At 70.4% G+C, this 115,343-nt stretch carries 93 protein-coding genes, 2 tRNA genes and 4 pseudogenes (1 of these 99 only partly in view); 40 read left to right on the forward strand and 59 right to left on the reverse strand.

The features are described 5' to 3' along the window. From ftsH to dacB, 5 genes are all read right to left on the reverse strand, one after another. Nucleotides 1–28: the 5' portion of an ATP-dependent zinc metalloprotease FtsH gene (gene ftsH / locus ACZ418_RS33990; protein ID WP_468370856.1), read on the reverse strand. It extends 2,012 nt beyond the left edge of the window; 28 of the gene's 2,040 nt are visible here — the first part of the coding sequence; it begins with the start codon at nt 26–28; its stop codon lies beyond the left edge, outside the window. 216 nt (nt 29–244) lie between these two features. Beyond that, nucleotides 245–805, reverse strand: a complete 561-nt coding sequence (gene hpt, locus ACZ418_RS33995; RefSeq protein WP_031165039.1) for a hypoxanthine phosphoribosyltransferase — start codon at nt 803–805, stop codon at nt 245–247. 89 nt (nt 806–894) lie between these two features. After that, complete coding sequence (gene tilS / locus ACZ418_RS34000; RefSeq protein ID WP_468370858.1) at nt 895–1,950, reverse strand: tRNA lysidine(34) synthetase TilS; 1,056 nt, start codon at nt 1,948–1,950, stop codon at nt 895–897. 191 nt (nt 1,951–2,141) lie between these two features. Continuing rightward, nucleotides 2,142–3,275 (reverse strand): zinc-dependent metalloprotease, encoded by a 1,134-nt coding sequence (locus ACZ418_RS34005; RefSeq protein ID WP_468370860.1) that lies wholly within the window; start codon nt 3,273–3,275, stop codon nt 2,142–2,144. 97 nt (nt 3,276–3,372) lie between these two features. Then, nucleotides 3,373–4,974 carry a D-alanyl-D-alanine carboxypeptidase/D-alanyl-D-alanine endopeptidase gene (gene dacB, locus ACZ418_RS34010; protein WP_468370862.1) on the reverse strand — a complete coding sequence of 534 codons (1,602 nt, stop codon included), beginning with the start codon at nt 4,972–4,974 and terminating at the stop codon, nt 3,373–3,375. Nucleotides 4,975–5,053: 79 nt separating this feature from the next. Here dacB and ACZ418_RS34015 point away from each other — a divergent pair, with 79 nt between their 5' ends. After that, nucleotides 5,054–5,545 carry an inorganic diphosphatase gene (locus ACZ418_RS34015; protein WP_189303680.1) on the forward strand — a complete coding sequence of 164 codons (492 nt, stop codon included), beginning with the start codon at nt 5,054–5,056 and terminating at the stop codon, nt 5,543–5,545. Nucleotides 5,546–5,678: 133 nt separating this feature from the next. Continuing rightward, complete coding sequence (locus ACZ418_RS34020; RefSeq protein ID WP_468370865.1) at nt 5,679–7,334, forward strand: threonine/serine exporter family protein; 1,656 nt, start codon at nt 5,679–5,681, stop codon at nt 7,332–7,334. 22 nt (nt 7,335–7,356) lie between these two features. On the opposite strand, the gene ACZ418_RS34025 is transcribed toward ACZ418_RS34020, so the two are convergent. After that, entirely contained in the window at nt 7,357–8,277 is a 921-nt protein-coding gene (locus ACZ418_RS34025) for a DedA family protein (RefSeq protein WP_468370867.1), read from the reverse strand. A 149-nt stretch (nt 8,278–8,426) separates the two neighbouring features. On the opposite strand from ACZ418_RS34025, the gene ACZ418_RS34030 reads away from it, so the two are divergent. Continuing rightward, on the forward strand, nt 8,427–8,792 hold the full coding sequence (locus ACZ418_RS34030) for a YbjQ family protein (RefSeq protein WP_451009489.1): 366 nt from the start codon (nt 8,427–8,429) through the stop codon (nt 8,790–8,792). A gap of 27 nt (nt 8,793–8,819) precedes the next feature. Here ACZ418_RS34030 and ACZ418_RS34035 read toward each other — a convergent pair whose 3' ends face one another. Beyond that, nucleotides 8,820–9,587: a MerR family transcriptional regulator gene (locus ACZ418_RS34035; RefSeq protein WP_468370869.1), complete on the reverse strand. Its 768-nt coding sequence runs from the start codon at nt 9,585–9,587 to the stop codon at nt 8,820–8,822. Nucleotides 9,588–9,710: 123 nt separating this feature from the next. On the opposite strand from ACZ418_RS34035, the gene ACZ418_RS34040 reads away from it, so the two are divergent. Together ACZ418_RS34040 and ACZ418_RS34045 are read left to right on the forward strand one after the other, a co-directional pair. Beyond that, on the forward strand, nt 9,711–11,000 hold the full coding sequence (locus ACZ418_RS34040) for an ion channel protein (protein ID WP_468370871.1): 1,290 nt from the start codon (nt 9,711–9,713) through the stop codon (nt 10,998–11,000). Between the two features lie 32 nt (nt 11,001–11,032). After that, nucleotides 11,033–12,439, forward strand: coding sequence for a glutamate decarboxylase (locus ACZ418_RS34045; protein WP_468370873.1), 1,407 nt, complete (start codon nt 11,033–11,035; stop codon nt 12,437–12,439). Nucleotides 12,440–12,460: 21 nt separating this feature from the next. On the opposite strand, the gene ACZ418_RS34050 is transcribed toward ACZ418_RS34045, so the two are convergent. From ACZ418_RS34050 to ACZ418_RS34070, 5 genes are all read right to left on the reverse strand, one after another. After that, nucleotides 12,461–13,042: a polysaccharide deacetylase family protein gene (locus tag ACZ418_RS34050; protein WP_468370875.1), complete on the reverse strand. Its 582-nt coding sequence runs from the start codon at nt 13,040–13,042 to the stop codon at nt 12,461–12,463. A gap of 260 nt (nt 13,043–13,302) precedes the next feature. Further along, entirely contained in the window at nt 13,303–13,944 is a 642-nt protein-coding gene (locus tag ACZ418_RS34055) for a PadR family transcriptional regulator (protein WP_468370877.1), read from the reverse strand. A gap of 38 nt (nt 13,945–13,982) precedes the next feature. After that, nucleotides 13,983–14,534 (reverse strand): DinB family protein, encoded by a 552-nt coding sequence (locus ACZ418_RS34060; protein WP_468370879.1) that lies wholly within the window; start codon nt 14,532–14,534, stop codon nt 13,983–13,985. Nucleotides 14,535–14,650: 116 nt separating this feature from the next. After that, on the reverse strand, nt 14,651–16,111 hold the full coding sequence (locus ACZ418_RS34065; protein ID WP_468370881.1) for an aldehyde dehydrogenase family protein: 1,461 nt from the start codon (nt 16,109–16,111) through the stop codon (nt 14,651–14,653). Nucleotides 16,112–16,201: 90 nt separating this feature from the next. Next, a complete protein-coding gene (locus ACZ418_RS34070) occupies nt 16,202–17,026 on the reverse strand; it encodes a helix-turn-helix domain-containing protein (RefSeq protein WP_468371066.1) in 825 nt (274 codons plus the stop codon). A 344-nt stretch (nt 17,027–17,370) separates the two neighbouring features. On the opposite strand from ACZ418_RS34070, the gene ACZ418_RS34075 reads away from it, so the two are divergent. Then, nucleotides 17,371–17,865 (forward strand): ATP-binding protein, encoded by a 495-nt coding sequence (locus ACZ418_RS34075; RefSeq protein ID WP_468370883.1) that lies wholly within the window; start codon nt 17,371–17,373, stop codon nt 17,863–17,865. Nucleotides 17,866–17,983: 118 nt separating this feature from the next. Here ACZ418_RS34075 and ACZ418_RS34080 read toward each other — a convergent pair whose 3' ends face one another. The 4 genes from ACZ418_RS34080 to ACZ418_RS34095 all read right to left on the reverse strand — a co-directional run bounded on the left by ACZ418_RS34080 (nt 17,984) and on the right by ACZ418_RS34095 (nt 19,632). Beyond that, nucleotides 17,984–18,253, reverse strand: a complete 270-nt coding sequence (locus tag ACZ418_RS34080) for a DUF397 domain-containing protein (protein WP_468370885.1) — start codon at nt 18,251–18,253, stop codon at nt 17,984–17,986. A gap of 170 nt (nt 18,254–18,423) precedes the next feature. Further along, nucleotides 18,424–18,897, reverse strand: coding sequence for an SRPBCC family protein (locus ACZ418_RS34085; protein WP_468370887.1), 474 nt, complete (start codon nt 18,895–18,897; stop codon nt 18,424–18,426). After that, a complete protein-coding gene (locus ACZ418_RS34090; protein ID WP_468370889.1) occupies nt 18,894–19,250 on the reverse strand; it encodes an ArsR/SmtB family transcription factor in 357 nt (118 codons plus the stop codon). The genes ACZ418_RS34085 and ACZ418_RS34090 overlap by 4 nt, the downstream gene beginning before the upstream one ends. A 7-nt stretch (nt 19,251–19,257) precedes the next feature. Continuing rightward, nucleotides 19,258–19,632 carry a VOC family protein gene (locus ACZ418_RS34095; RefSeq protein WP_468370891.1) on the reverse strand — a complete coding sequence of 125 codons (375 nt, stop codon included), beginning with the start codon at nt 19,630–19,632 and terminating at the stop codon, nt 19,258–19,260. A gap of 302 nt (nt 19,633–19,934) precedes the next feature. On the opposite strand from ACZ418_RS34095, the gene ACZ418_RS34100 reads away from it, so the two are divergent. Both ACZ418_RS34100 and ACZ418_RS34105 read left to right on the forward strand, forming a co-directional pair. Then, complete coding sequence (locus ACZ418_RS34100; protein ID WP_468370893.1) at nt 19,935–20,414, forward strand: hypothetical protein; 480 nt, start codon at nt 19,935–19,937, stop codon at nt 20,412–20,414. A 139-nt stretch (nt 20,415–20,553) separates the two neighbouring features. Continuing rightward, the gene (locus ACZ418_RS34105) at nt 20,554–21,066 is read left to right on the forward strand and encodes a DUF4232 domain-containing protein (RefSeq protein ID WP_468370895.1); all 513 of its coding nucleotides are present in this window, start codon (nt 20,554–20,556) and stop codon (nt 21,064–21,066) included. A gap of 178 nt (nt 21,067–21,244) precedes the next feature. Here ACZ418_RS34105 and ACZ418_RS34110 read toward each other — a convergent pair whose 3' ends face one another. Next, nucleotides 21,245–22,354 (reverse strand): DUF2786 domain-containing protein, encoded by a 1,110-nt coding sequence (locus ACZ418_RS34110; RefSeq protein WP_468370897.1) that lies wholly within the window; start codon nt 22,352–22,354, stop codon nt 21,245–21,247. Nucleotides 22,355–22,538: 184 nt separating this feature from the next. Here ACZ418_RS34110 and ACZ418_RS34115 point away from each other — a divergent pair, with 184 nt between their 5' ends. The 3 genes from ACZ418_RS34115 to ACZ418_RS34125 all read left to right on the forward strand — a co-directional run bounded on the left by ACZ418_RS34115 (nt 22,539) and on the right by ACZ418_RS34125 (nt 25,743). After that, entirely contained in the window at nt 22,539–23,165 is a 627-nt protein-coding gene (locus tag ACZ418_RS34115) for a LysE family translocator (protein ID WP_468370899.1), read from the forward strand. Nucleotides 23,166–23,232: 67 nt separating this feature from the next. Then, complete coding sequence (locus tag ACZ418_RS34120; protein ID WP_468370901.1) at nt 23,233–23,994, forward strand: Clp protease N-terminal domain-containing protein; 762 nt, start codon at nt 23,233–23,235, stop codon at nt 23,992–23,994. Between the two features lie 48 nt (nt 23,995–24,042). Then, nucleotides 24,043–25,743 carry a bifunctional 3'-5' exonuclease/DNA polymerase gene (locus tag ACZ418_RS34125; RefSeq protein WP_468370902.1) on the forward strand — a complete coding sequence of 567 codons (1,701 nt, stop codon included), beginning with the start codon at nt 24,043–24,045 and terminating at the stop codon, nt 25,741–25,743. A 112-nt stretch (nt 25,744–25,855) separates the two neighbouring features. On the opposite strand, the gene ACZ418_RS34130 is transcribed toward ACZ418_RS34125, so the two are convergent. From ACZ418_RS34130 to ACZ418_RS34150, 5 genes are all read right to left on the reverse strand, one after another. Then, nucleotides 25,856–29,086 (reverse strand): AfsR/SARP family transcriptional regulator, encoded by a 3,231-nt coding sequence (locus ACZ418_RS34130; protein ID WP_468370903.1) that lies wholly within the window; start codon nt 29,084–29,086, stop codon nt 25,856–25,858. Nucleotides 29,087–29,705: 619 nt separating this feature from the next. Further along, nucleotides 29,706–30,599 carry a glycosyltransferase family 2 protein gene (locus ACZ418_RS34135; protein ID WP_468370904.1) on the reverse strand — a complete coding sequence of 298 codons (894 nt, stop codon included), beginning with the start codon at nt 30,597–30,599 and terminating at the stop codon, nt 29,706–29,708. Between the two features lie 320 nt (nt 30,600–30,919). Continuing rightward, on the reverse strand, nt 30,920–31,375 hold the full coding sequence (locus ACZ418_RS34140; protein WP_468370905.1) for a hypothetical protein: 456 nt from the start codon (nt 31,373–31,375) through the stop codon (nt 30,920–30,922). Nucleotides 31,376–31,468: 93 nt separating this feature from the next. Further along, nucleotides 31,469–31,903 carry a hypothetical protein gene (locus ACZ418_RS34145; RefSeq protein WP_468370906.1) on the reverse strand — a complete coding sequence of 145 codons (435 nt, stop codon included), beginning with the start codon at nt 31,901–31,903 and terminating at the stop codon, nt 31,469–31,471. Nucleotides 31,904–31,992: 89 nt separating this feature from the next. Next, complete coding sequence (locus tag ACZ418_RS34150; RefSeq protein WP_468370907.1) at nt 31,993–40,506, reverse strand: golvesin C-terminal-like domain-containing protein; 8,514 nt, start codon at nt 40,504–40,506, stop codon at nt 31,993–31,995. Between the two features lie 497 nt (nt 40,507–41,003). Between ACZ418_RS34150 and ACZ418_RS34155 the strand changes: the two genes are divergently transcribed. Both ACZ418_RS34155 and ACZ418_RS34160 read left to right on the forward strand, forming a co-directional pair. Beyond that, nucleotides 41,004–41,525 (forward strand): hypothetical protein, encoded by a 522-nt coding sequence (locus ACZ418_RS34155; protein ID WP_468370908.1) that lies wholly within the window; start codon nt 41,004–41,006, stop codon nt 41,523–41,525. Nucleotides 41,526–41,801: 276 nt separating this feature from the next. Next, the gene (locus ACZ418_RS34160; RefSeq protein WP_468370909.1) at nt 41,802–42,719 is read left to right on the forward strand and encodes a L,D-transpeptidase family protein; all 918 of its coding nucleotides are present in this window, start codon (nt 41,802–41,804) and stop codon (nt 42,717–42,719) included. Between the two features lie 333 nt (nt 42,720–43,052). Here the strand turns inward: ACZ418_RS34160 and ACZ418_RS34165 are convergent, their stop codons facing one another. Beyond that, a complete protein-coding gene (locus ACZ418_RS34165) occupies nt 43,053–43,463 on the reverse strand; it encodes a hypothetical protein (RefSeq protein ID WP_468370911.1) in 411 nt (136 codons plus the stop codon). Nucleotides 43,464–43,844: 381 nt separating this feature from the next. Beyond that, a pseudogene (locus ACZ418_RS34170) lies at nt 43,845–44,124 on the reverse strand (YdcF family protein); the annotation flags it as partial. Nucleotides 44,125–44,126: 2 nt separating this feature from the next. On the opposite strand from ACZ418_RS34170, the pseudogene ACZ418_RS34175 reads away from it, so the two are divergent. Then, nucleotides 44,127–44,330 (forward strand): annotated as a pseudogene (locus tag ACZ418_RS34175) (hypothetical protein); the annotation flags it as partial. Nucleotides 44,331–44,926: 596 nt separating this feature from the next. Continuing rightward, a pseudogene (locus ACZ418_RS34180) lies at nt 44,927–45,796 on the forward strand (tyrosine-type recombinase/integrase); the annotation flags it as partial. Nucleotides 45,797–45,838: 42 nt separating this feature from the next. Here the strand turns inward: ACZ418_RS34180 and ACZ418_RS34185 are convergent. From ACZ418_RS34185 to bldG, 11 genes are all read right to left on the reverse strand, one after another. Further along, nucleotides 45,839–45,915, reverse strand: a tRNA-Thr gene (locus tag ACZ418_RS34185). Nucleotides 45,916–46,034: 119 nt separating this feature from the next. Beyond that, nucleotides 46,035–47,636, reverse strand: coding sequence for an alpha/beta hydrolase (locus tag ACZ418_RS34190; protein ID WP_468370912.1), 1,602 nt, complete (start codon nt 47,634–47,636; stop codon nt 46,035–46,037). Between the two features lie 123 nt (nt 47,637–47,759). Further along, nucleotides 47,760–48,965, reverse strand: coding sequence for a DNA polymerase III subunit delta' (locus ACZ418_RS34195; protein WP_468370913.1), 1,206 nt, complete (start codon nt 48,963–48,965; stop codon nt 47,760–47,762). A 95-nt stretch (nt 48,966–49,060) separates the two neighbouring features. Further along, the gene (gene tmk / locus ACZ418_RS34200; protein ID WP_468370914.1) at nt 49,061–52,390 is read right to left on the reverse strand and encodes a dTMP kinase; all 3,330 of its coding nucleotides are present in this window, start codon (nt 52,388–52,390) and stop codon (nt 49,061–49,063) included. Between the two features lie 198 nt (nt 52,391–52,588). Next, nucleotides 52,589–55,420: a type I DNA topoisomerase gene (gene topA / locus ACZ418_RS34205; RefSeq protein ID WP_468370915.1), complete on the reverse strand. Its 2,832-nt coding sequence runs from the start codon at nt 55,418–55,420 to the stop codon at nt 52,589–52,591. A gap of 268 nt (nt 55,421–55,688) precedes the next feature. Continuing rightward, the gene (locus ACZ418_RS34210; RefSeq protein WP_351611202.1) at nt 55,689–55,886 is read right to left on the reverse strand and encodes a hypothetical protein; all 198 of its coding nucleotides are present in this window, start codon (nt 55,884–55,886) and stop codon (nt 55,689–55,691) included. 436 nt (nt 55,887–56,322) lie between these two features. Continuing rightward, the gene (locus ACZ418_RS34215; protein WP_468370918.1) at nt 56,323–57,852 is read right to left on the reverse strand and encodes a DUF7059 domain-containing protein; all 1,530 of its coding nucleotides are present in this window, start codon (nt 57,850–57,852) and stop codon (nt 56,323–56,325) included. Nucleotides 57,853–58,102: 250 nt separating this feature from the next. Further along, a complete protein-coding gene (locus ACZ418_RS34220) occupies nt 58,103–58,729 on the reverse strand; it encodes a small secreted protein (RefSeq protein WP_468370919.1) in 627 nt (208 codons plus the stop codon). 230 nt (nt 58,730–58,959) lie between these two features. Then, on the reverse strand, nt 58,960–61,362 hold the full coding sequence (locus ACZ418_RS34225; RefSeq protein WP_468370921.1) for a sodium-translocating pyrophosphatase: 2,403 nt from the start codon (nt 61,360–61,362) through the stop codon (nt 58,960–58,962). A gap of 269 nt (nt 61,363–61,631) precedes the next feature. After that, entirely contained in the window at nt 61,632–62,060 is a 429-nt protein-coding gene (locus ACZ418_RS34230) for an ATP-binding protein (protein ID WP_468370922.1), read from the reverse strand. 204 nt (nt 62,061–62,264) lie between these two features. Beyond that, on the reverse strand, nt 62,265–62,606 hold the full coding sequence (gene bldG / locus ACZ418_RS34235; RefSeq protein ID WP_010986038.1) for an anti-sigma factor antagonist BldG: 342 nt from the start codon (nt 62,604–62,606) through the stop codon (nt 62,265–62,267). A gap of 78 nt (nt 62,607–62,684) precedes the next feature. Here bldG and ACZ418_RS34240 point away from each other — a divergent pair, with 78 nt between their 5' ends. Continuing rightward, complete coding sequence (locus tag ACZ418_RS34240; protein ID WP_468370924.1) at nt 62,685–65,222, forward strand: DEAD/DEAH box helicase; 2,538 nt, start codon at nt 62,685–62,687, stop codon at nt 65,220–65,222. Between the two features lie 19 nt (nt 65,223–65,241). Here the strand turns inward: ACZ418_RS34240 and ACZ418_RS34245 are convergent, their stop codons facing one another. The 7 genes from ACZ418_RS34245 to ssd form a co-directional block, all read right to left on the reverse strand. Continuing rightward, entirely contained in the window at nt 65,242–65,682 is a 441-nt protein-coding gene (locus tag ACZ418_RS34245; protein WP_468370925.1) for an Rv3654c family TadE-like protein, read from the reverse strand. Then, nucleotides 65,679–66,071: a TadE family type IV pilus minor pilin gene (locus tag ACZ418_RS34250; protein ID WP_468370927.1), complete on the reverse strand. Its 393-nt coding sequence runs from the start codon at nt 66,069–66,071 to the stop codon at nt 65,679–65,681. Before ACZ418_RS34250 ends, ACZ418_RS34245 begins: the two co-directional genes overlap by 4 nt. After that, on the reverse strand, nt 66,058–66,261 hold the full coding sequence (locus ACZ418_RS34255; protein ID WP_468370928.1) for a DUF4244 domain-containing protein: 204 nt from the start codon (nt 66,259–66,261) through the stop codon (nt 66,058–66,060). The genes ACZ418_RS34250 and ACZ418_RS34255 overlap by 14 nt, the downstream gene beginning before the upstream one ends. A gap of 87 nt (nt 66,262–66,348) precedes the next feature. Next, nucleotides 66,349–67,128 carry a type II secretion system F family protein gene (locus ACZ418_RS34260; RefSeq protein WP_468370930.1) on the reverse strand — a complete coding sequence of 260 codons (780 nt, stop codon included), beginning with the start codon at nt 67,126–67,128 and terminating at the stop codon, nt 66,349–66,351. A 183-nt stretch (nt 67,129–67,311) separates the two neighbouring features. Continuing rightward, a complete protein-coding gene (locus tag ACZ418_RS34265) occupies nt 67,312–68,157 on the reverse strand; it encodes a type II secretion system F family protein (RefSeq protein WP_468371067.1) in 846 nt (281 codons plus the stop codon). A gap of 7 nt (nt 68,158–68,164) precedes the next feature. Then, on the reverse strand, nt 68,165–69,370 hold the full coding sequence (locus ACZ418_RS34270) for a TadA family conjugal transfer-associated ATPase (RefSeq protein ID WP_468370931.1): 1,206 nt from the start codon (nt 69,368–69,370) through the stop codon (nt 68,165–68,167). Continuing rightward, nucleotides 69,367–70,473: a septum site-determining protein Ssd gene (ssd, locus tag ACZ418_RS34275; protein WP_468370932.1), complete on the reverse strand. Its 1,107-nt coding sequence runs from the start codon at nt 70,471–70,473 to the stop codon at nt 69,367–69,369. The genes ACZ418_RS34270 and ssd overlap by 4 nt, the downstream gene beginning before the upstream one ends. Nucleotides 70,474–71,066: 593 nt before the next feature. Between ssd and ACZ418_RS34280 the strand changes: the two genes are divergently transcribed. Next, nucleotides 71,067–71,897 carry an HAD family hydrolase gene (locus ACZ418_RS34280; protein WP_468370933.1) on the forward strand — a complete coding sequence of 277 codons (831 nt, stop codon included), beginning with the start codon at nt 71,067–71,069 and terminating at the stop codon, nt 71,895–71,897. A gap of 420 nt (nt 71,898–72,317) precedes the next feature. On the opposite strand, the gene ACZ418_RS34285 is transcribed toward ACZ418_RS34280, so the two are convergent. After that, nucleotides 72,318–73,142, reverse strand: a complete 825-nt coding sequence (locus ACZ418_RS34285) for a Fic family protein (protein ID WP_468370934.1) — start codon at nt 73,140–73,142, stop codon at nt 72,318–72,320. A 101-nt stretch (nt 73,143–73,243) separates the two neighbouring features. Between ACZ418_RS34285 and ACZ418_RS34290 the strand changes: the two genes are divergently transcribed. Further along, the gene (locus tag ACZ418_RS34290) at nt 73,244–74,236 is read left to right on the forward strand and encodes an ATP-binding protein (protein WP_468370935.1); all 993 of its coding nucleotides are present in this window, start codon (nt 73,244–73,246) and stop codon (nt 74,234–74,236) included. Nucleotides 74,237–74,259: 23 nt separating this feature from the next. Here the strand turns inward: ACZ418_RS34290 and ACZ418_RS34295 are convergent, their stop codons facing one another. Then, on the reverse strand, nt 74,260–75,534 hold the full coding sequence (locus ACZ418_RS34295) for a polysaccharide deacetylase family protein (RefSeq protein ID WP_468370936.1): 1,275 nt from the start codon (nt 75,532–75,534) through the stop codon (nt 74,260–74,262). Between the two features lie 264 nt (nt 75,535–75,798). Here ACZ418_RS34295 and ACZ418_RS34300 point away from each other — a divergent pair, with 264 nt between their 5' ends. The 6 genes from ACZ418_RS34300 to ACZ418_RS34325 all read left to right on the forward strand — a co-directional run bounded on the left by ACZ418_RS34300 (nt 75,799) and on the right by ACZ418_RS34325 (nt 83,953). Then, nucleotides 75,799–78,300: a SulP family inorganic anion transporter gene (locus ACZ418_RS34300; RefSeq protein WP_468370938.1), complete on the forward strand. Its 2,502-nt coding sequence runs from the start codon at nt 75,799–75,801 to the stop codon at nt 78,298–78,300. A gap of 138 nt (nt 78,301–78,438) precedes the next feature. Beyond that, nucleotides 78,439–80,394 carry an acetate--CoA ligase gene (gene acs, locus ACZ418_RS34305; protein ID WP_468370939.1) on the forward strand — a complete coding sequence of 652 codons (1,956 nt, stop codon included), beginning with the start codon at nt 78,439–78,441 and terminating at the stop codon, nt 80,392–80,394. A gap of 204 nt (nt 80,395–80,598) precedes the next feature. Next, entirely contained in the window at nt 80,599–82,041 is a 1,443-nt protein-coding gene (nhaA, locus tag ACZ418_RS34310; RefSeq protein WP_468370941.1) for a Na+/H+ antiporter NhaA, read from the forward strand. A 124-nt stretch (nt 82,042–82,165) separates the two neighbouring features. Then, the gene (locus ACZ418_RS34315) at nt 82,166–82,654 is read left to right on the forward strand and encodes a phage holin family protein (protein ID WP_468370943.1); all 489 of its coding nucleotides are present in this window, start codon (nt 82,166–82,168) and stop codon (nt 82,652–82,654) included. After that, entirely contained in the window at nt 82,651–83,571 is a 921-nt protein-coding gene (locus ACZ418_RS34320; protein ID WP_468370945.1) for an alpha/beta fold hydrolase, read from the forward strand. The genes ACZ418_RS34315 and ACZ418_RS34320 overlap by 4 nt, the downstream gene beginning before the upstream one ends. A 202-nt stretch (nt 83,572–83,773) precedes the next feature. Further along, complete coding sequence (locus ACZ418_RS34325) at nt 83,774–83,953, forward strand: hypothetical protein (RefSeq protein ID WP_365723261.1); 180 nt, start codon at nt 83,774–83,776, stop codon at nt 83,951–83,953. Nucleotides 83,954–83,981: 28 nt separating this feature from the next. Here ACZ418_RS34325 and ACZ418_RS34330 read toward each other — a convergent pair whose 3' ends face one another. Genes ACZ418_RS34330 through nth form a run of 3 tightly spaced genes read right to left on the reverse strand, consistent with a single transcriptional unit; the run spans nt 83,982 to nt 86,897 of the window. Then, nucleotides 83,982–85,181 (reverse strand): MarP family serine protease, encoded by a 1,200-nt coding sequence (locus ACZ418_RS34330; protein ID WP_468370947.1) that lies wholly within the window; start codon nt 85,179–85,181, stop codon nt 83,982–83,984. Between the two features lie 12 nt (nt 85,182–85,193). Then, the gene (locus tag ACZ418_RS34335; protein WP_468370948.1) at nt 85,194–85,889 is read right to left on the reverse strand and encodes an NUDIX hydrolase; all 696 of its coding nucleotides are present in this window, start codon (nt 85,887–85,889) and stop codon (nt 85,194–85,196) included. Between the two features lie 54 nt (nt 85,890–85,943). Next, nucleotides 85,944–86,897 carry an endonuclease III gene (gene nth / locus ACZ418_RS34340; RefSeq protein ID WP_468370949.1) on the reverse strand — a complete coding sequence of 318 codons (954 nt, stop codon included), beginning with the start codon at nt 86,895–86,897 and terminating at the stop codon, nt 85,944–85,946. Between the two features lie 333 nt (nt 86,898–87,230). Here nth and ACZ418_RS34345 point away from each other — a divergent pair, with 333 nt between their 5' ends. Together ACZ418_RS34345 and ACZ418_RS34350 are read left to right on the forward strand one after the other, a co-directional pair. Beyond that, on the forward strand, nt 87,231–87,905 hold the full coding sequence (locus tag ACZ418_RS34345) for a Crp/Fnr family transcriptional regulator (RefSeq protein ID WP_014674022.1): 675 nt from the start codon (nt 87,231–87,233) through the stop codon (nt 87,903–87,905). Nucleotides 87,906–87,978: 73 nt separating this feature from the next. Next, nucleotides 87,979–88,800, forward strand: coding sequence for a nucleotidyltransferase domain-containing protein (locus tag ACZ418_RS34350; RefSeq protein WP_468370951.1), 822 nt, complete (start codon nt 87,979–87,981; stop codon nt 88,798–88,800). 13 nt (nt 88,801–88,813) lie between these two features. Here ACZ418_RS34350 and ACZ418_RS34355 read toward each other — a convergent pair whose 3' ends face one another. From ACZ418_RS34355 to ACZ418_RS34370, 4 genes are all read right to left on the reverse strand, one after another. After that, nucleotides 88,814–89,644 (reverse strand): MBL fold metallo-hydrolase, encoded by an 831-nt coding sequence (locus ACZ418_RS34355; RefSeq protein WP_468370952.1) that lies wholly within the window; start codon nt 89,642–89,644, stop codon nt 88,814–88,816. Then, nucleotides 89,641–90,525: an NUDIX hydrolase gene (locus tag ACZ418_RS34360; RefSeq protein WP_468370953.1), complete on the reverse strand. Its 885-nt coding sequence runs from the start codon at nt 90,523–90,525 to the stop codon at nt 89,641–89,643. The genes ACZ418_RS34355 and ACZ418_RS34360 overlap by 4 nt, the downstream gene beginning before the upstream one ends. An 84-nt stretch (nt 90,526–90,609) precedes the next feature. Continuing rightward, complete coding sequence (locus ACZ418_RS34365) at nt 90,610–91,074, reverse strand: RidA family protein (protein ID WP_468370955.1); 465 nt, start codon at nt 91,072–91,074, stop codon at nt 90,610–90,612. Further along, nucleotides 91,071–91,232: a DUF4177 domain-containing protein gene (locus ACZ418_RS34370; protein WP_003975360.1), complete on the reverse strand. Its 162-nt coding sequence runs from the start codon at nt 91,230–91,232 to the stop codon at nt 91,071–91,073. The genes ACZ418_RS34365 and ACZ418_RS34370 overlap by 4 nt, the downstream gene beginning before the upstream one ends. 139 nt (nt 91,233–91,371) lie before the next feature. Here ACZ418_RS34370 and bagA point away from each other — a divergent pair, with 139 nt between their 5' ends. Continuing rightward, nucleotides 91,372–92,349, forward strand: coding sequence for an ATPase BagA (gene bagA / locus ACZ418_RS34375; RefSeq protein WP_468370957.1), 978 nt, complete (start codon nt 91,372–91,374; stop codon nt 92,347–92,349). Continuing rightward, on the forward strand, nt 92,346–93,758 hold the full coding sequence (gene bagB / locus ACZ418_RS34380) for an ATPase BagB (RefSeq protein ID WP_468370958.1): 1,413 nt from the start codon (nt 92,346–92,348) through the stop codon (nt 93,756–93,758). Before bagA ends, bagB begins: the two co-directional genes overlap by 4 nt. Before the next feature lie 589 nt (nt 93,759–94,347). Here the strand turns inward: bagB and wblA are convergent. Continuing rightward, the gene (gene wblA, locus ACZ418_RS34385) at nt 94,348–94,686 is read right to left on the reverse strand and encodes a transcriptional regulator WblA (protein ID WP_468370960.1); all 339 of its coding nucleotides are present in this window, start codon (nt 94,684–94,686) and stop codon (nt 94,348–94,350) included. 492 nt (nt 94,687–95,178) lie between these two features. Between wblA and ACZ418_RS34390 the strand changes: the two genes are divergently transcribed. After that, nucleotides 95,179–97,509: a transglycosylase domain-containing protein gene (locus ACZ418_RS34390; RefSeq protein ID WP_468370962.1), complete on the forward strand. Its 2,331-nt coding sequence runs from the start codon at nt 95,179–95,181 to the stop codon at nt 97,507–97,509. An 81-nt stretch (nt 97,510–97,590) separates the two neighbouring features. On the opposite strand, the gene ACZ418_RS34395 is transcribed toward ACZ418_RS34390, so the two are convergent. Next, complete coding sequence (locus ACZ418_RS34395) at nt 97,591–98,058, reverse strand: GatB/YqeY domain-containing protein (RefSeq protein ID WP_468370963.1); 468 nt, start codon at nt 98,056–98,058, stop codon at nt 97,591–97,593. Nucleotides 98,059–98,193: 135 nt separating this feature from the next. Here ACZ418_RS34395 and ACZ418_RS34400 point away from each other — a divergent pair, with 135 nt between their 5' ends. From ACZ418_RS34400 to ACZ418_RS34410, 3 genes are all read left to right on the forward strand, one after another. Further along, nucleotides 98,194–99,117, forward strand: a complete 924-nt coding sequence (locus ACZ418_RS34400; RefSeq protein WP_468370965.1) for a metallophosphoesterase — start codon at nt 98,194–98,196, stop codon at nt 99,115–99,117. An 88-nt stretch (nt 99,118–99,205) separates the two neighbouring features. Then, complete coding sequence (locus tag ACZ418_RS34405; RefSeq protein ID WP_468370967.1) at nt 99,206–99,964, forward strand: Pr6Pr family membrane protein; 759 nt, start codon at nt 99,206–99,208, stop codon at nt 99,962–99,964. 74 nt (nt 99,965–100,038) lie between these two features. Next, nucleotides 100,039–100,112 (forward strand) — tRNA-Pro (locus ACZ418_RS34410). 165 nt (nt 100,113–100,277) lie between these two features. Here the strand turns inward: ACZ418_RS34410 and ACZ418_RS34415 are convergent. After that, complete coding sequence (locus tag ACZ418_RS34415) at nt 100,278–100,715, reverse strand: type II CBASS E2 protein (protein ID WP_468370969.1); 438 nt, start codon at nt 100,713–100,715, stop codon at nt 100,278–100,280. A gap of 268 nt (nt 100,716–100,983) precedes the next feature. Between ACZ418_RS34415 and ACZ418_RS34420 the strand changes: the two genes are divergently transcribed. From ACZ418_RS34420 to ACZ418_RS34430, 3 genes and pseudogenes are all read left to right on the forward strand, one after another. After that, nucleotides 100,984–101,295: a hypothetical protein gene (locus ACZ418_RS34420; protein WP_468370971.1), complete on the forward strand. Its 312-nt coding sequence runs from the start codon at nt 100,984–100,986 to the stop codon at nt 101,293–101,295. A 325-nt stretch (nt 101,296–101,620) separates the two neighbouring features. Next, entirely contained in the window at nt 101,621–101,908 is a 288-nt protein-coding gene (locus tag ACZ418_RS34425) for a mobilization protein (protein ID WP_468370972.1), read from the forward strand. Beyond that, nucleotides 101,905–102,452: pseudogene (locus ACZ418_RS34430) on the forward strand (relaxase/mobilization nuclease domain-containing protein); the annotation flags it as partial. The gene ACZ418_RS34425 and the pseudogene ACZ418_RS34430, both read left to right, overlap by 4 nt. 171 nt (nt 102,453–102,623) lie before the next feature. Here the strand turns inward: ACZ418_RS34430 and ACZ418_RS34435 are convergent. From ACZ418_RS34435 to ACZ418_RS34455, 5 genes are all read right to left on the reverse strand, one after another. Next, nucleotides 102,624–103,127 carry a hypothetical protein gene (locus ACZ418_RS34435; protein WP_468370974.1) on the reverse strand — a complete coding sequence of 168 codons (504 nt, stop codon included), beginning with the start codon at nt 103,125–103,127 and terminating at the stop codon, nt 102,624–102,626. A gap of 110 nt (nt 103,128–103,237) precedes the next feature. Beyond that, a complete protein-coding gene (locus tag ACZ418_RS34440; RefSeq protein ID WP_468370976.1) occupies nt 103,238–105,076 on the reverse strand; it encodes an alpha/beta hydrolase in 1,839 nt (612 codons plus the stop codon). A gap of 9 nt (nt 105,077–105,085) precedes the next feature. After that, nucleotides 105,086–105,547, reverse strand: coding sequence for a hypothetical protein (locus tag ACZ418_RS34445; RefSeq protein WP_468370978.1), 462 nt, complete (start codon nt 105,545–105,547; stop codon nt 105,086–105,088). 146 nt (nt 105,548–105,693) lie between these two features. After that, nucleotides 105,694–107,046, reverse strand: a complete 1,353-nt coding sequence (mycP, locus tag ACZ418_RS34450; protein WP_468370980.1) for a type VII secretion-associated serine protease mycosin — start codon at nt 107,044–107,046, stop codon at nt 105,694–105,696. A gap of 1,698 nt (nt 107,047–108,744) precedes the next feature. Further along, nucleotides 108,745–109,248 carry a hypothetical protein gene (locus ACZ418_RS34455; RefSeq protein WP_468370982.1) on the reverse strand — a complete coding sequence of 168 codons (504 nt, stop codon included), beginning with the start codon at nt 109,246–109,248 and terminating at the stop codon, nt 108,745–108,747. A 554-nt stretch (nt 109,249–109,802) separates the two neighbouring features. Between ACZ418_RS34455 and haaT the strand changes: the two genes are divergently transcribed. From haaT to ACZ418_RS34480, 5 genes are all read left to right on the forward strand, one after another. Beyond that, nucleotides 109,803–112,583, forward strand: coding sequence for a cyclophane-containing RiPP biosynthesis TPR protein HaaT (gene haaT, locus ACZ418_RS34460; protein ID WP_468370984.1), 2,781 nt, complete (start codon nt 109,803–109,805; stop codon nt 112,581–112,583). A gap of 138 nt (nt 112,584–112,721) precedes the next feature. Further along, on the forward strand, nt 112,722–112,913 hold the full coding sequence (gene haaA, locus ACZ418_RS34465; protein ID WP_468370985.1) for a HaaA family cyclophane-containing RiPP peptide: 192 nt from the start codon (nt 112,722–112,724) through the stop codon (nt 112,911–112,913). Between the two features lie 13 nt (nt 112,914–112,926). After that, entirely contained in the window at nt 112,927–114,090 is a 1,164-nt protein-coding gene (locus ACZ418_RS34470) for an FxsB family cyclophane-forming radical SAM/SPASM peptide maturase (protein WP_468370986.1), read from the forward strand. 52 nt (nt 114,091–114,142) lie between these two features. Then, entirely contained in the window at nt 114,143–114,622 is a 480-nt protein-coding gene (haaN, locus tag ACZ418_RS34475) for a cyclophane-containing RiPP N-acetyltransferase HaaN (RefSeq protein ID WP_468370988.1), read from the forward strand. Next, nucleotides 114,619–114,846 (forward strand): DUF397 domain-containing protein, encoded by a 228-nt coding sequence (locus ACZ418_RS34480; protein ID WP_468370990.1) that lies wholly within the window; start codon nt 114,619–114,621, stop codon nt 114,844–114,846. The genes haaN and ACZ418_RS34480 overlap by 4 nt, the downstream gene beginning before the upstream one ends. Nucleotides 114,847–115,343: the final 497 nt, after the last annotated feature.

Consider the following 115,343-nt stretch of genomic DNA (forward strand, 5'->3'; position numbering starts at 1 on the left):
GCCCACGGAAGTATCGCTTCACGTCCATCCATACGGAGCGGTGCCGCCCCGTCCCTCCTGCCATAGTGAGTTTGATAAGACAGTTCTTCTGACGGTACCCCAGCGTGGTGGTCCGAAGCCGCACGAAGTCCGCTTCGGACGGCCGGGGAGCCCGTCTCTGCATGCTTCAACGGCCTGGAACCCGCCGGGGTTCCCGATCGTCCTACAAGGCTTGAGCCGAGTGGCTCATATCACCCGGTACGGCTCAGCCGCCGTAGACGTGGGGCGCGAGCGTACCGACGAACGGCAGGTTCCGGTACTTCTCGGCGTAGTCGAGGCCGTAGCCGACGACGAACTCGTTCGGGATGTCGAAGCCGACCCACTCGACGTCGATGGCGACCTTGGCGGCGTCCGGCTTGCGCAGCAGCGTGCACACCTTCAGGGAGGCGGGCTCGCGGGAACCGAGGTTGTTGATCAGCCAGGACAGGGTCAGGCCGGAGTCGATGATGTCCTCGACGATCAGGACGTGCTTGCCCTTGATGTCGGTGTCGAGGTCCTTGAGGATCCGCACGACACCGGAGGACTGGGTGCCCGCGCCGTAGGAGGACACGGCCATCCAGTCCATGGTGACGGGGGTGGACAGCGCCCGGGCGAGGTCCGCCATGACCATCACGGCGCCCTTGAGGACGCCGACGATGAGCAGGTCCTTGCCCGCGTACTCCGCGTCGATCTTCGCGGCCAGCTCGGCCAGCTTCGCGTCGATCTCTTCCTTGGTGATGAGCACCTGCTGGAGGTCGGCACCCATGTCTTTCGCGTCCACCCGCATCACTTTCGGTCGTCCCGCACTTACGGCCGCATCCACGGCCACCGGCTGCCCGCACCGGCCGCCGGAGGGTCGCTCCGCGGGGTCGGGATTCAGCCTTGCCGAATCACCAGTCTGCCACCCTGCCGCTGGGCGACGACTTTGCCCGGGAGATTGATGGCTCCCTGGCCGCGCCAGCCGGTGATCAGACGGTCGACTTCCTCGATGTGACGGGCGAACAGCGAACCGGCCGGGGCGCCGGCCTCGATGGCGGCACGGCGCAGGATGCGGCGGCGTACGGCGGGCGGGAGCGCGTAGAGCTTGGCGCACTCCAGCAGGCCTGTGGCGTCGCGTACGGAGGACTCGGCCTGGCTGGCCCAGGCGTCGAGGGCGTCGGCGTCGTCGCGGGAGAGCTGGGCGGTGCGGGCGAGCGCCTCCACGACGCCTTTGCCGAGGGCCTTCTCCAGGGCGGGCAGGCCCTCGTGCCGGAGCCGGGCGCGGGTGTAGGCGGGGTCGGCGTTGTGAGGATCGTCCCAGACGGGGAGGGACTGGACCATGCAGGCCTTGCGGGCGGTCTGCCGGTCCAGTCCCAGGAAGGGGCGCCGGTAACGGCCGCCGGCCCCCGAGACCGCGGCCATGCCGGACAGGGAGCGGATACCGGAGCCGCGGGCGAGGCCGAGCAGGACGGTTTCGGCCTGGTCGTCGCGGGTGTGGCCGAGCAGGACCGCGGCGGCGCGGTGGCGTTCGGCGACGGCGTCGAGGGCGGCGTAGCGGGCGTCGCGGGCGGCGGCTTCGGGACCGCCGTCGCGGCCGACGGTCACGGCGACGGACTCGACCGGGTCGAGGCCGAGTTCGCGCAGGCGCAGGGCGACCTCGTCGGCGCGGAGGTCGGAGCCGGGCTGGAGGCCGTGGTCGACGGTGACGCCTCCGGCGCGGACGCCGAGCTTGGGCGCTTCGAAGGCGAGGGCGGAGGCGAGGGCCATGGAGTCGGCGCCGCCGGAGCAGGCGACGAGCACGAGCGGGGAGGGAAGCCGCTCGGCCGTCCGGTCCGGGTGCGCGCCGGAGGCCTGCGGGCCGGGGCCGCCGGAGGTGTGGTGGTTGTTGAGGATGTCGTGGAGGACGCGGCGGACCGCCAGGCGTATCGCCGCGACCGCAGGATGGGGACCCATGTCCGGTTCCCTTCATGAAGTTTTCGGGGGGTGAGCCCGAGCCGGTCACTCAGAGTGTATAGATGGTGACAGAAGCGGGCGGTTCCCCGAGCATTGCACGCCTACGCATGGCTCACGGTCCCTCGGACGGGTGATTGGAGGGGCGTTCGCCTGCCGTCGGCCGGATTCGATTCACGACGTGTCCATGCCGTTCACGACTCGGCCTTGCGGTGCACCCGCGCGACCCAGTCCGCCGGTTTGGCGATCTCCGCCTTGGTGGGCAGGGTGTTGGGCGAGGTCCACACGCGGTTGAAGCCGTCGATGCCGACCTGCTCGACCACGGCCCGGACGAACCGCTCGCCGTCCCGGTACTGCCTGAGTTTGGCATCCAGACCGAGCAGCTTGCGCAGGGCGAGGTCGAGGCGGGAGGCCCCCTTGGCGCGGCGCTGCTGGAACTTCTCGCGGATCTCCGCCACGGTCGGTACGACGCTGGGGCCGACGCCGTCCATGACGTAGTCGGCGTGGCCCTCCAGCAGGGACATGACGGCGGTGAGGCGGGCGAGGATCTCGCGCTGGGCGGGCGTCTGCACCAGCTCCACGAAGGAGCGGCCGCCGTCCTCCTCCTCGCCCTCGGGGCGGCCTCCGGCGAGGGACTGGGCGGCTTCCCTGACGCGCTCCAGGAAAGTCATCGGGTCGACGTCGGTCTCCGCCAAGAACGACTGGATTTCGCCCTCCAGGTGGTCGCGCAGCCAGGGCACGGCCGTGAACTGGGTGCGGTGGGTCTCCTCGTGCAGGCACACCCACAGGCGGAAGTCGTGCGGCTGGACGTCGAGTTCGCGCTCGACGTGGACGATGTTGGGCGCGACGAGGAGGAGGCGACCGCCGCCGTTCTCACCGGCCGGGAGCTCTCGGGTGGCCGGGGCGAACGTCTCGTACTGGCCGAGGACGCGGGAGGACAGGAACGAGAGCAGCATGCCGAGTTCCACACCGGTCACCTTGCCGCCGACGGTGCCGAGGACCGCGCCGCCGGGGCTGCCGGCGCGCCGTTCCTGCATCTTCTCCAGCAGCGGCCTGAGGATCTCCCGGAAACCCGCGACGTTGGCGCGGACCCAGCCGGGGCGGTCGACCACCAGGACGGGGGTGTCGTGGATCTCGTCGATGCCCATACGAGTGAAGCCCCGGACGTGTTCCTCCGAGGCTTTGGCGTGCCGGCGCAGCTCCGCGACGACGGCGCGTGCCTCGTCGCGGCTGACGTCGGGGCCCGGCCGTACGAGCCGCGTCGCGGTCGCCACCGCGAGGTTCCAGTCGACCATCCCGGGAGATGCGGTGCCACCGAAGCCAGTCATGTCGTCAACCGTACGGGACCGCTCCCGCTTCGGGCAGGCCATGAGGGTCGGCAGGGGCTGAGGGCGTCGGGTGGGCACCTGGTGCCGCCGGCCGTGGCTATCGGCAGCCGCACCCCGCCAGTGCCGTGGCCGTCTTGTCCAGGGCCGACTCGGCCTGCAGGGGGTCCGTCGTGCCGGAGGCCATGAAGGCGAAGGCCAGGAGGCGGCCGTCGGCGTCGACGACCGTGCCGGCGAGGGTGTTCACGCCGGTCAGGGTGCCGGTCTTGGCGCGTACGACGCCTGCCGCGCTGTCGGTGTAGCGGTCGGCCAGGGTGCCGGTGAAGCCGGCCACGGGCAGCCCGGTGAGGACGGGGCGCAGGCCGGGGCGGCCGGGGTCGCCGGCGGTGACCAGGAGGGCGGTGAGGAGGTCGGCGGTGAGCCGGTCGTCGCGGTCGAGGCCGCTGCCGTCGTGGAAGGAGGCGCCGGACATCGGCAGGCCCAGCTTGGTCAGCCGTGCGGAGATCGCCCTGGCGCCGCCGTCGAAGCTGCCGGGCCGGCCGCTGGTGAGGGCGGTCTGGCGGGCCAGGGCCTCGGCGATGTCGTTGTCGCTGTTGGTCAGCATGCGCTCGACCACGTCGGCCAGCGGGGGCGAGGAGACCGTGGCGAGGGTCTGCGCGCGCGTGGTGGCCTTGGAGGGGCCGGGGGGTGTGGTGGTGATGCCGGCGGCCTTGAGGAAGGTCGCGAACTTGCTCGCCGCGTCCTTCGCCGGGTCGCTCACGCGGGGCGCCGGTCCGCTGGTCGAGCCGTCGGTGCGGCCCTCGTCGGCGCTCAGGGCGCTGACCGGTGCGATGTTGTCGTTGACGCCGATGGGGTGCACGGCGGGGCCGGAGTACAGGGTCGTGTCGTAGGAGAGCGTGACCTTGTGGATGCCGCGCTCGCCCAGGGCCTTCGCGGTGTCCGCCGCCAGCGTGCGCAGGCTCGCCCAGCCCCCGGCCTTCTTGCGGGCGGTGAGAGTGGGGTCGCCGCCGCCGACCAGGACCAGTTCGCCGGTGTCGGGTTCGAGGGCGGCGCGGGTGGTGAGGCGGTGGTCGGGGCCCAGCGCGGACAGGGCGGCGACGGCGGTGGCGATCTTGGTGGTGGAGGCGGGGGTGAGGGCCTTGCCGGCGTCGGCGGCGTACAGGCGCCTGCCGGTGGCGACGTCGACGACGGCGGCCGCGTGGGTACCGCCCAGCGCGGAGGCGTCCAGAAGGGGCTTCAGGACGTCGGAGAGGGCCCTTCCGCCCGGTGCGGCCTTCTTGGTGTCGACGGCGCTCGTCGCACCGTCCAGGCCCATCAGGACGGGTCCGGCGCTCGGGGCGGGCCGGGCCGCCCCGACGGCCGTACCGGACCGGCCGTGATCTGCGCCACCTGTCCGCTCCAGGGCGGCGGCCCGGTCCCGCTCGGCCGTACGCTGACCGTTGGCGTCCCAGGGGCCGGCCGCGGTCACCACGCCGGCGGCCAGCACCAGGCCGGCGGTGGCGGCGCCCGCGGTGTACTGCCAGGTCTTCACGGGCCGCGGCCGCGCCAGGACCAGGGGCGAGGAGCGCAGGGCCCGCGTCAAGCGCGCGACCCGCGGCCTCGCGGCCGCCCCGGCGCGCGCCAGACGCGGTCGTACGGCGTTCGCGATCCGCTCCACCTGCGGTCTCGCGGCCCGCCAAGGCCTCAGCTCTGGCACGACCACCAGCCCCTTTCGCGATCACACACCTGCGTGAGGGACACTTAACCACCAGAACTATGTGCTGATCATGGAGGAGCCACCGGTGGAGTTCGACGTCACGATCGAGATCCCGAAGGGTTCGCGCAACAAGTACGAGGTGGACCACGAGACCGGTCGGATCCGCCTGGACCGTCGTCTCTTCACCTCGACCGCCTACCCGACCGACTACGGCTTCGTCGAGAACACCCTCGGCGAGGACGGCGACCCGCTGGACGCGCTGGTCATCCTGGACGAGCCGACCTTCCCGGGCTGCCTGATCCGCTGCCGCGCGATCGGCATGTTCCGCATGACGGACGAGGCGGGCGGCGACGACAAGCTGCTGTGCGTTCCGGCCACGGACCCGCGTGTGGAGCACCTGCGCGACATCCACCACGTGTCCGAGTTCGACCGCCTGGAGATCCAGCACTTCTTCGAGGTGTACAAGGACCTGGAGCCCGGCAAGTCCGTCGAGGGCGCCAACTGGGTGGGCCGTACGGACGCCGAGGCGGAGATCGAGCGTTCCTACAAGCGCTTCGAGGAGCAGGGCGGCCACTGAGCCCCGCCCTTCTCGTGGACGGGCCGTACGCGCACGCGTGCGGCCCGTTCCCATCCACGCGCGCGTACGACCCGTCGAGGTCCTGTGCGCATACTGAGCCGTACGGAAGGTGTCGTTCAGGGAGCGGTGCGAGGTGACGGAGGCGGAGGACCGCAAGCCCCGGTCGGACGAGGCGCGGTACGACCCGGAGATCACGTCCGAGTTCGCCGTTCCCGCGGGTATCGAGGTCCCCGAGGGCGGCGGTGAGCCGGAGACCACCTCCGAGTTCGCCCTGCCGAAGGGCCTGGAGACGCCGCATCCGCCGAGCGCCGAGCCGGAGGTGTCGGCGTTCAGCCCGCCGAGCGCCTACCACGCCAAGGACTCCCTGACGGCGTTCACCCCGGCCACCGGGGTGCCGCTGGTCAGCCTGATCAAGGACGCGCCCTGGCAGGACCGGATGCGCACGATGCTGCGCATGCCGGTGGCCGAGCGGCCGGCGCCCGAGCTGGTGCAGCGGGTGGAGGAGGAGGGCCCGGCCGTCCCGCGCGTGCTGGACCTGACCCTGCGTATCGGCGAGCTGCTGCTGGCCGGCGGTGAGGGCGCGGAGGACGTGGAGACCGCGATGTTCGCGGTGTGCCGCTCCTACGGTCTGGACCGCTGCGAGCCGAACGTCACCTTCACGCTGCTGTCGATCTCGCACCAGCCGTCGCTGGTGGACGACCCGGTGACCGCCTCGCGGACGGTACGGCGGCGGGGCACCGACTACACCCGGCTCGCGGCCGTGTTCCGGCTGGTGGACGATCTGACCGACCCCGACACCCATGTCTCCCTGGAGGAGGCCTACCGGCGGCTGGCGGAGATCCGCCGCAACCGGCACCCCTACCCGGGCTGGGCGCTGACCCTGGCCAGCGGGCTGCTGGCCGGTGCGGCCTCCGTGCTGGTCGGCGGTGATCTGATCGTGTTCGTCGCCGCCGCGGTGGGCGCGATGCTCGGCGACCGGCTGGCCTGGCTGTGCGCGGGGCGCGGGCTGCCGGAGTTCTACCAGTTCACGGTCGCCGCGATGCCGCCCGCCGCGATCGGGGTGGCGTTCGCGCTGGCGCACGTCGACGTGAAGGCGTCCGCCGTCGTCACCGGTGGACTGTTCGCGCTGCTGCCCGGGCGGGCACTGGTGGCGGGTGTCCAGGACGGTCTGACCGGCTTCTACATCACCGCGTCGGCCCGTCTGCTGGAGGTCCTGTACTTCTTCGTCGGCATCGTCGCCGGGGTGCTGGTCGTCCTCTACTTCGGGGTGAAGGTCGGCGGCAAGCTCAACCCGGACGCGGCGCTCGTCATCAACGAACGGCCGCTGATCCAGATCGCGGCCTCCATGCTGCTTTCACTGACCTTCGCGGTGCTGCTCCAGCAGGAGCGGTCGACCGTGCTGTGGGTGACGCTCAACGGGGGCGTGGCGTGGTCGGTGTACGGCGCGATGCACTATGTCGCCGATATCTCGCCCGTGGCGTCGACCGCTGCGGCCGCTGGGCTGGTCGGTCTGTTCGGGCAGCTGCTGTCGCGCTATCGGTTCGCGTCGGCGCTGCCCTACACGACGGCGGCGATCGGACCGCTGCTGCCCGGCTCCGCCACGTATTTCGGGCTGCTGAACATGGCCCAGAACGAGGTGGACAAGGGGCTGGTGTCGCTGGCCAACGCGGCGTCGCTGGCCATGGCCATCGCCATCGGGGTCAATCTGGGGTCGGAGATCTTCCGGTTGTTCCTGCGGGTGGGGTCCGCCGGGAAGCGGCGGGCGGCCAAGCGGACCAGGGGCTTCTAGGCGCGCAGTTCCCCACGCCCCCTCAGTGGTTGCGGTAGCCGTACGGGTACTGGTTCTGCTCGTACTGGTTCTGCTCGTACTGGTTCTGGTCGTACTGCTGCTGCGGGTACTGCTGCTGGTCGTAGCCCTGGTTCCAGTACTGCTCCTGCTGGTTCCAGCCCTGCTGCTGGGGCTGCTGGTACGGCTGCTGCTCGTACTGGTTGCCGTAGTGCTGCCCGTACGGCTCGTCCGGCTCGATGCGGCGCAGCTGGGTGGTCGCCGTGTCCATGGCCGGGGGCTGCTGGTGCTGGGGCTGAGGTAGCGGGGCGGACTGTGCTGCCTGCTTCCCCTTGCCGCGGGCCCGCAGGAACTCGATCGCGATCGGAACCACGGAGACGAGGACGATCAGGATGAGGATCGCCTCGATGTTGTTCTTGACGAAGTCGATGTTGCCGAGCCAGGAGCCGAGCAGGGTGACGCCCGCGCCCCACAGGGTGCCGCCGATGACGTTGAAGATCAGGAACGAGCGGTACTTCATGCCGCTGACGCCGGCGATGATCGGCGTGAACGTCCGCACGATCGGCACGAAGCGGGCCAGGACCAGGGACTTCGGGCCGTACTTCTCGAAGAACTCGTGCGCCTTGGTGACGTTCTCCTGCTTGAACAGGCGGGAGTCGGGGCGGTTGAACAGGGACGGGCCCACCTTCTTGCCGAACATGTAGCCCGCCTGGTCGCCGAGTATCGCGGCGAGGCAGATCAGGCCGATCGCGCCCCACAGCGGGAAGTCCAGCTGCTTCGAGGTGATCAGCAGGCCGCAGGTGAACAGCAGCGAGTCACCCGGCAGGAAGAAGCCGATGAGCAGGCCGGACTCGGCGAAGACGATGAGCAGCAGGCCCCAGATGCTGTAGGTGTCGAGCAGATAGTTGGGATCCAGCCAGCTCGGGCCGAGGGCGAGTGTCATCACGGGTCCGGGCTCCTGAGGGGGTGAAGGCGGCTACGGGGGCTGGTCTTCGGGGGAAGGCCGCACAAAGCTATCAACGTGATGTGACCGCCCCAGGTTCCACCGGTGTCCCCAGGATGCACTGTGCGATGACTGGGAGAAAGCTGTGACTCATGGGACTCGATGACTACGGCGGCGGCCAGGGGCCCCAGCCGGACGTACTGGTCGTGACCACGAACGACGTGCCCGGATACCGGGTGCAGGAGGTGATCGGTGAGGTCTTCGGACTCACCGTGCGCTCGCGCCACCTCGGCAGCCAGATCGGCGCCGGACTGAAGTCGATGATCGGCGGCGAGCTGAAGGGGCTCACCAAGACGCTCGTGCAGACCCGCAACCAGGCCATGGAGCGCCTGGTGGAGCAGGCACGCGCGCGTGGTGCCAACGCGGTGCTGGCGTTCCGGTTCGACGTGACCGAGGCCGCCGACGTGGGCACCGAGGTGTGCGCCTACGGCACGGCGGTGGTCCTGGCCCGGGAGTGAACCCGTGCACTCCCGGGCCGGGAGCGGTCAGGAGGTCTGACGGTCGGCGTTGGCGAGGATCGCGTCGCGCAGGTGCTCGGCGACACCGGCCCCCATGGCGTCGTAGTACGCCTTGAAGCGCTCGTCGGAGACGTACATCTGCCCGAAGCACCGGTGCATCTCGTACGGGACCTCGAAGAACCACCTGGTCATGTGCTGCCGGTGTTCCTCCGCCATGTCCATGGCCGCCTCACCGGACGGCGGCTCGCCCGCGGTCACCAGGGCGGCGTACCGCTCCTGCCAGTCGTCGACCTCGGCCTTGATCCGCTTCCAGTCCTCCTTGGTGTAGCTCGCGGCGCGGCGCTGTGACTCGGCCCAGGCCTCGGTGTCGCCCCAGCGCTGCTCCGCCTCCTCGGTGTACTCCTCGTTGAAGGGGTCCTTGTCCCCGAACACCTCGAACCGCTCCTGAGGGGTGAGGTTGATGCCCATCTTGCGTGCCTCCATGGCGTGCTCCACGGCCGCGGCCATCCTCTGCAGCTTCTCGATCCGGGCGGTCAGCAGTTCGTGCTGGCGGCGCAGGTGTGCGCGCGGGTCCACGTCCGGGTCGTCGAGCAGGACCGCGACCTCGTCGAGCGGGAAGCCGAGCTCCCGGTAGAACAGGATCTGCTGGAGCCGGTCGAGGTCGGCGTCGGTGTAGCGCCGGTGCCCGGCATGGGTGCGCTCGCCGGGCGCGAGCAGGCCGATCTCGTCGTAGTGGTGCAGGGTGCGCACCGTGACCCCGGCGAACCCCGCGACCTGTCCCACGGAGTAGCTCACTTTTCCGCTCCTTGTCGTCGGTACGCCCTCCACGCTGAGGCCTCACGTCACGTGAGGTGCAAGCCGGTTTCCGTTCGGGACATTCAGGATGTTGTGTGCTTTTTGTCCGCTTATGGTGAGCCCGTGGCCCAGGAAACCGACGCGCCGCAGGCGCCCCCGACCGCCCCTACGGCGCCGGCGCGGGCCCTGCTGCCGTTCATCCTGCCCGCCGTGGCCGTCGGTGTGGGGGCGAGCCTGCTCTTCGTCGGGGTGAGCACGGCGGCGGAGCAGCTCCAGCACGTGCTGTGGGGGCCGCTGCCGGACGCGCTCGGGGTGGGCCGCTACTCGGTGCTGTGGATGTTCGTGATGCTGACCGCCACGGGCCTCGCGGTCGGCCTTGTGGTGTGGAAGGTGCCCGGACACGCCGGGCCCGACCCGGCCACCCTCGGTCTGAACGCCCCCGTGATGCCGCCGGTCGTGCTGCCGGGCCTGGTGCTGGCGACCGGGCTGATGCTGGCCGGCGGCCCGAGCCTCGGCCCGGAGAACCCGATCATCGCCGTGAACGTGGGCCTCGCGGTCTGGCTCGGCGTGCGCCTGGCACCCCGGGCGCCCGACACCCTGTGGCCGGTGCTGGCGGAGGCGGCGACGATCGGCGCGCTGTTCGGCACGCCGGTGGCGGCGGCGCTGGTCATCTCCGAGGCGCTGGCCGGGCGCCCGATGCGGGGGCGGCTGTGGGACAACCTGTTCGCGCCGCTGACCGCCGGCGCGTGCGGGGCCGTCACGACCACCCTGGTGGCGCATCCGACCTTCGACCTGGGGCTGCCGCCCATGGGCCACCCGGACGCGAAGGACGTCCTGGCGGCGCTCGTGATCGCCCCGGCGGCCGCGCTGCTCGGCATGGGCGCCGTCCACGCCTTGCCGTTCGCCCACGCGGCCTTCCGGCGGCTGCGGCACCCGATGCTGATGCTTCCGGCCGGCGGAGTCGTACTGGGGGCTCTGGGGGCCCTGGGCGGCCATCTGACGCTCTTCAAGGGGCTGTCGGAGGTCGGGGTGCTGGCCCGTCACCCGGACGGCTGGTCGGCGGGGCAGTTCGCCGGGATGGCGGTGGTGAAGCTGGCCGCGCTGCTCGTCGCCGCGTCCTGCGGCTTCCGCGGCGGCCGCATCTTCCCGTCCGTCTTCGTCGGCGCGGCCCTGGGACTGTGCGCCCACGCGCTGGTCCCGGCCGTGCATCCGGCGCTGGGCGTGGCAACGGGCGTCCTGGGCATGCTCCTGGCGATCACCCGGCAGGGCTGGGTGAGCCTGTTCACCGCCGCTGTGCTGGTCGCCTCGCCCGCCATCATCGCCGTGCTGTGCATCGCGTCGCTGCCGGCCTGGCTGCTGGTGACGGGGCGCCCGCAGATGCAGTTGAGCGAGGACGGCACCCCGATCCGCTGAATACCCTTTTCCGGCTCCCTGGAGGCACGTTCATGGCCCTGCACAAAGGTCCCGAGAAACACGAAGAGCGGACGATTTCCGTCAACCCGTTCTACGGGGAGGCCAATCCGGTCGGCGGCATGACCGAGGCCCCGCCCACGCACCGGCTCCCGGACGCGCCGCTGGCCCCGTCCACGGCGTACCAACTGGTGCACGACGAGCTGATGCTGGACGGCAACTCCCGGCTGAATCTGGCCACGTTCGTCACCACCTGGATGGAGCCACAGGCCGGGGTGCTGATGGCGGAGTGCCGGGACAAGAACATGATCGACAAGGACGAGTACCCGCGCACCGCCGAGCTGGAGCGGCGCTGTGTGGCGATGCTCGCCGACCTGTGGAACGCGCCGGACCCGGCGGCTGCGGTGGGCTGTTCGACGACCGGGTCGAGCGAGGCGTGCATGCTCGCCGGGATGGCGCTCAAGCGACGGTGGGCCAAGCGCAACGCCGACCGCTACCCGGGCGCCCGCCCCAACCTGGTCATGGGCATCAACGTCCAGGTGTGCTGGGAGAAGTTCTGCAACTTCTGGGAGGTGGAGGCCCGGCTGGTGCCCATGGAGGGCGACCGCTTCCATCTGGACCCGCAGGCCGCCGCCGAGCTGTGCGACGAGAACACCATCGGGGTCGTCGGCATCCTCGGCTCGACCTTCGACGGCTCCTACGAGCCGATCGCGGAGCTGTGCGCCGCCCTGGACGCCCTCCAGGAGCGCACCGGGCTGGACATTCCGGTGCACGTGGACGGCGCGTCCGGCGGCATGGTGGCGCCCTTCCTGGACCCGGACCTGGTGTGGGACTTCCGGCTGCCGCGCGTGGCCTCGATCAACACCTCGGGGCACAAGTACGGCCTGGTGTATCCGGGCGTCGGCTGGGCGCTGTGGCGGGACAACGAGGCGCTGCCCGAGGAGCTGGTGTTCCGGGTCAACTACCTGGGCGGCGACATGCCGACCTTCGCGCTCAACTTCTCCCGGCCCGGCGCCCAGGTGGTCGCCCAGTACTACAGCTTCCTGCGCCTGGGGCGCGAGGGGTACCGCGCGGTGCAGCAGTCGACGCGGGCCGTGGCGACCTCGCTGGCCGGGCGGATCGAGGAGCTGGGCGACTTCCGGCTGCTGACCCGGGGCGACCAGTTGCCGGTCTTCGCCTTCACCACCGCCCCGGAGGTGAAGGCGTACGACGTCTTCGACGTCTCCCGGCGGCTGCGCGAGAGCGGCTGGCTGGTGCCCGCGTACACGTTCCCGGCGAACCGCGAGGACCTCTCCGTGCTGCGGGTCGTGTGCCGCAACGGCTTCTCCCACGACCTGGCCGACCTGTTCCTGGCCGACCTGACCCGTCTGCTGCCCGAACTGCGTCGGCAGCCGCAGCCGCTGACCCGGGACAAGGAGGCGGCGACCGGGTTCCACCACTGAGCGCCGCCTCCTGCCCGGGCGTCAGACCATGTCGGCCGGGCGTTCTGCGCCCTCGAAGGGGAAGCGGCGGCGGAAGTCGTCCGCCGCGTCCTCCAGGGTGCAGAAGCTGACGCCCTCGTGCGCGGAGACGTACTCGATGAACCGCTCCAGCATCAGCAGCACCTGCGGCCTGCCGCTGATGTCCGGATGCAGGGTCACCGGGATCACCGCGTAGTCCAGTTCCCGGTGCACCCAGTCGAACTGGTCCTTCCAGTCCTGCTCCAGGGCGCGCGGCGAGACATAGCCGTGGCTGTTGTGGGCGTGCTTGTTGAACATCATCGGAGGGAGGTCGTCGACGTACCAGTTGCCGCGGAACTCCACGAGGTCGACCTCATGGCCGTGGACGAGGGGCCGCATCCACTCCTCGGCCTCCTTGGAGTAGTCGATTTTCGTCCAGCTGTCGCCCACGCGCGCGTAGAAGGGCGTGAAGTCCCGGTAGTTCTGCGAGTGGTCGTAGGAGAAGCCGTACTTGTGGAGCAGTTCGGCGGTGTACGGCGACATCTCCCACCAGGGGGCCACATAGCCGCGCGGCCTGCGGCCGGTGTACTCCTCGATCAGTTCCACGCACCGGGCGAGGACGTGAGCGCCACCTCCCGGTAGTGCCGTACGTGCCGCAGACGAGGGGGCGGGAGTTGCTCCGCGGGCATGGGGGATGTGGCAGCCGGTCAGCGGTCGCGGGAACGCCGGCCAATCGGCGGTCGTGGGAACGGCAGTTGCTCAGCCGTTGGGGAGGCGGCAGCCGGTCAGCCGTCGTGGAGGGCGGCAGCCGACCAGCCGTCGTGACAGCGACAGCGCCGGTCAGCCGTCGTGAGGGTGGCAGCCGGTCAGTGGTTGTCCTCCGGATGCCGTTCCCCCGTCGCGTACGGGTTCTCCTGCCCGTCGGCGAGGATGCCCACGAACGGTTCGCCCTCGCCGGCGAACGTGTACGCGCCCGCCTCGATGCGTCCGATCAGGCCCTGGGTCCACTCGGCCTCGCCGTCGGCCGCGTGCATCCACATCTTCATGATCTCGCCGATGTGGCCGAGCCGTTCGGGGCCGCCCTCGGGCACATAGTGCCCGGTGACGGAGTCGCGCCACTCGGCCAGTGCACGCAGACGCTCCCGCAGCAGCGACAGCACCTCCGCACGCTCCAGGTCGACCATGAAGCCGATCGCCGCGGAGAGCGTGTCGATGCTGCGGTCGCGCGCGACCAGGGCGTCCCGCAGGAGCCGCAGGTACTCCTCGGTGCCCCGGTCGGTGATCTCGTACTCGACGCGCGGCGGACCGCCGGCCGTCGACGGTGCGATCTCGTGCGCGTGCAGCAGCCCCTGCTTGGCCATCTGTTTCAGGGCGTGGTAGATCGAGCCCGGCTTGGCGTTGGACCACTCGTGCGCACCCCAGTACTCCAGATCGCCGCGCACCTGGTAGCCATGGGCCCGCCCGTGCTGGCGGACCGCGCCCAGCACGAGGAGACGGATCGCTGACATGGGGTCCAGGCTATTGCCGTACGGCCGCCCGCCCGCGCTCACCCCCAGGAGCCGCCGCCCTGCTCCTGCGCCACCAGCTCGAAGGCCGTCCTGCCGTCCAGGGACTCGCGGATGATGTCGGCGTGGCCGGCGTGCCGGGCCGTCTCGCGGATCAGGTGCAGACACAGCCAGCGCAGGCTGACCCGGCCCTCCGGCGGGAACCAGGGGTCCGGCGGCAGCGGGAAGGTGTCGTCCAGGCTCGGCGCGGAACGGATGAACTTCTCCGTCTCGGCGGCGACCTGCTCCCAGTACGCCAGCTGCGAGGCGACCGTCTCCTCGCCGACCAGCTCGAAGGTCTCGTGCCAGTTGGACTCGTCCCGCCGGATGGCCGGCGGCTCCTGCTTGGCGCGCGCGACCCAGCCCTGCTCGACCTCGGCGACATGCTTGAGCAGGCCGCCGAGCGACAGCTCGCTGGCGCTGGGGCGGGAGCGCGCCTGCTCCTCGGTCAGCCCGAGCAGGGCCCGGCGGATCCCGCCGCGCTGCTCCTCGATGAACGCGAGGAGCGCCCCGCGCTCGTCGCCCTGTGTCTCCGCCGGTACGTGCTTGACCATGGCCGGCCGCCTTTCCGCGCCGTCGTCGGGGCCGTCCGCCCCCTGACACCGACGACGCTACGGGCCATTGCGGTCAGGTGCTGTCCGCAATGGCCCGTGAGTCCGAAGAGGCAGGGCTAGAAGGGGAACCCGCTGCGGCCGTGCTGGACCGAGATCCACTTGACGGTCGTGAAGGCCTCCAGCGTCGTCTCGCCGTTCAGACGGCCGATGCCGGAGTGCTTCTCACCGCCGAACGGCACGATCGGCTCGTCGTGGACCGTGCCGTCGTTCACATGGAACATGCCGGTGTCGACCTGCTTGGCGAAGGCGACACCCCGCTCGATGTCACCGGTGTGGACGGCGCCGCTGAGGCCGTACGGGGTGTCGTTGACGATGCGCAGCGCCTCCTCCTCGCCGTCGAACGGGATGAGGAAGACGACCGGGCCGAACACCTCCTGCTGGAGCAGCGCGGAGTCGGCGGGGACGTCGGTGAGCACGCTGGGCTCGACCAGGTTGCCGGACGTGCCGCCCCGGACGAGGGCGGTGGCGCCCTCGGCGAGCGCCTGCTCGACGGTGCCGGAGACCGCGTTCGCCTGCTGGGAGTTGATCACCGGGCCGATGACGGTCTGCGGGTCGCGCGGGTCGCCGACCTTCAGGGTCCTGACCTTGGCGACGAACTTCTCGGTGAACTCCTCGGCGACGGACGCGTCCACGAGGACCCGGTTGGCGGCCATGCAGACCTGGCCCTGGTGCACGAACCGGCTGAAGACCGCGGCGTCCACCGCGTAGTCGATGTCGGCGTCGTCCAGGACCACCAGCGCGCTGTTGCCGCCCAGTTCGAGCACCGAGCGCTTGAAGTTCGCGGCGCAGACGGTGGCCACGTGCCGGCCGACCTTGTCGGAGCCGGTGAAGGAGATGACCTTGGGCACCGGGTGCTCGATGAACGCGTCGCCTATCTCGGCGATGTCGGTGACGACGACGTTGAGCAGGCCGCCGGGCAGCCCGGCCTCCTCGAAGAGCTTCGCGAGCAGGGTGCCGCCGGCGATCGGGGTGTTCTGGTGCGGCTTGAGGACGACGGCATTGCCGAGCGCGAGCGCCGGGGCGACCGACTTGATCGACAGCAGGAAGGGGAAGTTGAACGGGCTGATCACGCCCACGACACCGACCGGGACCCGGTAGACGCGGTTCTCCTTGCCGTCGACCGGGGAGGGCAGGATCCTGCCCTCGGGGCGCAGCGCCAGATTGATCGACTCGCGCAGGAACTCCTTGGCGAGGTGCAGCTCGAAACCGGCCTTCACGCGCGTGCCGCCCAGTTCCGCGATGATCAGGTCGGCTATCTCCTGCTCACGGTCCTCTATGAGCCGAAGCACCCGCTCGAAGACCGCGCGGCGGGCGTAGGCGTTGGTCTCGGCCCACTTCTTCTGGGCGCGGGCGGCGGCCCGGTAGGCCTGGTCCACCTCGTCCACCGTGGCCACCGTGATCGAGGCCAGCTTCTCGTCGTCGTAGGGGTTGAAGTCGATGACATCCCAGGAGCCGGTGCCCGGTCGCCATTCTCCGTCGATGTACTGCTGGGCCAGGTCGCTGAAGTAGGACGACATGTGATCCCTCAATCACTAGCGGAGCCAGATCCTGGTCACGGTCTGATCGCACGTCATCGTACTTGTGTTTAAAGCGAGTTGAAGGCCCAGTCAGGACAGTTGGAGGAGACCCCGGAGAAGATCCCGGCTCTCGTCGGGGCCCGGGCTGTCCTGCTGGAGCTCCTTCAGCGCCTGCTCGTACTGGGCGACGTCCTCGCGCTTGTCCAGGTAGAGGGCGCTGGTGAGCTGCTCCATGTAGACGACGTCGGACAGATCGGCGTCGGGGAAGCTGAGGATGGTGAAGGCGCCGCTCTCCCCGGAGTGCCCGCCGAAGCTGAACGGCATGATCTGCAGCCGTACGTTGGGCCGCTCGGAGACCTCGATGAGGTGCTGGAGCTGGCCACGCATCACCTCGCGGTCGCCGTAGGGGCGGCGCAGGGCGGCCTCGTCGAGCACGAAGTGGAACTCGGGGGCGCCGGACGCGAACAGGTGCTTCTGCCGCTCCAGGCGCAGCGCGACGCGGCGTTCGACGTCGGCCGGGCTCGCGCCCTTCATGCCGCGCCGGACGACCGCGCGGGCGTAGTCCTCGGTCTGCAGCAGGCCGTGGACGAACTGCACCTCGTAGACGCGGATGAGGGACGCGGCGCCCTCCAGGCCCACATAGGTGGGGAACCAGCTGGGCAGGACGTCGGTGTAACTGTGCCACCAGCCGGCCACGTTGGCCTCCCGGGCGAGGGAGAGCAGCGACTCGCGCTCCGTCTCGTCCGAGATGCCGTACAGCGTCAGCAGGTCCTCCACGTCCCTGGTCTTGAAGCTCACCCGGCCCAGCTCCATCCGGCTGATCTTCGACTCCGAGGCGCGGATGGAGTACCCCGCCGCCTCGCGCGTGATGCCCCGTGCTTCCCGCAGTCGCCTGAGTTGCGAGCCGAGCAGCATCCGCCGCACCACCGATCCGGGCTCTCCCGCGCTCACGTTCGCCAGCCTCCCCAACCGTCTCCAGGGCCCGCAGTCTGCCACTAAAACACTCCGAGCAGTACTCGTCCGGTTACGGAAACGGAAAGAGGTGGGCCGTTTCCGCCTGCGTGTTGTGGGAAGAGGTCAGGACCTCTGACGGCAACCGTCGAGAAGATGGCGGAAAAAATGGCCAACAAGCGGTACGGGCAGGGCCATTTCGGTCGCGTGCACGTGCATCTGCCCTTGCATCTGCTCTGCGCATCCGAAACCATGGTGCCGCGCCACCGCTGCATCGCAACGACCGCGAATTCCCGGGAGTGCCTCGCATGGGGACGAATGGATCGACCATGCTCAAGCCGTTACGGCAGGGCCTTCCGCCGTTGGATCCCGCGGCCGTGTCCGATGCCGCCTCCTGTGCCCTGCCCGCCCGCTACGAAGCGGTGCGCGAGGCCCGGCGCTTCACCCGGGGCACCCTCGACCAGTGGGACGTCGACGACCGCTTCGACGACATATGCCTCGTCGTCTCCGAACTCGTCACCAACGCCCTGCGCCACGGCCTGCCGTCCGACGCCGTGTGCCCCGAACACGCCCCGGCCGTGCGGCTGCACCTGATGCGCTGGACCGAGCGGCTGGTGTGCGCGGTGCGGGACCCGAGCCACGAGACGCCGGCGCCGCGCGACTCGGACGACTTCTCCGCCGAGTCCGGGCGCGGGCTGTTCCTGGTCGACTCCTTCGCCGACAGCTGGGGCTGGCACCCGCTCGCGGGCTCGCTCCACGGCAAGGTCGTCTGGGCGCTGTTCCGGCTCCGGTCGACAGGCTGACGCGGTACGACACCGACGGACGCGCGGTGTCTACGCGCGTCGTCGCAGCTTTTCCGGCCGTCCGACATCGTTGCCATACGACCGATCGACGGAGGGCCGTCCGCCCGCCGCCGGGGCGTCAGCTCACTATCAGGTGGTCGAACTCGCCGTCCTTGATGCCGAGGAGCATGGCCTCGATCTCCGCGCGTGTGTAGACGAGCGCCGGGCCGTCCGGGAAACGCGAGTTGCGTACGGCGACGTCGCCGCCCGGCAGCCGCGCGAACTCCACGCAGGAACCCTGCGAGTTGCTGTGCCTGCTCTTCTGCCAGGCCACTCCGGCCAGCTGCGCGGCAGTCATGCCGTTGTACACGTCGTACCCCCCGTACACGCCGTCAACGTCGCGGTCCACAGGTCGCTCCCCGCTGGTGCACTGGCTGGTGTGGCCATGGATGCTCTGGTCAACTGACCCGGATCATAGCTCCGTTCCCGTGCAGATGCATGAGCAAATGCACGTGCACAAGGGGTGTTCCCGTGGTTACAGGTTTGACGTCCGCTTTACCCGCCCGGGAGACGCCTGCGTCAGCCAAGCTGCTCCAGCGCCTGCCCCAGAGCAGGCAGGACATGCCCCCGCCAACCCCCGTCCATGATCTTCCGTGCCATCAGCTGAGCCGGATCGTCCGGATCGAAACCTTCGTGCACCAGGAAAAGACGCGTACCGCGCCCTTCCTGTTCCAGGGTCCAGGTGATGGTCCAGTCCGCGGGGTTGGCCGGATCGGCGTCGGCCCAGCGGACGGACAGCATCCGCTCGATGTCGTAGGCCAGCACCCGCACCTCCACGACCCCGGAGAAGCGGGCGCCCGGACGCGGGACGGAGGTCATCCGGTACCGGTGGCCGACCTCCAGCCGGAAGTGCTCGGCGCCGGGCATCTGCCACTGGGCCAGCAGCGCGGGGTCGGTGAGGGCGCGCCAGACCTTGGCGGGCGGGTGCGGGAAGAACTGGTCGACGCGGATGGTGGTCAGGTCGTCGGCGTCATGGCCGGGTTCGGTACTCATGGCTGTTCATCGTCGGGCAGGCGGTCGAGCAGGTCGCCGAGACCCTTCAGCCGGTCACGCCAGAACCGCTCGTACGGGTGGAGCCAGTCCTGCACCTCGGCGAGCGGGGCGGCCTCCAGCCGGTAGATGCGCTGCCGCCCGGAGCGCTGTTCGGAGACGAGGCCGGCCTCCCGGAGCACCTTGAGGTGTTCCGAGAGGCTCGGGCGGCGCATGTCGAAGTGGTCGGCCAGGGCCTGGACGGGCTGCGGTCCGCGCTCACGCAGCAGTCGCAGCACCTCGCGGCGGGTGGCGTTGGCGAGCGCGGCGAAGACGCGGTCCTCGGCGGCGGTGCCCGTCCCGGTCCCAGTGCTCATGGCGCGGTCAGAAGCCTTCCTTCTCCGTCAGCAGCATCAGACCGTTGCCGTCGGGGTCCGTGAAGGAGGCCATGCGCCCCCACGGGTACTCCTCCGGACCCTGCACCTCGGTGCCCGCCTCGGCGAGCCGCGCGCAGTCGGCGTCGACATCGGTCGTCACCAACATGATCCCCCGTGCCGAACCGGGCTCGAAACCGCCCATGCCCGGCCCGGAGAGCGTGAAGACGGTCTGCGCGCCCTTCGGCGCGACCTGCAGCCAGCGGCCGGGCGGCATCTGGAGATCGGCGGTGACCTCGAAGCCGAGAACGTCTCGGTAGAAGCGCAGGGCGCGGTCCTGGTCGGCGACGGGCAGGGTGACGAAGGAGGCGTGAGTGATGTGCATGGGTACGACAATAGGTAGGCGTTTCCCTACGAGTCAAGCGTAGGAAATCACCTACCCATACATCTCGACCGGGGACGGCAGTACGGCGTGAAGCCGGGTGAGCGCGTTCACAACGGATTCCCGCCCTGCGTCCGGAAGTTCCCCTGGTCACTGCTGGTAGCTTGCTGCGGGCCGTCCGGCCGAGGACGGCCGGCCGCTACGAGCTTGGGAGCTTTCCGGTGACTTCTGCGAGTGCTGCGACTGCTGCGAGTGCTGCGAGTGCTGCGAGTGCTGCGAGTGCTGCGAGTGCTGCGAGGGCAAGGGTGCGGACCGCGAGCGTGGCCGCGGGCCTGGTGGGCGCGCTCGCCGCGCTGACCGCGTGCAGCGGGGGCGGGGGCGACGGCGACAAGACCGCCTCCTCCTCGACGCCGAGCGCGACCACCGCGTCGGCCTCCCCCTCGGACTCCGGGGCCGCGAGCGGGGCCACCGGCAAGCTCCAGGGCAGCTGGATCACCACGAGCGGCGGCAAGATCGTGGCCCTGGTGATCACCGGCAAGAAGGCCGGTCTCTTCGTGACCGGCCGGAAGGCCTGGTGCCAGGGCGCCGCGGGCGAGGAGTCCGGGATGCAGATGATCCATCTGACCTGCCCCGACGGCAACAAGGACCGGGTCACCGGCATGGTCGACTCGGTGGACGCCAAGGGCATGACGGTGGACTGGTCGGGCCGGACCGGCAAGGAGACGTACACCAAGGCGGAGGGCGGCAAGCTGCCTTCGGCGCTGCCGACCAAGTTGAAGCGTTGAGGCGTTGAGGCGGTGTGAGGTGGTGAGTCCGGTGAGGCGCGCCACCTGAAGCGGTGATTCCACCGGGGGTGGGCGGACCGGGTCCAGGCGCAGGCGCCATGATGCAGGGGCACCGTCACGACCTCGATGGGACCTGCTCATGCGCGTCATTCCGCTCACCGTCACGACCCTCGCCGCCGCCCTGCTGCTCACCGCCTGCGGCGGCGGGAGCAAGGGCGGCAGCAAGAACGGCTCGGCCTGCGAGATCGGCGGGGTCTCCGTGCAGATCGGGCCCGCGAGCGTGGCGCCGAAGGCCGGTGACACGGGTGAGATTCCGGTCAGCATCACCAACCAGAGCAAGCCCTGCACCCTGGACCAGTTCGCGGGCGTCGCCCTGAACGCCGGCAGCACCGAGGCCAAGGTGCCGGCCCTCAAGGGCGCCAAGGCCCAGAAGCTGAAGCTCGCCAAGGGCGACTCGGCGTCCTTCGCCATCGCCTATGTGCGCGGCAAGGCGGGCGACAAGGCCGCGCTGGACCCCAAGACCGTGAAGATCACCCTGCCCGGCACCACTGCCTCCCGAAGCTTCCCCTGGTCCTACGGCCCCGTCGCCACCCAGCCCGCGAGCACCGGCCCGAACGCCTCCGTGACGGCCTTCCAGCAGGTCGGCGACTGAGTGCCCCAGCGGGCTGGGGAGGGTTCGGTCCGGACTGGAGAGGGTTCGCTCGGGGCTGAGGCGGACTGACGTCGACTTCGGACGGGCAGAACTCCAGCCTCGCGCGGACTGAGTCCAGCCGGGGCGGGCTCGCGTCGGGTCGGGTGTCGGGGGGCTCAGTCCAACCTGGGGTCCCGGCTCACTCCAGTCTGGGGCGGGGTCTGACCTGCGCCTGGTCTGCGGCCCTGGCGCCCTCCGTCCAGCCGGCCGCGTCGCTCACGCCGCGCAGGCGGGTGGTGGTGGTCTCGGGGAACATGCGCTCCAGGCGGTCGGTGACGGCTATCTCCCTGGTGGCGAGGACCGGCAGCAGGTCCTGGCTGACCTGGGTCTCGGCGGCGGCCGCGAGCCGGTCGCCGACGCGGTGCGCGTAGGCGGCCAGGAACGACTGCCGGAAGGTCTTGGTCCGCTTCCGCCCGCCGGCTCTCTGCGCGGCCTCCGCCTTGGTCATCGCATGCGTGGCCTGCACCAGCAGCGAGGTGTAGAGCAGCTCGACCGCCTCCAGGTCCGCCTCGAAGCCGACGACCGTGGAGAAGCCGAGCGGTTCGTTCCACACCGCGCGGCAGTTGTTCGCGCCGGCCACGGCGTCGAGCAGCACCGCCTTGGCCTGTTCGTACGGCGGCTCGACCCCGATCCGGCACGCGCCGGGCGCGTCCGGCGCGGGCGCCTCGGCGGCGAGCAGCGCCTCGTCGACGCTGTGCCGCGCCATCAGCTCCTGCGCCTTGGCACTGAGCGCCTCCGCCTCCTCCGGATAACCGGTCGCCTCGGCCTTGGCGAGCAGCGCGCGGATCCGGGCGAGCATGCGGGAGGCGGCCGGGCCGGGGGCGCGCCGGCGCTCCTCCTCCAAGGGCTCCAAGGCGGGCAGGCGCAGCAGCAGGCGGTACAGCTGCAGCGCGGTCGTGGCCTGCGAGAAGCGGTCGGCCTCGCGGCCGGGCCCCGCGGGCAGCTCCGCCAGCTGGGCGGCCCAGCGGCGTCCGCGCGGGCGGTCCTGCCCGGCCTGGGCGCGGATCAGGCCGGTGGCCAGGCGCACATGCGCGTCCTCCAGCTCGCGCCGCACCAGACGTACGACATCGGCGGGCTGCCAGCCGCGCTGCCAGGCCGTCGCCACGAACTCCTCGCCGCGCCGCGCGAGTTCGGTGTCCGCGGCGGGGTCGGCGGCTAGCAGGGAGGCGCCCGTGTCGAGGCCGGTGTCGGTGTCGTCGTAGAGGGCGGCCCTGAAGGCCCTCTCGACCGTGCTGGCAGTGCTGGTCACATCGTCGATCGTGCCATGCCCCACCGACAGCGGACCGAGCTTTGTCCACAGGCTGTGGATGAAGGGTTCCCGGCCGAGGGTCCCGGACCTCAACGCCGCCGACCCGTCGGCCGATTGGCCGCCATATCGTCTCAGTCCCTGGAATTCCGCTACGCGCGCGTGGGGGCGCGCGAAGCATGGCGGCATGGTGGACACGTCTCTCTACGCGGCGTTCCTGATCGCCGCTTTCGCACTCTGCGTCACTCCCGGACCCGACATGATGTTCATCGTGGCGGTGGGCGGCCGGGGCGGCCCCCTGACGGGGGTGGCGGCCGCCGTCGGGGTCGCCTGCGCCATGCTCGTGCACACGGTCGCCGCGGCCCTCGGCCTGTCGGCCCTGTTCCTGACCCTGCCGACGCTCTACGAGGCGCTGCACTGGGCGGGCGCGGCCTACCTGCTGTTCCTCGCGGTCAGGGCGTTCCGGGGCGACGGCGGCCCGGTCGAGGCCGAGGCGGCACCGGGGAACGGGCGCCGACGGGCGTTCTGGCGGGGTGCCGTCACCAATCTCCTCAACCCGAAGGTGATCCTCTTCAACGTCTCCTTCCTGCCGCAGTTCGTGAACCCCGACCTCGGGCACGTGCGCGAGCAGTTCCTCGTCCTGGGCTTCACGATCACGGCGATGGGCGTGGTGGTGGACGGCTTGGTCGGGCTGCTCTCCGGGAAGCTCGCCTCGCTGCTGCGGCGCAGCCGCCGGGTCGCCCGGGGCCTGGACTACTGCAGCGGGACGGTGTTCGCCGGGCTCGCGGTGCGTCTGGCGGTCGCACCGAAGTGACTGCGCAGGAGAATCGGGCTGTCAACTCTCGGTTGACAGTTCCTCGGGCGCAACCTACGGTTGACACATGGCGACCAACCCGAACATCACGGCATCCGTCCGCCTCGACGACCTCATCGAGGCCATCAAGAAGGCTCACAACGAGCCCCTCGAACAGCTCCAGGACGCGGTGATCGCCGCCGACCACCTCGGTGACGTGGCCGACCACCTGATCGGCCACTTCGTGGACCAGGCACGGCGCTCGGGCGCCTCCTGGACCGAGATCGGCCGGAGCATGGGCGTGACCCGGCAGGCGGCGCAGAAGCGCTTCGTGTCGAAGGAGTCCGCCGGCCTCGACGCCGGCGACTTCAGCCGCTACACCCCGCGCGCGCGGAACGTGGTCATGGCCGCGCACAACGAGGCGGTGGCCGCCCGCAACCCGGAGGGCCGCCCCGAGCACCTGGTCCTCGGGCTGCTCGCCGAGCCCGAGGGCATCGGGGCCAAGGCGATCATCGAGCAGGGCGTCCTGCTGGACGCCGTACGGCAGGCCGCGACCGCCGCGCTCCCGCCCGCCGCGGACGAGGTCCCGGACCTCGTCCCCTACGGCCCCGACGCCAAGAAGGCCCTGGAACTCACCTTCCGCGAGGCCCTGCGGCTCGGCCACAACTACATCGGCACCGAGCACATCCTGCTCGCGCTCCTGGAGCAGGAGAACGGCCACGGCGTCCTCAGCGGTCTCGGCATCACCAAGTCCGCGACCGAGGCGTACATCGCCAAGACGCTGTCGCTGCTGGCGGAGCAGAAGTTCCCGGCGGCCGGGGCGGGTGACACCACCGCATCGGAGGACTGAAACAGCAGGTCACGGCGATTGTCAGACCCGGCTGCCACACTCGCAGTCATGACCGACCGGTGGGCGCTCGCACCGGCCGAGGACTCAGGCGTGGACGTCGCCCCCCTCGGCCCGGACGGGCTGCCCGCCGGGCCGGTGCGGCGGGAGAGCGATCTCGCCGAGGCGGTGCGGAGCCGCCCGGAGGTGACGCGCTGGGTGTGGCGGTCCACCCCCGACGTCTACCCGCGTCTGCTCGCCACGGGGGTGCGAGTGGAGCGGTGCTACGACATCGAGGACGCCGAGACACTCCTGCTGGGCCACGAGGGCCGGTACGGCGAGCCACGCTCGGCCGCCGCCGCCCTGGCCCGCCTCCGGGGCGGACCCGTACCGCCCGACCCGCCCCAGCGCTCGGCCGAACCGGGCGCCCAGTCCCCGCTGTTCGAGCCCACGGGCACCCACCTGCCCCTGACCGACCTCCTCGCGGTGTACGCCGAGCAGCTCCGGCGGCATGACCGGACCGCCCACCCCGACCGGATGCGGCTGCTGACCGCCGCCGAGTCGGCCGGCATGCTGGTGGCCGCCGAGATGAACCACGCGGGCCTGCCGTGGAGCGCCGGGGTCCACCGCCGCCTGCTGCACGACCTGCTGGGTGAGCGGTACGCGGGCGGCGGTGAGCCGCGCCGCCTCGCCGAGCTGGCCGACGAGGTCTCCGCCGCCTTCGGCCGCCGGGTCCGCCCCGACCTGCCCGCCGACGTGGTCAAGGCCTTCGCGCAGGCCGGGATCAAGGTGAAGTCCACCCGCCGCTGGGAGATCCGGTCCGTCGACCATCCGGCCGTCGAACCCCTGCTGGAGTACAAGAAGCTGTACCGCATCTGGGTGGCACACGGCTGGTCCTGGCTGCAGGACTGGGTGCGCGACGGCCGCTTCCGCCCCGAGTTCCTCGCCGGCGGCACGGTCACCGGCCGCTGGGTGACCAACGGCGGCGGCGGACTGCAGATCCCCAAGGTGATCCGCCGGGCCGTGGTCGCCGACCCCGGCTGGCGGCTGGTCGTGGCCGACGCCGACCAGATGGAGCCGCGCGTGCTCGCCGCCATCTCCCGCGACCCCGGGCTGATGGAGGTCGCCGGCCGCGAGAGCGACCTCTACCAGTCCGTGTCCGACCGCGCCTTCTCCGGCGACCGCGACCAGGCCAAGATCGCCGTCCTCGGCGCGATCTACGGCCAGACCTCGGGCGACGGCCTGAAGAACCTGGCCGCGCTGCGCCGCCGCTTCCCGAAGGCCGTCGCCTACGTCGACGAGGCGGCACGCGCGGGCGAGGAAGGCCGGCTGGTGCGCACCTGGCTGGGGCGGACCTGCCCGCCGGCCGCCGGATCCGGCGAGGATGCGGCGGAGGAGGCGGGCATCCCCGTGGGGGACGACGACGCCGAGACGCAGACAGACGGCCAGAGCGCCTGGGTCCCCGGCTACGCCTCCAGCAACTCCCGGGCGCGGGGCCGTTTCGCGCGGAACTTCGTCGTCCAGGGCAGCGCCGCCGACTGGGCCCTGCTGATGCTGGCCGGGCTCCGCCGGTCCTGCGCGGACCTCAAGGCGGAGCTGGTGTTCTTCCAGCACGACGAGGTGATCGTGCACTGCCCTGCCGAGGAGACCGACGCGGTCGTCCAGGCCATCCGCGCCTCCGCCGACCTCGCCGGTCGGCTGACCTTCGGCGAGACACCGGTGCGGTTCCCGTTCACGACAGCGGTGGTGGAGTGCTATGCGGACGCCAAGTGAGCGCCGCGCTGACGCACTTCGGTCGCTCTTGGTGGCTGGTCGCGCCCACGCGGCAAAGCCGCATATCACCGAGCCCCGCGCCCTTGGGGCGCATGTCCTCGCCCAGCCTCGCTCACTCCGCGAGGAGCTCCCGCAGTTCCGCCACAACCGCCTGCTCGTCGGTGCCGTCCAGCGCCGCGAGTGCCGCGCGCCAGGCGTCGTACGCCTCAGCCCGCCGCCCTCGCGCACTCAGCAGCAGCCCGTGCTGGTGCCGGGCCAGGCCGCCCATGTAGCGGTCGGCGCGGGCGTCGGCCCGCCGCAGCAGCTCGGTGCACTCGCGGCCCGCCCGTTCGGTCTCCCCCAGCTGCCGCAGCGCGCGGACCAGGCCGAGCCGGGTCTGGGACTCGCCGTGCCAGTCGCCGTGCCCGCCGAGAATGCGCAGGCTCTCCTCGAAGTGCTCCGCTGCGGCCGCCGGTTCGCCGAGGGTGAGATGGGCGTAGCCGATGTTGCAGTGCGCCGAGTGCTGCACGATGACCGCGCCGATCGCGTCCCCGATCGCCAGCGAACGCCGGTGCTGCTCGATGGCGGCACGCGGGTCGGTGTGCTCGTAGAGGTTGCCGAGATGGCTGTGGGTGACGGCCTCTCCGTAGGGGTCGTTCAACTGCCGCGAGTACGCGAGGCTCTGCCGCAGCGCCTCCCCGGACTCCGCGAACCGCCCGAGCCCCTCCAGCAGCAGGCCCCGGTTGTTCAGGCAGCGCCGGATCCGGGACACGACACCGAGTCGGCGCCAGATCTCCAGGGACTGGTCGGTGAGGGCGAGGGCGTCCTTCTGCCGACCGGTCAGGAAGTGCAGGGCCGCCAGATCGCCGAGTGCGTACGCCTCGGCCGCCGCGTCCCCGAGCCGCCGCGCCGCCCCGAGCGCGGCCCGCCCCAGCACCTCCATCTCGGCGACCCGGCCGCCGCGCTGGACGTAGGGGAAGAGCAGCCGCGCGAGCGTCGACAGGTGCGCGGCCCGACGCGGGTCGGACGTACCCGCGTTGCGTGACACCAGGGCGACGACGTTCTCCAGCTCCACCTCGCCCCAGCCGAAGGCCTGCTCGGCGGACTCGAAGGACGCCAGCGCGGCCACGTCGGCAGCGTGCTCCAGCGGCTGCGCGGAGGTGGGCCGGCGCCGGTCCTCCTGGTCGATCCCGGGCTCCACGATCGCCTCCAGCAGCCGTTCGGCGACGGCGCCGTACCAGCGCAGGGCGGCCAGGTCGGGGGCGGGCGCGGCGGCGAGGCCGGTCCGGCGGTCGGCCTCTCCCCGCGTGCCCGGGCGCTGCTCGCTGTCCGTGTCCGGAAGGTCGTTCTGCGCTCCCGTGCCGGTGTCCTTCCCCGTGTCCGCCAGTTCGCGGGCGAAGTCGCGGACCAGGTCGTGCGGGGCGTAACGGCCGTAGGCGGTCTCCTCCAGGAGGGCGACCTCGACCAGGCGGTCCAGGGCCGCCTCGGCGCGCCGCGTGTCAGTGCCCGTGAGGCGGGCGATCAGCGGGGCGCCGTAGGTCGGCAGGTCCAGCGCGCCGATGCGGCGCAGCGCGAGGGCCGCGTCCTGCTCCACCTCGCGCTCGGCGGCGGCGAGCGCGTCGTGGGCGACGGCCAGGGAACGCCGGACGCTCAGGTCGTCGTACTCGAGATGGCGCAACCGGCCACCGGTCTCCGCGAGTTGGCCCGCCAGCACGTCCGGAGTCAGGGCGCGGCGGGCGGCGAGCCTGGCGGCCACGACGCGCAGCGCCAGCGGGAGCCGGCCGGTCAGCTCGACCAGCGGGTGACCGGCGTCCAGCCCCTCGCGGCCGCTCACGGCGCGCAGCAGTGCCGCGCTGTCCTCGCCGGTCAGCGGGGCGAGCGGAAAGCGCCGGGCGCCGTCGAGCGCGGTCAGCGGCGAGCGGCTGGTGACGATCACCGCGCAGCCGGGCCCGGCCGGCAGCAGGGGCCGTACCTGGGCCGCGTTCGCCGCGTCGTCCAGCACCAGCAGGACGCGGGCCGGGGCGAGCAGCGAGCGGAGCAACGCGGCGGCCGCGTCCGGATGTTCGGGGATGCTGCGGGGCTCGGCGCCCAGGTCCCGGAGCAGCGCGGCGAGCGCCTGGACGGAGCTGAGCGGGGTCATACCGGGGGTGGCACCGTGCAGATTGACGTACAGCTGCCCATCGGGGAAACGTTCCCGCAGCTCATGCGCGACCGCCAGGGCGAGCGCGCTCTTGCCGACTCCCGCCATACCGCTGATCACGGCGATGGCCGGAGCCGGGGCGGGCGGCTCGGTGAGCGCGCGCCGCAACTCGCGGCGGACATCGGCACGGCCGGTGAAGTGCGCCGGGGGCGCCGGGAGTTGCGCGGGGCGCGGGGTCCGCCGGGCGTCCGGTGCGGCACCGCCCTCGTGCGAGGCCGGCGTTCGGGCTTCGTCCTCGGCGGCGCCGTCCAAGTCACCGGCGACCGCAGGCCGTTGGCGGAGGTCATGCTCGGCGCCCTGTCGAGGGCCGTTGCCCTCGACCCCCTTTCGTTCCTCGCCCCTCCCCCGCAGCACCTCGACATGGGCCTCGCGGACGGCGGGACCGGGTTCGATGCCGAGTTCCTCGATCAGGCGGGCGCGCAGATCGCGGTGGACGGCCAGGGCCTCGGCCTGACGGCCGGTGCGGTGCAGGGCGAGCATGAGCTGACGGTGGTACGCCTCCCGCAGCGGATACTCGGCGACCAGCGCCGCGAGCGCCGGGACGATCCCGGCCAACCGTGCGCCGTCCAGGGAGAGTTCGGCGTCGTAGCGCCACTCCAGCAGGAGCAGCCGGGCCTCCGCCAGGCGCTGCACCAGGGCATAGCCGCCGAGGTCGGCGGGGAGCCCGCTGAGCGGGGTGCCGCGCCAGAGCGCGAGTGCGGCCGTACAGGCCCGTACGACGCCCGGCCAGTCCCGCCGGGCATGCGCGGCACGCGCCTCGGCGACCCGGGCGTCGAAGACGTGCACGTCCAACTCGCCGTGGTCGACACGCAGTACATATCCCGGCGGTACGGCCCTGAGCCGGTCGGGGTCGTCCAGGAGCCGGCGCAGCCGGGTGACGTGGTTGTGCAGGGATGCCTGCGCGGAGACCGGCGGCGCCCCGCCCCACAGGGCGTCCTTCAGGGACTCCACCGACACGACCCTGCCCGGCTCCAGCAGTAGTGCGGCCAGCAGCGCGCGCACCTTCGGGCTGCCGATGGCACGGACACCGTTGTCGGTATCGGTGCCGCCGTGGGGAGAGTTGCCCGAAAGGGCTTCGGGGGTCTCGTACGAGATCCCGGACGGCTGTCGGTCGTACAGGACCGGCGGCCCCAGCAGTCCGAACCGCAGCTCGCACCGCCGCATCACGCCGCTCCACTGCCTTCCCGCGCGGTCGGGGCCGACCGTGCTCCGTGACGAGCCCGTGCCCGCCGTTCCCTGCGAGCCCGTGCCCGCGGTTTCCTGGCGGAATTCCGCCCTGTCCACCACGGTTTCCCGCCACCTCCTGCCGACCGGACCGGCCCCGGCTCGGCCTGCCCGAGGGCCTGTTGCGGATACCGCCGACGAATTCCGGCCAACGGGTTCGCCATCTGCCGACGAACCGTTGGCCACATGTTAGCGATCCGTTGGCGAATGCTGATGTGATCATTTCCATCGGATCTGGCCCGACGGCGCGCGCGTATGTCGCGTAACTCGGGGGAGTGTCGCCGTAGGCCGGGTCCGGGGACGCAGGGGCCCCGGTCGGCGGAGGTGAACGCCCGGGGCCCCGTCCCGTTCCCGCCGGTCAGGCGATCGACGGAGGTGCGGAGCACGGCCCACCGACGAGGAGCACGGCCCACCGACGAGGAGCACAGCCCACCGACGAGAGCGCGCACCCACCCCCCGCGCCTCAGCCCACGGGCGAACACGCCCAGCGCGTCCCACCGATGACGGCTCCCACCGACAAGGGCCTCGTACCTCGGCTCGCCGACCGGCGCCCCGCGCCTCAGATCACCGGCGGACGTCCCAGCCGGGTCAGCCGCCACACCGTCCGCCAGCGCATGGGCCGACGCTCGCCGGCCGGTTTCCGCAGGCCTTCCACGAACCCGCCGAACCACGCCTTCAGCCCCGCAGAGGAGCGCGTGCGGGCGAGGGTGAGCAGCGTCCAGACCCCGAGGTGCACGGGGATGAGCGGCAACGGCAGCCGGCGCCGCACGAGCCAGACCCGGTTGCGGGCGTTGACGCGGTAGTAGATGGCGTGCCGGGCCGGCGAGGTCTTGGGGTGCTGGAGCAGCAGCTCGGGGGCATAGAGGATCTTCCAGCCGGCGTCGGCGGCGCGCCAGGCGAGGTCGGTCTCCTCGTGCGCGAAGAAGAACTCGGCGGGCCAGTCCTCCGTCTCGGCCAGCATCGCCATGCGCAGGGCGTGCCCGCCGCCGAGAAACCCGGTGACGTAACCCCCGCGCAGCGGATCCGACTTGCCCACGCGGGGTACGTGCCGCTGCTGGGTCTCGCCGTGCTCGTCGGCAATGCGGAAGCCGACGATGCCGAGGCGCGGGTCGGCGGCGTACAGGTCCCGTACGCGCCGCAGCACATCGGCGTCGACGAGCAGCCCGTCGTCGTCCAGTTCCACGACGACATCGACGTCGTCGTACTCCCGCAGACGGGCGAGGGCGACGTTGCGGCCGCCCGGGCAGCCGAGGTTCTCCTCCACGTCGATGGTGGTGACCTCGCCGGGCAGGGAGAGCCGGCGGGCGAACTCGGGCAGCCGGCAGCCGTTGCCGACGATCACGATACGGGCGGGGGCGAGGTCCTGCTTGGCCACGGACTCCAGCAGGGCATCGACCTCGGCGGGCCGGTTGCCCATGGTCACCACGGCTACGGCGATCCTCGGCTCCACCACGTCCCTCACCCCATCCGGCCGCCGGCGGCACCGCGCCCTGACCGCGCGGCGCCCACCGTTCACCAAGATGTTGCCTCAGATCCTCGGGTTCACCCGACCCCGATTCACTTTGCAGCCCCTTTGCTCCGCGTTTGTCCTGGCGTGGAAACCGAGTGGTGACTACATCCCTCGTCCACCGGCCACGATCCCCTCCGGGTGGGCGTGCCGTGATCGGCACCGCGGACCCGCTTCTCCGCCGTAACACAAGGAACCCCAGGGCGTGCGGGCCGTCTGTCGGCCGCACCGGCAGGGTGCCTTGGCTCGCACCCTTGCCTGTCGAGTCACGAGGCGAGCAGGGCAGCCTGCCGCGATGCGATGTCATGTGCCGAGCTCCAGTCCCAGGAGGGTTCTCCGCTGAGACCGAGGACGAGTACGTCGCTGCCGACTGCAGCTGCCAGGAGCAACGAGACTCCGTCGCCTCCCGCACCGTCGAGGGGACGGACCTGCTGCTCCCGCGCCCAAACGGCACTCGAGCCGTCAATCGGCGGAATGTCGACGTCCCGTTCGCCGACCACACGTACCGTGGCGGACAGATTGGCCATCAGGCGCTGGCTCACTGCCTGAAGAGCGTCAACAGCATCCTCGGCAGTGGCCAGAGGGACGGTCTGAATCCAGATCCAGCGCGCCTTGCCGTCATGGAACGACCGCCAAGCGGTGACGCTGCCATTTCTTCGTGCCCGCTCACCCCACGCGGTGGACCTCCCTTTTCGCCCGGTCCACCAGGTGCGTTCGTCCACCAGGCGCCATCCCGGTGGGAGATTTTCGGCGACCAGGAGACGCGACAGTGCGGTTTGGCGTCTTGCTCTCGAGAGGAAGAAAGGACGCATACGTCAGTCTCCCGTCATTCCCCAGAACACCAACCCTACGGGATTTCCCTGCTCGTTGTGCACCGGGGCGCAGCAGCCCGAGCCGCGGAACATGGGGGGGAGATCTGAGGCCGAGGTTTTGTACACGCGCTCGATCAGCTCGCGCGTGGGCTTCTCCTCACCAAAGTACTCGACCATTTCCGCAGGTGAGACAATTCTTACCGCACCGTCCTCCTCGTAGTCAGGATCCGCCGTCTCGATGACCCGATCGACATCGATGATCGAATGCGTGCCGCCTTCCTCTTCCAGGATTCCGCTCTCCATCAGATCAGCAAGCGTCTCCAGCGACGGTTCCTGATGGCGCCAGGACTGCTGAAACACTTGCTCGCGGAGCTCATTCAGCGCGGTCTGAGGGTCACGAACCTCATCGGTGAAGTAAATCCACCTGGATGCTCCCACGAGAACTCCATTCGTCCACACATCACTTAGGGGGAATCTGGGGCCCGGTCGGGCGCATCCGCGATGCGCCCGACCGGGAATGTGTCGAGCTAGAGCACAACCGCGCAGACGGGTGCGGCCGGCCCGCAAGCCGGTGAGGCCAGCTTACCGACCCACCACAGCGCGCCACCCAGCGCCGCAACACCCGCTCCGACCTTGACCGGTTCGGGAACCGTAACCGGTGGCGGTTCCGGGTATGTCGTCCTCATGTAGAACTCCTGGTAGGTGACGACTCCGGGACCACTGTCTTCGAAGAAATCGGAGTTGTCCAGTTCCAGGAACTGTCCCCGCTTCGACCCCGGTCCGATGAGCGGATGCGGCAGCTTGAATCCAGGCTTGATGTCAAGCCCGCTGTACCGCGGATCCTTCTTCATCGCGTTGATGTACCACTGGACATCAAACTTTCCGTAGGCCTCGGCAGGTGGACGGCTGCCGGTCCACGGCATTTTCGCCTTGTGCTTGAGCTCCCAGACGTAGAGCGTGTTTCCGTCCTGGTAGGTGATGTCGGCAGCACCCTCGTTGCCCGTGCCCTCTTTGGACCCGCCGGCAATGGGCGCTTCCATCTGAACGCGCCAGCCGCCCGACGGCCCGTACTTGGCAGTTGCCTGAGCCTCCAGCCAATCCCACATGATCAGCTGAGCCATGTAGTGCGTGGTACTCCAGCTGCCACCGGCGGCGGCTGCCTTGGGGGGCTGTGCAGTTACCGGGCACGGACCGATGAACCCCGGAGAGCCGCACCCACCAGTACCGGTCTCCGCTTCCTCGTGCTTGATCATCGGGGTTTCGCGGTAGACACCGCCGCACATACCGGTGACGTCGCAACTGGTGTGCCCGTCGAGTTCGACGAAGCTGGTGGGGTTGCCGCCGCCGAACGCGTACCGGTTTCCGCTGTACGGGTCGGTGCCGAGGTGCATGTCGGCGAGGGCACCGTTGTACATGTCCCGCGTGGTGAAGCGGTTCAGCCCCGGGTCGTAGTCGCGGAAGCCCATGTCGTACGTCCCCGACTGGGCGTCCCAGCGCTTGGCGTTGAAGCGGTACGGGTTGTACGCCTCCTTCGTCGGGTCCGCGGCGTCGGGCTTGTCGATGCCGGTGAACTCGGACTTGTCGTCGGCGCCGTAGGCGGTGTAGCCGTACGTGGCCTTCGTGTCGCCGTTCTTGTCCGTGAGGGTCTCGACGTCGGTGTGGCTGTTGTAGCCGTAGTAGCCGTCCTCCGTCGTGCCGTCGCTGTTGTACTTGATCTGCGACAGACGTTCGCCCCACGGGCTGTACTGGTAGGACTTACTGAGGGTGCCGGCGACCTTCTCGTCCAGGACCTCGTCCGACAGGCCCAGGTACTCGTAGTCCGTGGTCTTGCCGTTCGCGGTCTCCGAGGTGGTGCGGTCGAGCGGGTCGAAGGTGTACGTCGTCGACTTCATCGCGCCCGTCGAGTCCATCTTCTGGGACTCGACGACGTGGTCGAAGCCGTCGTACACGCTCCGCTCGATGACCTTGCCGCCCGAGGTCACCGACTCCGTCCGGCCGAACGGGTCGTAGTTGTAGTCCGCCGTCGTGCCGCCGGTGGTGGCCGTGAGCAGACGGTTGCGGTCGTAGGTGTAGGCGGTTGTGGTGCCGCCGACGGTCTGGCTGATGACGTTGGCGTTGTCGTCGTGGACGTAGGTCTCGGTGTCCGCGCCGTTGCCGGTCTTCACCGCCTTGGCCAGCCGGTCGGCCGGGTCGTAGGTGTAGTCCGTCGTCGATGACAGATACGCCGTGTGGTCGTCGGCGTTCATCTTCTTCGCCACGTCCTGCGCCTTGTTCCCGTTCGGGTCGTATGCGTAGGTGTGCGAAGCGACGAGGGTGCCGTCGCCCTTCTTCTCCGTGGTCGACTTGACCGGGCCGTCGAGGTAGTAGGTGTAGTCGACGGTGTTGCCGTTGGCCTTCGACTCCTGCAGTTGCTGGCCGCGGTCGGTGTACGTGTACGACGTCACCTTCGGGCTGGTGTCCGTCGCGCTGGTGCCCACCGAGACGGTCTTGACCATTTCCCGCAGGTCGTAGGTGTACTTGGAGTACTGGTCAGGGTGGTCGACCGTCGTCGTCTGACCATCAGGGTCATACGTGAACGACGTCGACTTCTTCACCGTGCCGTTCAGTGACTCGGTCACCTTCTGGATCTGGTTGAGGCCCGTGTAGGTGATGCCGTAGTTGTCGATCTGAGCACCGGATGAGGCATCACCGATCGACGTCAGATTCCCGTTCGCGTCGTAGGAGTACGTGAACGACTTCTGCTCGTTGTCGGTGTCGGCCGAGTTGTCGCGCACCAACTTCACGCCGTCGGCGACCACGGTGCCGCCGCTGTTCTCGAACAGCTGGAGCTTGGCCGCGTTGCCCTGCCTGAAGGCGTACGAGCCCAGTGACACCCAGGTGCCCGCGCCCGTCGTCTGGTCGATCGTCTTGTCGGTCGTTCCTCCGTCGTGGGTGAGGGTGTACTTCGCCGCCGTCGCCGCACCCGACACCGCCGGGAACTTCACGAACGCCTCGTACGTGCCGTCCGCGGGGACGTTCAGCGTCCATGTGAACGAGTCCGTGCCCGTACCCGCCGCGTGCGTGACGTGGTCGTAACCCTCCTGACCCGTCGTGTCCCCCGACGTCCACGTGCCCGTGGACGATGTGTTCTGGGCGTCGGAGTTGTCGACCAGGACCACGTCCTTGCCGACCGGAACACCGTCGTCGGAGCGGGACTTGAGCTTGCCGTCGGGGTAGTAGGACCAGTTCATCGTGCGGTTGGACGAGCCACCCGCCGATGTCAGCGTCCGGGCCGTCTGCTGGCCCAGGTCGTTGTAGTCGTAGGTGGTGACGATGTCCCACGGGTCCGTGGAGGACTTCACCCACCCGTTGTCGAAGTAGGCGTAGCTGGTGGTGTTGCGGACCGTCTGGCCCTCCGACGGCGGCAGCGACGTCGATGCCACCCGGCCGATCGCGTCGTAGGTGGTCTGGGTGTAGACGTTCGGGTCGTTGTAGCGGGTGTCGTTCGGGTCGTAGGGCTGGTACTGCTTGACCGGGCGGTTCAGCGCGTCGTACTCCGTGCGCTGGGTGAACGCGTCCGTCGAGCCCGCGTCCACCGAGCGCGGGGTGAGGACCTTGGTGACGTTGCCGACCTGGTCGTACTCGTACTTCGTCGTGCGGTACGTGATCGGCGAGGTACCGTCGTGCGGCACCTGGACCTCGGTCTGCTTGCCTCGCTCGTCGTAGGTGATGAGCGTGGTGTTGTTCTCCGCGTCCGTCGTGGAGACGACCAGGCCGTCCTTGTCGTAGGACTTCTTCGTCGTCTTGCCGGCCGCGTCCGTGACCGCCGTGACCCGGTGGTCCAGGTCGTAGGCCGTCTTGGTCGTGTAGTCGGTCGTGTCGGTCGTGGCGTTCTTGACCGGGTCGATGACCGTGACGACGTTGCCGACGTTGTCGTACTCGTACGAGATCTTGTCGCTGTCGGCGTTCACCACCGACGTGAGCTGGTTGATCGCGTCGTAGTTGTTCGTCGTGACGTAGTCCGTCGTGTCCGACGTGGTCAGCGTGCCCTTGGGCTCCGTCGTGGTCTTCAGGTTGCCGACCTTGTCGTACGTGTAGGTCGTCACCCGGTCGTCCGACGTGGAGGTGTCCTTGGGCGCCGTGGCCGAGGTGATCTCGTCCGCCTCGTCGTACACGGCCGTGGACACCGCGCCGTTGGGCGCCGTCGACTTGGTGACGTTGTCGTTGGCGTCGTACTCCGGGGCCGGCGTGGTGATCAGGACACCCGGTTCCTTCGGCACCGTCCTGACCAGCGGACGGCCGAACGTGTCGTACGTCTGCGTGGTCACTATCTGGTGGGCGTCGACGACCTGGGTGACCTGGGTGACCTGGCCTCGCACGTCGTACTGGAACAATGTCGGGTTGTTCAGCGGATCCGTGATCGTCGCCGGGTAGCCGGTCGGGCCGAAGTCGCTGTACGTCGTCGGCGGGTGCCCGTCGGCGTCCGTCACCGAGGTCAGCTCACCGTACGAGTCGTAGCTGTACTTCGTGGTGTAGTCACCCGCCGTCGACGTCGCGACGCCCTTGGGGTCCGTGACCGACGTCAGGTTGCCGAACGAGTCGTAGCCGAACTGCCAGGTGCGGCCCTCCGGAGAGGTCTTGGTGTACAGGTCGGCCGCGTAGCCGTCCGCCCGCGTCTGGTACTGGTACGCCGAGCCGTTCGCCGGGTAGCTGGACGCGTTGCAGTAGTCGGTCGGGTTGAACGAGGTCCACGACTTCGTCGTCTCCGCGTCCCACTGGTGCAGCGGATAGCCCGTCTTGGGGTCGTAGCAGTAGGCGGTTCTGGCGCCGTTGGCCTCCTCCAGGTAGGTGACGTTGTTGTCCGCGTCCCACGACATCTTGGTCGTCTCGGACTTGGCGTCGGTCGTCTGGACCGGGCGGCCGAAGTCGTCGGTGACGTACTGCGTGGCATGGGACTCGGCGTCCGTGACCGTCGTGTCGGTGAACTTCGTGTTCGAGCTGTCCGCCGCGTACGCGAAGTCCGTCGTGTCGTTCAGACGGTCGGTGATCGTCTTCGTCCACCAGTGGTAGGCCGGGTTGTCGCCGGTCTGCGGGGCGTAGTACGCCAGCTTGGTGTCATGACCGCGCGGGTCGGTGATCGTGACCAGCTTGACGTTCTTGTTGCCCTGTGTGGCGTCGTAGGTGAACTTGAAGGTCTTCGGCTGGGAGGAGCCGTCACCGTCCACGAACTGGCCGAGCTGGCCCTTTGTCGTGTAGTAGAAGGAGATCTTGCGGCCCGAGATGTCCGTGACGGACTTGATGTGGTCGTAGATCTGGGAGTTGGTCAGGTTGCTGCCGGTGACCTTGGCGCCGGTGTCGTCGATGTAGTCGTACGACGCGTCGCCCTTCTTGTAGTAGTCGACCGTCAGGGACTGCCTGCCGGCGGGGTCGGTGATGTACGTGAGGAACTTGGTCGGCTTGTTGTTGGACTTGCGCTCCTCGTACGTGTACGTCTGCGTGTTGCCGTTCTTGTCGACCACCGAGGTCAGATAGCCGTCGCAGCCGAAGAGGAAGCGCGTGCCGTCCGGGCGCAGCAGCGTCCAGGCGTCCGGGACCGGGTCCTTGTCCGGGGTGCAGTCCAGGTTCGCCTTCATCGTCAGCTGGTAGTGCACGCCCGCCGGGGCCTTCCACGTGCCGTCCGACTGCTTGGTGAAGACGTGCGTGGTGCCGTCACCGTCCGGGAGGCGTATCTCCGTCGGGTTGGGGTTGGGGTGGAAGTCCAGCGGAGCCCCGAGCCGGATCGGTCCGGCGAGCTGTGCCGACCAGCCCGCACCCGAGACCGTGTCGCTCGTGTCGAGCGAGTTGTAGGAGAAGCGCGCGAACGTCGTCAGTCCGCGGCCCGGGTTGGAGAACGCGTTGTACGACCACACGGTGTTGCCGGAGGCGAGGTTGTTCATCACCGTGGAGCCGGCGCCGGTGTTCTTGCCGGTGTAGGAGTAGAACTTCTCCAGGCCCAGGGTGTCGGAGGTCGGGTCCTCCACCGCCACGTCCTGCTTCAGCGGCTGGATCGAGGTGTTCGTCGCCGACAGCCAGCTGCCGTCGGAGACCTTCTTGACGTCCCAGCCCAGCACGTAGTCGGTGCGCTTGTTGCCCGAGTCGGAGTTGATCGGCGTGGCCACCTGGGCCTGGATCGTCGCCGACTGGCCCGGGTTCAGGGCGGGGATCGCCGTGGACAGCTGGTTGCCGCCCGTCGTGACGTCCGTACCGTCAGGGAGCTTCCAGGTGTACGACAGCACCCGCTCACCCGATGCCCAAGCCGCGTTGGTGGTGTTGGTGACCGTGAAGTCCACCGTGTACGTGGAGTTCGGGGTCATGCGGGACGGGGTGGTCGGCGCGTAGTACGTGTCGGACGTCGTGGAGTCGACGTAGATCACGCGCAGCAGCGGGCCGAGCTGCGGGTCGGACGCCTCCGAGGACAGGAACAGGGTGCGCTCCTGGGGACCCGTCGTCGACTCGTCCTTCAGCTTGACCAGCGCGCCGTGGTTGGAGGACGGAGTGGTGATCCAGCCCTGGGTCAGGCCGGTCGCGTCCCACCAGTGCCGACCCACATCCGAGACGGAGCCGACAGTGTCGGAGACAGTGGCCGAGTAGTCGCCTCCCGCCGTGGTCCACGCGGTGGTGGACGTGGCGTTGTTCCAGGTGGCCTGGGTCTCGTTGAAGTTCTTCGTCAGGCCGTGCAGTTCGTAGATGGCGCCGTTGGAGCCGGTCGTGGTCTCCGCGCCCCACATGAACAGGCGCGACTCCAGTACCGTCGCCGAGGACGGAATGCTCGACGTGTCGAACTTCAGCGCTGCCCGGGCCTTGCCGTAGGTGGTGGAGTTGTTACCCACCTCCAGCCACTTCTGGCCGACCCCGTAGGACGTGATGGCGTCCTCGTTGGTGGTCGGCTGCCCCGAAGCCAGAGTCGTGTCCGTGACCCCGGAGGTGCCCTGGATCAGGCGCATCGTGCGGCCCGCCTTCGGCACGCCCACGATCCGCGTCGGCGAGCCGAGCAGCTGCCCGTTCTTCGTCCGCACCGCGATCTGGTAGTAGTACGACCGTCCGATCTCCACCGAGGACGAGTCCGGCGTCGGGGTCGCGGTGGTGTCCGTGTACGCCGTCGCTGCTTTGTCGATCGGCGCCACCAGGGTCGACGCCGACGGCGTGAACGCCTGCTGCGTCGAGCGGTACAGCTCGTACTGGGCGATGTCCAGCCCCGAGTCGCCACTCTTGTTCTGGTACGCCGGCCAGGACAGCTCCGGGCCCGTGGAGTGGATCACCGTCGGCGAGTCCAGCGTCGTGCCGACCGCGCCGTAGGTGACCGTCAGCCGCGGGATGGTGGAGGTCTCACCGCCGTAGTCGCCGTCGCCCGACTCGTAGCGCGGGCCGCCGGTCGGGGCGGTGGAGGACTCGTCCGTGGCCTTGAGGACGAAGCCGTTGTTGGCCGAAGTGCCGTCCAGCCACTGCTGCACGGTGTCGGTGACCGGGAATTTGTGCCACAGGTTGTAGTCGCCGGCCTTCTTCACGATCGTCGCCGGGTTCACCCAGCGCACCGCGTCCGCGATCACCGAGGTGGTCGTGGAGGCCGGTCCGTCGCCCAGGACGACCTTGCCGGCCGTGCCCTGCGCGAAGGCGATCTTGTTGCCGCCGTTCAGCGACGTCCACACACCGTTGGTGCCCGACTGCTGATTCACCGTGTAGGTCGTGGACCCGCCGCTGCCCGTCACCGTGTACGGCGCGTTCGTCGCGCGGTCCGAGGCCGCCACGTAGTGCACGTCGACCCGGTAGGAGTCGGTCTCCGGAAGACGCGGCTGCCAGGTGTAGGTGTCCCCGGCGACCGAGTCCTTGTTGTAGTGGTAGTCGCTGCCGATCGCGTACTGCGTCAGCGACGACGTGGACGCCGGCCAGCTGCCGGTCGCCGCCGTCGTGCCCGCGTCGCCGTCGTCGACCTGGACGGTGGTGCCGGACTGCTCACCCACCAGCGAGCTGGTGTTGGCCCAGGTCGCCGTCGACTCGTCCCAGGCGCCGGTCGCCCGGTAGGCGCCGATGGTGACGTCATTGGCGTTGGTGGTGTGCGCCTGGTCGTAGTACATCTCCAGGCGCGCCGAGTCGATCTTCGTGCCCGACGGGATCTCCGACAGCGGGAACTTGATCAGCGAGCGGGCGATACCGGTGTCCGTCTTGCCGACCGCCAGCTTCCAGCTGGTGTTGAAGTTCGTCGACGACTGATCCGACAGGACCATGACATCCTGGGAGTCCGTGGGACTCGGCGCGATCGTGATCGTCGGGTCGATCACCACCGGATACTGGCGGTCCTTGGAGGCCAGCCACTTCGCGTCCGGGGTGACCGTCACCTTCCAGGACTTGCCGGAACGGCTCAGCTTCTGGGTGACCTTGGTGCTGTACGTCTGGCCGAAGACGGACTTGTCCGCCTTCTTCGCGTCCGTCATGAACGGCGCCGGGATCACCATCACCGGCGTGTTGGGCAGCTCCCCGTACAGCGCGATCGAGCCGTCCTTGCGCGCCTTCGGGGTGAGCCCGGCCGTGTCCAGGGTGAAGGTGAACTTCAACGGGCCGTCCGGGCGCTCGGCAAGGGTGATGTTCTCCTTCACCCGGCCGCGCCCGACGCCGTAGGACAGCTCGGCCCCGTGCGCCTTGTCCTCGTAGCGGACCGTCGAGTCCTTGGCCTTCGGCGTCAGGTGTTTGCCGGCGCCTTCGAGGCCCAGGGTGACCGACCGGCCGTCCGGCGACTGGAAACGGACCAGACGGCGGGTGTCGGAACCGAACCAGCTACGGCCGTCGTTCGTCGTGTTGGCGTACTCGAAGCCCTTCGCCTGCGAGGCGCGCACCGACGTGTCGATGGCCTTCCAGGACTTCGACTTCCCGTCCCGGTAGGACGTCGGCTGCGCGGACAGCTCGGCCTGGACACGACCGTCGGACAGCTGCCAGAAGCGCGCGGTCGGCGTCCGGCGGCTCGTCAGCTCCCGGACGCGCCTGGCTTTGGGCGCCCTCTTCCCCTTCGGCAGCTTCTGCCGGTCCGCCATCCCGAGTTCGTTGTGGGAGGGCGGCTTGTCCAGCTTCGGTCTGTCATTGTCATCGTCGCCCGAAAACCATCCCTTGAAGGTGTCGACAATTCCCTTGCCGCCACCGCCGGATGCGGGCGCCGCATACGCGACTTGGGGCAGCGCGGCACTTGTGACCGCGGCTACCACCAGGCAGGAAATCAGCCTGCCTGCTCTCGGTATCACCGAATCATTTCCTTGTCTCTCGTGACCTAAACATGCCACTGAAAAGCCATCTGACCTGCACAAATGACAGGGCATAGAAAGCGGCGCCGTGGTTCTAGTCACGTCGAGCACCCGAAGTCAAGTGGCGAGACATAGCAAGCAGTTGACGCCAAATCAGGTCAGACGCGGAGCACATGGCACAGCCTGAATGTCCGATATTTCCCCCCGCTGGAAATCGGTGGCGGGAATCGTGTATAACCGCCCGGTTCCAAATGCGAGCACCCACACATCCTGGAATTCCGAGGGGGACGTTCATGGGCGGCGAAACCGCGGCAGCTGAAATGCCGGAATCGACGTCGAAGCCGGAAGAGCCGGGCGCTTCGGGCGAGGTGAGCCGGACGGCGCGCCCCGGCCGCCCCGACCGCCTCGGCCTCCTCATCGGTGGCACGCTGCTGGCGGCGTGCGGCGGGATGGTGCTGTACGGGATCCTCAACAGCGGCACCGGCCGGGACGGCGCTTCACATCACCAGGTCCCCACCGCGGCCGTCAGCTACGAGGTGACCGGCACCGGCACCGCCGACCTCACCTACCAGGCGCGCAGCACCTCCGGCAATGCCATCGTGGTCAAAGCGGCCGCCTTGCCGTGGCACAAGACGGTGGACGTCCCACTCGGCAAGGAACCAAGCGTCAGCATCGTCCTCGGCGCGAAGGGCGGACAGGCCCGCTGCACCCTCGCCATCCGCGGCCAGCACGTCCAAAGCGCCACCGCCACCGGCCGCTTCGGCCGCGCCACCTGCTCCGGCCCACTCCCTGCCGCACAGGCCACCCAGAACTGAGTCGGCGCACCACGGCGCCCGTCATGACCCACCGGCAGGCCGGAACATCTCCGCGCTCGCAGTCCGCGCAGATCTCCCGCCCACCGGCCCCGACCGTAGGACCGTCGCAACGCGGCACAGCCCTCCGCGCCGGCCGGCCGCTTTCCCCGCTGCCGGCCCGATCAGTTGAAAGGTTCCTCGATGCTCCGCCCGCTCCTGCCGCCCTCGCCCCGCTTCCGCGACACCGGACACCACTCCGAATCAAAGCGCCCGGCTCGTACCCGAAGACTCATCACCGTGACCGCCGTCGGTGGCGCACTCCTGCTCGTCTCCGGCTGCGGCAAGGACGGGAGCCAGACCGGTGGTGCCGAACAGGTGGCGGCGGACGGCACCAGTGTCTCCGCCACGCCGAGCACGTCCGCAAGCGCTTCCGCCTCCCCCTCCCCCTCCGCCTCGGGCTCAGCCTCCGTCTCGCCCTCGGCATCCGCCACCGCCCACCGCAGCGCCTCGCCCACCGGGGGCAACTCCCACGGCGTCACCGGGCACACCGGAAGCGGCGGTGGAGGCACCGGCAGCACGGGATCGGGAGGCACCGGGCAGCAGAGCACGACGGGCACCGCACCCGACTTCCCCGTCCCCGTCGAGGTCGGCAGCGCCACCCAGATCATCACGGTCAGGGCCGCCGGCTCCTACGCCACGGTGACCGCCTGGGCCAAGGGGGCGGCCGGCTGGAAGGCGCAGTTCAGCACGAGCGCCGCACGGGTCGGGTCGAACGGGGTGGTCAACGGGTCGACCCGTCAGCAGGGCACGTGGACGACCCCCTCCGGCACGTACACCATCACCGAGGGGTTCGGGGTCGAGTCGAGCGGCACCAGCATGCCGTACCACGTCGTGTCCAACGACGACTGGTGGGACGAGGACCCCCAGTCGAAGTACTACAACAACATGCACAGCACGGAAGGCGCCGACTTCCCGCTCACCGAGTCCGGCGACCGCGGCAGCGAACACCTCATCGACCACCCCACCCAGTACGCCGAAGCCCTCGTCATCAACTACAACCGCTGGCCCGCCACCCCCGGCCGCGGCGCCGGAATCTTCCTCCACGTCAACGGGTCGGGGGCGACGGCCGGCTGCGTCTCAGTACCCCGCGCCACGATGGACCGCATCATGTCCTGGATCCAGCCGGGCGCCCACCCCCGCATCGCTATCGGCTGATGCGCCCCACCCAGCAGCGCCGGGGGTCTGCGCCCTGGGGTTCAAGCGCAGAGCCTGGCTCACGCTCGGTGCGGTGGTGCCGGGGGGGTGTCGTGACGTACGCCCTCGCCAGCCCGTCCAGTGATCCTCGCCAGCCCGTCCAGTGATCACGGTCCCTCTGTCCGGCCCAAGCGGCCGGTGAAGGTCTACGACATCGCGCTGATGGGGACGGGCGACAGCAAACGCGACCTACGCATTACGAGTTGTCCGATCTTGGTCTGAGGGTGTCCGCGGTCTTCCATGGCACCATGACGATGGCTTCGATCGGTGAGGTCGCCGGCTCGTCCGCAGGCCTCATTTCTCCAGGTCGGCGCGCATGGCCTTGAACTTTGTCGCGCTCTCTCCGAGCGTGGTCGGGATGAGCGCGACCCCTACCGTGTAGTCGTCGACCCACGAGCAGATGGTCTGCTTGTCGTTCGAGAACACGGTTGTGTAAGCGCACTCGACCGTGCCGCCCAGCGGCCCGGCCGCCATGTGAGTCCAGTTGAGCGGAGTCTTTGCGCGGGACCAATCGACCATCTTGCGGAGAACGTAGTCGTTCATCTTCGCCGGATCGCCGCTGACACCTCCGACGCCGACGAAGTTGATTCTGGACTTCGGGGTGTACAACCAACTTTTCTTGACAAGGCTCTCGCCAGGCTGCAGGTCCTTCTGGGTGAGGGGGAATTCGGCAGGCTCGATGCCCTCGTCCGTCATGCCGGCCACGACAGGAGCGTTCACCAGTACATGCTTCTTGGTCTGCGTCCTTGCGGTGCTGCTCCCCTTTGGCCGAGCGGTCGTGCCCGTCGGGCTCTCTCTAGCGGAAGGTGCCGAGGAGCCCGTCGGCGCGGCGGTGCCGTCTGCTGTCAGCGGGGTGTCGGACTCCTTTTGACACGCGCTCAGCATCGCGGAAATGACAAGGGCGGAGGCGGTGACTGCGAGGGTGCGACTGTGTGTGCGCAAGAGTGTCTCCAGTGCGACTGAGTGTGACGTCAACCTACGAATTTCACGGGCGCACGGGGGTGAGGCACGCTGCTGGTGTCAGCCGATGGCGGTGACGACATGGCGCACGCCAGGGAGCCGGCGACGCATGCGGAATGTGGGATACACCAGCGTGTCAATGACGAGGCGCTCATTCTGGGTCGAGTCGACGTATTCGGGGAGCGTCATTTGAGTAGAGGAGCTGACCCACTCGACTTCAGGCCATAGCTTGCGCGCCGTCGCGTAGGTGCGATGTTCCTCGTACGGCTTACGAACCAACAGCACAGACGAGACGAGGACACCCCCGCTCTTCGAGCAAGGCACGGGAGAACGTGATGTTCTGGCCGGTATTGCGGGCTTGAGTCTCGACGAGAATCGCATCGTCTGGCAGACCCAGCTCTAGCGCGATTCCTCGCCGTGTGCGGCGGGCTGCTGCTGCTCACCACCTTCATCACCGCCCTGACCGCGCTCATCACCCAGCTCATCACGCTCGCCGCCGTCATCTTCGGCGGATGGATCGCCGTGCAGGTCTTCAGCACGCGCGACCACGGTGGCGGAACCACGGTCAACATCCGCAAGGCGATCTTCAAGCGGAACCACTTCCACGGCTGACCTTCAACGGTCCCGCCGCCCAGTCCGCCCACGGCGCCTGCCCTCCAGGGCCTCTTGGACGACCACCCACACGAACGCCAGCGAAGCGGCCATCAGCAGGACATCGCGCCATGACTGTCCCAGCCACAAGTGCGCGACAACAGCGGCGCCGCCGAAGCCAAGCACCGCCAAGCCGAACCTCACCCAGCGGCGTGCCTCCGCAGACCGCAAACGCCCGGTCGTCCGCCGCCCATCCGCCATGTCCAACTTGTACCACGAAGGGACAGTTTGTGTTCGAGATCTGCGCCATCTGTGAGCCGGCCGACGCCGGCCGCGTCGCCACCATGCTCAGCACCGCCTTCACCGCCGGCCCGGTACGCCGCTACCCCACCCGCCAGGGTGAGCGGGTGCGGCTGTACGTCACCGCCGACCACCGCCCCGCCTCACACGTTGGCCGACACCCGAGCAGGCATACGCCACCGCCCCCAGCATCAGCGACGAGATCGCCTGGACCGTCCAGGCCATCGCCCGCACCCCCTGCCACGTCCCCCTGGGCCGTGAGTTCTGGCTACGCAAAGCCGCCCTGCTGGACCGCATCGCCCTGGCCAGGAGCCCGGACAGCTACAGCGGCCAAGGCGTTCCTCGAAGCCGCGGCGAAGCGGCCTACCTTCATGCGGTGGATCGTCGGTGTCGGCATGGGGTTCCGGCAAGGCGAGACGCTCGGGCTGCGTTGGTCGTACGTGGACCTGGACGCGGAGCTGTTCCGCCCCGAGTGGCAGCTTCAGCGCCTCACATGGCGGCACGGCTGCGACGACCCCCACGCCTGCGGTGGGCGTCTGCACCGCTTCGAGCCGTGCCCGCCGGACTGCACCGCGCACAAGGGCTACAAGCGTGGCTGCCCGAAGCCGTGCGCCAAGACGTGCAGGAGGCATGCGAGCGCCTGCCCCGAGCGCAAGGAGGGTGGACTCACCTTCACCCGGCCCAAGACCAAGAAGAGCCGGAACGCCGTGCCGATCCCACCCGTCTTCGTTCCCTTCCTGCACGACCACAAGGCCCAACAGGAAGAGATGCGGGCCGCCGCCGGGGAACTGTGGCAGGAGCACGACGTCGTGTTCTCGCGCCCGGACGGCCGGCCACTGGATCCGCGCGCCGACTACGACGAGTTCAAGGAACTACTCAAGGAGGCCGGGATCGATGACCGGCGCCTGTACGACGGGAGCCGCCACACCGCCGGCACGATTCTGAACGAGTTGGGCGTCGACATGCCCACGATCATGGAGATCCTGCGGCACACGCAGATCAGTCAGACCCGGCGGTACGTCAAGGGCCGGTCCCACCTGTCCAAGGACGCTATGCGGCGGATGGGCGAATTCTTCGTGCCGCCGCAGTCGCCTCCGTCGGCCCCGGCTCCTGGCTCCACTGAGACCAGAAGTGAGACCACCGACACCCGTGCGGCACGCTCCATGCGCCGCCGTCGGATCCGCTGAAAGCAAAAGCCCAGCTCGGACACCGTCTGAGCTGGGCTTCAATGGAGCCGCCTTCGGGATTCGAACCCGAGACCTACGCATTACGAGTGCGTTGCTCTGGCCATCTGAGCTAAGGCGGCGCGCCGTCCGCACTATGGTGCGATCGGCAACTTCGGTAAGTCTACACAGTTTCTGGGGGTGCTCCGACCACGCCCCGGGAGCGGGGGTTCCGGGGCGGGCGGCCGGGGTGTGGCAGGGGCTAAGAGCAGCGTTTTCCCTCGGTGGGCGGGGTGCCGCGGAGCAGGTAGGTGTTGATCGCCGTGTCGATGCAGGTGCTGCCGCGGCCGTAGGCGGTGTGGCCGTCACCGGCGTACGTCAGGAGGCGGCCCGAGGAGAGCTGGTGGGCCAGGGACTGGGCCCAGTGGTAGGGGGTCGCGGGGTCGCGGGTGGTGCCCACCACCACGATCGGCGCCGCACCCTTCGCCTCGATGCGATGCGGCTCACCCGTGGCCTTCACCGGCCAGTACGCGCAGTTCAGCGACATCCAGGCCAAGCCGTCGCCGAAGACCGGGGACGCCTTCTCGAAGGCGGGCAGGGCCTTGTCGACCTGCTCGGAGCCGGTGAAGGCGGGCGGCAGGTCCAGGCAGTTCACGGCCGCGTTGGCCATCATCAGGTTGCTGTAGTGGCCGTCGGCGTCACGTTCGTAGTAGCTGTCGGAGAGCGCGAGCAGGCCCGCGCCGTCGTTCTTCCTCATCGCCGAGGTCAGCGCCTCGCGCAGCTGCTCCCAGGTGCCCTGGTCGTACATCGCGGCGATCACCCCGGTCGTGGCCAGCGACTCGCCCAGCTTGCGGCCGTCCGCGTCGCCCGCCGGGATGGGGTGCGCGTCCAGCTTCCGGAAGAACGCCCTGAGGTGGTCGCCGACCTGCGCCGGCGACGTGCCGCTGCTGCCGAGCGGGCAGTCGGAGTGCCGTACGCAGTCCTTCGCGAACGCCTGGAACGCCGTCTCGAAGCCGGCCGTCTGGTCCAGGTTCATCCGCCGGGAGTCCAGGGACGGGTCCATCGCGCCGTCCAGGACCATCCGGCCCACCCGGTCCGGGAACAGGCCCGCGTACGTCGCCCCGAGGAACGTGCCGTACGACGCCCCCACGTAGTTCAGTTTCGGATCACCGAGCACCGCCCGTAGGATGTCCATGTCGCGGGCCGCCTCGACGGTGGAGACGTGCCGCAGCAGCCGCGCCGAATGCGCCCCGCAGCTCTCGGCGAACGTCCTGTCCGCCGTGACCACCGCGTTCTGCTCCCGCTGGTCGTCGGGCGTCAGGTCCGTTTCCGTGTACGTGTCCATCTGGCGGCCGTCGAGGCACTCCACGGGCTCGCTGCGGGCAACGCCCCGCGGATCCACCGCGACCATGTCGTAACGGGCGCGGACGTCGGCCGGGTAGCCGATGCCCGCGTAACTCTGGAGGTAGCCCACCGCCGAGCCGCCGGGGCCGCCCGGGTTGACCAGCAGCGAACCGAGCGGCCTGCCCTTGCCGGTGGCCGGCTTGCGGGTGACGGCCAGCCGGACGTCGCCCGCACCGGGATCGGCGTAGTCCAGCGGGGCCTTCATCGTGGCGCACTGGAAACCGGGGGCACCGCAGCTGCGCCAGTGCAGCCGCTGGGAGTAGTACGGCAACAGCGCCGACGGCGTCGCACGCGGCAGCGCGGCCAGCACCGCGTCCGCCGCACCGCCCGCCGACGTCGAGCTCCCGGAGGAGCAGGCGGACACGAGGAGGGCGGCGGCCGCGAACAGGGCGGCCGTGAGGCGAGCCGACGTCCGGGTGCGGGCGCCCCGGGTCCGGCGGAGGGATGGCCTGGTGTGCATCAGGAGAGCGTAACGCTGTGCGACGCCACGGATGCGGTGCGTGGGATTAGTGGCCTCGTACGAGGGACAACGGCGGCGGCTTCTTACCCGTGACATCGTCGGTCGGCCTCCCGGCCTCGGTGTTCAGCCCGCCCGCAGCGCCATGGTCATGGCCTCCACTGCCAGCAGCGGGGCCACGTTGCGGTCGAGGGCCTCGCGGCATGCGGCGATCGCCTCGATGCGGCGGAGTGTGGACTCCGGGGTGCTGCCGCGCGCCAGCCGCTCCAGGGCGTCCTCGGCGTCTCCGTTGGCGATCGCCACGCTCGAGCCGAGCTGGAGGGCGAGGACGTCGCGGTAGAAGGCGGTGAGGTCGCCGAGGGCGATGTCGAGGCTGTCGCGCTGTGTGCGGGTTCTGCGGCGCTTCTGCATGTCCTCGAGGTCCTTCATCACGCCCGCCGTGCCGCGCGGCAGCCGGCCGCCCTGGACCGCGCCCAGCGCCGCCTTCAGCTCCTCGGACTCCTTGCCGTCCATCTCCTCGGCGAGCTGCTTGGCGTCCTCGGCGGCCGCGTCGACCAGTTCCTGGGCGGCCTTGAGGCAGGCACCGACCTCATCGAGACGCAGGGGCAGCTTGAGGACGGCCGCGCGGCGGTCGCGGGCCGCCGGGTCGGTGGCCAGGCGCCTGGCGCGGTCGACGTGCCCCTGGGTGGCGCGGGCGGCGGCCGCCGCGGCCTCGGGTTCGATGCCGTCGCGCCGTACGAGCATGTCGGCTACCGCGTCCACGGACGGCGTGCGCAGGTTCAGGTGGCGGCAGCGGGAGCGGATCGTCGGCAGGACGTCCTCGACGGAGGGGGCGCACAGCAGCCAGACCGTGCGCGGGGCCGGCTCCTCCACCGCCTTGAGGACGGCGTTGGCCGACTTCTCGTTCAGCCGCTCGGCGTCCTCGACCAGGATGATCTGCCAGCGGCCGTTCGCCGGGGAGGTGAACGACTTGCGGACCGTGTCCCGCATGTCCTTCACCAGGATCTCGGAGCCCACGGCGGCCACCGAGGTGACGTCCGCGTGGGTGCCGAGCAGCGCGGTGTGGCAGCCGTCGCAGAAGCCGCAGCCGGGGGCTCCGCCGAGGGCGCGGTCGGGGCTGACGCACTGGAGAGCCGCTGCGAAGGCCCTGGCCGCCTGGTTCCGGCCCGCTCCGGGCGGGCCCGTGAACAGCCACGCGTGCGTCATCTTCGACGTCTCGGGCAGCGGCTCGTCGGCCGCGGCGGCCGTGACGAGGGCGTCGGCGTCGCGCGCGGCCGCGTCGAGCACCGCGCTCACCTTCTCCTGCCCGACGAGGTCGTCCCACACGGTCATGCACGCCGCCCTTCCGTCACACTCCGCGTTCCTGCCCTCCATTGTGCGGGCGGGCACTGACAACGCGGTCCGGCCGACAGGGGGCCGGCCGGTGCTCAGCCGCGCCCGCCCCGGCCGCGGCCCCTGCGGCCCCGCTCCTCGTCGTGATCGCCGTACTCCCGCTCGTCGTAGGACCCCAGCAGTTCGTCCGCCAGCGACGGCAGGTCGTCCAGCGGGGTCTCCTCGGCCCAGTCGGGACGCGGCCGACGGCGCGGGGTGCCGTCGGCGTCGATCTGGGGCATCTCGCGCGTCCGGTCCTCGGAGCCGTCGGGACCCGCGGCGGGCCGCTCGTCCCGGAAGAAGCCGGGCGGCACGCGGTCCGCCGGGGCGTCATCCCGTACGGGCGGCAGTACGGCCGTCTCGTCGGCCGCACCGGGGACCACCGGCGGCAGCACCGCCGTCTCGTCCGCCGCACCGGGGACCACCGGCGGCAGCACCGCCGTCTCGTCCGCCGCCCCCGGAACCGGCGGCTGCGGCAGCTCGGTCGTGACCTCGGCGTCGGGCGTGTCGGGCTCGGCCGACCGCGCGGCACGCGCGTCCCGTGCGCCCTGCGCCCCGCCGGCCTCGGACTCGCCGGCCTCGTCGCCCACGGGACGCAGCACCGTCGTCTCGTCCATACCCGCCCCACGGCCGCCCGGCTCGCCCTGTCCCGGCGAGACCACCGGCGTCGGGACCGTCGAGGCGTCCGGGGCCACGCCCGGTGCGGGCGGAAGGGGTGTGCTGGACCGGCGGGCCGCCGTGTCGGCCGCCGCCGCTGCCTCGGCCGCCTGCCTACGGGCCTCCTCTGCGCGCAGCAACGCCTCCTCTGCCTTGCGCTGCTTCTCCAGGCGCCGTGCTTCCTCCTCGGCACGCAGCCGGGCCTGCCGGGCCTCTTCCTCGGCGCGCAGCCGGGCCTCCTCCTCGGCCTGCTTGCGGCGCCGCTCCTCCTCGGCCCTGCGGCGGGCCTCCTCCTCGGCGCGGGCCTTCTCCTCGGCGAGCAGCCGCTGCCGCTCCTCCTCAGCGCGCCGGGCGGCTTCCGCGGCCCGCTGCCGGGCCTCCTCGGCCTGCCGTTCGGCCTCGCGGCGCTGGGCCTCCTCCAGCTCGCGGCGCTTGCGTTCCTCCTCCTCGGCGCGCAGCCGGGCCAGCTCCTCCTGGCGCTCGCGCTCCAGGCGCTCCTCCTCCGCCTTGCGCGCGGCCTCTTCCTCGGCCTTGCGGCGGGCCTCCTCCTCGGCCTTCTTCCGGGCCTCCTCCTGGGCCTTGACCTCGGCCTCGGACAGCGGCAGCACGGTGTCGAGCCGGTGCCGGATCACCGTGGTGACGGCCTCGGGCTCCTGGCCGGCGTCCACGACCAGGTAGCGGCCGGGGTCGGCGGCGGCCAGCGTGAGGAAACCGGACCGCACGCGCGCGTGGAACTCCGCCGGCTCCGACTCCAGCCGGTCCGGCGCCTCGGTGAACCGCTCGCGGGCGGTCTCCGGCGAGACGTCCAGCAGGACGGTCAGGTGCGGGACGAGCCCGTTGGTCGCCCAGCGGTTGATGCGGGCGATCTCGGTCGGGGACAGATCGCGGCCGGCGCCCTGGTAGGCGACGGACGAGTCGATGTAGCGGTCGGAGATGACCACCGCGCCGCGCTCCAGTGCGGGGCGTACGACGGTGTCGACGTGCTCGGCCCGGTCGGCGGCGTACAGCAGCGCCTCCGCGCGGTGGGACAGGCCCGCCGAGGAGACATCCAGCAGGATCGAGCGCAGCCGCTTGCCGACGGGCGTGGCCCCCGGCTCGCGGGTGAGCACGACCTCGTGGCCCTTGCCGCGGATCCACTCGGCGAGGGCCTCGGCCTGCGTGGACTTGCCGGCGCCGTCGCCGCCCTCCAGGACGATGAAGAAACCGCCCGCCGCCGGTGCCTCGACCGGGTCGTCGCCGCCGAGCAGCGCGTCCTTGAGGTCCTGGCGCAGCGGGATGCCGGAGCGGTCGTCGACCTTGGCGAGCACCAGCGCCGCCACCGGCAGCAGCAGCGCGCCGACCAGCATCAGCGTGAAGGAGGCGCCGCCGTGCGCGAAGACGAACCTGCCGTTCTCCAGCCGGTGCCGGCCGATGAGCCCGGCGACCACGGGCGCGATCAGGGCGCCGAGGGCAATAAAGACCCGTACGACCGCGTGCAGGTGCTCGGTGACGCGCGCCCGGCGGTAGTCCTCGGTCTCCTGGTCGAGCAGCGCGTGCCCGGTGTTCGCGGCCACGCCCGCGGTGACGCCGGCGAGCGTGACGATCAGCAGGACCGTGGTGACGTCCGGGACCAGCCCGGCGGCCAGCAGGGCGATGCCGGTGAAGGCGATCGCGAGGGCGAGCAGCCGACGGCGCGAGAGCGAGGGCAGCAGCGCGGGGGCCGTGCGGATGCCGACCGCGACACCGCCGGTCAGGCCCAGCACCAGCAGGCCGTACAGCACCGGGCCGCCGCCCATGTCGGTGGCGTGCAGCACGCACACCGAGACGGCCGCCGCGATGGCCCCGGCGACCGCGGCACAGGCCGGGACGAGCAGCGGGATCGCGCCCGTACGGCCCTTGTCGACGCCGGTGCCGGTGCGCGGGCGGCGCAGGCCCTCCAGCGGGGACCGCGCGCGGGGGGTGCGCACGTCGGGCAGGTCGAGGAAGGTCAGCACGGACAGGGAGGCGGCGAACAGGCCCGCCGCCACATACGCCCCGAGGGCCGCGTGGTGCTGGTCGAACCAGGCCACGCCGGTGCCCAGCAGGTTGTTGAGCAGGCCGGCGACGACCAGCGCGGCGGCCGCCAGCGGGACGGCGAGGAAGCTGGTGCGCAGCGACAGGCGGCGCAGGGCGTCCATGTGGTCGGGCAGCGGCCGTACGGTGGCGCCCTCCGGGGGCGGGCCGGGCAGCAGGGCCGGGGCCGCGCTCTCCCGGCAGACCGTCCACAGGCGCTCGGCGACTCCGGTGACGAAGACGGTGACCAGCAGGACGGCCAGTGCGTTGTCCGGGGTCCAGTCGATCCACAGGGGCGCGACGATCAGCAGCGCGGCGCGCACGCCGTCGGCGCCGACCATGGTCCAGCGGCGGTCGAGCGGGCCCTCCTGGGCGGTGAGCGTGTTCAGCGGGCCGAGGAGGACCGCGCCGAACAGCAGCGCGGCGAGGACGCGCGCGGCGAAGACCGTCGCCACTGCGAACGCCACGCCCCGGTATCCACCGCCGAAAGCGCCCTGGGTGATCGCCGCCTGGAGGGCGAGGACGACCAGGACGAGGAGAGCGAGGGTGTCGCCCACGCCGCTCACCAGCTGCGCGCTCCACAGGCGTCGCAGCTCGGGTCGGCGCAGCAGGGAACGGACGGCGCGCTCGCGGGAGTCCGCGACCAGGGCGTCGTCCGGGGCTGTGGTGGTGGCCGTTGGCTGCTCGGCTCGCGTCATGCGTTCAGCCTATCCGGAGGCACCGACACCACACCCCACCGCTCCTGGCATGCGCACGCCCCGACATCAAAGTGATGCCGGGGCGTACCGAAGTGATACAGAGGCGAAGCCTTCGCGAAGTCGAACAGCAGTGCGGAGGACGATCAGACCTCGGCGCTCGGTCTGCGCACGCAGTCCTCGGCGGTCAGTCCTCGGCGGTCAGTCCTCCGTGCCCGAAGCCGTCGCCTTGGAAGCCGTTGCCTTCTTGGCGGTCGTCTTCTTCGCCGTGGTCTTCTTCGCGGCCGCGGTCGTCTTCTTCGCCGCCGTCTTCTTGGCGGCGGTCTTCTTCGCCGGAGCCGCCTTCTTGGCCGGGGCCTTCTTCGCGGTCTTCTTGGCGGGCGCCTTCGCGCGCTTCTCGGCGAGCAGCTCGAAGCCGCGCTCCGGGGTGATCGCCTCGACGCTGTCGCCGGAGCGCAGGGTCGCGTTGGTCTCGCCGTCGGTGACGTACGGCCCGAAGCGGCCGTCCTTGACCACGACCGGCTTGCCGGAGACCGGGTCCTCGCCCAGCTCCTTCAGCGGCGGCTTGGCGGCGGCCCGGCCACGCTGCTTGGGCTGGGCGTAGATCGCCTGCGCCTCCTCCAGCGTGATCGTGAAGATCTGGTCCTCGGACTGCAGCGAACGCGAGTCCGTGCCCTTCTTCAGGTACGGGCCGTAGCGGCCGTTCTGCGCGGTGATCTCCTGGCCGTCGGCGTCGGTGCCGACGATCCGCGGCAGCGACATCAGCTTCAGGGCGTCGTCGAGCGTCACCGTGTCGAGCGACATGGACTTGAACAGCGAGGCCGTACGCGGCTTGACCGCGTTCTTGCCGGTCTTCGGGGTGCCCTCGGGGAGGACCTCCGTGACGTACGGGCCGTAGCGGCCGGCCTTCGCGACGATCTGGTGGCCGGTGGCCGGGTCGGTGCCCAGCTCGAAGTCGCCGCTGGGCTTGGCCAGCAGCTCCTCGGCCAGCTCGACGTTCAGCTCGTCCGGCGCCAGGTCGTCCGGGATGTCGGCGCGCTGGTGCTGCTCGGTGTCCTTCTCGCCGCGCTCGATGTACGGGCCGTAGCGGCCGACACGGAGCACGATGCCGTTGCCCACCGGGAACGACGACACCTCGCGCGCGTCGATGGCGCCCAGGTCGGTCACCAGCTCCTTGAGGCCACCGAGGTGGTCCCCGTCGCCGTTGCCCGCCTCGGCCGCGCCACCGTGACCGGTGCCTTCGCCGAAGTAGAAGCGCTTGAGCCACGGCACGGCCTTGGCCTCACCGGCCGCGATGCGGTCGAGGTCGTCCTCCATCTTGGCGGTGAAGTCGTAGTCGACCAGCCGCCCGAAGTGCTTCTCCAGGAGGTTGACCACGGCGAAGGACAGGAAGGACGGGACGAGTGCCGTGCCCTTCTTGAAGACGTAGCCGCGGTCGAGGATCGTGCCGATGATCGACGCGTACGTCGACGGGCGGCCGATCTCGCGCTCTTCCAGCTCCTTGACCAGGGAGGCCTCGGTGTAGCGGGCCGGGGGCTTGGTGGCGTGGCCGTCGACCGTGATCTCCTCGGCGGACAGCGGGTCGCCCTCGGCGACCTGCGGCAGCCGGCGCTCACGGTCGTCCAGCTCGGCGTTCGGGTCGTCGGCACCCTCGACGTAGGCCTTCAGGAAGCCGTGGAAGGTGATCGTCTTGCCGGAGGCGCTGAACTCGACGTCCCGGCCGTCGGCGGCGGTGCCGCCGATCCGCACGGTCACGCTGTTGCCGGTCGCGTCCTTCATCTGGGAGGCGACGGTCCGCTTCCAGATCAGTTCGTAGAGCTTGAACTGGTCGCCGGTCAGGCCGGTCTCGGCGGGAGTGCGGAAACGATCACCCGAGGGACGGATCGCCTCGTGGGCCTCCTGCGCGTTCTTGACCTTGGCGGCGTAGGTGCGCGGCTGCGGGGGCAGGTAGTCGGCGCCGTACAGCTGCGTGACCTGGGCGCGGGCGGCCGCGATCGCGGTGTCGCTCAGCGTCGTGGAGTCCGTACGCATGTACGTGATGTAGCCGTTCTCGTACAGCTTCTGCGCGATCTGCATCGTCGCCTTCGCGCCGAAGCCGAGCTTGCGGCTGGCCTCCTGCTGCAGCGTCGTCGTACGGAACGGGGCGTACGGCGAGCGGCGGTACGGCTTGGACTCGACGGACCGCACGGAGAAGCGGGTGTTCTCCAGGGCGGCGGCGAGGGCGCGGGCGGTCGCCTCGTCGAGGTGGAGGGTGTTCTCGCTCTTGAGCTGTCCCAGGGAGTCGAAGTCGCGGCCCTGCGCGATCCGCCTGCCGTCGACGGTCTGCAGGCGGGCGACCAGCGACGACGGGTCCGACGGATCGCCCGCGCGGCCGGTCGCGAAGGTGCCCGTCAGGTCCCAGTACTCGGCAGAACGGAACGCGATGCGCTCGCGTTCCCGCTCGACGACGAGACGCGTGGCGACGGACTGGACACGGCCGGCCGACAGGCGCGGCATGACCTTCTTCCACAGGACCGGCGAGACCTCGTAGCCGTAGAGACGGTCGAGGATGCGGCGGGTCTCCTGGGCGTCGACCAGCTTCTGGTTGAGCTGGCGCGGGTTGGCGACGGCCTCGCGGATCGCGTCCTTGGTGATCTCGTGGAAGACCATCCGCTTGACCGGGATCTTCGGCTTGAGGACCTCCTGGAGGTGCCAGGCGATCGCCTCGCCCTCCCGGTCCTCATCGGTGGCGAGGAAGAGCTCGTCGGAGTCCTTCAGCAGGTCCTTGAGCTTCTTGACCTGCGCCTTCTTGTCGGCGTTGATCACATAGATCGGCTGGAAGTCATGGTCGACGTCCACACCGAGGCGGCGCACCTCGCCGGTGTACTTCTCGGGCACCTCCGCGGCGCCGTTGGGGAGGTCGCGGATGTGCCCGACGCTCGCTTCGACGACGTAGCCGGGGCCGAGGTAGCCCTTGATCGTCTTCGCCTTGGCAGGCGACTCGACGATGACGAGTCGGCGGCCGCCCTGTGCGGTCTCGCTGGTCGGGGACAACTTCGCTCTTCTCTCCGGTCGACGCTGGGGCCTCCCCAGGGCTTCCTCCCGGGGTCGCGGCGTACTGCTGGCACGTGTGACGCTGCGGAGTGTGACGGTACATCCCGCTCCCGTGTCAAACGGGAAAAGCCCACAACGGCCACTCGAACGGTAACCCGACTACCGCCATTCCTGCCGCCCGGACTGCCGGGTACCCACCCGACGCATGTCCGGAGCGTGACGCTCCCCTTACTTTCGCGGCACTCTCACCACCGCGCGCCTACCGACGTCAGAGGCGGGTCAGGCAGTACACACCGAGGGCCAGCGCGACCGTCCCGGCCACGCTCGCGAGGGCCGCCGATGCGACCTGGTTCACACCGTGGGCCACCGGCTCGCGGCGCCTGAGGCGGGTGCCGGTCCAGGCCAGCAGGGCGCCTCCGAACAGGGCGAACACCATTCCCGCGAAGATCGCCGGCCCACTCTCCATCCCCCGCCCACCCCTTCCGCGCCGTCCGGCTCTGCCCGCGCCGGGAGACTGGCACGCAAGGGAGACGAGAGGGGGACGGGCGGGCGACCTCGGGGTGAACGGCAGGCCGACGTGATATCGCACACATGGTCGAATGGAGCCCCGGATGGGGGCGGCATCCATATTTTTCCGGCCGTTTTCCGGGCATGGGCGCGTCACGGCAGCAGCATGGACGCGTCACAGCGCCTGCAGCACCGGTCCGCACCGGCCCGTGCCACCTGCATACGACGATGATCCGGGCGCGACCACGAGGGCATCGGCACGACGGCTACGACCGCACCGGTACCCGGCGTACTCAGGCGACCCAGCCGCCGTAGCCCTCCGCACGCCGGACCAGCCGCTGTAGTCACCGCACGCCGGAACAGCCGCCGCAGCGCTGTCGCACCGTCCGGCCCGGTCAGTGCGCCGGCTCGAGGAAGCCCTGCTCCACCAGCAGGCGGATCTGGGCGGGCGTCCGGTCGCGGAGCACCACCGGATCCTCCTCCATGAGCTGGGCGATGGCGTCCAGGATGCGGCCCGCGCTCAGTGTGCCGTCGCAGACGCCCGCGAACCCGGCGCCGACGGTGTCCACCTTCGTGGCCCGGCGCATCCCGCGGTGCTGGCGCAGCACCACATGCTCCGGGTCCTCGGCACCGGGCAGCCCGACCTGCTCCTGGACCACCTCGGCGGCGAGCTTGAAGTGGCTGTCGAGCAGCGCCGCGTCGTCGTGCTCACGGAGATAGTCGAGACGCTCGAAGTGCGCCCGGATCGTGTCCCCGAGAGGCTGCTCGACCGGGTGCGGCCACTCCTCGACCGTGATGACGGGCTTGGCGGAACCCGTCCGGCGCAGGGTGATCCAGCCGAAGCCGACCGCCTTGACCTTGCGCGCCTCGAACTCGTCGAGCCAGGCGTCGTAGCGCGCCTGGTACTCCGCCGGATCCCCGCGGTGGTCACCGGCGTCCCTCAGCCACAGCTCGGCGTACTGCGTGACGTCCTGCACCTCGCGCTGCACGATCCAGGCATCGCACCCGCGCGGCACCCATGACCTGAGTCTGTCCTGCCAGTCCTCCCCTGCCACGTGCTGCCAGTTGGCGAGGAACTGCGCGAACCCGCCCTCGTTCAGCCGTTCCCCCGCCTGCTGAACGAGCGAGCGGCACAGATCGTCCCCGCCCATGCCACCGTCCCGGTAGGTGAGGCGGGCGCCGGGCGAGATGACGAAGGGCGGGTTGGAGACGATCAGGTCGAAGGTCTCGTCGTCCCGCACCGGTTCGAACAGCGAGCCCTCGCGCAGGTCGGCGGCGGGGGCGGCGGAGAGCGCGAGCGTGAGCGCGGTGATGTGCAGCGCGCGCGGGTTGAGGTCGGTCGCCGTCACGCGCGTGGCGTGCTGGGCGGCGTGCAGCGCCTGGATGCCGGAGCCGGTGCCGAGGTCCAGGGCGGACGCGACCGGCGTACGGACGGTGATGCCGGCGAGGGTCGTGGAGGCACCGCCGACGCCGAGCACGACGCCCTCGTCGCGCTGCCCGATCCCGCCGGCCCCGCCGACCGCGCAGCCCAGGTCGGAGACGATGAACCAGTCCTCGCCGTCGGCACCGCCGTAGGGCCGTACATCCACGGTGGCGGCCACCTCGTCGCCGCCCACGCGCGTGAGCCACCCGGCTTCCAGCGCCTCCTCGGCCGGCAGAACGGCCGCCACGCGCGCGTACGGCACCGGTTGCTGGAGCAGGAACAGCCGTACGAGCGTCTCCAGCGGTGTGTCGCCACGGGTCGCCCGCAGGGCGGGCACGGTCTCGCTGCGGGCCAGCGCCGCGTACGCGGGGGCGCCGAGCAGGTCGAGCAGCCCGTCGACGGTGAAGGAGGCGGCCAGCAGCGCCTCACGCAGGCGCGCGGCGATGTCGGGCCGGTCGGAAGCGGGCAGGGAAGCGAGTCCGGAGTCAGTCACACCCCCCATTGTGGCCCGCGGCCCCTCCCGGACGCGGCCTCAGCACGCCTCCCGGCTCGGCCCCGCCACGCCTCGGGACACGGCCGCGGGCGGCCCGGGCGGGGCCGCCGAGCCTGCCCTCCGATCCGTGAGCCGAGGCTGTCAGCCGAGGCCGTGAGCCGCCGACCGCCCGGCGTCAGCCGTAGCCGTGGGCTGTCATCCCGTCAGCTGTAGCCGTTGGCCGCCGTTCCGTCAGCTGTAGCCGCCGGCCGCCATCGGGTCAGCCCGCGGACGGCGAGGACGCCGACGAAGCCGTGGCGGCGACCTTCTTGCAGCTGGCCTGCTGGGCAATGGCGTTCTTGACGTCGCCCTGCTGGAGCTTCTCCAGCGCGTCGGTGCCGCTCTTGTGCTGCTTCTCCAGGTCCGTCATCTGCACCGCGATGTCGTGCAGCCCCGAGGCGAACTTGGCCTGGTCCTTGGTGTTCAGCGCGTCGACCTGCTTCTTCAGGCCGGCGTAGGAGGCGGAGAGGCCGTTGAAGCTCTTGACGACGTCCTGGAGCCGCTTGGCGCCGTCCTGGACACCGGGCGGCGCACCCGCGTCGCTGACGGCGGTGGCTATCGCCTTGTAGCCGTCGGCCATGTCCTGGAAGGCCTGCGAGTCCGTCTTCTGGAGGGTCTCGGGCTTGGCGGTGTCGGCGGCCGTCGTACTGATCGCCGCGTTCGCCGCCTTGATCTTCGCGTCCTGCGCGGGCACCGCGTCACACACCGACTTGGCCCAGGCGACCAGCTTGGGGTCGGGTCCCTTGTCACCGCCGCTGCTGGTGCATCCCGACAGCGCCACCACCAGTACCGCACCGCCGGACAGCGCGGCCGCGAGCTTCTTGTTCACCGGATTGGTCCCTTCCATGGCTCTCGGCCCACGGACCCTACACGGCGGACCCCCACCCTCCGCACCCCGAACGCCCCCTAAGGATCGCTTTGCAACCCTTTGCACCATGAGAGAGAAGGCTCACCACGTGGGCGAGCCCACAGCCGCGCCCGAAGACGCACCCGAGACGCACCCACAGACGGAAGCGGGCGGGCGGCACGTCAGCACGCGCCGCCCGCCCGCCCGTTGAGCAGGGCCTCCCGGAAGATCTAGGAAACCACCGCCGTGTTCGGTGAGTTGGGGACCCGTTCGGCGCTCTCGTCGTCGCCGACGGCGATGCCGCGCCGCTTGGAGACGTACACGGCGGCGACGATCACGGCGAGCGCGAGGATCGCGATCGCGATCCGTACGCCGAGGCTCTTGTCGCTGCCGTAGGAGAACTTGATCACCGCGGGCGCGATGAGCAGCGAGACCAGGTTCATGACCTTCAGCAGCGGGTTGATCGCCGGTCCCGCGGTGTCCTTGAAGGGGTCACCGACGGTGTCGCCGATCACCGTGGCCGCGTGGGCCTCACTGCCCTTGCCGCCGTGGTGGCCGTCCTCCACCAGCTTCTTGGCGTTGTCCCAGGCGCCGCCGGAGTTGGCGAGGAACACCGCCATCAGCGTGCCCGCGCCGATCGCGCCGGCGAGGTAGGAGCCGAGCGAGCCGACGCCGAGCGTGAACCCGATGAAGATCGGCGCCATGACGGCGAGCAGACCTGGCGTGGCCAGCTCCCGCAGGGCGTCCTTGGTGCAGATGTCGACGACCTTGCCGTACTCGGGTTTCTCGGTGAAGTCCATGATCCCGGGCTTCTCGCGGAACTGCCGCCGCACCTCGAACACCACCGAACCCGCCGACCGCGACACGGCGTTGATGGCCAGTCCGGAGAAGAGGAAGACGACCGCGGCGCCCGCGATGAGGCCGACGAGGTTGTTGGGCTGCGAGATGTCCAGGGACAGACTCAGCGGCGCGCCCGGCCCGGTGAGTCTCACCCCGACGTCCTGCACGTTGGTGGTGATCGCGTCGCGGTACGACCCGAACAGCGCCGACGCGGCGAGGACGGCGGTGGCGATGGCGATGCCCTTGGTGATGGCCTTGGTGGTGTTGCCGACCGCGTCCAGGTTGGTGAGCACCTGGGCGCCCGCGCCCTCGACGTCGCCGGACATCTCGGCGATGCCCTGCGCGTTGTCGGAGACCGGACCGAAGGTGTCCATGGCGACGATCACGCCGACCGTGGTGAGCAGGCCGGTGCCGGCCAGCGCGACCGCGAACAGCGCGAGCATGATCGACGTACCGCCGAGCAGGAACGCGCCGTACACGCCGAGCCCGATGAGCAGCGCGGTGTAGACGGCGGATTCCAGACCGACCGAGATGCCGGACAGGACGACGGTGGCCGGTCCGGTGAGGGAGGTCTTGCCGATGTCCCGGACCGGGCGGCGGTTGGTCTCGGTGAAGTAGCCGGTCAGCTGCTGGATGACGGCGGCGAGCAGGATGCCGATCGCCACCGCGACCAGGGCCAGGATCCGCGGATCGCCGGCCTTGCCCCTGATCGCCGCGTCCGTCACGCCGTGCAGAGCGGAGTACTTCGAGGGCAGGTAGACGAAGACGGCGATCGCGACCAGCGCGAGCGAGATCACCGCGGAGATGAAGAAACCGCGGTTGATCGCCGTCATGCCGCTGCGGTCGGCGCGCCGCGGGGCGACCGCGAAGATGCCGATCATCGCCGTGAGGACGCCGATGGCGGGCACGAGCAGCGGGAAGGCGAGTCCGGAGTTGCCGAAGGCGGCCTTGCCGAGGATCAGGGCGGCCACCAGGGTCACGGCGTACGACTCGAAGAGGTCGGCCGCCATACCCGCGCAGTCGCCGACGTTGTCGCCCACGTTGTCGGCGATGGTCGCGGCATTGCGCGGGTCGTCCTCCGGAATGCCCTGTTCGACCTTGCCGACCAGGTCGGCGCCGACGTCGGCGGCCTTGGTGAAGATGCCGCCGCCCACACGCATGAACATCGCGATCAGGGCGGCGCCGAGGCCGAAGCCCTCCAGCACCTTCGGAGCGTCGGCCGCGTACACCAGCACCACGCAGGAGGCGCCCAGCAGGCCGAGCCCCACCGTGAACATGCCGACGACGCCGCCCGTGCGAAATGCGATCTTCATCGCGGTGTGCGAGACGGTGGTGAGATCCTTTTGCGGTTCGCCCGGTGCCGGGGTGGCTTCCCGGGCCGCCGCGGCGACCCTGACATTGCTGCGCACGGCGAGCCACATGCCGATATAGCCGGTGGCCGCCGAGAACGCCGCTCCGATCAGGAAGAACACCGATCGTCCGGCACGCTGATTCCAGTCGTCCGCGGGCAGCAGCATGAGCAGGAAGAAGACGACGACGGCGAATACGCCCAGCGTACGCAACTGCCGGGCGAGATACGCCTTCGCGCCTTCCTGGACCGCCTCGGCGATCCGCTTCATGCTGTCGGTGCCCTCGCCCGCCGCCAGCACCTGGCGCACCAGGATCCCCGCGACCACCAACGCGGCCAGGGCGACCGCCGCGATGACGGCCACCATGATCCGGTTGTCGTTGGTCAGGACCGCGGCTGCGAGGGATGTGGGGTGACCCGATTGAGGGGTAGAAAGCCCCGCCATTCGTCCTCCTTGACGCTTGGGCTGAGCTCAAGATGTGGGGATTCTAGGTACCTCAGTGTGATCTAAACAGAGCGCGGTAAACGGAATTCTCCTCCGCCGACTCATCAGCAAATGATCGAGATCCCGTCCCGACAACCCGAATGGAGTAATGCCCCGAGGGCATTGTTTGATCGTGAATTCATTCACGAATTCGGGAGGCTGCCCCTGCACGCTGGGAAAACAGCGAGGGCCCTGCCAGGCAGGGCCCTCGTCGAGTGGTACGGCGGCGCTCAGACCAGCGCCGTGGCCGGGGGTGCGGTCGGCCAGGTCATGCGGATCAGGCCGCCGTCGTGTCCGGTGGTGACCTGGACGTCGTCGACGAGGCCGCTGATGACCGCGAGGCCCATCTCGTCCTCCTCGACCTCCGCCTCGCCGTCTCCGGCTCCGGGCGTGTCGCCGGGGGCGGCGTGCGGCGCCTCGTCGCCGACCTCGATGGAGAACTGTTTCTCCTCTTCGATCAGCGCCACCTTCACGGGCGCGCTGATGCCGCTGCTCTGGTGCAGTCCGACAGCACGGGAGCAGGCCTCGCCGACGGCGAGCCTGACCTCGTCCAGGACGGCCTCGTCCACTCCGGCCCTGCGTGCCACCGCGGCCGCCACCAACCGGGCGGTCCGGACGTGCTCGGGCAGCGCGCTGAAGCGGAGTTCGACGGTGGCCATGCATCCCCCTCGCGACTACGGGCGTGCGGTCGGGGGCGGGGCCGCCGAGAGCCCGCACACCCCCTGCTGTGCTTCTGTGCCCCGGGCCGCTTCGAAGCCCGGGAAGGAACCGGTCGACGCACCGGCCGCGAACGCAGCGGGCCGGACGTCACCGGCCGGCGTCCGGACTCCGACGGGAGCCCGGCGCCGGTGACCGGTCCAGGGTCAGTCGGTGGCCGCCACCGCTTCCTCGACCGAGGTGTGGATCGGGAACACCTTGGTGAGGCCGGTGATACGGAAGATCTTGAGAATGCGCTCCTGGTTGCAGACCAGGCGCAGCGAGCCCTCGTGGGCACGCACTCGCTTCAGGCCGCCGACCAGCACGCCGAGCCCGGTGGAGTCGAGGAAGTCCACGCCCTCCATGTCGACGACGAGGTGGAAATTGCCGTCGTTCACCAGCTCGACCAGCTGCTCGCGCAGCTTGGGCGCGGTGTATACATCGATTTCGCCACCGACCTCGACGACCGTACGATCGCCGACGGTACGGGTCGACAGGGACAGGTCCACGGATCCTCCAGCACCTTGCTATCGAGCGGACGCCCCTCGGGACACCTCGGCGGCCCCCGGGACGCATCGCCAGCCGCGATGGCATTCAATCACTTACCGGCAGGCGTGCACGACGCCTTGGCTCCATTGTCCGTCACGCCAGTGACACACTCGGTGCCGATGGCCAAGAATCACCGATCCGATCGATCCCCGGCGGACCCGGCGTCCCGCCCGTCTCCGGGCGCGGTCCTCGACCGGCTCGCCTCCGGGCCGAGCCGGTCTGCGCGCATCACTCATACGGAGCACTTGCCCCCGCGCGTGGGCCGCCATGCCGTCTGGCCTGACCGAATCCGGTCCGAGGTGATCGCGGCCGTCCAGGCGTGCGGCATCGAACACCCCTGGGCGCACCAGGCGCTGGCCGCGGAGCACGCCCTGGACGGCGACTCGGTGGTCGTCGCCACCGGCACCGCCTCCGGCAAGTCCCTCGCGTACCTCGTGCCCGTCCTGTCCACCCTTATGGACGGTTCCGAGGCTCCGAACGGCCGAGGGGCCACCGCGCTGTACCTCGCCCCCACCAAGGCACTTGCGGCGGACCAGTGCCGGTCGGTGAAGGAACTTTCACAGCCGCTCGGCACCTCGGTGCGCCCGGCCGTGTACGACGGCGACACCCCGTTCGAGGAGCGGGAGTGGATCCGCCAGTACGCCAACTACGTCCTCACCAACCCCGACATGCTGCACCGCGGGATACTCCCCTCCCACCCGCGCTGGTCCTCCTTCCTGAAGTCCCTCAAGTACGTCGTCGTCGACGAGTGCCACACCTACCGGGGTGTCTTCGGCTCGCACGTCGCCCAGGTGCTGCGCCGGCTGCGCCGTCTGTGCGCCCGCTACGGCGCCTCACCCGTCTTCCTGCTGGCCTCGGCGACCGCCGCCGAGCCCGCCGTCGCCGCCCGCCGGCTGACCGGCCTGCCGGTGACCGAGGTCGCCGACGACGCCTCTCCGCGCGGGGAGCTGGTCTTCGCCCTGTGGGAGCCCTCGCTCACCGAGCTGCACGGCGAGAAGGGCGCACCCGTACGGCGTACCGCCACCGCCGAGACCGCCGATCTGCTGACCGACCTCACCGTGCAGGGCGTGCGCTCGGTGGCCTTCGTACGGTCCCGGCGCGGCGCCGAGCTGATCTCGTTGATCGCCCAGGAGAAGCTGGCCGAGGTCGACCGCTCTTTGGTCCGGCGTGTCGCGGCCTACCGCGGCGGCTACCTCCCCGAGGAGCGCCGCGCCCTGGAACGCGCCCTGCACTCCGGCGAACTCCTCGGGCTGGCCGCCACGACGGCCCTGGAGCTCGGCGTGGACGTCTCCGGCCTGGACGCGGTGGTCATCGCCGGATACCCGGGCACACGCGCCTCCCTGTGGCAGCAGGCGGGTCGCGCGGGCCGTACCGGACAGGGTGCGCTGGCCGTGCTGGTGGCCCGCGACGACCCGCTGGACACCTTCCTGGTCCACCACCCCGAGGCCTTGTTCGACCAGCCGGTGGAGTCCACCGTCCTCGACCCCGACAACCCCTACGTCCTCGCCCCGCACCTGTGCGCCGCCGCCGCGGAACTCCCGCTGACCGAGGAGGACCTGGATCTCTTCGGCCCCGCCTGCGCGGACGTGCTGCCGCAGCTGGAGGCCGCGAAGCTGCTGCGCCGGCGGACGAAGGCCTGGCACTGGACACGCCGGGAGCGGGCCGCCGACCTGACCGACATCCGCGGCGCGGGCGGGCGCCCGGTGCAGGTCGTCGAGTCCGGCACCGGCCGCCTGCTCGGCACGGTCGACGCGGGCGCCGCGCACTCCACCGTCCACGAGGGCGCGGTCCATCTCCACCAGGGCCGCACCTACCTGGTACGCCAGCTGGACCTGGAGGACTCGGTCGCCCTGGTCGAGCAGGCCGACCCGCCGTACTCCACGGTCGCCCGCGACACCACCTCCATCTCCGTCCTGGAAACCGACACCGAGATCCCCTGGGGCGCCGGCCGCCTCTGCTACGGCTCGGTCGAGGTCACCAACCAGGTGGTCTCCTACCTCCGCAGACGCCTCATCACCGGCGAAGTGCTCGGCGAGACCAGACTCGACCTCCCTCCTCGTACGCTGCGCACCCGCGCGGTGTGGTGGACCGTCACCGACGACCAGCTCGACGAGGCCCGGATCGCCCCGGAGATCCTCGGCGGCTCCCTGCACGCCGCCGAACACGCCTCCATCGGCCTGCTCCCCCTCTTCGCGACCTGCGACCGCTGGGACATCGGCGGCGTGTCGATCCCGCTGCACCCGGACACCCTGCTGCCCACGGTCTTCGTGTACGACGGCCACCCCGGCGGCGCGGGTTTCGCCGAGCGTGCCTTCCACACCGCCCGCACCTGGCTCGCCGCCACCCGCGAGGCCATCGCCTCCTGCGAGTGCGAGGCCGGCTGCCCGTCCTGCATCCAGTCCCCGAAGTGCGGCAACGGCAACGACCCACTGCACAAGAGGGGGGCGGTACGGCTCCTCACGGTGCTGTTGCGGGGGGCGCCGGAGGAGAAGCCGGACGAACGGGGGGCGGAGGCGCCGGCTGCGGGGAGACGGCCGACAGAGGAACCGACTCCGGGGCAGGCGCCGCGGGCTTGAGTGTGCCCGGCGGGGGGCTCTACGGCATGGGGGCTTGCCGTACGGGAGGTCCCGGCGCCGGTCTTCCCGCCGCCGGTCTTCCCGGCGCGGAGCCACCCTGCACCGCTTCCGCCGGCCCCGCTCTGGCCCTGGCCTGCGCCGCGAACGGGCCTCTTCCCGAGGCCGCCGTCACGTCCGAGGTCTCGCCGGTGATCGCGCACCGAACCAGCCGTACCCCCTGGGCCGCCGCCACCCGCTCGGCCCGCGCGCAGGCCGCCGCGCCACCCTCCTCCCAGTGGGCCGCCGCCGCGAGCGCCGCCAGATCCGCGCCGCCGGCCGCCCGGTGCCGGACGACGACGGCCTGGCCCAGCGCGAGCACGGCGCCGAACACCGCACACAGCACGGCCATCGCCCCCAGGCTCCACACGGTGGCGGAACCCCGGTCCGAGTGCTGCCGATCCCTCACCCCACCTCGTCTCACGGCTCCGCCTCCCTGGTCGCCCCGGTCTCTCCGGTCGACGCGCTCTCCTCGGCCGGTGCGACGGCCTGCTCGCGCACCTCGAAGGGCAGTCCGCTCAGCACCGGCGGTCTGGCCACCACCGTCACCCGTACCTGATCGCCCTCGCGCCCGACCGTCACCCGGGCGCCGCGCGGCGCGGCCTGCCGGGTCACCGTCACCACGGCGTCGGCCGGGTCCTGACGGGCGGCGGCCCGGGCACCGATGCGGGCGGCGTCCACGCACTGGATCTGCGCCGCCACCACGAGCAGCCCCCAGACCAGCGCCATCGTGAACGCCACCAGCACGCACAGCACCACGGCCGCCTCCGCGGTCACGAACCCCCGGTCCGCCCCTCGCTCACATCCGCTCACTGAGGGCCTTCTTCACGATGTCCTGCAACTCCGCCCGGACCTGGCCGCTGGTGACGACCTCATAGAGCAGCAACGCGAACCCGACGGCCGCGATGATCCCCATCGCGTACTCGGACGTCACCATTCCGGCGTCCCCGCGGCCCCTCTGGCGCAGTCGTACCGCCGCCGCTTCCTTGATCTTCCTGTGCATTCCAACCCCCGTGGGATTCATGATCTTTGCGGTTCTCCGCGATTGCCCGGTCCGTTGACCGCTCGGGCTCGTTCGCTCTCGTACGTCTCAGCTGCCTCCCATCACGCCTCCCGCGAGTCCGATCACGACAGGCAGCACGCCGACCGCGATGAAGGCGGGCAGGAAGCACAGGCCCACCGGCGCGGAGATCAGTACGGCCGCGCGCCGGGCCCGGGCCGTCGCGGTGCGGGCCCACTGTGCGCGTGCGTCGGAGGCGAGGCGCGCGGCCGGAGCGGCCGCCGGAAGCCCGGACTCGTCGGCCCGCTCCAGCAGCCGCGCCAGCGCTCCGGCGCCGGGCAGCTCCGCCAACCGCCGCCAGGCGTCCGCCGGTTCACCACCGAGCCGCACCTCGGCCGCGCCCCGCGCCAGCGCCTCCCCGACCGGCCCGTCGAGCGCCTCCCCCACCGCCTGCGCGGCGATCACCGGTCCGGCGCCGGCCGCGATACAGGCGGCCAGGAGATCGGCGGCGAGGGGGAGTTGGCGTGTGGCGTCGGCCGTGTCGACCGGCTCCGCCCGGCCGGCCGCCAACTGCCGGCTCCGCCACCACCACAGCACGCCCCCGGCGCCCAGCCCCAGCACGGCCCCGGTCACACCACCGACCAGGACCCAGGCACCGCACACCGCCCCGGCCGGCGGCAGCCACCGCCGCACCGTCTCCGCCGACGCGGACCGCCGCCTGGGCGCCGGCACTTCCCGACCGAGCAGCTCGGCCACCCGTCGCCGCGCCCGACGTCGCCTCCGGACCAGCTCCAACCGCTGAACCACCCAGCCGACGGCCAGCACAGCGACCCCGACCGTCCCCAGCCTGTGGACAACTTCCCCGCTCATACCGCCCGCTCTCCCCCCATGCCCCAGCCGACGCGCTCCATCACGCGCCTTGTCCCGCACACACCGCTCCCCCACTGATCGCCCCCAGCTCCCCGCATGCCCCGTCGCACGCCCCGGCGCCGCACAGCCGCCCAGCCCCGAGAGCCGCACCACACCACTCACACCGCCCCGCCCCACCGCCACTCACACCGCCCCCGCTCCCCGCACGATCCGCACGGCCCACCACAACCCGGCCGCCTCGAAGGCCGATCCGATCGCCAGGCAGCCCAGGCCGGGGCCCGTGTGGAGCAGGACGTGGAGCGGGTCGGCGCCCATGGCCGAGCCGAGGAGGAGGCCGAGGGCGGGGAGCACGGTGAGCAGCACCGTGGTCGCCCGGGCGCCCGCCAACTGGGCTCGCAGATCGGCGCGCTGGTCCCGCTCGGCGCGCAGGGCCGCGTCCAGCCGGTCCAGGCCCGCCGCGAGCCCGGCACCCTGGTCCACGGCCACCCGCCAGCACGCGGCCAGCCCGAGCAGGCCCTCGGCGCCCGGCTGCCGGGCCGCCGCGGTGAGCGCTCCCGGCACGTCCCCGCCGAACCGGGCCGCCGCGACCACGGCCGCCTGCGCCTCGCCGAGCCCGCCGGAGTCCCGCGCCGCCCGCAGCAGCGCCTCGCCCGGCTGCCGTCCGGCGCGCACCTCCCCGGCGAGGACCCCGCACAGGGCGATCACCGCGTCCGCCCGCCGTTCCCGGGCCCGCCGAGCCTGTCGGGCCAGCCGCACCCGGCGCAGCACCGGCATCCCGGCCGCCCCCGCGACGACCGGAATCACCGAGGCCCCCAGCAGCCCGAGCAGCAGACCGGCCACGAGCGCCCACCACTCGGTCCCCAACCGGCCGCGCAGCCGCCGTAGTTCCGTGCGCGCCTGGTCCCAGGAGGGCGGGTCGGCCGTCACCACTCCGCCGCCCGCCAGCAGCAGCCGCGCCCGCCGCATGCCGTAGTGCCGCCCGCCCAGCAGCCGGACCAGCGCGCCGAGACAGATCAGCGCGGCACCCATGGACGTCTCACCGATCACTTCCCGCACCCCTTTCCGAGTCCGCTCCGGCGTCCAGGAGCCGCTCCAGCCGCTCCCAACCCCGCTCCCGTACGAAGGCCCGCTCGCCCCAGCGCAGGGCCGGCACCGTTCGGACCAACCCCGTGGCGTCCCGGTCCAGCACGTGCACCTCGGCGATCCGGCGCCGCCCGGACCGGTCCCGTACGAGGTGCAGAACCACGGAGAGGGCGGCCGCCAGCTGGCTGTGCAGCGCGGCCCGGTCGAGCCCCGCGGCCGTGGCCAGCGCCTCCAGGCGGGCCGGTACGTCTCCGGCGGCGTTGGCGTGGACCGTGCAACAGCCCCCCTCATGACCCGTGTTGAGGGCCGCGAGCAGGTGCACGACCTCCGGTCCGCGGACCTCGCCGACGACCAGCCGGTCGGGCCGCATCCGCAGCGCCTGCCGGACGAGGTCCTCCAGGGTGACCAGGCCGGCGCCCTCCTGATTGGCGGGCCGGGTCTCCAGCCGGACGACGTGCGGATGGTCCGGGCGCAGTTCGGCCGAGTCCTCGGCGAGCACGATCCGCTCGCCCGCCCCGACCAGCCCCAGCAGCGCGCTGAGCAGGGTGGTCTTACCGCTTCCGGTGCCGCCGCTGACGAGGAAGGACAGGCGGGCCGTAAGCAGCGCCCGCAGGATCTGCTCGCCGCCAGGCGGCACCGTGCCGGCCTCGACCAGTTCCTCCAGCGTGAACGCCCGGGGCCGCACGACCCGCAGGGCCAGGCAGGTGCAGCCGACGGCGACCGGGGGCAGCACCGCGTGCAGCCGGGTGCCGTCGGGCAGCCGGGCGTCCGCCCACGGCCGGGCGTCGTCCAGCCGGCGTCCGGCCACGGCGGCCAGCCGCTGCGCGAGGCGTCGTACGGCCGCCGCGTCGGGGAAGGTCACCGGGGTCAGCTCCAGGCCGCCGCCGCGGTCCACCCACACCCGGTCGGGGGCGGACACCAGGACGTCGGTGACGTCCGGGTCGGCGAGCAGCGGCTCCAGGGGGCCGGTGCCGACGAGTTCGGACCTCAGCCGCCGGGCCGCGCCGAGGACTTCGGCATCGCCGAGCACCCTGCCCTGTTCGCGCAGGGCCTGGGCCACGCGCGCGGGGGTGGGTTCGGCGCCGCTCTCGGCCAGCCGGCGCCGGACGCCGTCGAGAAGGGCGGCGCCGTCCGCGCGGTCGAGTCCGGGGAGGCTCATCGGGTGCCTCCGGCCTCGATCAGCGCCCGCTCCCAGAAGTTCGTACAGAAGCGGGCGAGCGGGCCGCGTCCGGTCGCGCCGGGTGGTTTCGTGCCGCCACGCGGGCGCAGCAGTGGCGGGTCGACCGGCACCTCGCCGGCCAGCGGCAGGCCGAGCAACCGGGCCACCTCCTGGTCGTCCAGGCCCGGTGCGTACGGCCCGCGCACCGCCACGCGCAGGTCGCGCACCACCATGCCGACGGCGGAGGCGACCCGCCCGGCGGCCGCGACCGCGCGCAGTTCGGCGGGGACGACGAGCAGTGCCAGGTCGAGCTGTGCGAGGACTTCGGCGACCCCGTCGTCGAGCCGGCGGGGCAGGTCCACCACGACCGTGCCGCCCCGCCGGCGGGCCGCGGCGAGCACCGCGCGCACCGCCTGCGGCGGGACGGCGACGCAGGCGCCGCGGTCCCAGCTCAGCACCCGAAGGGAGTGCAGTTCGGGCAGCGACTCCTCCAGGGCGCCGCCGCCGACCCGGCCGCGGGAGGCGGCGAAGGCGGGCCAGCGCAGTCCGTCGGCGCTCTCGCCGCCGAGGAGTACGTCGAGTCCGCCGCCGAGCGGATCGGCGTCCACGAGGAGGGTGCGCAGTCCCTCGCGCGCGGAGGTGACGGCGAGCGCGCACGCGAGCGTGGAGGCGCCTGCCCCGCCCCGGCCGCCGATCACCCCGACGGTGAGGGCCGGGCGGCCGACTCCCTCGGCGACATCGGCGATGCGGTCCACCAGCCACTGCTCGCCGTCGGGAAGCATCAGGACGTGGTCGGCGCCGATCTCCATGGCGCGTTGCCACACCCCGGGGTCGTCCTGGTCTCGGCCGACCAGCACCACTCCGCGCCGGCGCGTGGCCCCGCCGATCCGGCGGGTGGCATCGTCTCCGATCAGCACCAGGGGGGCCGTTTCCCAGCCGTCGCCGTGTTCGGGTACGCCGTGGTGGACCTCGGGTGTGGCGCCGGCGGCCGCGCACAGGCGCAGCAGGTCGTCCAGGAGTTCGGCGTCCTCGGTGACGATGAGCGGCCTGCCCGGCCGGTCCGGGGTGCCGGGCGGCGGGTCGTGGGTGACGGCTGCGGTCACGGGTGTTCCCCCTTCGCTGCGTGGGCCGCGCAGCCCCTGCGGCCACGCGATTCCCAAAGGTGTGAAGAACCGGCAAGCGGCCCCCCATATGAACGGCCGACAGAAACCGGCCATAGGCGCTCCGGCAATCGGAACCGGCCATGAACTCGCCGCGGCCGAGCGCGCTGGAATCACGGTGCAGCGATCCGCGAAATCATGTGGATCTTGGTCGAAATCTGTGGACAACTCAGGGGCTGTGAATATCGCCGTCACCCATACCGGTGGCCTCTGCGCCGATCCCGGTGCGACTTCCCCAGAGCAGCGCGACGATTACCCCGAGTAACGGATCATGGGCGCGCAGAAGCGGCGGCCGCGGTGGCGTCGTACCGACCCCGCGGTCGCGTGAGAAAGGGGGGAGGAGGGAGAAAACCCATCCGGACATGCGACGACCCCCGCCGGGGGGGAGAGCGGGGGTCGTCCCCACGGCCGACTCGGGGGGGGAGGAGTCGGACCGGGTTAGCACGGTCGCGAACGATCCGTGACTTCCATGGTGTACCCGAGAGCCCTCTCAGGCAAACCCACGCGCCCCACCTTACGCCGAATGGTGGGCGCCTATGCTCTGGGGCGTGGAAAACCACTCCTTGCCCCGCGCGGCAGCCTTCTTTGATCTGGACAAGACGGTCATTGCGAAGTCGAGCACGCTCACCTTCAGCAAGTCCTTCTACCAAGGCGGGCTGATCAACCGCAGGGCCGCGCTGCGTACCGCATATGCCCAGTTCGTCTTCCAGGTCGGCGGCCTGGATCACGACCAGATGGAGCGCATGCGCGAGTATCTGTCCACCCTGTGCCGCGGCTGGAACGTGCAGCAGGTGCGGGAGATCGTCGCCGAGACCCTGCACGACCTGATCGACCCGATCATCTACGACGAGGCCGCCTCCCTCATCGAGGAGCACCACGCGGCCGGCCGGGACGTGGTGATCGTGTCGACCTCGGGCGCCGAGGTGGTCGAGCCCGTCGGCGAACTGCTCGGCGCGGACCGGGTGGTGGCCACGCGCATGGTCGTCGGCGAGGACGGCTGCTTCACCGGGGAGGTGGAGTACTACGCCTACGGCCCGACCAAGGCCGAGGCGATCCGGGAGCTGGCCGCGTCCGAGGGCTACGACCTCGACCGCTGTTACGCCTACAGCGACTCGGCGACCGATCTGCCGATGCTCCAGGCGGTCGGGCACCCTCGCGCGGTGAACCCGGACCGCGCCCTGCGCCGCGAGGCACTCGCGCGCGGCTGGCCGGTCCTGGAGTTCCGCCGGCCGGTGCCGCTGAAGAAGCGGCTGCCCACGCTCACCGTCCCCGCCCGCCCCACGCTGGTCGCGGCGGCGGCCATAGGAGCGGCGGCCGCCACCGCCGGCCTCTTCTGGTACGCCAGTCGACGCCGAAGCACCGCCTGACGCGCAAGCACCCGCCTGACGCGCTAGCACCGCCGGGCGTCGAAGCGCCGCCCGACGTCGAAGCCCCGTCCAAGCGGGGCCCGTTTCACCGTCGTTTGAACCCAAAAGTAAAAGAACCGGAGGCAAGGGTTTCGCTTCCTCCCGGCGCGCGGTACAAAGACCTTAGGCCCGCGAGACCAAGAGGACATCCGAGAGGATCACCTACCACTACGCAGTTGGCCCCACGGACCACGCATGGACACCGGGCACCCACGCGACGTCGACCCGTCGATTACGGGCCAGCCGCACCAGGTGACGGGCAAAGTCCCCGACCTGATGGGCAGATATCGAGGACGCTTGGTAACCCGGTGAACATGCCAGCGGCGGTACGAAGACTCGTACCGCCGCATTGATGTCCGGGTCGGCCCGCCGGGGCGCCTCTCAGGCGGCGCCGCGCTGCAGCGCCTCGCACACCGCCGTCGACTCGCGCGCACCCAGTTCGATCGCCCGGCCGCAGTGCGCGATCCAGGCCGCCATGCCCTCGGGGGTGCCGGAGACGTATCCGCCCAGCGCCGCCAGATAGGAGGCGCGGCCCAGCTCGGCGTGGCCGACCTCGGCCGGGCAGATCGCCTTCGGGTCCAGGCCGCTTCCGATCAGCACGATCCGTTCGGCCGTGCGTGCGACCAGGCCGTTGTGGGAGACGAAGGGCCGCAGCGCGAGCAGCTCGCCGTGCACCACGGCGGCCGTGACCAGCGCGGGCGCGGACGACCCGGCGATGATCAGGTCCGCGAGCCCCTCCAGCCGCCCGGAGACCTCCGCCGCGTCCGGCAGCGGCAGCTCGACCAGCGGTTCGTCCACCGGCTCGCCGGCCTGGCGCGGCCTGCCGACCTCGTCGCCCTTGCTCGCGGCGGCCACCAGGTGCAGCCGGGCCAGCACCCTCAGGGGCGACTGCCGCCAGATGGACAGCAGCTGTCCCGCCTCGGCCGACAGCCTGAGGGCCGCACCCATGACGCGCGCCTCCGCGTCGCCGCCGAAGTCGGTACGCCGCCGCACCTCCTCCAGGGCCCAGTCGGCGCCGGACAGCGCCGCGGAGCCCCGGGCACCGCGCAGGGCCGCCTCGGAGGTGATCTCGGCGCTGCGGCGCCGCATGATCCGGTGCCCGTAGACCCGGTCCACGGCCTTGCGCACGGATTCCACGGAGTCGGCCACACCGGGCAGCGAGCCCAGGGCCGCGAGCGGGTCGGCGTTCGCGCCTGTCGTACTCATGAGTACGACACTACGCATCCCATCGGCCGACCCCTCGAAGGAGTGGTCTTCTTCACTTCCGACTGCCACTTACAGCTATCACCCGACTACCGTTGGTGAACATGAAAATTGCTTTCGTCGGGAAGGGCGGCAGCGGCAAGACCACGCTCTCCTCCCTGTTCATCCGCCACCTCGTGGCCGCCGGCGCCCCGGTGGTCGCCATCGACGCGGACATCAACCAGCACCTCGGGCCCGCGCTCGGACTCGACGAGGCGGAGGCCGCCGCGCTGCCCGCCATGGGCGAACGGCTGCCGCTGATCAAGGACTATCTGCGCGGCGGCAACCCGCGCATCGCCTCCGCGGCCACGATGATCAAGACGACCCCGCCCGGCGAGGGCTCGCGGCTGGTCCGGGTGCGGGAGCCCAATCCGGTCTACGACGCCTGCGCGCGGCCGGTGGAACTCGACGGCGGCGCCGTCCGTTTGATGGTCACCGGCCCCTTCACGGACGCCGACCTGGGGGTCGCCTGCTACCACTCCAAGACGGGAGCGGTGGAGCTGTTCCTGAACCACCTCGTCGACGGCCCCGACGAGTACGTCGTGGTCGACATGACGGCCGGTTCGGACTCCTTCGCCTCCGGCATGTTCACCCGCTTCGACATGACGTTCCTCGTCGCCGAGCCGACCCGGAAGGGGGTCTCCGTCTATCGCCAGTACAAGGAGTACGCCGGCGACTTCGGCGTCGCCCTGAAGGTCGTCGGCAACAAGATCCAGGAACAGGACGACATCGACTTTCTGCGCGCGGAGGTCGGTGACGACCTGCTCGTGACGGTCGGCCGCTCGGACTGGGTGCGCGCCATGGAGAAGGGCCGTCCGCCCCGGTTCGATCTGCTGGAGGAGGCCAACGCCCAGGCCCTGCACACCCTTCGGGCCACCGCCGACGCCACGTACGAGCTGCGGGACTGGGAGCGCTACACCCGTCAGATGGTGCACTTCCACCTGAAGAACGCCGAGGCGTGGGGCAACGAGCGCACCGGGGTCGACCTGGCGGCGCAGGTCGACCCCGCCTTCGTGCTCGGCGAGAGCCTCGGCGCGGAGATCACAACTGCCGTGTGACGCCTACGGCTTGCATGTGACGCCTACTGCCTGACCGCCGGCGCCCCGGGCACGCCCTTGGGCGCCGGGGCCGGGCGGCCGGAGAGGAAGGACGCCCAGCCCTGCCTGGGGGCCTCGCCCACCTCCAGGGTGCGCAGCCTCTGAAGGGTCTTCGGGTCCTGGACGTCCAGCCAGTCGACCAGTTGACGGAAGGACACACAGCGCACGTCGGGCTTGTTGCACACCTCCTTCACCGTGTCCTCGACAGCGCGCATGTAGGTGCCGCCGTTCCACGACTCGAAGTGGTTGCCGATGATCAGCGGAGCGCGGTTGCCGTCGTAGGCCCGGTAGAAGCCCTTGACCAGGCCGTCGCGCATCTGGTCGCCCCAGTAGCCGAACTTGTCCGGGTCGCCCTGGATCTTGGTGCCGGACTGGTCGACCATGAACTTGTAGTCCATGGTCAGCTGCTCATAGGTGTGCCCGGGGAAGGGCACCAGCTGCATCGACAGGTCCCACAGGCCCTCCTTCTTCTTGGGCCATACCTGGTTGTCGACCCCGCTGGAGTCATAGCGGAAGCCCAACTCGCGGGCCGCCTTCGTGAAGTTCTTCTGGCCCTCCAGGCAGGGGGTGCGGGCGCCGATCAACTCCTTGTCGTAGTCGAAGGGCAGCGGGGCCGACGTCTTCATGCCGGTGTTGGTCTTCCAGGTCTTCACGAACTGCTTGGCCTGGGCGATCTCGCTCTTCCACTCGTCCACCGACCAGGTGCCCACCCCGCCGTTGGGCCCGCAGAAGTGGCCGTTGAAGTGCGTGCCGATCTCGTTGCCCTCCAGCCAGGCCAGCCGTGCCTGCTTGACGGTGTCGGCGATCCCCTTCTCGTCGTTGAAGCCGATGTCGGAGCTGCCCGGCGAGTGCTGGGGCGGCTTGTACAGTTCACGCTTCTCCTCCGGCAACAGGTACACGCCGCTGAGGAAGTACGTCATGGTCGCGTGGTTCTCCTTGGAGACCTCACGGAAGTGCGAGAACAGCTTCTGGCTGTCCTCGCCCGCGCCGTCCCAGGAGAACACCACGAACTGTGGCGGCTTCTCACCGGGCTTCAGCCGCTCGGGTCTGGGCAGATGCGGCTGCGAGCCGGTGTATGCGGTGGATCCGTCACCGATCAGCCGGAGCACGCTCAGGGGCGCCGGCGCCGCCGGGGCACCCTTCTGCGGGCCGGACGCCCCTTCCTTCGAGCCGTGGGAGCCGGTCGCGCAACCGGCGAGCGAGGAGGCACAGGCCGCGGCGACCATGGCTCCGACGGCGATCCTCTGGGTGGCGGCCATGTTCCGCCCACCTTCTTCCTTCTCTCAGACACACGCTGACGAGGGCCGCTTTCTGGTGAAGTGCCGGGCTTGGACCGACAGTGCCGCCAAGGTCGCACGGGGCCGAGAAGGAATTGGCACGACAAGCCGATCAAATGATTAGTTCGCTCACGCGAGGGACGGATTGGGCCATTTGCCACGGATCGTTATGCATGGGCTTTACGTGGCATTACGTTTCCTTTGCCAAGCATTGCTCCATCCCGCCGCCCCGGAGGAGACGGGACCATGTCAGCCTGCGCGCCCCCGCACACCCAGCACCCGCACCCGCCGCACAGTCCGCCGCCCGGCCACCGGCGCCGCTTCCCCGTGGCAGGCGCCGACCTCTCGGCGTCCGTCGCGGTCTTCCTGATCGCCCTGCCCCTGTCCCTAGGCATCGCCCTGGCCACCGGTGCTCCGCTCCAGGCCGGCCTCGTCGCCGCCGCTGTGGGCGGACTCGTCGCCGGGCGGCTCGGCGGCTGCCCGCTCCAGGTCAGCGGCCCCGCCGCCGGACTCACCGTGGTCACCGCCGACCTGATCCACCGCTACGGCTGGCGGGCGACCTGCGGCATCACCGTCCTCGCCGGACTCGCCCAACTCGGTCTCGGCTGCCTGCGGGTGGCGCGCGGCGCGCTCGCGGTCAGCCCGGCCGTGGTGCACGGCATGCTCGCCGGGATCGGCATCACCATCGCCGTCGCCCAACTGCACATCGTGCTCGGCGGCAGCCCCGACAGCTCCGTCCTCGCCAACCTGCGTGCCCTGCCGGCCCAGTTGGCCCATCTGCATCCGGCCGCCGGCTCGATGAGCGCGCTGACGCTCGCGCTGCTGCTGGCCTGGCCCCGCCTGCCGGGCCGCACCGGCCGGATGCTCCGGCGCGTGCCGGCCGCTCTCGTCGCCGTCGCCGGGGCCACCGCCGCGGCGGCTCTCACCGGCCTGACCCTGCCCCGGGTGGACCTGCCGTCCTGGCGCAGTCACGCCCTGGCCGGCCTGCCCGAGGGCCCGGCACTCGGCCTCGCCGCTGCCGTGCTCACCACCACCCTGGTGTGCAGCGTGCAGTCGCTGCTCGGCGCGGTGGCCGTGGACAAACTGGTCGCGGCCCGCCCTTGCCCACTCCCCGGCGCCGGCCGCTGCGACCTGGACCGGGAGCTGCTGGGCCAGGGCGCCGCCAACATGGTCTCCGGGGCGCTCGGCGGACTGCCGGTGGCCGGGGTGGCCGTGCGGACCACCGTCAATGTGAACTCGGGTGCGGTGAGCCGGAACTCCACGATGCTGCACGGCGTTCTCGTAGTAGTCGCCGCGCTGCTGATGGCCCCGGCCCTGGAGGAGATCCCGCTCGCCTCCCTCGCCGCCCTGGTCATGGCCGTCGGTATCCAGATGGTGTCCCTGCACCACATCCGCACGGTGACGCGCCACCGCGAAGTGCTGGTCTACGCCGCGACCACACTCGGCGTGGTGCTCCTCGGCGTCCTGCAGGGCGTGCTCCTCGGGGTCGCCGTGGCGGTCGCCGTCGCCCTGCGCCGCCTCGCCCGCACCCGCATCACCCATGAAGAGAAGGAAGGAGTCCATCACGTAAGAATCCGAGGTCAGCTGACGTTCCTCGCGGTGCCCCGGCTCAGCCGGTCCCTGCATCTCGTACCCCAAGGGGCCCACGCCGTCGTGGAGTTGGACGGTTCGTTCATGGACCACGCGGCGTACGAGTCACTGCAGGACTGGCGCAGCTCCCACACCGCACGCGGCGGTACGGCCGAGCTGAGGGGCCGGCGCGGCGGAATCCGGACCGCCGAACCGCCCCTGACCGCCAAGCCGGCCCTGACCGCCGAGCCAACGCTGACCGCCGGCCCGTCCCCAACCGCCGGACGGACCCCACCCACCGAACCGATCCCGCCCACCGGCCCGTCCCCAACCGCCGGACGGACCCCACCCACCGAACCAACCCCACTCACCGGGCCACCCCCGCCCGCCGCCTGCCGGTGCCGGGCCTGGACGCCCTGGCGTGATCACCGCTCATGCTTCCCGGAGGCCGTCACCACCCCGGCGGGACGGGAGGCCGGGCACGAACTGGTCCGTGGGATCGGCTCGTTCCAGCGCCACACCGCGCCGCTGGTACGGGAGGAACTGGCGCGGCTCGCCCGGGAGGGCCAGCGGCCCGCGCAGCTCTTCCTCACCTGTGCCGACTCCCGGCTCGTCACGTCGATGATCACCGCCAGTGGTCCCGGCGATCTGTTCGTCGTCCGCAACATCGGCAACCTGGTGCCGATGCCGGGCGAGGAGCACGGCGACGAGTCGGTGGCGGCCGCCGTCGAGTACGCGGTGGAGGTGCTCGGCGTGCGCTCCGTCACCGTGTGCGGGCACTCGGGGTGCGGGGCGATGCAGGCGCTGCTGACCGCGACCGACGCGGACGGGGACACCCCGCTGCGCCGCTGGCTGCGGCACGGGCTGCCGAGTCTGGCACGGATGACCGGGGACCGCCGTGCCTGGCCCCGGCTCGCCGGGCGGGCCCCGGTGGACGCGGTGGAGCAGCTGTGCCTGATCAACGTGGTCCAGCAGCTGGAGCACCTGCGGGCGCACGGCCCGGTGGCCAGGGCGCTGGCCGGGGGCGGACTGGAGCTGCACGGGATGTACTTCCACGTGGGCGAGGCACAGGCCTACTTGCTGGCGCGGAACGAGAGGGAGGGAGACGGCGTGTTCGAGGACGTCCCGGGAAGTGTCACGGACGGGGCACCTGTGAGGGAGGCGCACAGTCCGGCGTGACAGGCACACGGCTCGGCGCGGGAAAAGGACTTAACAACAGGTCTAAACCAATTTTGCCGACCACCCTTGTCATCGGACCCCCGCGTCTGATGAGCTGTGGCCTGGGACACAACGGACACCCTTCGAGAGGGAGATGTCGTGAGCAACGAGAGCCTGGCCAACCTGCTCAAGGAAGAACGCAGGTTCGCGCCCCCCGCCGACCTGGCCGCGCACGCCAACGTCACCGCGGAGGCGTATGCACAGGCCAAGGCTGACAGGCTCGGCTTCTGGGCCGAGCAGGCCCGTCGGCTGACCTGGGCCAAGGAACCGACCGAGACACTGGACTGGTCGAACCCGCCGTTCGCGAAGTGGTTCAAGGACGGCGAGCTGAACGTCGCCTACAACTGCGTGGACCGGCATGTGGAGGCGGGACACGGGGACCGTGTCGCCATCCACTTCGAGGGTGAGCCCGGCGACAGCCGCTCGATCACCTACGCCGAGCTGAAGGACGAGGTCTGCAAGGCGGCCAACGCCCTGCTGGAGCTGGGTGTACGCAAGGGCGACCGGGTCGCCATCTACATGCCGATGATCCCGGAGACCGCGATCGCGATGCTGGCCTCGGCCCGGATCGGTGCCGCGCACTCGGTGGTCTTCGGCGGCTTCTCGGCGGACGCACTCGCGACGCGCATCCAGGACGCGGACGCCAAGGTGGTCATCACCGCCGACGGTGGCTACCGGCGCGGCAAGCCGTCCGCCCTCAAGCCGGCCGTGGACGAGGCGATCTCCAAGGTCGACAACGTCGAGCATGTGCTGGTGGTGCGCCGTACCGGTCAGGACGTGGCGTGGACCGAGGGCCGGGACGTGTGGTGGCACGAGCGCGTCGAGCGGCAGTCCGCCGAGCACACCCCGGAGGCGTTCGAGGCGGAGCACCCGCTGTTCATCCTCTACACCTCCGGCACGACCGGTAAGCCCAAGGGCATCCTGCACACCTCCGGCGGCTACCTCACCCAGACGGCGTACACGCACTGGGCGGTCTTCGACCTCAAGCCGGAGACGGACGTGTACTGGTGCACGGCGGACGTCGGCTGGGTCACCGGGCACTCGTACATCGTGTACGGCCCGCTGGCCAACGGCGCGACGCAGGTGATGTACGAGGGCACGCCGGACACCCCGCACCAGGGCCGGTTCTGGGAGATCGTGCAGAAGTACAAGGTCACGATCCTCTACACGGCGCCGACGGCGATCCGGACGTTCATGAAGTGGGGCGACGACATCCCCGCCAAGTTCGACCTGTCCTCCCTGCGCGTCCTCGGCTCGGTGGGCGAGCCCATCAACCCCGAGGCGTGGATCTGGTACCGCAAGAACATCGGCGCGGACCGGACGCCGGTGGTGGACACCTGGTGGCAGACCGAGACCGGCGCGATGATGATCTCGCCGCTGCCCGGCGTCACCGAGGCCAAGCCCGGCTCCGCGCAGACGCCGCTGCCCGGCATCAGCGCGACCGTCGTCGACGACGAGGCGAACGAGGTGCCCGACGGCGGCGGTGGCTACCTGGTGCTGACCGAGCCGTGGCCGTCGATGCTGCGCACCATCTGGGGCGACGACCAGCGGTTCATCGACACCTACTGGTCCCGGTTCGAGGGCAAGTACTTCGCCGGTGACGGGGCGAAGAAGGACGACGACGGCGACATCTGGCTGCTGGGCCGGGTCGACGACGTGATGCTCGTGTCCGGGCACAACATCTCCACCACCGAGGTCGAGTCGGCGCTCGTCTCCCACCCGTCGGTCGCCGAGGCGGCGGTCGTCGGTGCCGCCGACGAGACCACCGGCCAGGCGATCGTCGCGTTCGTGATCCTGCGCGGTACGGCCGCGGAGACCGAGGCGCTCGTCGGCGAGCTGCGCAACCACGTGGGCGCCACGCTCGGGCCGATCGCCAAGCCCAAGCGGATCCTGCCGGTGGCCGAGCTGCCGAAGACCCGCTCCGGCAAGATCATGCGCCGTCTGCTGCGGGACGTGGCCGAGAACCGCCAGCTCGGCGACGTGACCACGCTGACCGACAGCACGGTCATGGACCTGATCCAGGCGAAGCTGCCGGCCGCTCCCAGCGAGGACTGAGCAGCACCGCCCTGCGGGGGCGCCTGGCCGACAGGCCGGGTGCCCCTTCTGCGTCTAGCGTGAGGATCACCGGTCCCGGACCGCGCCCTTTGAGGACCAAGCAACCTTAGGTAAGCTAAGTAAAGCGTCAAGAACGCGACAAGGGTGCGCCGGGAAGTCTGGTCGGCAATGTGAGCCGTCCTGTCTAACCACCGGAGGTCCCCCGTGGCCGCACCCAGCACCCGTAAAGCCCCCCGCAAGGCGCTCGGACGTCTCTCCCTGCCCGAGCGGGCCTTCCTCGCGGATGCGCTGCGGACCGAGACCGTCGGCGGTGTCCTGCTGCTCCTCGCCGCCGTGGCGGCGCTGATCTGGGCGAACATCCCCACTCTGCACCACAGCTACGAGTCCGTCAGCCACTTCCACCTCGGCCCCGGCGCGCTCGGCCTGAACCTCTCCTTGGCGCACTGGGCCGCCGACGGCCTGCTCGCGGTGTTCTTCTTCGTCGCCGGTATCGAGCTCAAGCGTGAGCTGGTCGCCGGCGACCTGCGCGACCCCAGGGCGGCCGTCCTGCCCGTGGTGGCCGCGCTGTGCGGCATGGCCGTACCCGCGCTCGTCTACACCCTCACCACCCTCACCGGGCACGGCTCGACGCAGGGCTGGGCGGTGCCCACCGCGACCGACATCGCCTTCGCGCTCGCCGTCCTCGCGGTCATCGGCACCTCCCTGCCCAGCTCCCTGCGTGCCTTCCTGCTCACCCTCGCGGTGGTCGACGACCTCTTCGCGATCCTGATCATCGCGGTCTTCTTCACCGACCGGCTGAACTTCGCCGCGCTCGGCGGGGCCGCCGCCGGACTGGTGGTCTTCTGGCTGCTGCTGCGCAGGGGCGTCCGCGGCTGGTACGTGTACGTGCCGCTCGGCCTGGTGATCTGGGCGCTGATGTACAACAGCGGCGTGCACGCCACCATCGCCGGCGTGGCGATGGGCCTGATGCTGCGCTGCACCACCCGGGAGGGTGAGCAGCACTCGCCGGGAGAGCACATCGAGCACCTGGTGCGGCCCCTGTCCGCCGGGCTCGCCGTACCGATGTTCGCGCTGTTCAGCGCCGGGGTGAAGGTGTCCGGCGGAGCCCTCGGGGACGTGTTCACCAAGCCGGAGACGCTCGGCGTCGTCCTCGGTCTGGTCGTCGGCAAGACGATCGGCATCTTCGGCGGGACCTGGCTGACCGTCCGGTTCACCCGCGCCTCCCTCAGCGAGGAGCTGGCCTGGGCCGACGTCTTCGCCGTCGCCGCCCTCTCCGGCATCGGCTTCACCGTCTCCCTGCTCATCGGTGAACTCGCCTTCGCCGGCGACGCCGTCCTCACCGACGAGGTCAAGGCGGCCGTCCTCATCGGATCGCTGCTCGCGGCCGTGTGCGCGACGGTGCTGCTGAAGATGCGCAACGCCAAGTACCGCAGGCTGTGCGAGGAAGAGGAGCGCGACGAGGACCTCGACGGCATCCCGGACGTCTACGAACAGGACGACCCGGCGTACCACCTGCGCATGGCCGAGATCCACGAGCGCAAGGCCGCCGAACACCGCCGTATCGCCGCCGAGAAGGCCGGCGCCGCGCGCCACGGGCTTCAGGAAGTGCCGGGCGGGGCAGGCGAGGAGGACGGCCGTCCGGCATGATCTGACGAGACGGTACAAAACAAGACGGCCACACGAGCGGGCCCGCCGGCCGCGTACGGCAAGCGTATGGCGTACGACGGCACGGCACACCCGCGGCACGAGACACCTCGTAAGGGAGAACGCGATGAGCGCACCCGACGGCAGCCCGGTCGGCGCCGAACGCAGCATCGGCCAGCTGTTCGCCTCGGCGACGACCGAATTGTCGGCGCTGGTGCACGACGAGATCGCCCTGGCCAAGGCCCAGCTGAAGCAGGACGTCAAGCGCGGCGCGGTCAGCGGCGGCGCGTTCTCGGCGGCCCTGGTGCTGCTCGTCTTCTCGCTCCCGATGCTCAACTTCGCCCTCGCCTACGGCATCCGGACCTGGAGCGGCTGGAATCTGGCGATCTGCTTCGTGCTGTCCTTCGCGGCGAACGTGGTCCTCGCCGGTCTCCTCGCGCTGATCGGCACGCTGTTCGCGAAGAAGGCCAAGAAGAGCCAGGGCCCGCAGAAGGTGGCCGCCTCGATGAAGGAGACGGCGGGCGTGCTGCAGAACGCCAAGCCGCACCCGCGCGCGGCGCTGCCCGAGGAACGCACCCCCGCGGCCATCGAGGCTGTGGCACGCTCACAGTCATGACGGACCCCGCCCCTTCGGCCGTACGCATCGATGGTCCCTGGACACACAGGGACGTCGCCGCGAACGGCGCGCGCTTCCATATCGCCGAGCTCGGCGACGGCCCCCTGGTGCTGCTGCTGCACGGCTTCCCGCAGTTCTGGTGGACCTGGCGGCACCAGCTGGTCGCGCTCGCGGACGCGGGCTACCGGGCGGTGGCGATGGACCTGCGGGGCGTCGGCGGCAGTGACCGCACGCCCCGCGGGTACGACCCCGCGGGCCTCGCGCTCGACGTCACCGGCGTGATCCGCTCGCTCGGCGAACCGGACGCGGCGCTGGTCGGCCACGACCTGGGCGGCTATCTGGCGTGGACGGCGGCGGCGATGCGCCCCAAGCTCGTCCGGCGCCTGGCCGTGGTGTCGATGCCGCATCCGCGGCGCTGGCGCGCGGCGATGCTGCGGGACGCCCGGCAGACGGCCGCCAACTCCTACATCTGGGGTTTCCAGCGGCCGTGGCTTCCGGAGCGTCAACTCACCGCGGACGGCGGTGCGTTGGTGGGCCGGCTGATCCGGGAATGGTCGGGGCCGCAGCCGCCGGAGGACGAGACGGTGCAGACCTACCAGCGGGCCATGTGCATCCCGTCGACGGCGCACTGCTCGATCGAGCCCTACCGCTGGCTGGTGCGCTCGCTGGCCCGCCCGGACGGCATCCAGTTCAACCGCAGGATGAAGCGGCCGGTGCGGGTGCCCACGCTGCATCTGCACGGCTCGCTGGACCCGGTGACGCGCACGCGCAGCGCCGCCGGTTCGGGCGAGTACGTCGAAGCGCCGTACCGCTGGCGCCTGTTCGACGGCCTCGGGCACTTCCCGCACGAGGAGGATCCCGCCGCCTTCTCCACCGAGCTCGTCAACTGGCTGAAGGATCCCGAGCCGGACCGGTGACGCCCGCCCGCGCCGGTCACGTACTGCGGTGAGGTTCACCCGTATCGGTGATGGACACCGGTGACCGTGCGATGATGTTTCGATGCGTGGCGTATCCGCTTCCTGAACAGTTGTCCGCCGAACGGCCACATGCCCGCCGCATAGGCCAATTGGGCGCCGCTCAGGCGGTTATCGACCTTCGGGCAGGGGCAGACGTCGGGGTATGGGCTGGACGCACGACTACAGTGACGCACCCCGCAACCGCCGCTCCGGCGCCGGTGTGAGCACGTCTCAGCGAGGCAATCCGCAACTCGCGGAAGCGGACCTCCGGGTGGGGATTCCGCGCATCCTGCGCCGCCGGGCCCGCTGGGTCTCGGTGCGTCTGCGTCACCCACGCGGCTGAACCGCCCTCCGGAGGGCCTTCCGGAGAGTCACAGGGCGCAGCTGTCCGTACCCACCTGCTCGCTCGCCGTACGTCCCCGCTGGACGTCGGGCTGGATCTCGTCCGCCGTGAGGGCGTAACCGGTCTCGGCGTCGTCGAGGGACTTGGCGAACACCACGCCGTACACCCGGCCGTCGGGGGTGAGCAGCGGGCCGCCCGAGTTGCCCTGGCGGACGATCGTGTACAGCGAGTAGACATCGCGGCGGACGGTGCCGCGGTGGTAGATGTCCGGGCCGTTGGCCGTGATGCGCCCGCGCACGCGCGCGGCGCGCACGTCGTACGAGCCGTTCTCCGGGAAGCCCGCGACGATCGCGCCGTCACCGCCGGCCGCGTCCTGTGCGGAGAACCGCAGGGCGTTCGCCTTCAGGTCGGGTACGTCGAGTACGGCGATGTCGCGCTTCCAGTCGTACAGGACCACCTTGGCGGCGTACCTGCGGCCCTCGCCGCCTATCTGCACGGTGGGCGCGTCGACGCCGCCGACGACGTGTGCGTTGGTCATGACCCGGCGGTTCGCGAAGACGAAGCCGGTGCCCTCCAGGACCTTTCCGCAGCTCTGGGCGGTGCCGGTCACCTTGACGATGGAGCGCTGGGCGCGGACGGCGACCGGGCTGTTCGCGAGGGCCGGGTCGGGCGGCTGGACGTCCTTGATCGGCTCGTTGGCGAACGGGCTGAAGACCTGCGGGAAGCCGTTCTGCGCGAGGACGGAGGAGAAGTCCGCGAACCAGGTGTCGGCCTGCGCGGGCAGCGCGCGAGAGACGCCGAGGAGCACCTTGGAGCCGCGGACCTCCTTGCCGAGCGTCGGCAGGGTGGTGCCGGCCAGGGCGGAGCCGATCAGCCAGGCCACCAGCAGCATGGCCACGACATTGACCAGGGCGCCGCCGGTGGCGTCCAGGGCGCGGGCCGGGGACCAGGTGATGTACCGGCGCAGCTTGTTGCCGAGGTGGGTGGTCAGGGCCTGGCCGACGGAGGCGCAGACGATGACGATGACCACGGCGACCACGGCGGCGGTGGTGCCGACGTTCGCGTTGCCGGTCACGGCGTCCCAGATCACGGGAAGCGTGTACACGGCGACGAGGCCGCCGCCCAGGAACCCGATCACCGACAGGATGCCGACGACGAAGCCCTGGCGGTAGCCCACCACCGCGAACCAGACGGCCGCGACCAGCAACAGGATGTCCAGCACGTTCACGGGATCACCCTGTCATGCGCGCCAGTCGAGTGGGACCTGCTTCTCTCTGTCCCAGGGGCGCTCCCAGCCCGCGAAATGCAGCAGGCGGTCGATCACCCCGGCCGTGAAGCCCCACACCAGGGCCGATTCGACCAGGAATGCCGGACCTCGGTGGCCGCTGGGGTGGACGGTGGTGGCGCGGTTGGCGGGGTCCGTGAGATCCGCCACGGGGACCGTGAACACCCGCGCCGTCTCGTTCGGGTCGACGACGCCCACCGGACTGGGCTCGCGCCACCAGCCGAGCACGGGCGTGACGACGAAACCGCTGACCGGGATGTACAGCGCGGGCAGCACGCCGAAGAGCTGGACGCCGGAGGGGTCGAGGCCGGTCTCCTCCTCGGCCTCGCGCAGCGCGGCCCTGAGCGGCCCGTCGGTGTGCGGATCGCCGTCCTCCGGGTCGAGCGCGCCGCCCGGGAAGGACGGCTGCCCGGCGTGCGAGCGCAGGGAGCCGGCGCGCTCCATCAGCAGCAGCTCCGGGCCGCGCTCGCCCTCGCCGAACAGGATCAGCACGGCCGACTTGCGGCCCGAGCCGTTCTCCGGCGGCAGGAAGCGGCTCAGCTGGAGCGGCTCGACCGTCTCGGCGGCCCGCACCACGGGCGCCAGCCACTCCGGAAGCCCCTCCTTGCTCAGCGTCACCGCGCCGCCCCGCGTCTCACTGGCCCTCGCCATCGCCACCCCCCTCGCTCTGTCCGTCCAACGCCCGAGGACCCCGAGATCGTTCCGTCACGCGGCCCCCAGCGGCGGGGCCGGCCGGCCGCCCGCGTCCAGATAGGCCTGCGGGGGCTTCAGGCGCTGGCCGGGGAAGCCGCCCTTCTCGTACTTCAGGAGCTTCTTCGCCTTCTCGGGATCGGTCTCGCCCTCGCCGTAGGCCGGGCAGAGCGGGGCGATCGGGCAGGCGCCGCAGGCGGGCTTGCGGGCGTGGCAGATACGGCGGCCGTGCCAGATCACATGGTGGGACAGGTCGGTCCACTCGCTCTTCGGGAACAGCGCGCCGACGGCGGCCTCGATCTTGTCCGGGTCGCTCTCGTCGGTCCACCGCCAACGGCGCACGAGCCGCTGGAAGTGCGTGTCCACGGTGATCCCCGGCCGCCCGAAGGCGTTGCCCAGCACGACGAAGGCGGTCTTGCGGCCGACGCCGGGCAGCTTGACCAGGTCCTCCAGCCTGCCGGGCACCTCGCCGCCGAAGTCCTCCGTGAGGGCCTTGGAGAGCCCTATGACGGACTTGGTCTTGGCCCGGAAGAAGCCGCAGGGACGCAGGATCTCCTCGACCTCCTCAGGGTTGGCGGCGGCCAGGTCCTCGGGGGTCGGGTACTTCGCGAAGAGCGCCGGGGTGGTCTGGTTGACGCGCAGGTCCGTGGTCTGGGCCGACAGCACGGTGGCGACCAGCAGCTGGAAGGGGTTGTCGAAGTCCAGCTCGGGGTGGGCGTACGGGTACACCTCGGCGAGCTCGCGGTTGATGCGGCGGGCGCGGCGGACCAGGGCGGTGCGGGACTCCTCCTTCGGCGGCTTCACGGCGACCGTCCTGGCGGGCGCAGCCTTCTTCAGGGCCACGGCCTCGCCGGTCGCCACGACCTTCTTGGCCGGAGCGACCTTCTTCGCCGAGGCGAGCTTCTTGGCAGGAGCCGCCTTCTTGGCGGGCGCCGCCTTCTTCGCCGAGGCCGCCTTCTTGGTCGACATGGCCTTTTTTGCCGTTTTTCCGGTTTTCTTACTGCCGCCTGAGCTCTGTTCGCCCACAGCGGAATCGCGACGTACAACCACCCGCTAAACCCCCTAGGCCTGTGCTCTCACCGGCGATTTGGACACCCGGCCAGCCTAAAGCCCGGCACCGACATCCGCCCCGGACCCGAGGGATCGGCCCCCGATTGGCCCCCTGACGCTTACCTCGGGACACCTGTGCGGCATCCTTGTGACAGATCACACTGTTTGGACCGTCCGGCAAAATGGGGAACACGGTCCCCTGGCACTCGGGGGAGCAAGATCCCCTGAGCAGGTCGACAAGGAGAGAACTCAGTGGACGACGTTCTGCGGCGCAACCCGCTCTTCGCGGCTCTCGACGACGAGCAGGCCGCGGAGCTTCGCGCCTCCATGAGTGAGGTGACCCTCGCACGCGGCGACTCCCTGTTCCACGAGGGCGACCCGGGCGACCGGCTGTACGTCGTCACCGAGGGCAAGGTCAAGCTGCACCGCACCTCCCCCGACGGCCGCGAGAACATGCTCGCCGTCGTCGGCCCCGGCGAGCTGATCGGCGAGCTGTCGCTCTTCGACCCGGGCCCCCGTACGGCGACCGCGACCGCGCTGACCGAGGTCAAGCTGCTCGGTCTCGGCCACGGCGACCTCCAGCCCTGGCTGAACGCCCGCCCCGAGGTGGCCGGCGCCCTGCTGCGGGCCGTCGCCCGCCGTCTGCGCAAGACCAACGACGCCATGTCCGACCTGGTCTTCTCCGACGTCCCCGGCCGCGTGGCACGCGCCCTGCTGGATCTGTCGCGCCGCTTCGGCGTGCAGTCCGAGGAGGGCATCCACGTCGTCCACGACCTCACGCAGGAGGAGCTGGCCCAGCTGGTCGGTGCCTCGCGCGAGACCGTGAACAAGGCGCTGGCGGACTTCGCCCAGCGTGGGTGGCTCCGCCTGGAGGCGCGGGCGGTCATCCTGCTGGACGTGGAGAGGCTGGCGAAGAGGTCCCGCTGACGCGGCGGGCCGCTGATGCCGACCGCGCGGAAAACGTGCCGCGCGGTCGCCTCACAGGCGGCACAGTTGCCCCATGGCTGAAACGATCCGTCGGCCCGGGCTCGACGGCCAGGGTTTCATCGCGCGCGAAGGCTCCCTCGCGCGCGTGCCCGCTGCCTTCCGCCCTGTCGTGGCCGCAGCGCGGGACCGGCTGCTGGACGTCTTCGGGGCGCGGCTGCACAGCGCCTACCTCTACGGGTCGATCCCGCGCGGCACCGCGCGCGTGGGCCGCAGCGACCTGGACCTGCTCGCCGTACTGCGGGAGGAGCCGACCGAGGCGGACCGGGAGGCCGCAGGGACGCTGGACGAGGCCGTCGACAAGGAGTTCCCGCAGATCGACGGCGTCGGCACGCTGCTGTCCGGCCGGGACCGGGTGCTGAGCGAGCTGGAACGGTACGACCTGGGCTGGTTCGTCGCCTGTCTGTGCACCCCGCTGCTCGGCGACGACCTCGCCGAGTACCTGCCGCGCTACCGCCCCGACTCCCTGCTCGCCCGCGAGACCAACGGCGACCTGGCGCTGTGGCTGCCCCGCTGGCGGAAGCGGATCGCGGACGCCGAGGACACCGAGGAGGCCCGGCGCCCCCTCGTGCGCTTCATGTCCCGGCGCCTCGTCCGCACCGGCTTCACGCTCGTCATGCCCCGCTGGAACGGCTGGACCAGCGACCTGCGGGAGATGGCAGAGGCGTTCGCCGCCTACTACCCACAGCGGGGCGCACAGCTGCGTACGGCGGCGGAGTACGGCTACGGACCCGTCGGCGACCCGGAGCTGCTGCGCACGTACGTCGACGACCTCGGCCCCTGGCTCGCCGACGAGTACGCGCGCGTGCACGGCATCAAGGCGCCCAGGCCGGACTAGCCGGAAGCCGGCGCTAGATCAGCCCGTGCTCGCTCAGGTAGTCCAGCTGGGCCCGTACCGACAGCTCGGCCGCCGGCCACAGGGAGCGGTCCACGTCGGCGTACACGTGGGCGACGACCTGGGCCGGGGTGCGGTAGCCGTTCTCGACCGCCGTCTCGACCTGGGCGAGCCGGTGGGCGCGGTGGGCGAGGTAGAACTCGACGGCGCCCTGGGCGTCCTCCAGGACGGGCCCGTGACCCGGCAGCACGGTGTGCACGCCGTCGTCCACCGTCAGGGACCGCAGCCGGCGCAGCGAGTCCAGATAGTCCCCCAGGCGGCCGTCGGGGTGCGCCACGACCGTCGTACCGCGCCCGAGGATGGTGTCCCCGGTCAGCACCGCCCGGTCGGCCGGGAGGTGGAAGCACAGCGAGTCGGCGGTGTGGCCGGGGGTCGGTACGACCCTCAGCTCCAGGCCGCCGACCGTGATCACGTCCCCGGCGGCCAGGCCCTCGTCACCCAGGCGCAGCGCCGGGTCGAGAGCACGCACGCGCGTGCCGGTCAGTTCCGCGAAACGGGCGGCGCCCTCGGCGTGGTCGGGGTGGCCGTGGGTGAGCAGGGTCAGGGCTATGCGCTTGCCGGCCTTCTCGGCAGTGTCGACGACGTTCCGCAGATGGCCCTCGTCCAGGGGGCCCGGGTCGATCACCACGGCCAGGTCGGAGTCGGGCTCGGCGACGATCCAGGTGTTGGTGCCGTCCAGGGTCATCGCGGAGGCGTTGGGCGCGAGGACGTTGACGGCCCGTTCGGTGGCCGGGCCGGAGCGCACCTGGCCGCGGGGCTGGCCCGGCAGGGTGGCTGCGTCGGTCATGCGGGGCCTCCACCGGTGGTCGTCGGTGCCGTCGGAATGTGCTTGGTGAACTCCTCGTGCCCCGGCCAGGACAGGACAATCTCGCCGCCCTGGAGGCGGGCCCGGGCGAGCACCGGTGTCATGTCGCGCCCGGGGGCCGCCGCGAGCGTCTCGGCGGCGGTGGCGTACGGCAGCAGCTGGCGCAGGGTGGCGATGGTGGGCGGCATCATCAGCAGCTCGCCCTTGTCGTAGCGGGCGGCGGCCTCGGCGGGGCGGATCCACACCGTGCGGTCGGCCTCCGTGGAGGCGTTCCGGGTGCGCTGGCCCTCGGGCAGGGCGGCCACGAAGAACCAGGTGTCGTAGCGGCGGGCCTCGAACTCCGGGGTGATCCAGCGGGTCCAGGCGCCCAGCAGGTCCGAGCGCAGGACCAGGCCGCGGCGGTCGAGGAACTCGGCGAAGGACAGCTCGCGCGCGACCAGCGCGGCCCGGTCCGCCTCCCAGTCATCCCCGGTGGTGTCGCCGACGACCGACTCCGCGTCGGGCCCGGCGAGCAGGACGCCGGCCTCCTCGTACGTCTCCCGTACGGCCGCGCAGACGATCGCCTGGGCGCCCGACTCGTCGACGCCGAGCCGCTCGGCCCACCACGCGCGCGTGGGGCCCGCCCAGCGCACCGTACGGTCGTCGTCGCGCGGGTCGACACCGCCGCCGGGATACGCGTACGCGCCTCCGGCGAAGGCCATGGAGGCGCGTCTGCGCAGCATGTGGACCGCAGGGCCGTCCGGTGTGTCCTTCAGGAGCAGGACCGTGGCCGCACGCCTGGGGGACACCGGGGTGAGGGTGCCGTCCGCGAGCGCGCGGATGCGGTCCGGCCACTCCGGGGGGTACCACTGACCGTTCGCCATGGGCGGAGGCTATCCCGTGCAGTGCGAATGTTCGAGAGGTGCCCGAGGCCAGCGGGGTCCGGCGGACCGGACCGGTTCCGGGGGCTACTGGGCGAGCTCGACCTGGATCTCGACCTCCACCGGCGCGTCCAGCGGCAGCACCGCCACGCCGACCGCGCTGCGGGCGTGCACGCCCTTGTCGCCGAGGACCTCGCCGAGAAGTTCGCTGGCGCCGTTGACGACACCGGGCTGCCCGGTGAAGTCGGACGCGGAGGCGACGAAGCCGACGACCTTCACCACGCGCGCGATGCGGTCCAGGTCACCGACCACGGACTTCACGGCGGCCAGCGCGTTCAGCGCGCAGGTGCGGGCCAGGTCCTTGGCCTCCTCCGGGGTGACCTCGGCGCCGACCTTGCCGGTGACCGGCAGCTTGCCCTCGACCATCGGCAGCTGGCCGGCGGTGTAGACGTACCCACCGGACTGCACGGCCGGCTGGTACGCGGCCAGCGGCGGTACGACCTCCGGCAGGGTCAGGCCCAGTTCGGCCAGCTTGGCCTCGACCGCGCTCATGCCTGCTTCTCCCGCTTCAGGTAGGCCACGAGCTGCTCGGGGTTGTTGGGCCCGGGCACGACCTGGACGAGCTCCCAGCCGTCCTCGCCCCAGGTGTCCAGAATCTGCTTCGTGGCATGGACGAGCAGTGGCACGGTTGCGTATTCCCACTTGGTCATGGGCCGACTGTAGCCGCTGTGACCGGGGGGACAGTGACCTGTGGCCGCGGGGACGGTGACCTGTGACCTTGCGGACAGTGACCGGCGTTATCCACAGCCTCCCGCGTGAGTGTCGAGCGGACTGGTTAGTCTCGAAGATGTGAGCAGGCTCCAGGTCGTCAGCGGCAAGGGCGGGACCGGAAAGACGACGGTCGCCGCCGCACTGGCGCTGGCCCTCGCCACCGAGGGGAAGCGGACGCTTCTCGTGGAGGTCGAGGGCCGGCAGGGCATCGCCCAGCTCTTCGAGACGGAGGCGTTGCCGTACGAGGAGCGCAAGATCGCGGTCGCCCCCGGCGGCGGGGAGGTGTACGCCCTCGCCATAGACGCCGAACTGGCCCTTCTGGACTACCTCCAGATGTTCTACAAACTCGGCGGCGCGGGCCGGGCCCTGAAGAAGCTCGGCGCGATCGACTTCGCCACCACCATCGCACCGGGCATCAGGGACGTCCTGCTCACCGGCAAGGCGTGCGAGGCCGTGCGCCGCAAGGACCGCTCCGGGCGGTTCGCGTACGACTACGTCGTCATGGACGCCCCGCCGACCGGCCGCATCACCCGTTTCCTGAACGTGAACGACGAGGTGGCGGGCCTGGCGAAGATCGGCCCGATACACAATCAGGCGCAGGCGGTGATGCGGGTGCTGAAGTCGCCGGAGACGGCCGTGCACCTGGTGACGCTGCTGGAGGAGATGCCGGTCCAGGAGACCGCCGACGGCATCGCCGAACTGCGCGCGGCACGGCTGCCGGTGGGCCGGATCATCGTGAACATGGTCCGGCCGGAGGTGTTGGACGCGGCCGACCTGGAACTCGTACGGACCGTAGAGCGTTCCTCCGTCGCACAAGCGCTCTCGGCGGCCGGGCTGGGCGGGGCCCGGCGCGGCGGGAACGCGGAGAAGCTGGTGGGCCCGCTGCTGGACCAGGCGGCGGAGTACGCCGAGCGGTACGCGCTGGAGCAGGAGCAGCGCGCGGTCCTCGGCGAGCTGGGCCTGCCGCTCGGCGAACTGCCGCTGCTCGCCGAGGGCATGGACCTGGCGGGCCTGTACGAACTCGCCACCGAGCTGCGGAAGCAGGGGTTGACATGAGTCCGGACCCGGCCGAGGCGCCCGAGACAGCACAGCCGGCCGCAGGGCCGGAGCAGGCCGCGCGGCCGAAGAAGGCCGACGCGCGGGCCAAGACCGGCGGGTGGGAGAAGGCCCACGGTCTCTCCCCCGCGCGCGTGCTGGACGTCGACCCGCTGCTGGACGACCCGAAGACCCGGATCGTGGTGTGCTGCGGCTCGGGCGGGGTCGGCAAGACGACGACCGCGGCGGCCCTCGGCCTCAGAGCGGCCGAGCGGGGCCGCAAGGTGGTCGTGCTGACCATCGACCCGGCCAGGCGGCTGGCCCAGTCGATGGGCATCGACTCCCTCGACAACGTCCCGCGCCGGGTGAAGGGCACCGAGGGCGAGGGCGAACTGCACGCCATGATGCTCGACATGAAGCGCACCTTCGACGAGGTCGTGGAGGCGCACGCGGACCCCGAGCGGGCGGCCGCGATCCTGGCCAACCCCTTCTACCAGTCGCTCTCGGCGGGCTTCGCGGGCACCCAGGAGTACATGGCGATGGAGAAGCTGGGCCAGCTGCGCGCGAGGGACGAGTGGGACCTGATCGTCGTCGACACCCCGCCGTCGCGCTCGGCACTGGACTTCCTGGACGCGCCGAAGCGGCTCGGTTCCTTCCTGGACGGCCGGCTGATCCGGCTGCTGACGGCCCCCGCCAAGCTCGGCGGCCGCGCGGGCATGGCCTTCCTCAACGTCGGCATGTCGATGATGACCGGCACGCTCGGCAAGCTGCTGGGCGGTCAGCTGCTCAAGGACGTGCAGACGTTCGTGGCGGCGATGGACACCACCTTCGGCGGGTTCCGTACGCGCGCGGACGCCACGTACAAGCTGCTCCAGGCGCCCGGTACGGCGTTCCTGGTGGTCGCGGCCCCGGAGCGGGACGCGTTGCGCGAGGCGGCGTACTTCGTGGAGCGGCTGGCCGCGGAGAAGATGCCGCTGGTGGGTCTGGTGCTGAACCGGGTCCATGGCAGCGGCGCCGGCCGGCTGTCGGCCGAGCGGGCGCTCGCCGCCGCCGAAAATCTTGAGGACCCCCGCATTGTGGATCAGGGGGGCGGGAAAGCTGGACTTCGTAACTCTCCCGACACATACGGCAGTTCGCGATCTACCGCATCCGAGGCCGCAACCGACGCCCCAGCTTCCGAAGAAGGCTCCCCCGCCGACACGGAGCGATCCGTCGACCGGCTCACCGCGGGTCTGCTGCGACTGCACGCCGATCGCATGCAGCTGCTCTCGCGCGAGCAGCGCACGCGTGACCGTTTCACCGCCCGCCACCCCGAGGTGGCGGTCGTCGAAGTACCCGCGCTGCCCGGCGACGTCCACGACCTCGTCGGCCTGCGGGACATCGGCTCCCGGCTGTCAGCGGGCGCGGCAGGGCAGACGGAGCGGCCGTAGCACGGCCGGGGCCGACGACTGCGGCGCGGCCGGCTGCGTGCTGTGGGCTGCACGGCACCACGAGGGGCGGGCGGTCGTACGTGCGCGGGTGACCGTTGTCCGCGTGCGGTGACCGTTGTCCGTGCGCGGAGCGGCTGTCGTACGCGCGTGGGCGACCGTCGTTCGTACGCGCCTGAGCGACCGTCGTTCGCGCGTGGGCGGCACACGCGCGGCCGACGTAGGCAAGGCATGCGCGGGCAGCGTGCGTCACGCATGCGCGGACAAAGCGGGTGATGTGTACACAGCTGTACAGACGGACAACGGCGACAACGGCGACGGCGGCTCACGCGCGGACGCGAGGTCGACCACCGTCTCCGCAGGCGGGGCCGCAAGGCCGATCGTGGCTTCCCAGGCGTAGGCCCGACCGGCGCTTCCCGCGCCCCATCGCTCCCCGTGCCGCCTCCCGCGCCCCCGGCATGTCCCCACTCGGCGCCCCCGGGCCTGAGCCCGACCCTGCTTCCAGTGGCGCACACCCGAAGGTTCCCGTGGCGTGTGCCGGATCGGAGCCTCGTGCCCCGGGGATGTGCCGGAGGCAATGCCTTCGGCTGCGTCAGCTCACCGCCGCGTAGTTCTCGTACACCTCGTCGTTGTCGAGGGGCACGATGCCCGACCCGCGCTCGTACTCCGAGCGGGCGGTCTCCAGCAGCCTGCGCCAGGAGGACACGGTGGGCCGGCGGCGCAGCAGCGCGCGGCGCTCCCGCTCCGTCATGCCTCCCCACACGCCGAACTCCACGCGGTTGTCCAGCGCGTCGGCCAGACATTCGGTGCGTACCGGGCAACCGGTGCACACCGCCTTGGCCCTGTTCTGCGCTGCTCCCTGAACGAACAGTTCATCCGGATCGGTAGTGCGGCAGGCAGCCTGCGCACTCCAGTCGGTTACCCAGCCCATACCGGCGCCGTCCTCTCCCGAATCGAGGCTCCCCCACGGCGGCAGCGGCATATTCACCGCCGCCAGTTGAGGACGTTACGGAAGGTGGGCACAGCGCAACACCCCCTTCGGGCCCAATCTTGAATGGCCCGAACGGACTATGGGTTAACGGCAGATCACCCGCGGGAGTGAGCTGGCGACATATGCGACCATCCCGGCAAACCAGGACTGCTGTGGTGCGCCACAACGGGCGTCGGGTGACACACGAGGCGGATTCGGACACGTCCTCCTCAGGAGCCGGTCACGTCCCCGCGCGAAAAAACGGGGTACACCCGGAACGATTCGGGGTCGCCGGACGTATTGATACGTGACCGCACTGCTGTGACAGTGAGAGCAGCTTAGGCCAAGGCCTGCGCGCGTGTCCGGCGAATGGGAACGTCGGCGTCCCCCTTTGCCGTGCCGTGATGCGGTCGCTCTTTCGGAACGCTCATCTGTACGGATTAGGCTGCCCCCATGCCAAAGAAGCGCTCGGGCGGTGGTCTGTCGCCAACGCAGCAGGCCGCCAAGTTCCTCGGTGTCAGTGTGCTCGCCGGAGCCGTGATGGCGGGCATCGCGCTGCCCGCGGCCGGCGCGCTGGGCCTCGCGGCCAAGGGCTCGGTCCAGAGCTTCGACGAGATCCCGGCCAACCTCAAGAGTCCCCAGCTCAGTCAGCGCACGACCATCCTGGACAACCAGGGCAAGCAGATCGCGAGCGTCTACTCCCGCGACCGCACGGTGGTGGATCTCAAGGACATCTCGCCGTACATGCAGAAGGCGATCGTCGCGATCGAGGACGCGCGCTTCTACCAGCACGGCGCGATCGACCTCAAGGGCGTCCTGCGCGCCCTGAACAAGAACGCGCAGGAAGGCGGCGTCGCCCAGGGCGCCTCCACGCTCACCCAGCAGCTGGTGAAGAACTACTTCATCGAGGAGGCCGGCGACGACCCGACGAAGGTCGCCGAGGCCACCCAGCAGACCCTCGGTCGCAAGATCAAGGAGCTGAAGTACGCGATCCAGATCGAGGAGAAGCTCGGCAAGAAGAAGATCCTCGAGAACTACCTGAACATCACCTTCTTCGGCGAGCAGGCCTACGGCGTCGAGGCCGCCTCCCAGCGCTACTTCTCCAAGCACGCCAAGGACCTGAACCTCCAGGAATCGGCGCTGCTGGCCGGCATCGTGCAGTCCCCGAGCCGCTTCGACCCGGTCAACGACGAGGCGGAGGCCACCAAGCGGCGCAACACCGTGCTCCAGCGGATGGCGGACGTCGGCGACATATCCCAGAAGGAGGCCGACCAGGCCAAGGAGAAGCCGCTCGGCCTGCACCCGAGCCAGCCCAAGAACGGCTGCATCACCGCGGTCAGGGGCGCCGGCTTCTTCTGCGACTACGTCCGCGACGTCGTCCTGAACGACCCGGTCTTCGGCAAGTCCAAGGAGGCCCGGGCCAAGCTGTGGAACCAGGGCGGCCTGACGATCCGTACGACGCTCGACCCGCAGGCGCAGGACTCGGTGCAGACGTCCATCAAGAACCACGTCTACCAGTCCGACCCCGTGGCGACCGCCGCGACCATCGTCGAACCGGGCACCGGCAAGATCCTCGCCATGGGCCAGTCCCGTCCCTACGGCTTCGGCACGAACGAGACGCAGATCAACCTCTCGGTCAACTCGGACATGGGCGGCGGCGCCGGCTACCAGCCCGGCTCGACGTTCAAACCGATCGTCGCGGCGGCCGCGATCGAGGGCGGCAAGTCCCCGACGCAGCACTACTCGTCGCCGTACGAGATGACGTACCCGAGCCCGGTGCAGGCGTGTGACGGCAAGGTGTGGCGCAACGACCCGCGCAACCCCGCCAAGCTGACGAACGAGAACGAGTCGGAGCACGGCCCGTACGGCATGAAGGAGGCGACCGCCAAGTCGGTCAACACCTACTACGTGCAGCTGATCAGCGACATCGGCATCTGCCCCGTCACCGAGATGGCGAAGAAGATGGGCGTGCAGCGCGCGGACGGCCGGGCGATCGACCAGGCCCCCTCCATCGCGCTGGGCACCCAGGAGATGTCACCGCTGACGATGGCGAACGCGTACGCCACCTTCGCCTCGCGCGGCATGTACTGCACCCCGGTCGCCATAGAGTCGATCACGCAGAAGGTCGGCAGCCAGGAGAAGTCCCTCCAGGTGCCGAAGTCGACCTGCTCGCGGGCGATGTCGGAGAAGACCGCCGACACCATCAGCACCATCCTCAAGGGCGTGGTCGAGGACGGTACGGGTCAGCAGGCCGGCCTCGGCGACCGCCCGAGCGCGGGCAAGACGGGTACGACGGACGAGCGCTACGCGGCCTGGTTCGTCGGCTACACCCCGAACATGGCGGGCGCGGTCTGGGTCGGCGACCCGGCCCACAAGCGCCAGATGAAGAACATCACCATCGGCGGCGTCTACAACGAGAAGGTCTACGGCGGCCAGGTCCCCGGCCCGATCTGGCGCGACATGATGACCGGCGCGCTCAACGGCAAACCCGTGGAGGACTTCAACCTGATCGACATACCCGACGACAAGAAGGGGGATGGTCAGGGAAAAGGACAAGGGGGGACCGACGGGGGGACGAACGGGGACACGGGCGGGATCGGCGGACTGATCGGCGGACTGACGGACGGCGGAACGGTTGACGGCGGCACGGTCAACGGCGGCACCACGGGTGACGCGACCGGCGGCGCCTCCCCGGCACCGACCTTCTCGCTCCCGGGCAACTTCATCCAGGGGCAGACGAACGGCGGAACCAACGGGAACGGAAACGGGGGCTGGCGGGGGTGACCCCCTGATGTGAGTACGGCGGCGGGGTCGCACCCCTCGGTTCGACCGAGGGTGCGGCCCCGCCGCCGTAGGTATCCGGGGTCAGCCCTGGAGCAGCTTCTTCACCGCGGCGGCCACCCGGCCGCCTTCGGCCTGGCCGGCCACCTTCGGGTTCACGATCTTCATGACGGCACCCATGGCCCGCGGCCCCTCGGCGCCGGCCGCCCTGGCCTCTTCCACGGCCTGGGCGACGATCGCGTTCAGCTCGTCGTCGGACAGCTGCTTGGGCAGATACTCGGCGAGCACCTCGCCCTCCGCCTTCTCCCGCTCCGCCGACTCGGCACGACCACCCTGCGCGAAGGCCTCGGCCGCCTCCCGGCGCTTCTTCGCCTCGCGGGTGATCACCTTGAGGATCTCGTCGTCGGAGAGCTCCCGCTTCTCCTTGCCCGCGACCTCCTCCTTGGTGATCGCGGCGAGCGTCAGCCGGAGCGTCGAGGAGCGGAGCTCGTCGCGCTCCTTGATCGCGGCGTTGAGGTCGTCGTGCAGCTTCGACTTGAGCGTGGTGGTCATGGGATCGATTGTCTCAGGTGTGCGGCAGTGAACGCCCGTTGATTTAGGGGGAACGCCAGTCGGGTCAAGGGGAACGCCCGTTGATCAAGAGACGGCCGGTCTCGTCGGCGTCCGCGCGTCTGACACGATGGACGCATGCGCGCGCGATACGGAGTACCCCTGGGAATCATGGCGGCCGGCGCCGCCGGTCTGGCGTACGCGGCGGGCTTCGAGGCCCGCTCCTTCCGCCTCCGACGGGTGACCGTCCCGGTGCTCCCGCCGGGCATGCGTCCGCTGCGCGTGCTCCAGGTCTCCGACATCCACATGGTGAGCGGCCAGCGCAAGAAGCAGCGGTGGCTGCAGTCGCTGGCGGGCCTGCGCCCGGACTTCGTGATCAACACGGGCGACAACCTGTCGGACCCCGAGGGCGTGCCCGAGGTGCTGGATGCCCTGGGCCCCCTGATGGAGTTCCCGGGCGCGTACGTCTTCGGCTCCAACGACTACTACGGCCCCAGACTCCGCAACCCCGCCCGCTACTTGCTGGAGAAGACGAGCGGCCGGCACGGCCTGAACGGCAACCCGCCGGCGGTCGGCGTCATCCACAACCCGTGGGAGGACCTGCGCGACGGCTTCGACGAGGCGGGCTGGCTGAACCTGACGAACACCCGGGGTGTCCTGAAGGTCGAGGGCGTCTCGATCGAGCTGACGGGCCTCGACGACCCCCACATAAAGCGCGACCGCTACGCCCGGGTGGCCGGCGGGCCCTCGAAGCCGTACGACTTCTCGATGGGCGTGGTGCACGCGCCGTACCTGCGGGTGCTGGACGCGTACGCGGCGGACGGCTACCCCCTGATCCTGGCCGGCCACACACACGGCGGCCAGCTGTGCATCCCGTTCTACGGCGCGCTGGTCACCAACTGCGACCTGGACACGGACCGGGTGAAGGGCCTGTCCACCCACACGGCGGACGGCCACACCTCCTACCTCCACGTCTCGGCGGGCTGCGGCACCAACCGCTACACCCCGGTCCGCTTCGCATGCCCGCCGGAGGCGACGCTGCTGACGTTGGTGGGGCGGTAGCGGTCCGGCTGTGACCCCGCCAGGGGTCGTAACCCACCCGGACCAAGCCAAGTGGGCCCCACCCCTCCCACGCTCCTAGCGTGAGGGCATGACCGCCCCGATACCCAGGGAGATCCCGGACCTGCCCGCGGTTCCGAGCCCGCCCCTGCTGCTGCCCTCCCCGGTCCCGGCCACGGCCGTGGTGGCGCCGGTCCGCCGCCCCATGGTCGCGCTGTTCCGCCTCCTGACCGCCCTGGCGGCGGCCGGAGGCGTTGCCCTGGAGCTCCTGCTCGGCGCCCCGGCCCGCATCCTGAGCTACTTCGGCATCCAGGCCTGCCTCCTGCTGGCCATCGTCATGTTCATGTCGGCATCGAGGGCCTGGCGCGCCCGCCGCCCCCTGCCCTCCGCCGTGACCGGCGCCACACTGCTCTACGTCGTGACCTCGGCGCTCGTCTACCACCTGCTGCTGGCCCACACGACGCCCCCGTTCTCCATGACCGGCGCGACGACGGTCCCGGAGCGCTGGCACGGCTCGTGGGCGACCCTCCAGATCCTGCACACGCTGACACCGGCGGCGGCCGTGCTGGACTGGCTGCTGCTGACACCCGCGGCCCGCCTGCACCTCCGCCAGGCGGCCGGCTGGCTCCTCTACCCCCTGGCCTACCTGGCCTTCTACCTGATCCGAGCGGCCTCCCTCGCCCCCACGAACCCCGCCCGCCACCTCTATCCCTTCCTGGACGTGGCCGCCCACGGCTACCGCAGCACCCTGGCCAACGCCCTCCTCCTGGGCCTCGCGATGTACGCCCTGGCCATCCTCCTCGTGGCCCTGGACCACACCCGCCCCAGCCCGGTCCGCCGCCGCGTCTAAACCGGATTTCGTCTACAGCCACCGGTGGGCTAAAGTAAACGTCGTCGCCGCGAGAAGCAGGACTGCAGCGACACCGGGGTGTAGCGCAGCTTGGCAGCGCGCTTCGTTCGGGACGAAGAGGTCGTGGGTTCAAATCCCGCCACCCCGACGCCGTAGTACCAGGTCAGGGGCCTGATCCGCTTAGCGGGTCGGGCCCCTGAGTGGTTCCCACGGACATCTTGGGAGCCATTTGGGGCCGACTTCGGAATGCGGCTCCCCTGGCGGCCACTCTTCGAGATCAGGAGCTGGTCGGCACACGCCGCCAGACGGTCTGCTACTCCCCATCGTCGGGCTCAGCGGGCGGCGGCACGGCATAGTCATGGCCGCTGCCAGTCCAGCGCCCCACGACTCGCCACACCTCGTAGTGCAGGAGCCACTCCGAGGCCCACGGCAGAATCGTGCGTGAAAGGAGCATGTCCTCCTTCCACTCCCCGGGCAGATGCAGGCACAGGTCGCCGTCGGCATAGACATGCGGCAAGGCGGCGGCACGCGGATGCAGAGCCAGGGGCGGGTCGATGACCATCACGCGCGGTCGGTGTCGGTGCCGGTAGGTGATCCGTACCGTGTAGCGCCTGCTGGCGGGGGTGGGTTGGAGGAAGACCGTGCAGACGAGCTCATCGCCCCGCACCGTTCCCTTAGCCTCGGGAAGGACGGCCTTGATCGCGGCCAGCTGCCGACCGAGGTTAATTGCGCGGTGAGGAATGCTGGCCATAGAAGGTGTTCTTCGGCTTGCGGGGACCGGCGGTCGGGGAGAGCAGTCCGGTGGGGCCCATTCGGTTGTTGGTGGCTGCACTCACGCGGGCGGCATAGCACTCGTAGGACCAGCGGACGGGTCGGGGTCAAAGGACTTTGCGAGTCGCTCGAAGACTGCGTCCAGACCCTTGGTCTCCATGCCGGCGAGTTCGATCACGGTCGTGGCGATCTCGTCGTACCAGGCGTGAAAAGCCTTCCGGCGCTCGGGGTACTCGTCCCACTTGTCGGTGAAGTTCTCTGCCTCATGCGCCGAAGACGGCCCGGCGCTCACGGGCAAGACCTGGGGCAGCACTCCGGGCAGGCGTGAACGGAAACCGGCTGCCCGAAAGAAACGCGACGCCGGAAGATCCCGCGCCTCCGACGAGGTCATCCTCAAGCACACCCGCGGCATCTACGAGGAAACCGGCAGCGTCGGGCGCGACCGGGTCGAGGCCGCCCTGCGCGCCGCCGACTACACCGTCTCCAGCGACGACGTCGGACGAGTCGTCCGCGAGTTCAAGGCCCAGCTCAAAGCCGCAGCCGGCGATCCACCCCGCTGATCCCGGCAGCACCAGAGCTCTCAACCAGACCCCGACCCGAAAGGCCCCATGCACACTCCGCGCCACCACGAGCCCACCACCCGCGAGGAATCCCTGCAGATCGCCCCTGCCCCAGGCGGAGCAAGTTGGAGGTTCGGACACTCCCCCGCAGGGGGAGCGCCCCAACCCGACCCCGCCCCGGTCGCAGCCAGGCAAGACCAGCCCGAAGGGCAAGGCCAGGAAGGGGAAGTCGCGTCCGCGTGACAAGAAGCAGCGCCCCGCTCACAGCGTCCGGCTCAACGACCAGGAACTCGCCGTCATCCAGTCCGGCGCCGACCACGTCGGCATGAGCGTGGCCGGGTTCCTGGCCCACTCCGCCCTGGCCACTGCCCGCGACCAGTCCCGCACCGCAGCGGCCATCGCCACCGAGCGGGACATCCTGACGGCCCTGTTCGGTGTGCGCCGCCAACTCGGCTGGGCGGGCAGCAACGTCAACCAGGCGGTCAAGGCACTCAACTCCGGGGCCGACGCACCGCACTTTGCCGCCGCCCTCGCCGACCTGCGAGGCGCCGCACAGGCCGTCCAGCGGGCAGCAGACAGGATCGCCAACGGGCAGGAGGGCGAGGCGGCTTGATCCCCCGGATCCACCAGCAGGGCAGCAACACCCTCGGGCTCCTGCACTACCTGTACGGCAAGGGCACCCATGAGGAGCACATCGGCCCACACCTGGTCGCTTCCTTCGACGGCATGGCCCCGACCCCGGCCGCGACCCCTCGGTCACGAAGCAGGACCTCCAGCACCTCCTCGACCAGCCCCTGTCGCTGCTCGACGCGGGCCAGCGTCCCGGCAAACACGTCTGGCACTGCTCGGTGCGCGCCGCCCCGGACGACCCGATCCTGTCCGACGAGCAGTGGGGCAATATCGCCCGCCGTATGGTCGCCGGCACCGGTATCGACCCTGGCGACGGGGCCGGCTGCCGCTGGGCCGCCGTCCGGCACGCCGACGACCACATCCACATCATCGCCACCCTCGTCCGCGAGGACGGCCGCCGCCCCGACCACCACCGCTCCGGTAAACGCGCCCAGGCCGAGTGCCGCCTGATCGAAAAGGAACTCGGCCTGCACGAGGTCGCGCCCGGGGACGGCACCGCCGCCAAGCGGGCCACCAGCGCGGAGCGCGGAAGCGATAATCCTCCTGTGAGCACGGGGCCTGCGCCAGGACGAGCACACACGCGACTGGATTCTGCCTGCTGTGGCCGCCAGCCACAGGATGGACCGCACTCCGAACTGGGCCGCCGCCCGGCTTCTCATCGCAGCTTCTGCCTCATATGTGGCCGGCTTCGGTAGCGGTCACTTCGGCGAGGCCGAGGAGATCGGGGTATGCGCCGACCAGAAGTCGGAGTGAATGTAAGGGAGTCCCTTGGATTCCGGTGAGTTCGGATCAAGGGGCTGCCTGGGCGCCTCGGTGACCTTCGACTCGTCGACGCACGGTGAGGTCACCTGGAAGCCAGCCTGGCCCTTGTACCCGAACTCCACGCTGACCTCGAAGCCGTTTGGCGCGGTCGCGAAGATCGCCGGCATGTCGACACTGTTTCGCACCGACGTGATCTTGTAACCCTGCTTCTTCCAGTAGCGCTCCACGACACCGAGAAAGCTGCCACGTCGCTCGTCCGAGATGATCGTCATCACATAGCGTCGACGGGTGACCGACCCGGTACCGGTGCCGTCGTTCTTGAAGTCGGTGCAGCTGGAGTCACTTGACGGCCCCCGCATGACCTCGACCGACGGGTTGATCGCCTTGAGGGTCGCGTCGATGATTCCCTCTGCGTGATCGGCCGCCTCCTGCATGTTCATGTTCGTCTCCTTCGGCGCGTCAGACTTCCCACCCTTGCTTCCGCTGCCCCCGATGAGGCCACAACCGGAAAGGACGAGAGTTGACGCCACGAGGGCCACAGCACGAGTTTTCATCGGTATTTGTCCCAGGTCACAAGGTCAGGACGGTCCGCGACAATGGCCGCGATGTTGGCAGCGGATACAGGGTCCTTGTCCCTGGCCGGGTTGAAGTAGTTGGAATGCGCCGGAGTCAGCCCCTGCCCGTCGAGCACCGGCACCGGACCGTCCAACACCTTAAAGCGTCTGGCACCAAACGCCTCGCTGGCCGGGTCCTTGCCGAACCAGAGGTCGTCATCGCCCTGGTCTGCAAGGTCCCCGAGGAGGTACGCACCGGCCGGACCTCCGCCGAAGAAGCCGACAGTGCCGGCCACCGCCTCCTTCTTCGACGGCAGGTGGCTGACCGGGTCGTTCTCGGCTGCGCCCACGAACACATGGTCCTTTCCGACCCCAAGATCCGCCGCGTGGTTGACGCCGGTGCCGGGACTCCCGACAAGGATGATGTCATCGGCTCCAGGGATTCCCCCTGGCTCCTGCGTTGCCGCGCCCACGAGACGAGAACCGTAGGAGTGCCCGATCGCGACCAGGTGCAAGTCCTTGTGATCGTTCGTCGCGGTGAGTCCACCCATGAACGAGTTGTACGCCGGTGCGCCCTTCTCCGCGTCATGTGCGGACATGACATCCGTGTCGGACACCAAGGTGGCGGGGTCAAGGGGAGCGTCGAGCTGCGGTGGGTCGTAGCCCAGCCACACGATGGATGCGCTGGACGGATCGATGTTCCGGGCGTCGACCGCAGTGTCATAGGCGCGCTTCACATCACCCCCCGCGAAGCCGGTGTCCAGGGCGGTACCGAGACCGGGAACATACGCCGACACATTCTTCGACTTGTCGGGGTTCCCGAACGCGACGATGGCACGACCAAGTCCCTCGTCACCGATCCCCAACAGGTACATGGGCGGCTCTTTGGGATCCACCAGTTGCTTCGCGGCGTTGTCCTGCAGCTGCTGCTGGATGCTCTTGAGAGCGTCCAGCTGAGTCTTGGCCCTTTCGCTATCCTCACCGGAGAGCTTGCCGATCAGAATGTCCAGGTTCTCGCGGTTGACCTCGTCCCGGACATCGGACGGAATACCGTCCAGGTTGCCGATGATCTCCGGAAAAGCCCGCTTGTACTCGTCGCGCTGCTCATCGCTGAGGCTGTCCCACCACTTCTTGCAGTCGGCAGGCGACTTGTCCAGCGGAATGTGATCCTTGATGTACTCGCGCGCGGCCGAACTCACCGCGTCGGCATCGGCAGCCACGTCCGTCCACGTCTTGGTGTCGACCGTCAGTCCCGGGGCTGCCTTGAGCTTCTCCAACGCCTTGCTGTAGCGGTCGTCGATCTCCGTGGCTTCTTGCACAGCGTGGGCGATGCGGTCGGCGATGTCCTGAGCCTTCGCCCGGTTCGGGTTGGGGCTGCGCAGGCCGGTCATGTCCGGGCCGGGTCCGCGGCTGTAGATGCCGTTGAACCCGGTGACCGTTCCGCCGGCGATCTTCTCTCCGGTCAGTTCGTTCTCGCCACCGGCGGGGTAGGTGATGCTGCCGTTTGCGTTGACGGTGTACGACAGCGCCTTCGCGTCATCGAGCGCCTCGAGCAGGCGGCGACGTGGGGCGGCGATCTCGGACGAGAAACCGGTGAGTGCTCCGCTGATCAGGCCACATTCGACCTGGGCATAGTGGAAGTTCTGCGAGAGCTTGGCCAGTTGCTTCTGCGCCGCGTCGGCCGCCTCGCCCTCGTTGGCCTTCTGCATGACCTTGGTGATCTGCTTGTCGATGCGGCCCTTGGCCGCATCGGCCATGTCACTGATCGCGCGGTACCCGTCCGCTGCGTCGGCGTACTCGGAGGGGTTGATGGCCTGGAGTTTATTGAGGTCCATGCGTCCGGATCACCGGCCCTTGCCCGTACCGGCGGCAGACGTGTCCTCGGAGTGGACCTTCAATCCAGCGATCTCGGCCTTGATGGCCTCGTCAGTCTTGAGCTGGTCATTCCCCACTTTTTCCAGCACGTCGGCGAGCCCGTTGCACAGCTCGCTGATGTCCTTCACGCGACGTTCCCAGGAGTCGTACACGCTCTTCTGGGCCACCGCGGTCGAACAGTCAGAAGCCTTGCCGAGCCCTGTCGTGCCGTGCTCCAGCTTCGTCAGCGCCTTGCCGATGTTGTCCCTCAGGTCCCCCACGCCCTGGCCAGCCGTGGACCACGCCTTCTTGTCGGACCGGAGCCTGCCGGAAGCGCCGCTGCCGCTCGAGCTCGTGCCGTTCTGGTCGCCGGGCAGCTGGTTGAGCTGCATCCGTGTGGAGTGCCGTTCGGCCGCCGCAGCCTTGAGCTGCTCCCACTCGTCCCACGCCATGCGTGGCCCCTCCCCGTGTCTCGTCGTACGTCGCCGAGATGCCGTGAACGCGCGACCGCAACGTTGCGGTGGTCGAGAAGCACAGTAGTAACGCTGCGTCGAGTGCCCCATCCGTATCAGCCACCAGCCCGTCTGAGTACGCGTACTCAGACGGCACCCGGTCCTCGATCGGACGGGGGGACGCTGTTCGGTGGAACCGGGGGCGCGTACGGCGGGGGCGTGGCCCCTGGGGCTTCGTAGTGCGACTGGCCGGGCATTGAGAGTGGTGCTGTGGTCGTCCGACGCCTGCGGGCGACGGCGGCAACCGTGATCACGGCTCCGAGGAGTACGACGGCTCCGGCGCCCAGCGCGATCCAGAGGGTGTCAGCATGGGATGAGGAGGATGCCGCAGCTGAATTGTCATTCCTTGCCGACGCAGCGGCGCTGGCTGTCTCGGAGGCTTTCGGAGACGTTGGCCTGGACGCCACGTCCTTGAGGTCGGGGAGCGGATACACGTTGGCGGGGCCCGGGTCGCCGGGGTTTTGGAGGGCGATTCGCGGTCGGACGATGCCGTAGCCGATGGAGTCGTTGCGCTTGGCGCCGTCCGTGGGGGCGCCGATGGTGTTGAGCATGACGCGGAGGACCTGGTTGTTGGTCCAGTCAGGGTGCTTGGACCAGATCAGGGCGGCGCTGGCGGAGGCGATAGCGGTGGCGTCGCTGGTGCCGTCGGTCTTGCAATAGCCCGTCGTGCTGGTGCAGGCGGCAACCATGTCAGCTCCCGGAGCGGACATGTCCACCTGAGGACCGTACTCGGACCACGGAGTCCGCCGCAGGTCCTTACCCACCGCCGCCACGCCGACAACACCGGGCGTCGCTGCGGGGTACTCGACCGGATTTCCCTTATCACCGCTGTTGCCAACGCCCGCGAAGACCAACGCTCCCTTTCCCAACGCGTACTTGACCGCGGCGGCTACGTCGGGCGAGCCCCCCTCCGCCCCCATTGAGACGTTGATGACCTGTGCACCCGCGTCCGCCGCATAACGAATCGCTCTCGGGAGCACCTGGTTGAACTGCTCGATGGACGCGGCCTCGTTGGTCGCTGTGGTGGATTTCGGCATACGTACCGGGAGGATCTTCGCCCCCGGCGCGAGCCCGAAGGCGCCGTTTCCGCCATCAGCGGCTCCGGTCCCGGCGATGAGACCAGCCATGCCCGTTCCGTGACCGTCGTAGTCGGTGTGCTCGTCTCCTGGCTGGCCTTCGGCGAAGTCCTTTCCGCGCAGGACGCGCCCCTTCAGGTCAGCGTTGTCCGCGTTCACTCCTGTGTCGATCACGGCGACCGTGATGCCCTTGCCGGTGCTCGTGCGCCACATCTGCTCCGCCTTCATGGCGTCGAGGAACCACTGCTGCGCACGCATCCCCTCGGCACACGCCGGCTGGCCCGCGGCACCTACCAGCAGCAGGCCCAGCACGGCAGATGCTGCGGCCTTACGGCGCCCCAGTCGGGTCCTTTTGAAGAGCATGGGCTTTCCTTCGCTGTCCGCGGACGGTCACTCGTGGGTCGGACGAGCGGAACGGCGGTCGTCCGTCCGATTCCGCTGCTCCTTGGATTGGCGGCCGCCAGGCGTGGCTGCGGTGCTGCGCAGTTGATCTGAAGACGCTGATGACGTCTCCGGCGGAGTCGCATTGGCGCGCGTGCTGCCTGACCGCTTGGGGATGGGCGCACCACCAGAGATACCCCCCCCCGCACGGGGGCTCCCGAGCTCAGGGACCCCCGAGACGACTCCTGCGTGCTGCCGCCGACGACTCTTCCGTAGGGCGAGGCGGTGCGACCACCGGAGACCCCAGCGGCGCGACCAACTGGCTGGGGCGCAGGCTCACCGGTGCCTGTCGTAGGCCGCCCCACAGGGCCGCGGGCGGTCGGACCCTCCGTACCCACCACCGTTCCGCGGGGGATGGCCCCTGGCGGCCGGCCCGTAGAAGGCGTGGTCGGACAGCCCCCGACAATGCCATTGCCGCCGCCGCTTGGCGTGCGTCCGGGATTCGGCGTCGGGACTTCCTCGCCTGGCGCCAAGGGAGGCCGTCCGGGAATCGCCCCCCGCCCCGGCTCTGTCGGACCGGCTGGCATTCCTACTCGTTGCGCTGGCATTCCTCCTCGTTGCAGAGGACCAGCAACGTCCTTACCCGGCGCCACCGTGCCAGTTACCGGCCTGACAAGCCCCGCAGGTGTTCTGGCGCCGCTCCCGAACACGGGAGGGGTGATCGTAGGCTGCGCCGGACCGGGGCCGCCGATCCGACCGGCGCCAGGGAGAGCACTGGGCGTGCTCGTAGGCGTGCTCGCCGCCGTGTGCGGGGCATGGGGCAACGTGCCCACGGAGTCGATACCCATCCGGGCAGGTGGCTCGGCATTCCCCACCGGAGGATGCTGTGACAAGCCCGCGTGATCAGGCGAGGTTGTCGGCTGCGATACGGAGCCAGAGCTTGAGTGCGTCACCGCTCCCTGGGCGACTGCATGCGTGGGCACGCCAGTCACCACGGGAGCATGGCCGACGCCGCTTCTGACCGGGCCAACTACGCTCCTGTCCCGGACCACGGTAAGGGATCCCGACGGCGGCACGAGCGCTTTCGGCGGCGGCGGAAACTTCGGCCGCTCCAACCCGTTCATCTGCGTGGCCGACCAATCGTAGGTCTGCCCCAGCTTCCGCATCTGCGCCGCCGCCTCCAGGCGGACCTTCTCCTTGTGCGCCGCCAGCGCAGCCAGCTCGCTCTTCGACTTGGCACTGACCGCCGCCGAGTCCGGGTCGTTGTGCGCGACCTTCGCCGCGTCCAGGTTCGCCTGCGTGCCCTTGGTGTCGCGCGGAATGGATGTCTGCGCCCGCGCGATCGCCCCGGAAGCCTCCCTCAGCCACTTTCCAGCGCCTTCGCTGAAGTCCCCAAGTCGCAGGGTGGCGTTGGCAAGGTCGGCAGACCAGGTGCGGAACGCATGGGCGCCCTCGCCCTTCCATTCCACCCACTGCGGGCGGACCTTGAGCTCCTCGGCGATCTTACGGATCTCCTCGGCTGCTGCGGTGAGTCGGTCCCCGGCGGCCTGCACCATGCCGACGTCGGCCTGGTCGAGCCACTCCAGCATCTGCTCGTGACTCATGTCCTCGAAGGACGTGCCGCCGGATCCCTTGCGAGGCATCAGAACTCCCCCGTCCCCGTTCGTTCCACCAGATTCATCAGATCGAACCGCCCGCGTCGCCGCCAGCCGGCGTCGGCGTCGACTTCGACGACTGCCCTGTCTGCGTCCCGTTCCCGTCGCCGTGGCCCTTGCTGGGCCCATCAGGGTCGTAGCTGCCGCCGTAGTACTTCGTCGCCTCCGCGCTGATCGCCGTCATGCGGTCGCGGACGTCCAAGTCCACGTTCTGGTAGCCCTTGTGCGAGGCCATGACCGCGATGTTCATGCCCTCCATGGAGTCCGACAGCAGCTTCGATAGCGTCTCCAGCTCGGTGATCACCGTCTCGTACGCGCTGAACAGCCCGGCCGCCTCCGTCCACGCCCCGGCGCCGCCACCGAACTGATGCCGTGCGAGCTGTTCCTGCCCAATCTTGCCCGGACCCGCCTGCGAGCCCTTCAGGTCGTGGATCAGGGCGTCGACGCGCTTCTGGAAGGCCGTGAAGGACGACAGCTCTGTGGCCACATCGGCGACGGCGTCACGTGCCGCGTCGAACAGACCGGACACCCACGACGACGTGCCCGACTGGGACCCGCCATCGCTCGGCAACACAACGCCCTCCCCGCACCGTCAAAACCAACCGAACGTCCGAACTCGCACCAACAACTCTAGCTACCAGCAGTGACAGCCCACAGCGCTCTGTAGCGGGGAGCGACCGAGAACAGGCCCTCCGTGTAGGGCCGCTTCCCCGCAGCCAGAGAGGCCGGCGGCTCGTCAGGCATGCCACCACCCAACACCCAGGCGTGATGGAGCGCATGAGCACTTGTACTCAGATGCGGGCGCTCGGCCCTTCTGAATGGCCGATACCTGTCAGTGGGTGGCGCAGAGGTGACCTTGACCGGGTCCGTTATGACTGATCCGCTTAACTGCGATGTGGCGTCGAGATCAGCGCGATCCGGGGGTGTGTACGTGATCTGGGTGCACCTGTATGTGCCGTACCAGCCAGCTCGCTGCTCACTCCGCACCGCGACACGAAGGGTGCCCAGGTCAGGAACCCCGCGGGATCGGGATACGCCGCCACCGAGACGCTCTTCGCGCAACGGGACAGCGGAGCTGCAGGCATGAGGATGCGGCGCGGTGCGACACTCGCCGTCGTCGCCGGTGGCGGCGCGGTTACCACGATGCTCGTGGGACTGGTGACGAACGCCGTGTCGGCGCAGTCTCATTGGCCTTCCTGGCTGGGCTGGCTACAGGAGCATCCCTGGCTGTCGTTCGTCATGCTGGGGATGATCGCGGCGGCGCTGGCAGCCGTCCTTACTGTGCTGGACGACCGCCGGCCCTCGGGGCAGGACCCGGATCCCGTGCCCCGAGCGGACGACGGTGCCGGACCTCCCGGCGCAGCCCTGGTGCTGCGGTCGCTGCCTCGTGACACCTCGGCGTTCACCAACCGGTCCGCCGAGCTGGAGTCGCTGGTCCAGTCGGTCCGTGCCGCGCAGGAGAACGGCGAAGGTCTCCCGGTCCACGTGATCGACGGGATGCCGGGCGTCGGGAAGACCGCTTTCGCCGTGCACGCCGGGCACGTGCTCACCGAGCGGTTCCCGGACGGGCAGCTCTTCGTGAACCTCAACGGGCACACGCCCGGACGCAGCCCGGTGCAGGCGACCGAAGCCCTGGCTTCGTTGCTCGCAGCAGCCGGCGTTCCGACACAGCAGATCCCCGTCGGCGACGACGTAGGCGCGGTCACCGAGGCCCGGGCGGCCATGTGGCGCAGTCGGCTCGCGGGGAAGAAGGCGCTGCTCATCCTCGACAATGCGGCCAGCTACCGGCAGCTGGAGCCGCTGCTCCCCGGCGGGAGCGAATGCCTCGTGCTGGTGACGTCCCGCAAGCGGCTGGCCGCTCAGGAGGAAGTGGTGCTGCCGGTAGAAGCATTACCGCCCGATCACGCGGTTGATTTGTTCGTACGGCTCAGCGGGCGGACGGCAGATGCGCTCGACCGGGATCTGCTCGAGGAGCTGACGCGGCTGTGCGGCTACCTGCCGCTCGGAGTCTCGCTGCTCGCGGCGCGGCTACGGCATCACCCCTCGTGGAGTGTCGCGGACCTGCACGCCAGGCTGGTGGCAGCCCGGGACCGGCTGGGAGAACTGCGGGCAGGGGAGCGTGCGGTCGCCGCGACCTTCGACCTGTCCTATCAGGACCTCGCAGCGGAGCTGCAGCACTTCTTCCGGGCCCTCGGTCACTACCCCGGTACGGATCTCGACGCGTACGCCGGGGCGGCGCTCGCCGCGGTCACGGTGGCGGACGCCCGCGACCAGCTCGACGCGCTCTACGACGCCCACCTGATCGACGAGCATCCGGGAAGCCGCTACCGACTTCACGACCTCCTGCGCGATTACGCCCGCGGTCTCGCTGACGAAGGAGACAGCATGGACCACGTACAGGCCGTCCGGCGTGTGTGTACCTATTATCTGGCCGCTCTTGCCGCCGCCAACGAACACATCGTCCGTAACGGTGCGGCGGTCCCGTCCCCGCCGGACGATGCCCGAGGTGTGGAGACGCCGCCCTTGGAGTCGCGTACGGCGGCACTGGGCTGGCTGGAGAACGAGCGGCCCAACATCCTGGCCTGCATCCGGCGGGCCAACAGCCTCGCCCTGTACGACCTGGTGAGCCGCCTGGCGGCGGCCATGGCGCCCTTCCTCCGCCAGGCCGGGCCCTGGGACCAAGCCGTCGGGCTGCACCGGACCGCCGCCGAGGCCGCCCGGCACACTGGCGACCAGCGGGCGCTGGCCGGCGCACTGACCGAGCTCGGCGTCATACGGCGCTTCATGGCCGCCTACCCCGAGGCGACCGAGGCCCTCAACGAGGCTGTGACGCAGTACGACGCGGTCGGCGACCGGCGCGGCAAGGCGGACGCCCTGAACCAGGTCGGCATCGTCTGGTACCTCACCGCGGACAACGGCGCCTCCGCCCGCGCCCAGACCGATGCCCTCGCCCTGTACCGCGAGGTCGGTGACCGGCTCGGACAGGCCAACGCGCTCGCCGACCTCGGCATGGTGCGCCGCCAGACCAGCGACTTCGGCGCGGCCGTCGAGGCCCAGTCCGAGGCCCTGTCGATCTACCGTGAGCTCGGCGACCGGTACGGGGAGGCCAACTCCCTGCGGGATCTGGGCGTCGCGCAGTGTCTCATGGGCGAGTACGAGCGGGCCGCGCAACGCCACCGTGAGGCGTTCGGCATCTACGAAGAACTCGACGACCGGGTCCATCAGGCGTACGCCCTCAATGAGCTGGGCGTCGTGCGGCGGCTCACCGGGGATCTCGACGGCGCTCGCGAAGCCCACACCCAGGCTCGGCAGTACTTCACCGAACTCGGCGAACGGTTCGGGCACACGAACTGCATCCGCTATCTCGGCGTACTGGACCGTCTGACCGGAGACACGGCGACAGCGATCCGCGTGCTGGAGGAAGCCCTGGAGGCGTACCGCGATCTCGGCATCCGCGGGGGTGAGGCCGCCTCGCTCGGCGAGCTGGGAGCCACTCGCGCGGCCGTCGGTGACCGAGATGGTGCTGTCGAGGCATTCGAGCAGAGCCTCGGCATCCTCCGCGAACTCGGCGATCGCTGTGGTGAGGCGGAGGTCCTGAACCACTGGGGAACGCTGCTTCGTACGTCCGACGACGCGGGCGCGGCACGCAGTCGCTTCGAACAGGCGCTGGCGATGGCCCAGGCCATCCGGTGTCCGTTGGAGGAGGCACGGGCGCTGGAGGGAGTAGGCCGCTGCGACTGGGTGATCGACGGCCCCGAACGCGCCGAGCGGCCGCTGCGCGAGGCCCTGTCCATCTACCGGCAGTTGGGCGTGAGTGCCTCGGCTGATGACATCGAGCGGTTCCTGGTGTCGCAGGCGGGATGAGCCAAGCACGTGGCAAGTTTCCCTGTGTTGCGGTGAGTGGCCGGACTGCTACGTTGCGAGCCGTTCTGTCGCCTTCAACCACCGCCGTCGCAACCGCGCCCTACCCAACTCGGGCACGTCCTCCACGAGGAGCGTTGGATGCCGTCACGTACGTCCCTTTCCCCGTCGCACACCATGGCCCCCACCGGTCAGCGGCCCACCCAGGGGAACGTGGTCCTGGACCGCGTCGCCGCCCGAGTACAACAGCGCCGTGCGGCCGAACAGGCAGCGACGAACCGCGTCGGCGACGGAGCCCACGCCGCCTCGCTCATCTGGCCCTGGCCGTTCTGAGCGTCTTCCATCGATGACGAGGCTCGAAGTCGCCGTTCCTTTCCGGACGTTCATCCTCAAGATCGCCAACCGCTGCAACATCGACTGCGACTACTGCTTCGTCTTCAACTCCAAGGACCAGGCGGCGCGACGCCTGCCCGCCCGGATGGGCCTGGACGTAGCCCGAGCAGCTGCCCGGAGGATCGGCGAGCACGTCACGGCGCATGGCCTGCCCGCGGTCCATGTCGTGCTGCACGGCGGAGAACCGCTGCTCGCCGGTGTCCGGCACATGGCAGACCTCCTGGGTGCTGTGCGGGAAGGGGTTCCCGCCAGCACCGAGGTCCACTTCGAGCTCCAGACCAACGCGACACTCCTCTCCGAGGCATGGCTGGACCTCTTTGAGCAGCACGGCGTGGTCGTGGGCGTCAGCCTCGACGGGCCGCCGGCTGCCAACGACCGGCACAGACTCACCCACCACGGGCGATCCAGCTCGGCCTCCACTGTGCGCGGCCTCGAACTCCTGCGGTCCCGGCCACACCTGTTCGCCGGACTGCTCGCTGTCGTGGACCTGGCCAACGACCCGGTCGAGGTTCACGACTATCTGGCCTCCTTCGAGCCCCCGGTGATCGACTTCGGCTTCCCGCACGGGACGCATGACGATCCACCCCACCGCAACGACCCGAGCGTGCCCGAGTACGGGCTCTGGATGAGCCAGGTCTACGAAGCCTGGCTCAACCGCCCGTACCACCAGCACAGCGTCCGGATGCTGGAGGACATCGTCGCGCTGAGCTCCGGCGTGCGCAGCTCGGTGGAGACGCTCGGGCTGGCTCCACCCACCAGCGTCGTGATCGAGTCCGACGGCAGCATCGAGGGCGTGGACACCCTTCGCTCCGTCGAGGAGGGCGCCACCCGCCTCGGGCTCGACGTCTTCGACGACTCCTTCGACGCGGCCGTCCGTCACCCCAAGCTCCAGCACCGCCAGCAGGAGGCGACGGCCGCACTCGCCGAGGAGTGCCGGAGCTGTCCCCTGGTGGCGGTGTGCGGCGGCGGTTACCTGCCGCACCGCTTCAGCACGGACCGTGGGTATCGCAACCCGTCCGTCTACTGCGCGGACCTGGCGTATCTCATTCGGCATGTCCAGGGTTCTCTACAGCAACACGGCTGGGCACTGAATGCTCCCGCGCCTGCCGCCTCCTAGCCACACCACTGCCCGCCCGAGGCTCACCCCGTACGAGAGGAGCTGTACGCCGATGACCGTGACGATCCGGCCGGCCGAGAAGAACGACGTCCGGCAGCTGGCCGCACTGATCGAGGAGATCGAGCGCTTCTACGGCACCACGGACGCCGACATCCAGCCATTCGACGAGCGTCAGGCACAGGTCGAGGAGGCGCTTTTCGGGTCGCCGCCACTGGCTTCCGCCCTGGTGGTCGAGGACGAGGCAGGAGACATCGTGGGCCTCGCCGCGTACTCGTTCCTCTGGCCGAGCGCCGGTTCCACTCACTCCCTCTTCCTCAAGGAGCTGTACGTCCGCGACACCCTGCGTCGGCAGGGCATCGGGGTCCAGCTGATGAGCGAACTCCGTGACCTGGCTACGTCACGCCCCGGTTGCACCCGCCTGGAGTGGATGACCGATCGAGTGAACTCGGATGCGCGCACCTTCTACCGATCGCTCGGGTTCGAGGAGGACAACGAGAAGATCGTCTACCGGATCGGCACGAGCACGACGTGAATCCCGGAAGAGCATCAACGAAGTCTCAGCAGACGCCACGGAGTGCCTGGCGCAAGAGCTCGTACAACGGGAACGAGGACTCGTACTGCGGCGAAGTAGCCGACTTCTCCAACGGGATCGGCATCCGGGACTCCAAGAACCCCGACGGACCCACGCTGCTCTTCGACATGCCCGACTGGGCGGGCTTCGTCACAGCCGTCAGGGCGGGACAGCTCGGCTCCTAGCCGCTCCGGTGTTGTCCAGGCGAGAGGGGCGTCCCCTCGGCGGATACCCCTCCGGGCCCGGCCCTGGCGCCGTCCGCCTTGGTAATGGCTCTCCGGTGCGCACGACCGCCGACAACGCAGAGGCGGCAGGCAATAAGGCGATGCGAGGCCGGGCTGATCAAGTAGCTCGCTTCAACCGTTGGCCACGTCCAGCAACACCTCCGCCAGGCGGTCTGCGGCATCCGGACGTCCCAGGGAGCGGGCCTGCTCCGCCATGTGCCGACGCTCACCGGGCGAGGAGATGAGTGGGGCGACAGCGGCGCGAAGTCCCTGGGTCGCCGACTTGTCCCTCTTCCACTCGTGGTGTCGGTGAACAAGCTGAAGGAAGGCTGGGACGTCAAGAATCGTCGGTCTGCGAGCTCTCGCCTCAGAGACCCTGACCGAGCAGGTCCTCGGGCGCGGCCTACGGCTGCCCCGGCTGTGACGCATACGCCGCATCTCGCGCAGAGTTCTGTCAG

This window comes from Streptomyces sp. NPDC030820, from assembly GCF_055572075.1.

Excerpts from the sequence above, each read along its gene's own strand:
- ACZ418_RS34240 (WP_468370924.1), top strand. The coding sequence starts at position 62,685 with ATGGCATTCAATCACTTACCGGCAGGCGTGCACGACGCCTTGGCTCCA.
- ACZ418_RS34260 (WP_468370930.1), bottom strand. The coding sequence starts at position 67,128 with ATGAGCGGGGAAGTTGTCCACAGGCTGGGGACGGTCGGGGTCGCTGTG.
- ACZ418_RS34220 (WP_468370919.1), bottom strand. The coding sequence starts at position 58,729 with ATGGAAGGGACCAATCCGGTGAACAAGAAGCTCGCGGCCGCGCTGTCC.
- ACZ418_RS34230 (WP_468370922.1), bottom strand. The coding sequence starts at position 62,060 with ATGGCCACCGTCGAACTCCGCTTCAGCGCGCTGCCCGAGCACGTCCGG.
- ACZ418_RS34400 (WP_468370965.1), top strand. The coding sequence starts at position 98,194 with ATGCGCGCGCGATACGGAGTACCCCTGGGAATCATGGCGGCCGGCGCC.
- ACZ418_RS34325 (WP_365723261.1), top strand. The coding sequence starts at position 83,774 with ATGGGCTGGACGCACGACTACAGTGACGCACCCCGCAACCGCCGCTCC.
- haaA (WP_468370985.1), top strand. The coding sequence starts at position 112,722 with ATGCCGTCACGTACGTCCCTTTCCCCGTCGCACACCATGGCCCCCACC.
- wblA (WP_468370960.1), bottom strand. The coding sequence starts at position 94,686 with ATGGGCTGGGTAACCGACTGGAGTGCGCAGGCTGCCTGCCGCACTACC.
- ACZ418_RS34150 (WP_468370907.1), bottom strand. The coding sequence starts at position 40,506 with ATGGCGGACCGGCAGAAGCTGCCGAAGGGGAAGAGGGCGCCCAAAGCC.
- ACZ418_RS34360 (WP_468370953.1), bottom strand. The coding sequence starts at position 90,525 with ATGGCGAACGGTCAGTGGTACCCCCCGGAGTGGCCGGACCGCATCCGC.
- ACZ418_RS34115 (WP_468370899.1), top strand. The coding sequence starts at position 22,539 with ATGGTGGACACGTCTCTCTACGCGGCGTTCCTGATCGCCGCTTTCGCA.
- ACZ418_RS34130 (WP_468370903.1), bottom strand. The coding sequence starts at position 29,086 with ATGCGGCGGTGCGAGCTGCGGTTCGGACTGCTGGGGCCGCCGGTCCTG.
- ACZ418_RS34030 (WP_451009489.1), top strand. The coding sequence starts at position 8,427 with ATGGGACTCGATGACTACGGCGGCGGCCAGGGGCCCCAGCCGGACGTA.
- ACZ418_RS34155 (WP_468370908.1), top strand. The coding sequence starts at position 41,004 with ATGGGCGGCGAAACCGCGGCAGCTGAAATGCCGGAATCGACGTCGAAG.
- ACZ418_RS34255 (WP_468370928.1), bottom strand. The coding sequence starts at position 66,261 with ATGCACAGGAAGATCAAGGAAGCGGCGGCGGTACGACTGCGCCAGAGG.
- ACZ418_RS34045 (WP_468370873.1), top strand. The coding sequence starts at position 11,033 with ATGGCCCTGCACAAAGGTCCCGAGAAACACGAAGAGCGGACGATTTCC.
- ACZ418_RS34055 (WP_468370877.1), bottom strand. The coding sequence starts at position 13,944 with ATGTCAGCGATCCGTCTCCTCGTGCTGGGCGCGGTCCGCCAGCACGGG.
- haaT (WP_468370984.1), top strand. The coding sequence starts at position 109,803 with ATGAGGATGCGGCGCGGTGCGACACTCGCCGTCGTCGCCGGTGGCGGC.
- haaN (WP_468370988.1), top strand. The coding sequence starts at position 114,143 with ATGACCGTGACGATCCGGCCGGCCGAGAAGAACGACGTCCGGCAGCTG.
- ACZ418_RS34315 (WP_468370943.1), top strand. The coding sequence starts at position 82,166 with ATGAGCGCACCCGACGGCAGCCCGGTCGGCGCCGAACGCAGCATCGGC.
- ACZ418_RS34280 (WP_468370933.1), top strand. The coding sequence starts at position 71,067 with ATGCTCTGGGGCGTGGAAAACCACTCCTTGCCCCGCGCGGCAGCCTTC.
- mycP (WP_468370980.1), bottom strand. The coding sequence starts at position 107,046 with ATGCTCTTCAAAAGGACCCGACTGGGGCGCCGTAAGGCCGCAGCATCT.
- ACZ418_RS34190 (WP_468370912.1), bottom strand. The coding sequence starts at position 47,636 with ATGCACACCAGGCCATCCCTCCGCCGGACCCGGGGCGCCCGCACCCGG.
- ACZ418_RS34425 (WP_468370972.1), top strand. The coding sequence starts at position 101,621 with ATGAGCGTGGCCGGGTTCCTGGCCCACTCCGCCCTGGCCACTGCCCGC.
- nth (WP_468370949.1), bottom strand. The coding sequence starts at position 86,897 with ATGTCGACCAAGAAGGCGGCCTCGGCGAAGAAGGCGGCGCCCGCCAAG.
- tilS (WP_468370858.1), bottom strand. The coding sequence starts at position 1,950 with ATGGGTCCCCATCCTGCGGTCGCGGCGATACGCCTGGCGGTCCGCCGC.
- ACZ418_RS34355 (WP_468370952.1), bottom strand. The coding sequence starts at position 89,644 with ATGACCGACGCAGCCACCCTGCCGGGCCAGCCCCGCGGCCAGGTGCGC.
- ACZ418_RS34470 (WP_468370986.1), top strand. The coding sequence starts at position 112,927 with ATGACGAGGCTCGAAGTCGCCGTTCCTTTCCGGACGTTCATCCTCAAG.
- ACZ418_RS34370 (WP_003975360.1), bottom strand. The coding sequence starts at position 91,232 with ATGACCAAGTGGGAATACGCAACCGTGCCACTGCTCGTCCATGCCACG.
- ACZ418_RS34335 (WP_468370948.1), bottom strand. The coding sequence starts at position 85,889 with ATGGCGAGGGCCAGTGAGACGCGGGGCGGCGCGGTGACGCTGAGCAAG.
- ACZ418_RS34285 (WP_468370934.1), bottom strand. The coding sequence starts at position 73,142 with ATGAGTACGACAGGCGCGAACGCCGACCCGCTCGCGGCCCTGGGCTCG.
- ACZ418_RS34440 (WP_468370976.1), bottom strand. The coding sequence starts at position 105,076 with ATGGACCTCAATAAACTCCAGGCCATCAACCCCTCCGAGTACGCCGAC.
- ACZ418_RS34105 (WP_468370895.1), top strand. The coding sequence starts at position 20,554 with ATGCGCGTCATTCCGCTCACCGTCACGACCCTCGCCGCCGCCCTGCTG.
- ACZ418_RS34090 (WP_468370889.1), bottom strand. The coding sequence starts at position 19,250 with ATGAGCACTGGGACCGGGACGGGCACCGCCGCCGAGGACCGCGTCTTC.
- ACZ418_RS34265 (WP_468371067.1), bottom strand. The coding sequence starts at position 68,157 with ATGGGTGCCGCGCTGATCTGTCTCGGCGCGCTGGTCCGGCTGCTGGGC.
- ACZ418_RS34075 (WP_468370883.1), top strand. The coding sequence starts at position 17,371 with ATGGGGACGAATGGATCGACCATGCTCAAGCCGTTACGGCAGGGCCTT.
- hpt (WP_031165039.1), bottom strand. The coding sequence starts at position 805 with ATGCGGGTGGACGCGAAAGACATGGGTGCCGACCTCCAGCAGGTGCTC.
- bagB (WP_468370958.1), top strand. The coding sequence starts at position 92,346 with ATGAGTCCGGACCCGGCCGAGGCGCCCGAGACAGCACAGCCGGCCGCA.
- ACZ418_RS34395 (WP_468370963.1), bottom strand. The coding sequence starts at position 98,058 with ATGACCACCACGCTCAAGTCGAAGCTGCACGACGACCTCAACGCCGCG.
- tmk (WP_468370914.1), bottom strand. The coding sequence starts at position 52,390 with ATGACGCGAGCCGAGCAGCCAACGGCCACCACCACAGCCCCGGACGAC.
- ACZ418_RS34390 (WP_468370962.1), top strand. The coding sequence starts at position 95,179 with ATGCCAAAGAAGCGCTCGGGCGGTGGTCTGTCGCCAACGCAGCAGGCC.
- ACZ418_RS34125 (WP_468370902.1), top strand. The coding sequence starts at position 24,043 with ATGACCGACCGGTGGGCGCTCGCACCGGCCGAGGACTCAGGCGTGGAC.
- ACZ418_RS34290 (WP_468370935.1), top strand. The coding sequence starts at position 73,244 with ATGAAAATTGCTTTCGTCGGGAAGGGCGGCAGCGGCAAGACCACGCTC.
- ACZ418_RS34435 (WP_468370974.1), bottom strand. The coding sequence starts at position 103,127 with ATGAACATGCAGGAGGCGGCCGATCACGCAGAGGGAATCATCGACGCG.
- ACZ418_RS34320 (WP_468370945.1), top strand. The coding sequence starts at position 82,651 with ATGACGGACCCCGCCCCTTCGGCCGTACGCATCGATGGTCCCTGGACA.
- ACZ418_RS34065 (WP_468370881.1), bottom strand. The coding sequence starts at position 16,111 with ATGTCGTCCTACTTCAGCGACCTGGCCCAGCAGTACATCGACGGAGAA.
- ACZ418_RS34445 (WP_468370978.1), bottom strand. The coding sequence starts at position 105,547 with ATGGCGTGGGACGAGTGGGAGCAGCTCAAGGCTGCGGCGGCCGAACGG.
- ACZ418_RS34120 (WP_468370901.1), top strand. The coding sequence starts at position 23,233 with ATGGCGACCAACCCGAACATCACGGCATCCGTCCGCCTCGACGACCTC.
- ACZ418_RS34070 (WP_468371066.1), bottom strand. The coding sequence starts at position 17,026 with ATGCTGCTCGGCTCGCAACTCAGGCGACTGCGGGAAGCACGGGGCATC.
- ACZ418_RS34295 (WP_468370936.1), bottom strand. The coding sequence starts at position 75,534 with ATGGCCGCCACCCAGAGGATCGCCGTCGGAGCCATGGTCGCCGCGGCC.
- ACZ418_RS34350 (WP_468370951.1), top strand. The coding sequence starts at position 87,979 with ATGGCTGAAACGATCCGTCGGCCCGGGCTCGACGGCCAGGGTTTCATC.
- ACZ418_RS34215 (WP_468370918.1), bottom strand. The coding sequence starts at position 57,852 with ATGGGGGGTGTGACTGACTCCGGACTCGCTTCCCTGCCCGCTTCCGAC.
- ACZ418_RS34095 (WP_468370891.1), bottom strand. The coding sequence starts at position 19,632 with ATGCACATCACTCACGCCTCCTTCGTCACCCTGCCCGTCGCCGACCAG.
- ACZ418_RS34060 (WP_468370879.1), bottom strand. The coding sequence starts at position 14,534 with ATGGTCAAGCACGTACCGGCGGAGACACAGGGCGACGAGCGCGGGGCG.
- ACZ418_RS34270 (WP_468370931.1), bottom strand. The coding sequence starts at position 69,370 with ATGAGCCTCCCCGGACTCGACCGCGCGGACGGCGCCGCCCTTCTCGAC.
- ACZ418_RS34195 (WP_468370913.1), bottom strand. The coding sequence starts at position 48,965 with ATGACCGTGTGGGACGACCTCGTCGGGCAGGAGAAGGTGAGCGCGGTG.
- ACZ418_RS34005 (WP_468370860.1), bottom strand. The coding sequence starts at position 3,275 with ATGACTGGCTTCGGTGGCACCGCATCTCCCGGGATGGTCGACTGGAAC.
- ACZ418_RS34405 (WP_468370967.1), top strand. The coding sequence starts at position 99,206 with ATGACCGCCCCGATACCCAGGGAGATCCCGGACCTGCCCGCGGTTCCG.
- ACZ418_RS34300 (WP_468370938.1), top strand. The coding sequence starts at position 75,799 with ATGTCAGCCTGCGCGCCCCCGCACACCCAGCACCCGCACCCGCCGCAC.
- ACZ418_RS34085 (WP_468370887.1), bottom strand. The coding sequence starts at position 18,897 with ATGAGTACCGAACCCGGCCATGACGCCGACGACCTGACCACCATCCGC.
- ACZ418_RS34225 (WP_468370921.1), bottom strand. The coding sequence starts at position 61,362 with ATGGCGGGGCTTTCTACCCCTCAATCGGGTCACCCCACATCCCTCGCA.
- ACZ418_RS34415 (WP_468370969.1), bottom strand. The coding sequence starts at position 100,715 with ATGGCCAGCATTCCTCACCGCGCAATTAACCTCGGTCGGCAGCTGGCC.
- ACZ418_RS34365 (WP_468370955.1), bottom strand. The coding sequence starts at position 91,074 with ATGAGCGCGGTCGAGGCCAAGCTGGCCGAACTGGGCCTGACCCTGCCG.
- ACZ418_RS34210 (WP_351611202.1), bottom strand. The coding sequence starts at position 55,886 with ATGGAGAGTGGGCCGGCGATCTTCGCGGGAATGGTGTTCGCCCTGTTC.